Source organism: Terriglobales bacterium (assembly GCA_035651655.1).
GTDB lineage: Bacteria > Acidobacteriota > Terriglobia > Terriglobales > Acidobacteriaceae > DASRFG01.
In genome coordinates, this window is sequence record DASRFG010000029.1 from 1 (window position 1) to 115,343 (window position 115,343).

At 56.1% G+C, this 115,343-nt stretch carries 81 protein-coding genes (1 of these 81 running past the window's edge); 46 read left to right on the top strand and 35 right to left on the bottom strand.

From position 1 onward, the window contains the following. Positions 1-239 precede the first annotated feature (239 nt). Positions 240-1,544, top strand: coding sequence for a zinc dependent phospholipase C family protein (locus VFA76_14390; protein ID HZR33030.1), 1,305 nt, complete (start codon positions 240-242; stop codon positions 1,542-1,544). Positions 1,545-1,588: 44 nt separating this feature from the next. Here VFA76_14390 and VFA76_14395 read toward each other — a convergent pair whose 3' ends face one another. Next, positions 1,589-3,037, bottom strand: a complete 1,449-nt coding sequence (locus VFA76_14395; GenBank protein HZR33031.1) for an ATP-binding protein — start codon at positions 3,035-3,037, stop codon at positions 1,589-1,591. Positions 3,038-3,087: 50 nt separating this feature from the next. On the opposite strand from VFA76_14395, the gene VFA76_14400 reads away from it, so the two are divergent. From VFA76_14400 to VFA76_14440, 9 genes are all read left to right on the top strand, one after another. Beyond that, on the top strand, positions 3,088-4,206 hold the full coding sequence (locus VFA76_14400) for a universal stress protein (protein ID HZR33032.1): 1,119 nt from the start codon (positions 3,088-3,090) through the stop codon (positions 4,204-4,206). 9 nt (positions 4,207-4,215) lie between these two features. Then, positions 4,216-4,917, top strand: a complete 702-nt coding sequence (locus tag VFA76_14405; protein HZR33033.1) for a response regulator transcription factor — start codon at positions 4,216-4,218, stop codon at positions 4,915-4,917. Positions 4,918-5,024: 107 nt separating this feature from the next. Continuing rightward, positions 5,025-6,224, top strand: coding sequence for an outer membrane beta-barrel protein (locus VFA76_14410; GenBank protein HZR33034.1), 1,200 nt, complete (start codon positions 5,025-5,027; stop codon positions 6,222-6,224). A 206-nt stretch (positions 6,225-6,430) separates the two neighbouring features. After that, on the top strand, positions 6,431-8,230 hold the full coding sequence (gene kdpA, locus VFA76_14415; GenBank protein ID HZR33035.1) for a potassium-transporting ATPase subunit KdpA: 1,800 nt from the start codon (positions 6,431-6,433) through the stop codon (positions 8,228-8,230). A 9-nt stretch (positions 8,231-8,239) separates the two neighbouring features. Beyond that, positions 8,240-10,267, top strand: a complete 2,028-nt coding sequence (gene kdpB / locus VFA76_14420; protein HZR33036.1) for a potassium-transporting ATPase subunit KdpB — start codon at positions 8,240-8,242, stop codon at positions 10,265-10,267. A gap of 10 nt (positions 10,268-10,277) precedes the next feature. Then, a complete protein-coding gene (gene kdpC / locus VFA76_14425; GenBank protein ID HZR33037.1) occupies positions 10,278-10,865 on the top strand; it encodes a potassium-transporting ATPase subunit KdpC in 588 nt (195 codons plus the stop codon). A 278-nt stretch (positions 10,866-11,143) separates the two neighbouring features. Then, complete coding sequence (locus VFA76_14430) at positions 11,144-11,446, top strand: hypothetical protein (GenBank protein ID HZR33038.1); 303 nt, start codon at positions 11,144-11,146, stop codon at positions 11,444-11,446. A 420-nt stretch (positions 11,447-11,866) separates the two neighbouring features. Beyond that, a complete protein-coding gene (locus VFA76_14435; protein HZR33039.1) occupies positions 11,867-14,188 on the top strand; it encodes an SBBP repeat-containing protein in 2,322 nt (773 codons plus the stop codon). 30 nt (positions 14,189-14,218) lie between these two features. Then, positions 14,219-14,587 (top strand): hypothetical protein, encoded by a 369-nt coding sequence (locus tag VFA76_14440; GenBank protein ID HZR33040.1) that lies wholly within the window; start codon positions 14,219-14,221, stop codon positions 14,585-14,587. 22 nt (positions 14,588-14,609) lie between these two features. Here VFA76_14440 and VFA76_14445 read toward each other — a convergent pair whose 3' ends face one another. The 3 genes from VFA76_14445 to VFA76_14455 all read right to left on the bottom strand — a co-directional run bounded on the left by VFA76_14445 (position 14,610) and on the right by VFA76_14455 (position 18,013). Further along, a complete protein-coding gene (locus tag VFA76_14445) occupies positions 14,610-16,424 on the bottom strand; it encodes an APC family permease (GenBank protein HZR33041.1) in 1,815 nt (604 codons plus the stop codon). 193 nt (positions 16,425-16,617) lie between these two features. Next, the gene (locus VFA76_14450; protein ID HZR33042.1) at positions 16,618-17,475 is read right to left on the bottom strand and encodes a hypothetical protein; all 858 of its coding nucleotides are present in this window, start codon (positions 17,473-17,475) and stop codon (positions 16,618-16,620) included. A 187-nt stretch (positions 17,476-17,662) separates the two neighbouring features. Then, on the bottom strand, positions 17,663-18,013 hold the full coding sequence (locus VFA76_14455) for a helix-hairpin-helix domain-containing protein (protein ID HZR33043.1): 351 nt from the start codon (positions 18,011-18,013) through the stop codon (positions 17,663-17,665). Between the two features lie 87 nt (positions 18,014-18,100). Between VFA76_14455 and VFA76_14460 the strand changes: the two genes are divergently transcribed. Both VFA76_14460 and VFA76_14465 read left to right on the top strand, forming a co-directional pair. Beyond that, the gene (locus VFA76_14460; protein ID HZR33044.1) at positions 18,101-18,538 is read left to right on the top strand and encodes a hypothetical protein; all 438 of its coding nucleotides are present in this window, start codon (positions 18,101-18,103) and stop codon (positions 18,536-18,538) included. 162 nt (positions 18,539-18,700) lie between these two features. Beyond that, positions 18,701-21,784: a hypothetical protein gene (locus VFA76_14465; protein ID HZR33045.1), complete on the top strand. Its 3,084-nt coding sequence runs from the start codon at positions 18,701-18,703 to the stop codon at positions 21,782-21,784. 62 nt (positions 21,785-21,846) lie between these two features. Here the strand turns inward: VFA76_14465 and VFA76_14470 are convergent, their stop codons facing one another. Then, positions 21,847-22,236, bottom strand: a complete 390-nt coding sequence (locus tag VFA76_14470) for a response regulator (protein HZR33046.1) — start codon at positions 22,234-22,236, stop codon at positions 21,847-21,849. A gap of 422 nt (positions 22,237-22,658) precedes the next feature. Between VFA76_14470 and VFA76_14475 the strand changes: the two genes are divergently transcribed. The 3 genes from VFA76_14475 (at position 22,659) to dnaK (ending at position 26,454) form a co-directional block, all read left to right on the top strand. Then, positions 22,659-23,324 carry a BON domain-containing protein gene (locus VFA76_14475; GenBank protein HZR33047.1) on the top strand — a complete coding sequence of 222 codons (666 nt, stop codon included), beginning with the start codon at positions 22,659-22,661 and terminating at the stop codon, positions 23,322-23,324. A 119-nt stretch (positions 23,325-23,443) separates the two neighbouring features. Then, on the top strand, positions 23,444-24,316 hold the full coding sequence (locus tag VFA76_14480; GenBank protein ID HZR33048.1) for an aldo/keto reductase: 873 nt from the start codon (positions 23,444-23,446) through the stop codon (positions 24,314-24,316). 203 nt (positions 24,317-24,519) lie between these two features. Continuing rightward, complete coding sequence (gene dnaK, locus VFA76_14485; GenBank protein ID HZR33049.1) at positions 24,520-26,454, top strand: molecular chaperone DnaK; 1,935 nt, start codon at positions 24,520-24,522, stop codon at positions 26,452-26,454. A 26-nt stretch (positions 26,455-26,480) separates the two neighbouring features. On the opposite strand, the gene VFA76_14490 is transcribed toward dnaK, so the two are convergent. The 5 genes from VFA76_14490 to VFA76_14510 form a co-directional block, all read right to left on the bottom strand. Further along, on the bottom strand, positions 26,481-27,737 hold the full coding sequence (locus tag VFA76_14490) for an FAD-dependent oxidoreductase (protein ID HZR33050.1): 1,257 nt from the start codon (positions 27,735-27,737) through the stop codon (positions 26,481-26,483). A 222-nt stretch (positions 27,738-27,959) separates the two neighbouring features. Beyond that, positions 27,960-29,048 (bottom strand): serine hydrolase domain-containing protein, encoded by a 1,089-nt coding sequence (locus VFA76_14495; protein HZR33051.1) that lies wholly within the window; start codon positions 29,046-29,048, stop codon positions 27,960-27,962. Between the two features lie 58 nt (positions 29,049-29,106). Then, complete coding sequence (locus VFA76_14500; protein HZR33052.1) at positions 29,107-31,461, bottom strand: glycoside hydrolase family 3 N-terminal domain-containing protein; 2,355 nt, start codon at positions 31,459-31,461, stop codon at positions 29,107-29,109. 87 nt (positions 31,462-31,548) lie between these two features. Then, positions 31,549-33,525 carry a family 20 glycosylhydrolase gene (locus VFA76_14505; protein HZR33053.1) on the bottom strand — a complete coding sequence of 659 codons (1,977 nt, stop codon included), beginning with the start codon at positions 33,523-33,525 and terminating at the stop codon, positions 31,549-31,551. 100 nt (positions 33,526-33,625) lie between these two features. After that, entirely contained in the window at positions 33,626-34,483 is an 858-nt protein-coding gene (locus VFA76_14510) for a glycoside hydrolase family 16 protein (protein HZR33054.1), read from the bottom strand. Positions 34,484-34,599: 116 nt separating this feature from the next. On the opposite strand from VFA76_14510, the gene VFA76_14515 reads away from it, so the two are divergent. The 7 genes from VFA76_14515 (at position 34,600) to VFA76_14545 (ending at position 46,659) form a co-directional block, all read left to right on the top strand. Continuing rightward, positions 34,600-36,036, top strand: a complete 1,437-nt coding sequence (locus VFA76_14515; protein ID HZR33055.1) for a glycoside hydrolase family 30 beta sandwich domain-containing protein — start codon at positions 34,600-34,602, stop codon at positions 36,034-36,036. A 289-nt stretch (positions 36,037-36,325) separates the two neighbouring features. Next, positions 36,326-39,928, top strand: a complete 3,603-nt coding sequence (locus VFA76_14520; protein ID HZR33056.1) for a TonB-dependent receptor — start codon at positions 36,326-36,328, stop codon at positions 39,926-39,928. 191 nt (positions 39,929-40,119) lie between these two features. Next, positions 40,120-41,355, top strand: a complete 1,236-nt coding sequence (locus VFA76_14525) for a tetratricopeptide repeat protein (protein HZR33057.1) — start codon at positions 40,120-40,122, stop codon at positions 41,353-41,355. Further along, the gene (locus VFA76_14530) at positions 41,356-42,429 is read left to right on the top strand and encodes a tetratricopeptide repeat protein (protein HZR33058.1); all 1,074 of its coding nucleotides are present in this window, start codon (positions 41,356-41,358) and stop codon (positions 42,427-42,429) included. Between the two features lie 96 nt (positions 42,430-42,525). Further along, entirely contained in the window at positions 42,526-44,169 is a 1,644-nt protein-coding gene (locus VFA76_14535) for a CRTAC1 family protein (protein ID HZR33059.1), read from the top strand. 10 nt (positions 44,170-44,179) lie between these two features. Beyond that, positions 44,180-46,048, top strand: coding sequence for a CRTAC1 family protein (locus VFA76_14540; GenBank protein ID HZR33060.1), 1,869 nt, complete (start codon positions 44,180-44,182; stop codon positions 46,046-46,048). Between the two features lie 89 nt (positions 46,049-46,137). Beyond that, positions 46,138-46,659 carry a GNAT family N-acetyltransferase gene (locus tag VFA76_14545; protein ID HZR33061.1) on the top strand — a complete coding sequence of 174 codons (522 nt, stop codon included), beginning with the start codon at positions 46,138-46,140 and terminating at the stop codon, positions 46,657-46,659. A gap of 35 nt (positions 46,660-46,694) precedes the next feature. On the opposite strand, the gene VFA76_14550 is transcribed toward VFA76_14545, so the two are convergent. From VFA76_14550 to VFA76_14580, 7 genes are all read right to left on the bottom strand, one after another. Further along, positions 46,695-48,032, bottom strand: coding sequence for a Xaa-Pro peptidase family protein (locus VFA76_14550; GenBank protein ID HZR33062.1), 1,338 nt, complete (start codon positions 48,030-48,032; stop codon positions 46,695-46,697). Positions 48,033-48,063: 31 nt separating this feature from the next. Next, a complete protein-coding gene (locus tag VFA76_14555) occupies positions 48,064-50,583 on the bottom strand; it encodes a CehA/McbA family metallohydrolase (GenBank protein HZR33063.1) in 2,520 nt (839 codons plus the stop codon). A gap of 68 nt (positions 50,584-50,651) precedes the next feature. Continuing rightward, positions 50,652-52,550 (bottom strand): CRTAC1 family protein, encoded by a 1,899-nt coding sequence (locus VFA76_14560; protein HZR33064.1) that lies wholly within the window; start codon positions 52,548-52,550, stop codon positions 50,652-50,654. Positions 52,551-52,564: 14 nt separating this feature from the next. After that, positions 52,565-54,127, bottom strand: coding sequence for a tetratricopeptide repeat protein (locus VFA76_14565; GenBank protein HZR33065.1), 1,563 nt, complete (start codon positions 54,125-54,127; stop codon positions 52,565-52,567). Positions 54,128-54,333: 206 nt separating this feature from the next. Then, positions 54,334-57,756 (bottom strand): TonB-dependent receptor, encoded by a 3,423-nt coding sequence (locus VFA76_14570; GenBank protein HZR33066.1) that lies wholly within the window; start codon positions 57,754-57,756, stop codon positions 54,334-54,336. A 219-nt stretch (positions 57,757-57,975) separates the two neighbouring features. Further along, a complete protein-coding gene (locus VFA76_14575) occupies positions 57,976-58,632 on the bottom strand; it encodes a response regulator transcription factor (GenBank protein HZR33067.1) in 657 nt (218 codons plus the stop codon). After that, positions 58,629-60,599, bottom strand: coding sequence for a PAS domain S-box protein (locus tag VFA76_14580; protein HZR33068.1), 1,971 nt, complete (start codon positions 60,597-60,599; stop codon positions 58,629-58,631). The genes VFA76_14575 and VFA76_14580 overlap by 4 nt, the downstream gene beginning before the upstream one ends. Positions 60,600-60,942: 343 nt before the next feature. Between VFA76_14580 and VFA76_14585 the strand changes: the two genes are divergently transcribed. The 9 genes from VFA76_14585 to VFA76_14625 all read left to right on the top strand — a co-directional run bounded on the left by VFA76_14585 (position 60,943) and on the right by VFA76_14625 (position 77,562). Further along, positions 60,943-62,352 carry a Xaa-Pro peptidase family protein gene (locus VFA76_14585; GenBank protein ID HZR33069.1) on the top strand — a complete coding sequence of 470 codons (1,410 nt, stop codon included), beginning with the start codon at positions 60,943-60,945 and terminating at the stop codon, positions 62,350-62,352. Positions 62,353-62,370: 18 nt separating this feature from the next. Further along, positions 62,371-64,416: a S9 family peptidase gene (locus VFA76_14590; protein ID HZR33070.1), complete on the top strand. Its 2,046-nt coding sequence runs from the start codon at positions 62,371-62,373 to the stop codon at positions 64,414-64,416. A gap of 19 nt (positions 64,417-64,435) precedes the next feature. Further along, complete coding sequence (locus VFA76_14595; GenBank protein ID HZR33071.1) at positions 64,436-66,013, top strand: M28 family peptidase; 1,578 nt, start codon at positions 64,436-64,438, stop codon at positions 66,011-66,013. A 32-nt stretch (positions 66,014-66,045) separates the two neighbouring features. Beyond that, a complete protein-coding gene (locus VFA76_14600) occupies positions 66,046-68,076 on the top strand; it encodes an Ig-like domain-containing protein (protein ID HZR33072.1) in 2,031 nt (676 codons plus the stop codon). Between the two features lie 8 nt (positions 68,077-68,084). Further along, positions 68,085-69,194, top strand: a complete 1,110-nt coding sequence (locus VFA76_14605) for a hypothetical protein (GenBank protein ID HZR33073.1) — start codon at positions 68,085-68,087, stop codon at positions 69,192-69,194. A gap of 10 nt (positions 69,195-69,204) precedes the next feature. After that, positions 69,205-72,354, top strand: coding sequence for a glycoside hydrolase (locus VFA76_14610; GenBank protein ID HZR33074.1), 3,150 nt, complete (start codon positions 69,205-69,207; stop codon positions 72,352-72,354). Positions 72,355-72,637: 283 nt separating this feature from the next. Further along, a complete protein-coding gene (locus tag VFA76_14615) occupies positions 72,638-73,654 on the top strand; it encodes a hypothetical protein (protein ID HZR33075.1) in 1,017 nt (338 codons plus the stop codon). Between the two features lie 386 nt (positions 73,655-74,040). Next, positions 74,041-75,780, top strand: a complete 1,740-nt coding sequence (locus tag VFA76_14620; protein ID HZR33076.1) for a S8 family peptidase — start codon at positions 74,041-74,043, stop codon at positions 75,778-75,780. A gap of 36 nt (positions 75,781-75,816) precedes the next feature. Then, positions 75,817-77,562 (top strand): S8 family peptidase, encoded by a 1,746-nt coding sequence (locus VFA76_14625; protein ID HZR33077.1) that lies wholly within the window; start codon positions 75,817-75,819, stop codon positions 77,560-77,562. Positions 77,563-77,622: 60 nt separating this feature from the next. Here VFA76_14625 and VFA76_14630 read toward each other — a convergent pair whose 3' ends face one another. The 4 genes from VFA76_14630 to VFA76_14645 all read right to left on the bottom strand — a co-directional run bounded on the left by VFA76_14630 (position 77,623) and on the right by VFA76_14645 (position 84,576). Beyond that, positions 77,623-78,924 carry a Gfo/Idh/MocA family oxidoreductase gene (locus tag VFA76_14630; protein ID HZR33078.1) on the bottom strand — a complete coding sequence of 434 codons (1,302 nt, stop codon included), beginning with the start codon at positions 78,922-78,924 and terminating at the stop codon, positions 77,623-77,625. A gap of 71 nt (positions 78,925-78,995) precedes the next feature. After that, on the bottom strand, positions 78,996-81,848 hold the full coding sequence (locus VFA76_14635) for a response regulator (GenBank protein HZR33079.1): 2,853 nt from the start codon (positions 81,846-81,848) through the stop codon (positions 78,996-78,998). Between the two features lie 3 nt (positions 81,849-81,851). Continuing rightward, complete coding sequence (locus VFA76_14640) at positions 81,852-82,664, bottom strand: response regulator (protein ID HZR33080.1); 813 nt, start codon at positions 82,662-82,664, stop codon at positions 81,852-81,854. Then, positions 82,639-84,576 (bottom strand): PAS domain S-box protein, encoded by a 1,938-nt coding sequence (locus VFA76_14645; protein ID HZR33081.1) that lies wholly within the window; start codon positions 84,574-84,576, stop codon positions 82,639-82,641. Before VFA76_14645 ends, VFA76_14640 begins: the two co-directional genes overlap by 26 nt. A 216-nt stretch (positions 84,577-84,792) precedes the next feature. Here VFA76_14645 and cofG point away from each other — a divergent pair, with 216 nt between their 5' ends. Genes cofG through npdG form a run of 6 tightly spaced genes read left to right on the top strand, consistent with a single transcriptional unit; the run spans position 84,793 to position 90,318 of the window. After that, on the top strand, positions 84,793-85,992 hold the full coding sequence (cofG, locus tag VFA76_14650) for a 7,8-didemethyl-8-hydroxy-5-deazariboflavin synthase CofG (GenBank protein HZR33082.1): 1,200 nt from the start codon (positions 84,793-84,795) through the stop codon (positions 85,990-85,992). Then, positions 85,989-86,939: a 2-phospho-L-lactate transferase gene (cofD, locus tag VFA76_14655; protein HZR33083.1), complete on the top strand. Its 951-nt coding sequence runs from the start codon at positions 85,989-85,991 to the stop codon at positions 86,937-86,939. Before cofG ends, cofD begins: the two co-directional genes overlap by 4 nt. Continuing rightward, on the top strand, positions 86,936-87,589 hold the full coding sequence (gene cofC / locus VFA76_14660) for a 2-phospho-L-lactate guanylyltransferase (GenBank protein ID HZR33084.1): 654 nt from the start codon (positions 86,936-86,938) through the stop codon (positions 87,587-87,589). Before cofD ends, cofC begins: the two co-directional genes overlap by 4 nt. Next, complete coding sequence (gene cofE / locus VFA76_14665) at positions 87,586-88,353, top strand: coenzyme F420-0:L-glutamate ligase (protein ID HZR33085.1); 768 nt, start codon at positions 87,586-87,588, stop codon at positions 88,351-88,353. Before cofC ends, cofE begins: the two co-directional genes overlap by 4 nt. A 52-nt stretch (positions 88,354-88,405) precedes the next feature. Continuing rightward, the gene (cofH, locus tag VFA76_14670) at positions 88,406-89,647 is read left to right on the top strand and encodes a 5-amino-6-(D-ribitylamino)uracil--L-tyrosine 4-hydroxyphenyl transferase CofH (GenBank protein ID HZR33086.1); all 1,242 of its coding nucleotides are present in this window, start codon (positions 88,406-88,408) and stop codon (positions 89,645-89,647) included. Continuing rightward, positions 89,644-90,318 (top strand): NADPH-dependent F420 reductase, encoded by a 675-nt coding sequence (gene npdG, locus VFA76_14675; GenBank protein HZR33087.1) that lies wholly within the window; start codon positions 89,644-89,646, stop codon positions 90,316-90,318. Before cofH ends, npdG begins: the two co-directional genes overlap by 4 nt. Before the next feature lie 25 nt (positions 90,319-90,343). Here the strand turns inward: npdG and VFA76_14680 are convergent, their stop codons facing one another. Then, positions 90,344-91,483 (bottom strand): hypothetical protein, encoded by a 1,140-nt coding sequence (locus VFA76_14680; protein ID HZR33088.1) that lies wholly within the window; start codon positions 91,481-91,483, stop codon positions 90,344-90,346. A gap of 159 nt (positions 91,484-91,642) precedes the next feature. Between VFA76_14680 and VFA76_14685 the strand changes: the two genes are divergently transcribed. The 3 genes from VFA76_14685 to VFA76_14695 are packed head-to-tail and all read left to right on the top strand — an operon-like array spanning position 91,643 to position 93,976. Next, positions 91,643-92,431 (top strand): ATP-binding cassette domain-containing protein, encoded by a 789-nt coding sequence (locus tag VFA76_14685; protein ID HZR33089.1) that lies wholly within the window; start codon positions 91,643-91,645, stop codon positions 92,429-92,431. Between the two features lie 7 nt (positions 92,432-92,438). After that, the gene (locus tag VFA76_14690) at positions 92,439-93,074 is read left to right on the top strand and encodes an ABC transporter permease (protein HZR33090.1); all 636 of its coding nucleotides are present in this window, start codon (positions 92,439-92,441) and stop codon (positions 93,072-93,074) included. After that, a complete protein-coding gene (locus VFA76_14695; GenBank protein ID HZR33091.1) occupies positions 93,071-93,976 on the top strand; it encodes a glycine betaine ABC transporter substrate-binding protein in 906 nt (301 codons plus the stop codon). The genes VFA76_14690 and VFA76_14695 overlap by 4 nt, the downstream gene beginning before the upstream one ends. A 9-nt stretch (positions 93,977-93,985) precedes the next feature. On the opposite strand, the gene VFA76_14700 is transcribed toward VFA76_14695, so the two are convergent. From VFA76_14700 to VFA76_14720, 5 genes are all read right to left on the bottom strand, one after another. Further along, positions 93,986-94,429, bottom strand: a complete 444-nt coding sequence (locus tag VFA76_14700; GenBank protein HZR33092.1) for a superoxide dismutase family protein — start codon at positions 94,427-94,429, stop codon at positions 93,986-93,988. Positions 94,430-94,543: 114 nt separating this feature from the next. Next, on the bottom strand, positions 94,544-95,830 hold the full coding sequence (locus VFA76_14705; protein HZR33093.1) for an MFS transporter: 1,287 nt from the start codon (positions 95,828-95,830) through the stop codon (positions 94,544-94,546). Between the two features lie 436 nt (positions 95,831-96,266). Further along, a complete protein-coding gene (locus tag VFA76_14710) occupies positions 96,267-96,806 on the bottom strand; it encodes a hypothetical protein (GenBank protein ID HZR33094.1) in 540 nt (179 codons plus the stop codon). Continuing rightward, the gene (locus tag VFA76_14715; GenBank protein HZR33095.1) at positions 96,803-97,564 is read right to left on the bottom strand and encodes a hypothetical protein; all 762 of its coding nucleotides are present in this window, start codon (positions 97,562-97,564) and stop codon (positions 96,803-96,805) included. The genes VFA76_14710 and VFA76_14715 overlap by 4 nt, the downstream gene beginning before the upstream one ends. Positions 97,565-98,228: 664 nt before the next feature. Continuing rightward, positions 98,229-99,035, bottom strand: a complete 807-nt coding sequence (locus VFA76_14720; protein ID HZR33096.1) for a helix-turn-helix transcriptional regulator — start codon at positions 99,033-99,035, stop codon at positions 98,229-98,231. 233 nt (positions 99,036-99,268) lie between these two features. Between VFA76_14720 and VFA76_14725 the strand changes: the two genes are divergently transcribed. Then, positions 99,269-100,540, top strand: a complete 1,272-nt coding sequence (locus VFA76_14725) for a hypothetical protein (GenBank protein HZR33097.1) — start codon at positions 99,269-99,271, stop codon at positions 100,538-100,540. On the opposite strand, the gene VFA76_14730 is transcribed toward VFA76_14725, so the two are convergent. Continuing rightward, a complete protein-coding gene (locus tag VFA76_14730; protein ID HZR33098.1) occupies positions 100,491-102,266 on the bottom strand; it encodes a glycosyltransferase family 39 protein in 1,776 nt (591 codons plus the stop codon). The two genes, VFA76_14725 and VFA76_14730, sit on opposite strands and share 50 nt — an antisense overlap. Positions 102,267-102,571: 305 nt before the next feature. Between VFA76_14730 and VFA76_14735 the strand changes: the two genes are divergently transcribed. After that, positions 102,572-102,850: a hypothetical protein gene (locus VFA76_14735; protein HZR33099.1), complete on the top strand. Its 279-nt coding sequence runs from the start codon at positions 102,572-102,574 to the stop codon at positions 102,848-102,850. Between the two features lie 36 nt (positions 102,851-102,886). Here the strand turns inward: VFA76_14735 and VFA76_14740 are convergent, their stop codons facing one another. Next, positions 102,887-103,672, bottom strand: a complete 786-nt coding sequence (locus tag VFA76_14740) for a DUF72 domain-containing protein (GenBank protein HZR33100.1) — start codon at positions 103,670-103,672, stop codon at positions 102,887-102,889. Between the two features lie 198 nt (positions 103,673-103,870). Between VFA76_14740 and VFA76_14745 the strand changes: the two genes are divergently transcribed. Continuing rightward, complete coding sequence (locus VFA76_14745; GenBank protein HZR33101.1) at positions 103,871-104,557, top strand: SRPBCC family protein; 687 nt, start codon at positions 103,871-103,873, stop codon at positions 104,555-104,557. Between the two features lie 51 nt (positions 104,558-104,608). Here VFA76_14745 and VFA76_14750 read toward each other — a convergent pair whose 3' ends face one another. Further along, complete coding sequence (locus VFA76_14750) at positions 104,609-106,054, bottom strand: pyridoxal-dependent decarboxylase (GenBank protein HZR33102.1); 1,446 nt, start codon at positions 106,052-106,054, stop codon at positions 104,609-104,611. A 159-nt stretch (positions 106,055-106,213) separates the two neighbouring features. On the opposite strand from VFA76_14750, the gene pgl reads away from it, so the two are divergent. Then, positions 106,214-106,969 (top strand): 6-phosphogluconolactonase, encoded by a 756-nt coding sequence (pgl, locus tag VFA76_14755; protein HZR33103.1) that lies wholly within the window; start codon positions 106,214-106,216, stop codon positions 106,967-106,969. Positions 106,970-107,215: 246 nt separating this feature from the next. Here the strand turns inward: pgl and leuD are convergent, their stop codons facing one another. From leuD to VFA76_14775, 4 genes are read right to left on the bottom strand one after another with little or no spacing between them, the layout of a single operon-like run. Then, the gene (leuD, locus tag VFA76_14760; GenBank protein ID HZR33104.1) at positions 107,216-107,821 is read right to left on the bottom strand and encodes a 3-isopropylmalate dehydratase small subunit; all 606 of its coding nucleotides are present in this window, start codon (positions 107,819-107,821) and stop codon (positions 107,216-107,218) included. Continuing rightward, positions 107,803-109,221 (bottom strand): 3-isopropylmalate dehydratase large subunit, encoded by a 1,419-nt coding sequence (gene leuC / locus VFA76_14765; GenBank protein ID HZR33105.1) that lies wholly within the window; start codon positions 109,219-109,221, stop codon positions 107,803-107,805. The genes leuD and leuC overlap by 19 nt, the downstream gene beginning before the upstream one ends. A gap of 11 nt (positions 109,222-109,232) precedes the next feature. Continuing rightward, positions 109,233-110,336 carry a 3-isopropylmalate dehydrogenase gene (gene leuB / locus VFA76_14770; GenBank protein ID HZR33106.1) on the bottom strand — a complete coding sequence of 368 codons (1,104 nt, stop codon included), beginning with the start codon at positions 110,334-110,336 and terminating at the stop codon, positions 109,233-109,235. Positions 110,337-110,378: 42 nt separating this feature from the next. Next, positions 110,379-111,584, bottom strand: coding sequence for a 2-isopropylmalate synthase (locus VFA76_14775; GenBank protein HZR33107.1), 1,206 nt, complete (start codon positions 111,582-111,584; stop codon positions 110,379-110,381). Between the two features lie 141 nt (positions 111,585-111,725). On the opposite strand from VFA76_14775, the gene VFA76_14780 reads away from it, so the two are divergent. After that, positions 111,726-112,643, top strand: a complete 918-nt coding sequence (locus tag VFA76_14780) for a LysR family transcriptional regulator (GenBank protein ID HZR33108.1) — start codon at positions 111,726-111,728, stop codon at positions 112,641-112,643. Here VFA76_14780 and VFA76_14785 read toward each other — a convergent pair whose 3' ends face one another. Further along, positions 112,644-114,038 (bottom strand): sigma 54-interacting transcriptional regulator, encoded by a 1,395-nt coding sequence (locus VFA76_14785; protein HZR33109.1) that lies wholly within the window; start codon positions 114,036-114,038, stop codon positions 112,644-112,646. It abuts the gene before it with no gap. Between the two features lie 285 nt (positions 114,039-114,323). Between VFA76_14785 and VFA76_14790 the strand changes: the two genes are divergently transcribed. After that, positions 114,324-115,343: the 5' end (the start) of an HD domain-containing phosphohydrolase gene (locus tag VFA76_14790; protein HZR33110.1), read on the top strand. It continues 1,425 nt past the right edge of the window; only the first 1,020 of its 2,445 coding nucleotides appear in the window; it begins with the start codon at positions 114,324-114,326; its stop codon lies off the right edge, out of view.

Genomic DNA, 115,343 nt, shown 5'->3' on the forward strand with positions numbered 1-115,343 from the left:
GCCCATCGCGGCAGGTAAGGAAATGGGTAAAGGATTCGGCCGGGGAGGCAAGAAAACCGGTCACGCAATCAAAGAAGCCGTCACTACAGAAAGTGATCGGGGTGACCGGGAGAAAAAGCAAGAGCGTGCGGACCAGAAAGACCCACAGTAATTCATCACTTCGGACCGACTCAACAACGCCGGACAGCACGAGAAATCCGGCGCTGGTTGGGTCTTCGGTACGCGCGGATAAAGCGATTATGTGCGATGAAGATCTCAGCCAACGGCACTGGCTTCGCACCGTGAGTATCCTTCTTTTCTTCGTATGTGCCTTGAGTGCTCCCCTGTGCGTCAGCTACTCCGTCCTTACCCACGAAGAAGTCGTGGATCTACTCTGGGAGCACCCCATACGCGATCTTCTGTTGCAGCGCTTTCCAGATGCGACGCCGGAGAATCTGCGCCGCGCACACGCCTATGCCTATGGTGGCTGCCTGATCCAGGACATGGGCTACTACCCATTCGGCAATCGCCAGTTCAGCGACCTTGTGCATTACGTGCGCAGCGGCGATTTTGTGGAGGCCCTGATCACAGAGTCTGCCGATCTTAACGAGTATGCTTTCGCCTTGGGCGCGCTCGCCCACTACGCCTCTGACGTAAGCGGCCATCCCGCCATCAATCATGCAGTGTCGCTGCGTTTCCCCAAGCTGCGGAAGAAGTACGGCGAGTCAGTCACTTTCGCCCAAGATCCCAAAGCCCATATCCGCACTGAGTTTGGCTTCGACGTAACGCAGGTGGCAAAAAACCGCTTCGCCTCTGACGCGTACCACGACTTCATTGGATTCGAAGTTTCAAAACCCTTGCTGGAACGCGCGTTCAAGAAAAATTACGGCCTGGAGCTGTCGGACATGTTTAACGATGTCGACTTGGCGATAGGCACTTATCGCCGCGCCATCAGCAGCGTCATTCCAGAAATGACGCGAGTCGCGCTGTTGATCAAGCCAGCTGACGCGGTTGTAGAAACACCCGGCCGCAACAAGAAGAGATTCCTGTACCACATCTCACGCGCACAGTATGCAAAGGAGTGGGGCAGAAAATTTCGGACCCCCGGTCCGGGCGCAAGAATTCTCGCATTCATATTTCGATTGATCCCCAAAATCGGTCCGTTTAAAGCCATGGAATTCGAGCTCCCCAATACCCAAACCGAGGACCTTTTCCTGAAAAGCATCAATGACACCCTGGATAATTACCGTCTGCTGATGGCTGGGATGAAAGCGGGCAAGACCAAGCTGGTGAATCGCGACTTCGATACGGGTAATGAGACCAAGGCCGGGGAGTACAAGCTCACCGATGACACCTACTCTACGCTCCTGGATAGAATCGCCGCAAAGAAGTTCACTTCAGTCAGCCCAGAATTGCGCGACAACATTTTGTCATTTTATCAAGACCTTCACGCGCCAGTCTCCACCAAACGGCGCGCCGACCGCTGGAATAATACCCTCCGCGAGCTTCATCAGCTTCAGGAAGTCAAGGAGGCTGTTACCACAGTTCCATCGCCGTCTAACTAGGAGGGCCGGTTGCCAACTTCTCTGCCGGGCCCAGTGAGCGCGCCTTAACACGCTACTGGCAACGAAAAATAAAACACCGATCCCCGGCCTAGCTGGCTAGTCACACCGATTGTGCCTCCGTGTAGTTCGACAATCGCTTTTGCGATCGCCAATCCCATACCGGTGCCCTGAATGGATACTCTCTGGTTTCGCCCACGATAGAACTTCTCAAAAATCATTGACTGTTCAATATCGTCAATGCCAGGGCCGTGGTCGGCCACGCTGGTCACCAGTTGGCTGTCGCGCAATTCGGCGGTGATGTGCACAGGCGTGCCCGGCGGCGAGTATTTGCCTGCATTTTCCAGCAACTGGGCAAGCACTTCGGCAATACGCCGCACGTCCATACGCACCGGGGGAAGATTATCGGGGATGGAGACGTCCACCTTATGGTTCTCCAGAACGTGCTTGGAGTCCTGGAGCGCGGAATCCACGGCTTCGCGAATCTGATATGGCTGGAAATTAAGCTCGACCTGATGAGCGTCCAATTGTGCTACTTCCGTTGCCTCGCCGATCAGGCGATTGAGCCGATCGCTTTCCTCGTTGATTACCGTGGCCAGGTCTTTCAACTGCGGCTTGTCGAGTTCGACTTCAGACAGAAGCGTCTCCGCGGACGCTTTGATTGCGGTGAGCGGCGTCCGGAATTCGTGGGTTACGGAGTCGAGCAGCAATGAACGGAGCCGGTCGCTTTCCCGCGAGGCCTCGGCTTTTGTGAGCTTTTCCATGGTTGACACGCGCTCTATGGCAATGGCCACCAGGCTGCCGATTGCCTCCAGCGTCTCGCGAGACAAACTGCAGCCGAGCAGCCCCAGGCTTCCAATCGAGCGCACCCCCATCCGCAACGGCATGAAACACGTACTATGTTGCCGATCCAGCACAGGTTCCCCGCGCTTGCTGATGGCGTTCAACTGTTCCGTTGAAATGAGCGACTGGACCGCAATGTCGGAGTAGTAAGTCTTCTGCTTGTTCTCCAGAAAGATAGCGGCGCCGCTTACTCCGAGAGACGCCACCACGAATCCGGGAACGTTGTTCAGCAATCCAAAGACGTTATCGCTAAGCAGGAGTTGTTGGCTAAACATGTAAAGCCGTTCCAGCTCGCGACGGCGCTGATGCGATTGCAATGCTTCGCGACGCGCTCGCTCGGATAATTGGCTGGCAATTGTTGCGGTCGCCAGGAACGTGAGGAGCGCTACCCAGTTTTGTGGGTCGGCGATAGTGAAATGAAACAATGGTGGCAGGAAAAAATAGTTGTAGGCCAGTGTCGCAAGCAGAGCCGTGAAAATCGCGTACCTCATTCCCCAGGTAGCGGAAATTAAGAGTACGGCGAGCAAGAAAGTGAATCCCACGGTCGTGGGATTGACATGAATTATCCTCCAATAGACATAGGCGATTGCGGCAACTATCGATACCGCGGCAACGAAACGCAATAATGGTCGCCGGATGTCTTTCACGCGCATGATTGTATTCCATTCGACATTTGTGCCGACTGTCGACGAGAATAGCCACAATGCCAAAGACGCCTGAGCAATGGCTGGAAGAAACAGCCGCGCCAAAGGAGCGAGGGATCTTCAAGCTCTTCCTGGGCTACGCCCCGGGCGTGGGTAAAACCTACAACATGCTCAGCGAGGGGATCCGCCGCCATAGCCGTGGCGAGGATGTCGTGATCGGCGTGGTAGAGACCCACGGACGTAAGGCAGTCGCGGAGCTTGCAACCCGGATGGATAGCGTCCCCCGCCGACAGATGCAATATAAAGGTGCGTCTTTCGAAGAGATGGACGTGGATGCCATCCTCGCCCGCAAACCGCAAGTTGTGCTGGTGGATGAACTGGCCCATACCAACATCGAGGGCAGCAAACACCGTAAGCGTTACGAAGATGTTATGGAACTCCTGGACGCAAAGATCGACGTCATCTCAACTATGAACGTGCAGCATATCGAAAGCCTGACGCCCCTCGTCCAAAGCATTACTGGCGTTCCAGTCCGCGAAACGGTCCCAGATTGGGTGCTGCAGCGGGTGAATGAGGTTGTTTTGGCAGATCTGACCCCAGAAGCACTGCAGACGCGCATGCGGCGTGGTGACATCTACCCGGTGGACCGAGCGGAAAGAGCGCTGGGACATTTCTTCCGCCCCGGCAATCTCATCGCTCTTCGAGAGCTGGCTCTTCAGCAGGTCGCCAAAGCGGTGGATCGCAGCCTGGAATCTTATCTCGACAGGGAAGGCACGGGCAGCGCTGCCGTTCGTGAGCGCATTGGCGTCTGCATTAGCTCCAACCCCGTCGCGCAATATCTGATCGCGCGCGCAGGTCGAATGGCCAATCGGATAGATGCAGAACTGTTCGTCATTTATGTGGACGTGGGAAGAGATAAAGGTCCGGAAGAACAACGCACGCTGGCCCAGAACATTCAGTTTGCCCAGAACCTTGGGGCCAAGATCCTCCGAGGCAAAGGCACGACTGTTGCGGAAGAAGTCGCAAAAATCGTCCGCGAAAATCACATCACACAAGTGATCTTTGGACGTTCAGCTCAGAGCGGTTGGAGGAGATACCTCTATCTTTCGGCAATACACAAGTTCCTGCGCGATGCTCCGCCTGTGGATGTTCACATCGTAACCCAAGAGGTGAAGTGAGCATCGCAAATGCCTGAAGATGAGAAGCGAAAAATCCTCGTAGTTGATGACGAGCCGCAAATCACTCGCGTCCTGAAGACCACCCTGTCCACTCGCGGATACGCCATCCGAACCGCTGCCGATGGCGATGAGGCAGTCCAAACCATCAAACAGTGGTCGCCCGACCTGGTAATAACCGATCTGCGAATGCCCAACATGGACGGCCTGGAGTTGTGCCGCTATATCCGGTCGAAGTCGCAGACGCCGATCATAGTTTTGTCGGTAAAAGGCGAAGACAAGATCAAAGTCGAAGCGCTGGATGCCGGCGCTGACGATTACGTGACCAAGCCGTTCAGCGTGCCTGAGTTGCTGGCGCGAGTGCGCGCGGCCCTGCGGCGCTCAGTGCCGACCCAAGCACTCGACCAGGGGCCGATCGCAGTCGGGCATTTTCGTATCGACCTGCAAGCGCACACTGTCCACGTGAGGAGCAAAGAAGTGCGCCTGACTCCGAAAGAGTTCGACCTGCTGGTTTATTTGGCACGTCGCCCCGGCAAGGTGGTGACTCATCGCGCGTTGCTATCGGGTGTGTGGGGCGAAAACAGCGTGGAGCAGCCCGAATACACTCGAGTCTTCGTCAACCACTTGCGCAAGAAAATTGAGCCCTCGGAAGGTAATCCTCGCTACATCCTGACTGAGCCGTGGATCGGCTATCGCTTCGAGCCGGGCGAGTAGCTCGTTCCTCCAGCCATTCTTCTGCGAACAGAACGAGTCTCCCGGATTTTTACAAAACTTTTATGCACTTTTTATCCCCCTTTTATGCCTGGCGTTGTTGAATTGAATTGACCGCGGCAATGTTCATTCGGCCATCATCTCGTCTCAGAGATCGGCACCTTCAGCTTGGAATTTGCACCATCGCCCTGCTGGTCACTTCGTTGCGAGCGCAATCAGATACTCAGGCAAATGCGCCGGCCCTACCTCCCTGGCAATATGGCGGATTCGTGGACTCCGCCTACTTGTTGGATTTCAATTACCCTTCAAATCATTTGTTTCGCAGCCGAGGCACGACTTACAAGGTTGACGAGCCAATTCTTAACATGGCCGCCGCATACGTGCAGAAGAACACTTCCGAGTTATCGCGCTGGGGATTGCAATTGACTGTGCAGGGTGGACAAGACTCCAGGGTGTTTGGATTCTCCGCAACCGCACCCAACCTTGCCGGGTCCGAGTGGCTGCGCCATTTTGGGCCAACCAACGTTTCCTACTTGGCACCAGTCGGTAAGGGACTGACGCTGCAAGGTGGAATTTTCAGCAGCTTTATCGGCTACGACTCGCTCTATGCCAAGGACAACTTCAATTACACACGCCCCTGGGGCGCAGACTTCACGCCCTATTTGATGTTGGGCGTCAACGCTCAATATCCGCTTACTAAAAAGCTAACAGCCGCCCTTTTTGTGATAAACGGCTATTGGCATTTGGCTGACGCCAACAGTGTTCCGAGTTCCGGCGGCCAAGTTGCGTTCAAACCCACTGAGCACACGACCTTTAAACAGACGGTGCTCTACGGGCCACACCAGTCGGATACATCACTTCAGTTCTGGCGGTTCTTGTCTGACAGTATCGCAGAGTGGAAGCACGACCCGGCTACGATTGCATTCGAATATCAGGTGTCAGAAGAAAGAGTTGCTACGGCTGGAAATCCGCGCGCCTTGTGGATGTCGGCGCAGTTGCCGGCGCACTGGAGTTTCAACAAGCACTGGAGCGCGACCGTGAGGCCTGAGGTTGCATGGGATCGCAACGGGCGCTGGACCGGATTCGCGCAGACGGTTAAAGCCTTCACCAGCACGCTGGAATACCGCATTCCATTCCGGCAAGCGAATGCCATCATACGATTGGAGCATCGGGTCGACGATTCCCGCGGGCCCGGCGGTGGCTTCTTCAACGATGGGGAAGTTCGTCCGGGCGTGGCTCGACTCACAGCAACGCAAAACCTTTTGATTTTGGGAGTGATTTTGACGTTCGATTCACAATTTCGTCCGTAGCTTTTTCGGAGGTTGTATGCAGGATTTTATTTTCGTCGCGGTGACGGTACTGTTTTTCGTCATGTCTATTGGCTACGTTCGCTTCTGCGAAAAAGAGAAGTGAGATCAAAACGCTATGCACCTGGAATCGGCAATCATGCTCACAGTAAGCGCTTTGATGATGGTGTACTTGCTATACGCGCTGCTTCGCCCGGAGAAATTCTGACATGACGGTGAATGGATGGCTGCAGATCGCTGTCTTTTTCGGGCTGGTTCTCGCGGTCACCAAACCCATAGGCATCTTCATGGCGCGCGTCTTCAGCCGCGAGAGGACGTTCATGGATCCGGTGCTGCGCCCCGTCGAGCGCCTGCTCTACCTCGTGACCGGAGCGGACGAAAACCATGAGATGCGCTGGACGGAGTACGCCGTTTCGATGCTGCTATTCAGCCTGGTGCCGATGCTGCTCCTGTACTTGATGGAACGTATACAGGGATTCCTGCCGTTCAATCCGCAAAAACTGGCGGCGGTCCCGCCCGCGCTGGCGTTCAATACGGCAGCGTCTTTTACCACCAATACCAACTGGCAGAATTATAGCGGCGAAACCACCATGAGCTATTTGACCCAAATGGCTGGCCTTGCCTACCACAACTTCATTTCTGCCGCCGTAGGTATCGTGCTGGCCATCGCTTTCATTCGAGGCATCGCGCGCCGCGAGAAGGAAACGATCGGCAACTTCTGGGTTGATCTGGTGCGCTGCACTTTGTGGGTTTTACTGCCGTTCTGCCTGGTTGGCTCGCTGCTCCTGGTCTCGCAGGGCGTGGTTCAAAATCTTAAGCCCTATGACACGGTGAAACTCGTCGAGCCCCAGCAGGTGCAGAAGACCGGCCCTGACGGCAAGCCGATGGTCGGTCCCGACGGCAAGCCAGTGATGGACACGGTCACGGAACAGGTGATCGCGCAGGGTCCCGTAGCTTCACAGGAAATTATCAAAGAGTGGGGCACGAACGGCGGCGGTTTTTTTAACGCCAACAGCGCTCACCCGTTCGAGAATCCGACACCATTGTCTAACCTCATTGAACTGTTCTCGATCTTCGCAGTTTCTTCCGGTTTGACGTACACACTCGGCCGCATGACGGGCTCACAAGCGCATGGCTGGGCAGTGTGGGCGGCCATGGCAGTTCTGTTTGTAGCCGGTGTGAGCACCACGTACTGGGCGGAAGCTCGCGGAAATCCGCTGCTGCCAAGCGGCGTTGACCAGCGTGTGAACGCTCTGCAACCGGGCGGAAATATGGAGGGCAAGGAAGTACGCTTCGGAATCGCCAATACAGCTTTGTGGGCCACTGTCACCACGGACGCAAGTTGCGGCGCCATCAACGGCTGGCACGATTCCTTCACGCCGCTCGGCGGGTTGGTGCCGCTGGTGAACATCATGCTCAGCGAGGTGATCTTCGGCGGAGTGGGCGCCGGGATGTACGGCATTCTTATTTATGTGGTGCTGGCGGTATTCATCGCCGGACTTATGGTGGGCCGCACGCCTGAGTATCTCGGAAAGAAGATTGAAGCCTACGACGTGAAGATGGCCATGCTTGTAGTTCTGGTGTTTCCGCTGGTGATCCTGGTTTTCACGGCGATTTCGGCAATTAAGCCGTTCGGCACTTCGAGCATTCTGAATCCCGGGCCGCACGGCTTGAGCGAGATCCTCTACTCCTTTACATCGCAAGCGGGAAACAACGGCTCTGCCTTCGCAGGACTGACCACGAACACGCTTTGGTACAACACCGCCGGTGGTTTAACAATGTTGATTGGGCGCTTCTTCATGATCATCCCCATGCTGGCAATTGCCGGCAATCTCGCTCGCAAGCGCTATGTGCCGCCATCGCTCGGCACTTTTCCCGTGACCACGCCGCTGTTCACCGTGCTCCTGGTCGGCGTGATCATCATTGTGGGCGCGCTGACTTTTTTCCCAGCCTTGAGCCTGGGACCGATTTTGGAACACCTGTTGATGATGGCTGGCAAGACGTTCTGAGAATTATTTATGGCGACCAAGAAAAAGGCTGTCTGGGAATGGAAGATCGTTCGTCGTGCCATATGGGACGCATTCCTGAAACTTAACCCGCGCAAGATGATGGGGAACCCTGTCATGTTCGTGGTGGAGATTGGCAGCGTAATCACAACTGTGTTGCTGGTCCGCGGCGGCACAGCCTTCAAGTTCAATCTGCAGATCACACTGTGGCTGTGGTTCACGGTGCTGTTCGCTAACTTCGCTGAGGCCATGGCGGAAGGCCGCGGCAAAGCCCAGGCGGACACCCTGCGCCGAGCACGCGCGGAGACGGTGGCGAATCGCATTCTGGTGAATGGCAAGAGCGAAAAAGTTCCCAGTTCACACCTGCGCGCTGGAGATACGGTCCTTGTCTCGGCAGGTGAATTCATCCCCTCGGATGGCGAGATCATCGAGGGCGTAGCTTCAGTTGACGAGTCTGCCATAACCGGCGAATCCGCGCCCGTCATTCGCGAGGCTGGCGGCGATCGCTCAGCAGTAACGGGTGGCACTCGGGTTCTTTCGGATCACATCAAAGTTAAGGTGACCTCCAATCCCGGCGAAACCTTTCTTGATCGAATGATCGCCCTGGTGGAAGGTGCGGAACGCCAAAAAACGCCCAATGAAATTGCTTTGAATATTCTGCTCGCCGGTTTGACCATCATCTTTTTGCTGGCGGTCGTGAGCCTGCAGCCTTTCGCCATCTACTCCGGTTCGCCGCAGAGCGTCTTCGTGCTGGTGTCGCTGCTGGTGTGTCTGATCCCGACCACCATAGGCGGCCTGCTCTCGGCCATCGGTATTGCCGGCATGGACCGGCTGATTCAGCACAACGTGCTCGCCATGTCGGGCCGCGCCGTGGAGGCGGCCGGCGACGTGAACACGCTCCTGCTGGACAAAACTGGCACCATCACCCTCGGCAATCGCCAGGCATCGCGCTTCATTCCGGCGCCAGGGGTCACGGAGCGAGAGTTGGCAGACGCCGCACAGCTTTCTTCATTGGCGGACGAGACCCCCGAAGGCCGTTCGATCGTGGTCCTCGCCAAAGAGATGTACGGCCTGCGTGGTCGCGAGCTGTCGTCTCGGGAGGCTCAGTTCGTGCCCTTCTCGGCGCAGACGCGCATGTCCGGTGTGAACCTCGATAGTTTCGAAATTCGCAAGGGTGCGACCGACGCAATAAGAAACTATGTCTGTCAAAACGGCGGCGATTTCCCGAGCCAGGTCCAGGAGCAAGTGGACCAAATCGCCCGTTTCGGCGGCACGCCGCTGGTAGTTGCCGAGAAAGGTCGCGGTGCACTTGGTGTCATTGAACTAAAGGACATTGTGAAGGGCGGAATGCGCGACCGCTTTGACCAGCTTCGTGCCATCGGTATTCGAACCGTGATGATTACCGGTGACAATCCGCTCACCGCTGCCGCCATTGCGCGTGAGGCTGGCGTGGACGACTTCCTGGCGCAAGCCACTCCCAAGGATAAAATGGATTTGATCAAGCGGGAACAAGCCGGTGGCAAGCTGGTCGCAATGACCGGCGACGGCACCAACGACGCTCCCGCCCTGGCCCAGGCAGACGTTGGCGTGGCCATGAACACCGGCACGCAGGCCGCCAAAGAAGCCGGCAACATGGTGGACCTCGACTCCAATCCCACTAAACTCATCGAGGTAGTCGAAATCGGCAAGCAGCTTCTGATGACGCGCGGCGCGCTGACGACGTTTTCTATCGCGAACGACGTTGCCAAGTATTTCGCGATTATCCCGGCGATGTTCGCCGGCACCTTCCCGGTGCTGAATGCGCTGAACATTATGCATTTGCAGACCGCCCAGTCGGCAGTATTATCGGCGGTCATCTTTAACGCTCTCATTATTATTGCGTTGATCCCTCTCGCGCTGCGGGGCGTGAAATACCGGCCGATGGGGGCAGCCGCGCTGTTGCGGCGCAATCTGTGGCTCTATGGATTTGGGGGAATTATCATCCCGTTCATTGGGATCAAACTGCTTGATGTTTTAATCATGCACGTGGGTCTGGCGTAGAGAAGCTTACATGAAAAATAATTTGCTCACTGCCCTCTGGATGACCATCGCGACCACCATACTGCTAGGTATCATCTACCCGCTGGTAGTCACCGGCATCGCGCAACTTGTGTTTCCTGCTAAGGCCAATGGCCAATTGATCCAGCGCGACGGAACCATCATCGGGTCGCGGATCATCGGCCAGCCCTTCACTGGTCCGGCATATTTCCATTCTCGACCCTCGGCAGCGGGAAATGGTTACGATGCTGCGAACTCAGGTGGCACGAACCTGGGGCCGACCAACCATAAGCTGATTGACCGCGTACAACAGGACGCCGCTGCGTTGTCGGCCGGGAATTCGGGAAAGCCTATCCCAATCGATCTGGTCACCACCTCTGCCTCTGGCCTGGATCCCAACATTTCTCTTGCGGCTGCGGATTTCCAGATCGCCCGCGTGGCACGCGAACGCGGAATCAGCGAAGATCAGCTCCGCGGACTGATCGCTACCCACACTGCAGGCCGGCAGCTTGGATTTTTGGGGGAGGTCCGCGTGAACGTCCTTGAGCTGAACCTTGACTTGGATTCAAAACACCCACTGCAGGAGCATACTTCGAGGTAACGGCGATTTAGTTTACACAGGGACGCAGTGAATGCGTAGAAATCGAACCTCGAACCTACTGATTGTGGAACAGTAGCTAATCTGTCGGCTTTGCGGCGGTGGTGGCGTTTTGCGCTCAGGCCCGCCGTGATCTCCGTTGGCAAAAAATGCCGAACTGAATATGTACTTCGGTCGCAACTAACGGCCATCGCCAGGGTTAATTCGTTCTATTATAGTGTTGTCAAATGCCAAGGATTTTGTCAGTGTCATACGATGAAGGGCTGCTCAAGAGTCGCCAATTGTTGCTTGAGCGTCAGGGGTGCGAAGTAGTATCTGCCCACGGATACACAGCAGCCTTGGATGAATGCAACAGCGGCAATCCATATCATCTTTTCATTCTTGGGCATTCAATTCCCCACAAAGACAAGGAATCCCTGGTCGCTGCTTTTCGCGCTCACTACTCGGCCCCCATAATCGCGCTGAAAAAAACCGGTGAGGGGCCTGTTCAAGGTGCAGATTTTCTCATTGACCCCGAACCGACCGAACTGCTTGCCTTGGTTGCCAAAGTCGTTGCTCAGAAAGCTCAGCACAAAGGACCTTGATTTCAAACTCGCGCCATCCACATGTCAGTTCCAGTTATGAACATTGACGCGCGGTGCTATCTCCCGCACTAATGACGCTGTTTGCTGGCTGCGCAGACGTACGACTCCAAGGGTCTGGGGTCGCCGCTCACCGCCAAATAGACTCTTAACCCGGCCAACCCGAGTTCCTGGCCAAGAACTCTAAAACTCAGAACGGATGTGACCAGTTGCTGCTCTTTTACCCATCCTTAAGGTTCCCCTGCCGAGGCTTGCATGACATCCCCAAAGTGGCTTTTGCCCGCAGTTCTATGTTGTTTCGTGTTGTCGCTGTGTGGTGCAACAAACACCGGCGGGTCCTCTAGGGCCCAGTTCTCACCGCGGACCAGTCTTCCGTTAACATTCGAACGCAATGAGGGACAGGCCGATTCCGCCGTCAAGTTTTTGGGACGAGCGCCTGGTTACACGGTATTTTTCACCTCTTCCTCTGCGCTGTTGGTAGTTCCTCTTCCGGACAAACAAGGTCTCGCGACGATCGGCTTTGTGCCGGTCGGTCCCGGCCGTATGTCGCGGCGGCGCGTTGTGGGTGAACATCAGCTACCTACGCGAAGCAATTATTTGCGCCGTAGGCACTCCGCCGCAGATATAAGAGGTATCCCAAGTTACGCTCGGGTTCACTACGAAAACGTTGCTCCTGGAGTTGTGTTTGAGTATTACTCACGCAATGGGCGACTAGAATATGACATTGCTGCTGCTCCGCGCTCACACCTGAGAGATATCGCTGTTAAGATCCTTGGCGCCAGCAACATCTCCGTTGATCACAATGGAGATCTCGTAGTGCAGACGCCGGCAGGCCAGTTCCTCCAACATAAGCCCTTGGCTTATCAACAAGTCGGCAGTACGCGCGTGCTAATTCCGGCTCGCTACAGACTCCTGAGCGGCAACAAAGTCGGGTTTAGTTTGGCGCCATACAATCATGATAAGCAACTGGTCATTGATCCCGTTCTAACCTATTCAACTTACATAGGCGGGAGCACGCAAACCTCGGATGGCGTCTCGTCTGCAGCCACGTCTCTCGGTAGCGGCATCGGAATTGATGCCTCTAACAACGTCTATGTATCCGGATTCACGACTGCTGTGGATTTCCCCATCACCCCAGGTGCGTACGATTCCACCATTAGTCAACCCTGCACGCGCAGTAATGGTTGTTATTCCGCAGATGAATTCATTGCCAAGTTCTCTCCTTCCGGGAAATTGCTGTATTCCACTTTTCTTGGTCCCGGGGTCGGTGACGGGAATTTCCAGCCTCATTCGGATCCTCCACTGGCAGTGGATGCTGTTGGCAACGCTTATATCGCTTCCACAGGTTTGCCTTGCGACGATTGTTTCCAGTCCGAAGTTTCCATCGAGAAGCTGGATCCAACGGGCTCCCGGCTGCTCTACAGTTATCAGTACAACCTCGAGGGAGACGCGAGTGCCAACGCAGTAGCGGTCGATAGCGCGGCTCACCTGTACGTGGCTGGCAATTGGAACCAGGATGCCGGGCCAGCCTCTCCCCCGGGAAGCCAGATAGGAAGCGCGACCAATTGCTACATATTAAAACTCGACACCACTAAATCTGGCAGCTCATCGGTAGATTACACAACGTTAATCGGAGTCGCAGGCAGCACAGGTACCGGCATCAGTGGCATTGCCATTGATAACAGCGGTCACGCCTACGTCGCCGGTCCCACCGATTCTCCAAATTTTCCCCATACCACTCAATACGGCACTGGAAGCAACTCCTTCGTAATGAAGCTCAACACGAGCGGGAGTTCGTATCTGTACTCCGTAATAGTGGGTGGAGCAATTACCAATGCCATTGCAGTGGATCAATCTGGCAATGCATATTTGACGGGACAGGGCCTGCGCTCAGGATTTCCGACGACCTCGAACGCGTCTCAGTCTTCTTTTGGTGGCGGAACATCAGACGCCTTTCTGTTAAAGCTGAGTTCAACCGGTGGCTTGGCCTATGCGACCTACATCGGTGGCGGTGGCGAGGAGTCTGGAACAGCTGTGGCTGTTAGGTATGGTTATCCCGCAATCTCCGGTTCGACGAATTCAACCAACTTCCCGGTAACCGCGAACGCATTCCAACGCACTAATGCCGGTACGTGGAATGCATTCATTGACTTTCGTCACAATGACAGCAACTTAACCAGGTTCTACTCCACTCTCTTGGGAGGTAACAAACAGGACTGGTCGACTGGCGTAGCCCTCGATACCGGACTTAACGCGTATGTTACCGGAAGCGCCACGTCAGACCGCTTCCCCGTCACCTCCAATGCATATCAGGCAACGTTACGGGGAGCCCAAGACGCATTTCTATCAAAGATCGTTATCGCGGGGGACTTGGCAATGAAACTTACGCAATCCTCCAGTTCGGTGGCGCAGGGCTCGAATCTCACCTACACTGCCCGAGTGTCCAATAATGGCCCGGATACCTCCTCTGGGCTCGTCCTCAAGGATGTTCTTCCGAGTAGGTCGACCTTCGTCTCTTACACGATCACCGCTGGAAGCTGTTCCCACCCAGCCGTCGGTAGCACCGGGACTGTGGCCTGCAGCCTGAATTCTTTGCCAAAGGGAGCGCTGTGGACGCTCACCCTAACCAGTACCGTTCATTCCGCGAAAGGAAGTTCTATAACCGATACCGCCCAGGTGAGCGCAAAAACTCAGGATTTGTCACCTGGAAACAACAAGGCGAGTGCTACCACGGCTGTGTTTTAGAAGTGTATTCGCGGAAAGACGGTGACTTCTATGCTGAGTGCCGCCGAGCAGGCGGCTTCTGGGGCAAGGGATTTCACTTCGTCGCTCGGCCTGGTCGTCAAAAGCGATGGCACCATACAAGACGCGATTCCAAATATGGCGGCCTACGAGAGCGGGCTCGGTCCGTATATGCGGATTGTAGGTGTTAACGGTCAGCAGTTCTCGGTTGATGAATTGCATAGAGCGGTCCGTACCTCCAGTTTGAATTCTGGATCGATCGTTATTCTGGTATCGAACACCGGATATCTGGAAAACCATCCGATCGACTATCACTCAGGCATTCGCTACCCTCATCTGGAACGGGTAAGAAGCGGAGCCTCCCGGGCCTTGGGGTGCACTCACGAACTTTATCCCGCTTAGAGTTGAGTGCGTGACCGAGATCTCACGAAGAGAGATACCAGGGGATGTCAATCACGATAATCCGGTGATTCCCCTTTAAATAGAGCACCAGTTTGAGTGCGGTCGCGCGTTGACCATGCAGTAGATAATAAAACCAGCGGCGTTCCACCAATTCCGGCACCAACACAGCAATCTGGCGATCGGGATTCTGTCGTTCTATGTCCAGTATGTGCTGAAAGATGGGAGTAATGACCTGGCGATACGGAGAGTAGAGAATCACAAGTTCTGGCGCTTCCAGACCGGCCGCCTTTGCAGGGGCCTCGATGTACTCATGCCAGAGTCTGGAAAATTCTGTGCCTTTTTCTCTACTCTCTTCAGAGGCAATGTGCAGTACGCAGATTTCGCGGGATATGGCATAACCAAAGCGAAGAGCTTTTTCGGCGACCCGGCTCCAGTGGTCCATCGGCAGAACGACAATAGGCGGAGATATTCCGCTGAGGTTTGCAGGTCCGTGGTGTGCCGTTTCCCGCATGATTTTGTCGTAATGTCGCCGGATGCCCGACATCAGCAGAATCAATGTAGGAATGAGGAGGACGGTGATCCATGCGCCACTGGTGAACTTGGCAACGAGAATGATACAGACGGTAATCCCCGTGGCTGTAGCCCCAATTCCGTTGATAAGCATGCTGGTTCGCGCACCTCGTCCTCCGGTCCTCTTCCAATGCATGACCATTCCAGCTTGTGAGAGGGTGAATGCGAGAAAGGCCCCGACTGCAAATAGCGGAATTAAACGGTCGGTAATGCCTCGGAAAATAATCAGCAGAAACCCGGCCAGCAACACCAGTGCGTAAATGCCGTAGGAGTAGACCAACCGCCGGCCGCGGAATGCAAACGGGTAGGGTAAGTATCCTTTTTCTGCGACGGCGCGGCAAAGACGTGGAAAATCCGCGAAAGCGGTGTTGGCCGACAACGAAAGAACCACAAGAATGGCGCCGATGGTTACAAAGTAGAACAGATTTCTTCCCGCTATCGCGGCCGTGAGCTGCGATAGTACGCTCTGATATCCCCGCGCCCCGGGCTCGGTTGCGCCAATGTGATACGCCCGAACCAGGTAGCCGATACCGGCGAGAAGCAGTACCAGGATGCCGACGATTGCGCCTAGCGTAATGCGTGCGCATTTCACACGTGGTTCGCGAAACGCGGTGACGCCGTTACTGACCGCTTCCACTCCCGTCAATGCCGTACAACCACTGGCAAAGGCTTTGAGCAGCAACCATGCACTCACTGCGGCAGAGGGGGGCGGCAGCGTGGGAGGCGGGACCACCGGAACGGGGTGGCCTCCAGTCGCCCAGACTTTAAAAACTCCGATTGCGATCACGGTACCCAAGCAGCCCACAAACAAGTAGGTGGGAGCCATAAAGGCCAGACCGGCTTCGCGTACTCCGCGCAAATTGATCAGAGTGAGAATCAGCAAGATTCCGAGGCACAAGCCCAAGGTGTGCGGTTGCAGAGCTGGAACGGCGGAGATTAAAGCCCCAACACCGGCCGAGATGCCGACGGCAACATCCAGAATGTAATCAATCATCAGTGCCGCAGCAGCGAGCAGCCCGGGAAATTCACCCAAGTTTTCACTTGCGACCGTATAGGATCCGCCTCCCGTGGGATACGCGCTAATGGTTTGCAGGTAAGAGAAAAACACAATGCAGAGCAGCACGATGATTAACGCGCTGATGGGAACGATGTAGCCCAGGCCCACGATCCCGAGAGGGATCAGAACGGTAAGCGCAGCTTCCGGTCCATATGCAGCGGAACTCAGAGCGTCAAGGCCGAAGATGGGGATTCCAGCAGCGGGTCCCACTCTTTCTCTGCTGTCTTCCTCGGAGGAGAGTGGGCGCCCGAAAAGAACATCCAGAACTGATTTTCTGTTGGCGGGACGGGGGGCCTCTTTAACGACGGTTTTGCCGGGCTGCAGGCTCACGGTTCCTGACGGGCTGAAGCAATTCGAGGCTTGGAGCGAGCCCCATTTCCGATCCTGAAAATGTTGGTGGCGGTTATTGGTGGTTGGGCTGCCCTTGTCTTTCAGCAAAGCGTGGCTGCGGCAGGTATTCCACGGTTGGGTAGTGCCGCACAGGTTGCGGATAAAGCGCCATCAGGTCGAAAATTTGTGACGGCATGTCGGAGCTTACGCTGAGTCCCAGCTCTCGCGCATGATCGTGCGTAATCGGATAGTCATGCGTCCACCTGCCTTCTGATAGCAGTACTGAAAGCTTACTGGCGATGGGATCCGGGTACTTGCCCCCGAGCAATTCTCGAACCGTGTCCTGTAACTGGCTGATTGCTTTCTTGGCCTGGTCGGCAAGGATCAGGGTCTCGTCATCAACCTTCTCCACGGGTTTCTCCTCAACCGTTTTCAGAATCGAGGCCCCAGGATACTGTCCAAGTTGTGGGTCAACCGGCCCAAGCACCGCGTGCTCGCTCATGACGATTTGATCGGATGCGAGGGCAATTAGCGTTCCGCCGGACATGGCGTAAAACGGCACGAATACAGTAACTTTTCCTTTCCGCCGGTTTATCGCCCGGGCAATTTGAGTGGCCGCCAAGACCAGTCCGCCAGGAGTGTGCAGGATAAGGTCCACCGGAACATTCGGCGCAGTCATGTGGATGGCCCGAATGACGGCCTCCGAGTCGTTTACATCTATGTAGCGCAGAACTGGAAATCCGAGAAAGCTCATTGTCTCTTGCCGATGCACCAGCAGAATGACCCTCGAGCCGCGCTCACGCTCGAGGCGCGCAATCAGATTCTGCCGGGACGCCTCCAGCATCCATTGCTTGAACAGGGGCTGCAATGAGCTGAGCATCAGGAACAGCCAGAACACATCCAATACGCCGACCGCTGCGCTCACCGCCATCGTGGCTCCTTGGCACCTGCGCTTCGACTTCTATTGTCCGAAACCTACTCGCGAAACTTGTAAGAACCGCAGAGGTGAGATGCGCTGGTTTGTTTTCTGGGACATACATCGAAAGTAGTAAGGATGGTGACTTTGGGATTTCATTCCGAGCGAAGCGAGGAATCCCTCCAGTCTCTCCGAGGCTGTATTAGTGTCTCGGACCGGCTCGCTGCCGCAACTTATCAGGGCTGCGCGTATTGCGGAGCTTGCGGGTGTATCCCGCGGGTTTCTTTTCGACCTTTTCCAAATGGCTGGTGTCAGCATGTCTCGGCGGCGCACAGGGGCCTTCACCTTTTGGACAGATCAGAGTGGCACGACTCTTAATTTCCGGCAGACGTTCAGTCGGAAATCCCTTGATTTCTTTCATCTCATCCCAACTTGTGAACAAACCGTGCCTTTGACGATGATTCACAATCTTGTAAGCCATGTTCTTGGCAATTCCAGGAAGCTGGGTGAGTAAGCCGACCGTCGCAGAATTTATGTCAATGGTGGTTGGCATAGAGGCTCCGATGCTGTTTTGTTTGGATGCGAGCGTCCCGGCAGGGGTGTGTGGCATCGATATTTCCACGAGAGAAGAGGCTTCGCCATGGCAGCAGAAATGAAATCCGGCAGTGTGCTGATCAAAGACCGGATCCCCGTCCCGGAATCTGTACAGGCGGAACCTTACATACCCGGCTGGAATCTGGTGAGGGATGCAGACGTGGCACAGACCCAGGACAATCTGGAGCGTGCTGGCTGGCATTTCTTTTACGCGGAACCGGAGATCGTTGGTGAAGCATTCACCCGAGATTTCAAAGCGGCCCTGCGCAGGGCTGCTCAGCACTTGGCCGGCAAAGTAGATGAGCAAAAGCTGAACGCAATCGAAGTCACGTCAATCATCGCCACCAAGGTGTTCGGATTCTACGACGTGGCCGTACAGGGCCGGCCCCGGCATATCCAACAGAATGCGGTTCCGATCCAGCCTGGATTGAAAGAGAGTTCCAGCGCGCAGGAGACCCGCGCCAGCGGAGATAGGGTCGCCTAAGGCCATCGGCGCAGGTACATGCGGCGCCAAGCAGAGGCGCAATCCGTCAAATGACGACATCGAGCGTCTCCCTGCGACCACATAGATGCAGCTGTCAACCTCTACTTAGAAGCTCCCATCGCTTGTATGACGTGCGACCCTGCGCGTCCAACGAGGACAGATATGCGCAAGTTTTGGCTCCGCTCTCTGCCAGCGGCCGCTGGCTTGGTGTTCTTAACCGCACTCACACTGCAGGCTCAGTACTTCGGCCAAAACAAAGTTCGCTACAAGACTTTAGATTTTAAAGTTCTGCATACCGAACACTTCGACATCTACTACTACCCTGAAGAGCAAGGTGCGGCCGTCCAGGTGGGGCGCATGGCGGAGCGCTGGCGCAAACGCCTGGGGACGATCATGCAGTGGGAATTGTCGTCCAGGCAGCCGGTGGTCTTGTACGCGAGTTCTCCGGATTTCCGCAGCACAACCGTCATTCCCGGTGACCTTGGCCCCGGAATCGGAGGGGTCACGGAGCCTTTGCGGCGTCGGGTGGTCCTGCCTCTTTCCGGACCAATTGCTGAAACTGACCACGTACTCGGTCACGAACTCGTCCATGCTTTTCAGTACGACATCAGTTCTAGAGGCAGCCGACGGGGCGGAGCCGGACTCGGGATGACGAACATGGAACGCCTTCCACTGTGGTTCATCGAAGGTATGGCCGAGTACCTGTCTCTCGGACCTGACGATCCCAATACTTCCATGTGGATGCGCGATGCGGTGCGCAAGGAAAAACTTCCCACTATTAAGGACCTCGACAAGCCCAAGTACTTCCCATACCGCTGGGGACAAGCTCTCTGGGCATATATCGGCGGGCGCTGGGGAGATGAAACTATCGGCAGAATCATGAAGGCCGGTGCGGCTACGGGGAATTACGAGACCGCGATTCAGGGTGTTGTGCGCGTTTCAACCAAGGACCTTTCCCCCCAGTGGCAAAACGCACTCCGCAGCCGCTACGAGTCGGTGTTGTCGGTGACCGTGCCTGCCACGCAGCAGGCTCGCATGCTGGTTTCACAACCACACGAGGAAAACGGGCTGAATGTGAGTCCCGCCCTTAGTCCCGACGGCAAATACCTCATGTTTCTCTCGCAACGGGAGTTGATCTCCATTGACGTATTCATGGCTGACGCCGTGACCGGAAAAGTAATTCGCAAAATTACGAAGACTGCTCTCGACGCCCACATGGACGTCCTCGACTTCGTCAATTCTGTCGGCGCATGGAGCCGCGACAGTCAGCAGTTTGCCTTTAGCGCCATCAGCAATGGCAGGCCTGAATTAGACATTTACGACGTCTCAAAGAACCACGTAACTCGCCGCTTGTCCCTTCCCAAACTGGATGAGGTGCTTGCTTTAACCTGGTCGCCCCGCGGGCAGAACATCGCCATCTCCGCGATGGCTGGGGGCGTGACTGATCTATACATTCTCAGTCTCGGAACCGGGCGCCTGCGGCAGATAACAAATGACGTGTTTTGCGACCTGCAGCCCGATTGGTCGCCTGATGGGAGCCGGATTGCATTCGTCACCGATCGGTATAAAAGTGATGAGTCAAACCTCGCTTTCGGCCAATACCGTCTGGCCCTGCTTGATCCCGGAAGTGGCAGTATCGAACCGGTTGCCGGATTTGATCAGGGCAAGCACATCAATCCGCAGTGGTCAGGTGACAGCAAGAGTCTCTATTTTGTCTCCGACCGCGAAGGCATAGACACCCTGTACAGAGTTTCTTTGCAGAGCGGAAATATCAGCCAGATTACTAATCTTCAAACCGGCGTCACCGGGATCACCGCCCTCAGCCCGGCAATCTCCTATGCAGAAAGCGCCGGGCGCTTGGTGTTCAGTGCTTACGAGAATGGGAATTATGACATCTTCCGCATTGATTCAAAAACGGAACTGGTAGGCAAGCCACCCTCGGAAGATGTCGCCGATCTGCGTCCCGGCTTACTCCCGCCGCGGACCGCTCCTGAAGGATTAGTCGTTTCGCTATTGCGGGATCCGGCCAACGGATTGGTACCCGCAACCGGGTTCAAGTCCACAAAATATCAAGCCAAGCTGGGTCTTGAAGACATTGCGCCGCCGACGGTAGTCGCGGGTATGAGCAACTACGGCAGCTTCATCGGTGGCGGTGCCGGGCTTTACTTCGCCGACATGCTGGAGTTTCACCAGCTCATGATTGCCGCCCAGACCGACACCACTACACAACTGTCGGGAAGTTTTTTGAACAACCTGGCCGCTATTGTGGGGTATGAGAACCAGAGAACACGCTGGAATTGGGGATTTTCTGGCGGCCAAGTCCCGTATCTCAGTGGAGGCTTTGGGCAGGCTCTTACGAACGTTAGGGGTCAGCCCGCGCTGGTGAATCAGGAAATAGACTTTTGGCAAATCCAGCGCCAGTTTATCGGAAATGTGCAATATCCTTTCAATCGGGCCCAGCGGATCGAGTTCTCGGGTGGTTATGAGCGCATAGATTTTGACGCGCAGTCCCGGATTCAAGCCTTCTCCCTGCTGGATGGTTCTTTACTACTCGATCGAGGACAGCATATTCCAACGCCAAAATCACTAAACATGGGAACAGGAAACGCCGCCCTCGTCTATGACACCTCTGTTTTTGGCGGGACCAGCCCCATCATGGGCCAGAGGTATCGGCTTGAAGTCGGCGGCTTGGGAGGCAGCCTCAATTTCGCCACCCTTCTGGCTGACTATCGCAAGTATTATCGGGTCGCGAAACCTCTAATACTTGCGGGACGCTTTATGCATTATGGCCGCTATGGCGGCGATGCTAATGATCCCAATCTGCAGGACCTGTTTCTTGGCTACCCGGAGTTGATTCGCGGTTACGAGCCCGGCTCTTTCAGCGCCAATGAATGCGGGCCGGGTGCAACGGTAAATGACCCCTGTCCGGTTTTTGACAAACTAATCGGGAGCCGCATTGCGGTGGTCAATGCGGAATTGCGAACGCCGCTGTTGGGTCTGTTTGGAATAATTCCCAGCCGAAGTTTTCCCCCGATTGAAAACGCAATCTTCTACGACGCGGGTGTCGCCTGGAACAGTGGCCAGAAAGCGTACTTCCTGGGTGGACCGCGGGAACCCGCCCGAAGCTATGGAGACTCAATAAGGCTGAATGTTTTCGGCTATGCGATCGCGCAAGTAAGTTATGTGCACGCGCTGGATCGGCCGAGACATTGGATGTGGGAGTTCAGCCTGATTCCGGGATTTTAGGCCAAGTCACCAATCGCGGGACGGTCAGAAGTAAGCGGTGCGCTTAGCTGTGTCGGAGGAACTTAACCGACTTTTCGCTGGTCCTTCTCGCCACTGATCTGTTCCACTTTTGATAACAACACGGCTGGCGACTCACCCTTGGCGACAAACGCATCCACCAGTTGAAGCAACCTCTCGGGTAACTGTCCGGGAAAACCTGACAGCAGGATTATGGGCAGATGTGGGTGTCGGCTTTTTAAAACAAGGGCCACTTCTTCGCCGTCCATACCCGGCATTTGATAATCGAGGACAACAAGGTCGAAAGCGTGCTTTTCCGCTAAGGCAATTCCGGTTGGGCCGTCACTCGCTGTGAAAGTCTTGTAGCCTTTAGCCTCCAGCAGCGCTTTCCGAACAGCCAAACCGTCTGCATTGTCGTCTACACAGAGGACTATTATGGCCATAAAAACCTTCATTCTTGTATGAAAGCAACAGCATTACGCGTGCGTAGTCCATAAACAGGGCAAAGTCTTTCACGCTCAATGACCTGTGGTCAATGCCCGAAATTGGGGCATTCCGTTTTTTGGAAATTCGCCAGAGATCCAAGCGCGATATTCACGCGACACCTAGTCGTGACAATAGAACACAACCCGCCGGCCATATGAATCGGCAACTGCATGCGGCAAAGGTCGTACGGAGATTTATCACCCACGACCGACGTCTGACTAACCCCTCTCTATGAAAGAGCGCTCCGGCTGCCGAGGAATTGTTCGAGTGATGCCTCGTAGTTAGCATAAACACTAGCGACGCATTCTGTGTCCGCTACGGCCACTGTGATATGAGTGGCCGGCTAGGAAACAAGCCCAATTCAGTGCACCCAAGGAAGTGAGGAATCGCCATGGCAGTAGCAGTAGAGACTCGAACGGATGAGCAAATCCAACAGGATGTGCTCGCGGAATTGAAGTGGGACGCGCGCGTCCAGCCCAACGAAATTGGAGTTGCCGTCAAAGATGGCGTGGTCACGCTTACCGGCTGGGTTGACTCCTATCTTAAAAAGTGGGCAGCGGAAGAGGCCGCTCATCGCGTTGCTGGAGTAAAAGCTGTGGCTAACGACATTGAAGTCAGGCTGACCAGCGAGCGCACCGACGCGGACATCGCTGCCGCCGTTGCACGGGCGTTGGAGTGGGATGCATTCATACAGACCGATAAGGTCAAAGTCACGGTCTCGAAAGGTTGGGTGACGCTCGAAGGTGAAGTCGAGTGGCAATACCAGAAACAGGACGCCGAGCGGGTGGTCCGCCGCATCTCTGGCGTAAGAGGAGTCACGAACCTGGTCACGGTGAAGCCCCATGTGACGCCTTCTGAACTGAAGAAAAAAATCGAAGACGCACTGGTGCGCAACGCGCAAATAGATGCAGAGAGGATCTCGGTTGAAGTGCAGGGCAGCAAGGTCATCCTGAGGGGGACCGTCCGCTCCTGGACGGAGAGAGAAGAGGCGGAGCGCGCGGCGTGGTCGGCGCCAGGTGTCACCCAAGTAGATAACCGAATCACGATTGAAGTTTGAGGGCGGAGGAAAGACGGGTCCACCAGGCTGCTGCTATTTCAGATATCCGCATCTCGCAAATCTTTGGGTTGCAGCGCGAGCATCGCGGACATACATTCTGGCGTCAAACCGGTATAGACATGACACATCATAGCTCCGCAACCATTGAAAGAACTTCCGTACGCACCACCGAACTTCCGTCCGGCGAGGCCGTTCCGGTTCTTGGTCAGGGAACCTGGCATTTAGGCGAGAGTCCGAGACACCGCAATGATGAGATTGCGGCGCTGCGCCTGGGACTGGAGTTAGGAATTTCATTGATTGATACGGCAGAGATGTACGCCGACGGTGCAGCCGAGGAGTTGGTGGGTGAAGCCATCCGCGGTCGCCGGGACAGCGTATTCCTGGTGAGCAAGGTGCTCCCGCAAAACGCCACCAGACGTGGAACCGTCTCCGCCTGCGAAGGCAGCTTGCGACGACTGGGAACGGACCGGCTTGATATGTATCTGCTGCACTGGCGTGAAGAGACACCATTACAAGAGACGATTGAGGGGTTCGAGGAGTTGAAAGACGCCGGCAAGATCAGACACTGGGGTGTGAGCAACTTCGACGCACCCGATATGCAGGAACTAACGGCTCTCCCTGGTGGAAACGCGGTCCAGACGGATCAGGTTCTCTACAACCTTACGCGCCGTGGAATCGAATACGATCTGCTTCCCTGGTGTAAGGAACACCGCATTCCCATCATGGCGTACTCGCCAATCGAGCAAGGGCGGCTAGTTGGAAATGCCGTACTCCGGAAAATTGCAGCCACGCATAACGCGACACCCGCTCAAGTAGCGCTGGCCTGGGTGCTGCGGCAGGAGAGAGTCATCGCCATACCGAAGGCGGGTACGCGAGCACATGTGCGGGAAAATCGGGCTGCTCTCGATTTACAGCTTTCACAACAAGATCTCGCTGCTCTGGACAAGGCATTCCCGCCACCCACTCGCAAGCAGCCACTTGAGATGATCTAGTCTCCTCCAAAAAACGAACTCCCTTAGATCAAAGTCGTATGAGGAACTACTGCAGTGGTCTAGATGGCGACCTGTTCCCACGAGGAATTGTTGCGGTATGAAGCCGTCGCTAGGATCTTGTAGTGCCGCCATCTCCCAAAGGGCGGCTCGGTTTCAGCAAGAGCGCCGCGTTTTGCGTCCGCACATTCTCGGGAGGTTTCGTAATGGCAAAGATTATCGGCATTGATCTGGGAACCACCAATTCAGTAGTTGCAGTCATGGAAGGCGGGGAGCCCAAGGTAATCCCCAACGAAGAAGGCGGCTGGCTTACCCCGTCAGTGGTGGCGTTCACCAAGACGGGAGAGCGGCTGGTAGGCCAGGTAGCCAAGCGCCAGGCCATTACGAATCCAGAGAATACGATCTACTCGATCAAGCGCTTTATGGGGCGTCGCTTTGAGGAGATTTCTGAAGAGTTGAAGATGGTGCCCTACAAGGTGGAGCCTGAAAACGATCACGTGGTCATCATTGTTCAGGGCAAAAAGCACACTCCCCCAGAGATCTCGGCCATGATCCTGCAGAAACTGAAGAAGGCTGCGGAAGACTACCTGGGCCAAAAGGTGAACGACGCAGTCATCACCGTACCCGCATATTTCAATGACGCACAACGACAAGCAACGAAAGATGCGGGCACGATCGCAGGTCTGGACGTAAAACGCATCATCAACGAACCCACCGCCGCCGCGCTGGCCTACGGCTTAGATAAGAAAAAGAACGAAATTATCGCAGTGTACGACTTCGGCGGGGGCACCTTCGACGTTTCGATTCTCGAGGTCAGCGAGGGCGTCATCGAGGTGAAGGCGACCAACGGCAACACTCACCTTGGCGGCGACAACCTTGACCAGCGCATCGTGGATTGGCTGATTGATGAATTCAGGAAAGACGAAGGCCTCGATCTGCGGGCCAAAGGCAATGAAATGGCATTGCAGCGGCTGCGTGACGCCGCTGAGCGCGCCAAGATTGAACTCTCCAGCGTCATGGAGACGGAGATCAATTTGCCGTTTATCACCGCGGACGCCAGCGGACCGAAGCACCTGGTAAAGAAACTTACACGGGCGAAGCTTGAGTCCATGGTTGAGGACCTCATTCAACAATCAGTTCCGCCGTGCAAACAGTGCATGAAGGACGCGGAGGTCACCGCCGACAAAATCAACGAAGTAGTCCTGGTAGGCGGCCAGACACGCATGCCGCGCATTCAGGGTCTAGTAAAGGAGCTGTTCGGAAAGGAAGGTCACAAGGGCGTCAACCCGGACGAAGTGGTCGCGGTTGGAGCTGCCATTCAGGGCGGAGTACTTGCGGGCGAGGTCAAAGACATGCTGCTGCTCGACGTGACCCCGCTGACGCTCGCCATCGAAACCCAGGGTGGCGTAGCGACGCCGATGATCACGCGCAACACGACGATACCGACACGCAAGACTGAGACCTTCTCCACGGCGGCTGACAACCAGACCTCGGTGGAAGTCCACGTGTTGCAAGGTGAGCGTCCTATGGCCAACCAGAATCGCTCGCTCGGCAAATTCCACCTCACCGGCATTCCACCGGCTCCGCGCGGCACACCGCAGATTGAGGTGACATTCGACATTGACGCCAGCGGAATCCTCAATGTCAACGCGAAAGATATGGCAACACAGAGGGACCAGAAGATCACGATCACCTCCTCTTCCGGCCTGAGCAAAGAAGACATCGAACGGATGGCTAGAGAAGCCGAATCGCACGCTGCAGAGGACCGAGCCAAGCGTGAGGAAATCGAAGCCAAGAACCAGTTGGATACTCTCATTTACAGCGTGGAAAAGATGCTGCGTGAGCAAGGAGATAAAGTCTCCGGCTCGGAGCGCGGCGACATCGAGAACGCCGTGGCCGATGCGCGGCGAGCACTGGAGTCGAACGACAAGCGCACCATGGACCAGGCGCGCGAGCGCTTGACCCAGGCGTCGCACAAACTGGCAGAACAAATGTACCGGGCTGCGCAGCCGCAGGGGGCCACGGGAGCCGGCCCAGGCGCTAGTGCAGGGCCGCCTCCCGGCGGCGATGGGCAGCCGAAGAGAGATGAAGGCGTGGTTGATGCGGAGTATGTCGACGTAGACGAAAGAAAGGCTAGCTAGACGGGACGTGGGCCGCCGAAGGTTAATCATCCGTTGGTAATGTAGCGGTGGACGAACGTCACCGCCATGGCGCCCTCACCCACCGCCGAGGCGCAACGTTTGACTGAACCATGCCGGACGTCGCCGGCCGCAAATACGCCCGGAGCGTTCGTTTCCAAATAGTAGGGCTCCCGATCCAACGGCCAGTTTGGAGGCCGCTCCCCATTCTTGGTTAGATCGGGGCCGGTCACAAGGTAGCCGGCTTCATCACGAACAATGCCAACCTCGGCCGCCCACTCCGTATGCGGAACGCCGCCAAGGCAGAGAAACAGCCAGCTGGTTTCTAACTCGCGTTCTTCGCCTGTCACCTTGTTCCGGAGGGTCACCGCGCGCAACACTCGATCACCGTGAAGTGCAACCACTTCCGTCCTGGTTAGTACTTCAATCAGCGGAGTAGAGTGGATGCGGTCAATCAAGTACTCGGAAACCGTTTTCTTTAAAGAATCGTCCCGAATCACCAGAGTGACTTTGGAGGCGTAACGGGCAAAATGCACTGCGGCCTGCGCGCCCGAATTGCCGCCGCCCACGATCACTACGGGCTCGTTATGGCAAAGAGACGCCTCGCTCGAGCCGGCGCCGTAATAAACGCCGGCGCCTCGCAGCTTCTCCTCATTGGGCAAGTTCAGGCGCCGGTATTCCATTCCGGTGGCGCAGATCGAGGCACGAGAGATGATTTGTGTTCCGTCTGCCAGGTGCACCACGCCTTTGCCGGGCTGGAACTCGCCACGAACGCCCTCCCTAAGCAACAAGATCTCAGCCCCGAAGCGGGAGGCCTGTTCCCGGGCACGTTCAGCTAATTCCGCTCCGCTGACGCCCTCCGGGAAGCCTAAATAATTCTCAATCTTGGGACTTGTTCCGGCCCGTCCTCCTATAGCGAACCGTTCCACCAGAACAGTCTTCAGACCTTCGCTGGCGCCATAGACCGCCGCACTAAGCCCCGCCGGCCCAGCCCCGTAGATGCTGAGGTCGTATTCAGAGCGCGAAGGATTGCGAAACCAGCCCAGCTTCTCTGTGATCTGCCGAACTGTGGGATGCTCCATCCGGGTGCCATCCGCGAAGACACACACTGGCAGTCCTTCATCGTTCTGCCCGCTGACACCGGCCAATCTGCGCGCGTCCTCGTCAGTGGTGAGCTCGATCCATTGGTAGGGCACGCCACTGCGGTGCAGAAAATCACGAATGGCGTAGGCCTCGGCTGACCCGCGTGTTCCAAAAATCTTGACCTTAGAATTGTTGTCGTTCATTGAGCTGTCCGCAGCAGGAACTCTGGCCATAGTTAATGGCCCTGGTGAATCGTGTCTTTAACGTAACAGAGGGCACAAAGAATGGCTCTACTGCCTCTGGCGTATGCCAACCTGCGACTAGAGCTTAGAAGAGCCTGAGCATGATTTCTGAACTTGTCGTTATCAGACCGAGTAATTGCGGCTGACGTTCGAGACCTCATCAGATGCGGCAATCAGTGTTTCTTACTTCTTCTCGGGCTTCGGATATGGCATCTTGAACTCCTCCAGAATTCCGCGGACGACGTCGAAGGGTTGCGTCTGGTCCATGTTCGCCAGCGCGGCGACTGCGAAATGCTTTCCTGGGATGATTACCATGCTGGTGGTAGTCCCCTGCTGGCCGCCATCGTGAGCCACGTACTTCTGGCCGTCAATGGTTTGCACCTCGAAACCTAGTCCGTAATTTGACTCCTTGCCCGGGATCTTCGTCGGGCTCCACATCTCGACCAGAGTGGCAGGCTTCAAGATCTTGCCGTCCATCAGCGCTTGGCCGAAACGCACCAGATCCTCTGCGCTGGTGACGTAACCACCGCCAGGGACCTTGTAACTGCTATCCATAAGGCCAGCATTCTTCACCTTTCCGTCGATCTTCTGGTACCCACGTGCGCGATGAGGCACGATCTCAAATACGTCGTCAACAAAAGTGTGCGTCATCCCCGCGGGTTTCAATACGTGTTCCGCGACGTACGCGGCAAATTTCTCGCGCGAGGCGCCTTCCACCACGCAGCCCAAAACCGTGTAGCCGTAGGTTGTATAGGAAAACGCAGTGCCGGGCTCGAATAACAGTGGATCGTTGGCAAAAACGGCAAAGCCATCGGACATCCACTTGTAATGCCGCGTGTTCTCGAATTCGCCTTCCTTGTAGTGACGGATACCCGAGGTGTGACTAAGCAGTTGGCGCGTCGTGATGGGCCATTGCTTGAGTGGGAACGGGGGGCAGTATTTCTGCACCGGAGCATCAAGGTCGAGTTTGCCGGAATCAACCAGGGTCATGGCGGCGACGGCGGAGATTGGCTTGGCGATGGAGCCGGTGCGGATCAGGGTTTCAACCGTGGCCGGAACGGCATTTTCGAGGTCGGCGACGCCAAACGCTCTGGAATAAACCATGCGGTCATTGAGCACGGCAGCGACGGTCATGGCGGGAATTTGTTGCTCGCGCATGACGGCCGTGACGATCTGGTTCAACCTGGCGCTAACGTCGGCGGGTGCGGACGTCTGAGCGGCTGCTGAAATAGCCAGCACGAACAGGACGAGAATCGAGCGACAGAATTTCATACGCTTTCAGCATAGCGCCAGCTACCGATACCCGCCAGAGCTGGCTTCAGAATCATTCTTATGGAGCAATCTCGAGTGTAGCCTCAGAGCCGTGAGCGGAGTCAGGACCGAGCCACAACGTGAGCCGGGCCGGCTCTACCGTGTATTCATTCTTGTCGTTCCACAAGGCGAAGGTTTCGGGTCCCAGGCTGAAGCTGACTGTTTGAGTCTGGCCGGGCACGAGCGCGATCCGCTGAAAGCGTTGTAAGGCGCGTATTGGCTGCGAAACACTCGTGCCTTGTAGTCGAACGTAGAGCTGAGCTACTTCTTCGCCGGCTCGAGTGCCCACGTTCGTTATATCAGCCTTCACCTCCAATGCTGTGGAAGATCGCGCACGCTCGTGGAGCGATGTTTGAAGCTTCTGCGCGCTCAGCTTCGAAAGGCTGAGCTGCGGCCGACCGTACCGGAAGCTGGTAAAAGACATGCCAAAGCCGAAGGGGAATTGGGCATCATTGGGTTCATCAACATAGCGGGACACATATTTCTCCGCCCCATTGGTTGGGGGATGGCTGAGATCAGTATTGGCGGCAGGGCGTCCGGTGCTGAGCGCATCATAGTGCAAAGGCTCCTGGCCGACGCTACGAGGCCAACTCACAACTAATTTTCCACTGGGATTAGCTTCGCCAAACAACGTGCGCACCAGCGCCGGCCCGGCCTGCACACCGGGAAACCATGCGGCAACGATGGCCGGGACCTTCTCAAATGCCCAAGGTAGGGTGAGCGGGCGGCCACTGAACAGCACCATTACCACGGGCTTACCTGCGGCGACGACCGCTTCCAGCAATTGTTGCTGACGGCCCGGCAAATCCAGATGAGCCCGCGAAGCCGCTTCTCCGGTCATCCCACCGGCATCCTCTCCCAGGGCAATGATCACCACATCTGACTGGCGGGCTGCCGAGACAGCTTCGGAGAATCCTGCCTCGGAATTACCTTCGATGTCCGTGCCTTTCGCATAGCGCACGTGCTCGCCGCCAAGTCGTTGGATGAGTGCGGAACGAAGGGTAACTGCGTCGCCCTCCTTGGCTTCTGCCGCCCATGAACCCAGCATGTTGGCCGCATCGTCTGCCAGGGGGCCGATGACGGCGACGGTGCGCACGCTTTCTGCGATAGGAAGCACGGGCCTCGCGCCCGGTCCGCTTGAGTTCTTGAGCAGCACGAAAGATTGTTCAGCCGCCGTTCGAGCCAGAGCAACGGCATCCGGCTGGAGCATCGCGGCGGCTTCGTGTTGCTCGTCGGCGTATGGATGCTCGAAGAGTCCCAGAGCGTACTTGACGCGAAGCACGCGACGTACGGATTCGTCGAGAGCAGCCTGCGGAACTTGGCCGGAGCGCACGAGCGTGGCCAAATTTTCGTGGTAGAGGTTGCTTTCCATATCCATATCCACCCCGGCCAGAAAGGCCTTACGGGCGGCAGTGGCGCCATCGTTTGCGAGTCCATGCGGAATGAGTTCGCCCACCGCATTCCAATCACTAACCACGAACCCTTCGAAGCCCCACTCGTGACGCAAGATTTGCGTCAGCGTGAAAGGATTTGCGGAAGCTGAAATTCCATTGAGCGCGTTGAAGGCACTCATCACTGTGAGCGCACCAGCCTCGAGCGCAGCCTGAAAGGGTGGCAAATAGAACTGCCGCAGCGTGTGTTCCGAGAGTTCGACACTGTTATAGTCACGCCCGCCTTCCGCAGCACCGTATGCGACAAAATGCTTGGCGCAAGCCGCGATGCTATCCGGTGCATCGGGCTGAGCACCTTGGTAGCCGCGCACGTACGCACGTGCCATGGCGCTGCCTAAATATGGGTCTTCACCGGCGCCCTCGACCATTCGCCCCCAGCGTGCATCACGGGCAATGTCCACCATGGGAGAGAAGGTCCAGCGCACTCCGCTCGCAGCCGCTTCGCGCGCCGCCACGCGCGCCGCACGTTCCACCAGATCCGGATTCCATGTAGAAGCGAGCCCCAGGGGAACAGGAAAGGCAGTGCGGAACCCATGAATAACGTCATGCCCGAGCAGCAGTGGAATGTGCAAGCGCGACCGCTCGACCGCGATCCGCTGTAACGTGTTTGCCTGATGCGCAGTGGTGACGTTCAGCAGCGAGCCAACCTTGCCATCGCGAATCATGGCGGCGTAATCGCCGCGGCCAGTTCCGGGCCCAGTCGGCTGTCCGAACGAGTACTGCACAAGCTGACCCACCTTCTCGTCCAGAGTCATCTGTCTAAGCAGAGCTTCAACACCTTTCTCTATATTTATGTTGTTGAGCGCGGCAGGAGGTGTGATGGAACTACCGGGTGGCGCAGGTGCGACCGTCTGCGCCGCCAGAATTGCGCCAGATATGGCAACGCAGGCGAACACCAGAGAGGCAACAAACTTAGCCGGCATGTTCGTCTTCTCCTGGTATTAAAATCGGGCGATCATTTTATATTGCGTATGCGCCTCTTTGCATCGTTCCAGCAGGGACAAACAGAGTCACGGTTGAGAACCTGATCGCGTCTGAAGATTACCGGCCTCGATTAGCTGTTTCACGGCTGGAGCGACCACTAGAAGAAGATCCCCTTTGGGCGCCTCTGAGGCCTGGATGAGCGCCAGTTGCTGCGTTCTCAATAATTCCGGCAACGGCCCGGATTTGTGGAGGTAGTCAAGTGCGAGCAAGCCGGCTGCACCAACCGCGGAGAGATTTGCAGACAGTGGAGTTAGTTCGCGCGAAAGAAACGATTGTTCCAGCAAAGGGTGCAGCTTCGCATCATTATCGCGCCAGGTTGTAAGTTGCGTCCGAATTTGCGCCTCGATCGCCTGGTCCTTGTAGCCGCTTTGAATATATGCCTGCACGAGATTGCTGAAGCGACGCGCGGTGTCACTCTCGGGACTCGCGCCGTCCACAAGACGGTCCAAAGGCGCCCTGAAGTCCCAGGGCGTTTTCAGACCTTCCATACGTGCATAGTCCTTCACCGGTTCGACAACCTCGGCGAGTGTGCGTAACGCTGAAATGTCATCTCTTCCAGCAATTCGGTGCAACATTAGAAACTGCTGGGACCTGTGAGTGAGGCCCAGCCATTGAAGTCGCCAACTTAACTGATCCAGTCGGGCGTACATTTGCGTTGCGTCCCGGACCTCAGCCGGCGACCACAGTCGCTCGGCAATAGCCGCGTTGCGCGGCCAAATCCGTGAATCAATGTTCTCCGGTGTGAGCCATTCCCCCCACATGCAGGCCTCACCTCCGAGTATGCGGCTCTTCTCTTCAGGATTCAGATTTGCGGCATCGCCGGCCATTGGGTCAACGGCATAATGCCGTGAAGCTGGCCACATCAGGTCCAGGTAATATCCGAAGGAAAGCATGCCGCGATAACCTTGACGTGCGGCTGATGCCAAGGACTGCTGCCCGCGCCAGGACTGCACGACAACACTCTTGGGCAAATCGGGATGCAATACCTCATCCCAGCCGATCATGATCCTGTGATGTTTCTCCACGATCTTCTGCAATCGCTTATTGAAGTACGCCTGCAGGTCCTGATTCCCTTTCATGCCGTGCTGGTGGATGAACTGCTGGATTTGCGGATTGGCATCCCACTGTTGACCGTTGACCTCGTCGCCGCCGATGTGAAAGTACGCATCGGGAAAGAGCTTGGTCATTTCATCAATAAATTTGTCCAGGACTTTGTAGGTCTTGTCCTGAATGGGATTCATGACGGGATCCACGCCGCTGTTGGGTTCAAGCTTGTAGGGGCCAGGAGCGCTGGCCAGTTCGGGATATCCAATAAACCACGAGCGGCTGTGACCCGGCATTTCAATTTCAGGCAGCAGGCGGATTCCGCGATCGCGCGCATAATTTACCAGTTCGCGAATCTGATCCTGGGTGTAGTACAAGCCATCAGACCCCATCTCCTGCAATTTGGGAAAACGCTTGCTCTCGACGCGGAAACCTTCGTTGTCGGTGAGGTGAAAATGCAGCACGTTCATCTTTACGGCAGCCATGCCATCCAGGTTGCGCTTGATCACTTCGACTGGCTGGAAGTGCCGTGCCACGTCAATGAGCAATCCGCGCCAGGGGAACCGGGGCTGGTCTTTTATGGAAACCACCGGCACGGCAAAACCTGTGGCCGTTGTATTCACCAGTTGGAGGAAACTTTGCAGGCCGTGCAGAATGCCAAGTGGATTGGGGGCTGTCAGCTTACCGCCCGACTCGCTGATCGCCAACTCATAAGACTCATCTTCCCCGAGCTTCTGAACGTCCTCGCTGCCATGCTCCGCGTGAATTAGCAAAGTTGGGTTCGTAGAGCCGGCTGGCTTTTGCGTGAGAAGCATCCCCGTCTGCCGGGAAAGGTCGGCGACAAACCGCTGGACGCCGCGATCCATCCTGGCATCATGAACTCCGGTCACCGCGACTGAAAACGATTGATTGATGGGCAGCTCTCCCGTCCCAAGTTGCACATTAGCTGGAACGGGCATGAGATTTAGCGGAGGTTGAAGCTGCGCGGGGGCGCCAGCCGTAAATAGAAGAACTGCGCTGGTAACAGCCAGTAATGTTCTCAAAAGTCCTAAAGCCCTCCTAAGGGGTGGATCGGCGATATACGCGTACATAGTCCACCAACATGGTCTGAGGAAAGACGGTAGAGGCGTCCGGATTTCCTGGCCAGTCCCCGCCCACGGCAACGTTCAGTAAAAGGAAGAAGGGGTGGTCGAAAACCCATTTCCATCCGGGCCGCAGCTCCCCACGAGTGCGTGTCGCGTAGAGGTGATCATCCACGTAGAGGCGGATGACGCTCGGTTCCCACTCGACAGCAAAAACGTGGAAGTGATCGGCGAATGACTTTGTCCCGGGCAAGCGGTAGGGCGCCTCGATTCCAACTTCACCGGTATATCCAGGCCCATGAATTGACCCGTGCACGGTGGAGGGTTCCTTCCCGATATTTTCCATGATGTCAATCTCGCCGCAAGCAGGCCAACCGGCACTACCGATATCGTTTCCCAACATCCAAAAAGCTGGCCACAGGCCTTGACCCCGCGGAATTTTGATGCGGCTCTCAAACCGGCCGTAAGTTTGACTGAATTTCCCGGAAGTGGTCATTCTTGCGGAGGTGTAATTCCGCGTGATGCCATCAGCTCCCGTGTACTTCTCGCGCAGTGCCTTAATGACTAATTTTCCATCTTGAATGTAGGCATTCTGCAGGCGCTTGGTGTAATACTCCAATTCCTGGTTCCCCCATCCTTCTCCGCCGACTTCTAAAACCCACTTACCTGGATCCGGGCCAGAACCGTTGGGACCATTGAATTCATCACTCCAAACCATATTCCACTTCCCAGTCTTCGGATCCGAGGCGCCGCTCTGGGCTTGCCCAATGGTTGATAGCAACAACAATGCAAGTCCAAGGACCAGCAAAACCGTCTGATTTAGTCCTCGGTTCATCTTCGAATCAATTATGATCACACGTCAAAGTACTGCTTGTGAGAGGCTGAACACAAAAAGATCTCGCCAGTATACGCATTTTATTGATCTTTATGCCCACCCGAGGAGGGTAGAAAATGGAACGCACACGTCGCGATTTCTTGAAGATTTCTGGATTGGGTATTGCAGCAGCTACCACGACCTCGGCTGCACAAGCATCATTTCTAACTGATCGTGCCCCTAACAACCCGCCGGCAGGCGATCTGGCAGTTTGGGTTACGAATGAAAAGTTGCGGTTTGCTCGCGCTGCTTCTGTCGCATGGCGCCCTGGTTCCGGGTCAGCCACTGAAAATGTGGTTACCCTCGATCCCACCAAGAAATTTCAGCAAGTTCTCGGGTTCGGAGCCGCTTTCACGGATGCAGCCTGTTACATGCTGAATGAGCTATCTCCGCCCGCGCGGCAAAAATTGTTTCATCAACTATTCCACCCCTCCGAAATGGGGCTGAGTGTGTGCCGCACCTGCGTCGGGTCGAGCGACTACGCAACCAAGGTTTACAGTTACGACGAAGGTGAGCCTGATCCCGAACTGGAGCGCTTTTCCATTGACCACGATCGGGAGTACATCTTGCCCATGCTGCGCGAGGCGAGGAAGGTAAATCCCGACCTCTTCCTCTTTTCGTCTCCCTGGAGCCCGCCGGGTTGGATGAAAGCCAATGGTTCCATGTTGGGGGGTTCAATGCGCCGCAAGTACATGCCTTCCTACGCCCATTATTTCCTAAAGTTTTTGCAGGGCTATCAGGCCGCCGGCGTACCGGTACAGGCGATCACGGTCCAGAACGAGGTGGACACCGATCAGGATGGGCGGATGCCCGCTTGCATCTGGCCCCAGGAATACGAGGCCGATTTTGTCGGCAAAGAACTCGGTCCACTGCTGGAGGCCAATGGTGTAAAGACCAAGATCTGGATCATTGACCACAACTACAACTTGTGGGGTCGCGCCATCGCAGAATTCCAAGTGCCTGAGGTCCGCAAATACGCCTCCGCCATCGCCTGGCACGGATACCTCGGTGAGCCAGAATTGATGACCTGTGTCCACGATGCTTATCCCGACCTGGAGATGTACTGGACCGAAGGCGGCCCAGATTATACCGACCCGAACTACGCTAAAAACTGGAGTGAATGGAGTCGGATCTTTACCGGGATACTCCGCAACTGGAGTCGCGCTATCACAGCGTGGAATCTTGCCCTCGACGAGAAGGGGCGTCCCAATATCGGGCCGTTTTCGTGCGGAGGGCTGGTTACGATCAATTCGGAAACCAAAGCTATTACGTATAGCGGTCAGTTCCGGGCGTTGGCGCATTATTCCAGCGCCATCCGTCGTGGGGCCCGGCGCTTTGACTCGCAGAGCACGGCACAGGACCTGAACCACGTCAGCTTCGAGAATCCCGACGGAGAACGTGTGCTGGTGCTGACCAATTCCGGGCCGATCAGAACCTGCACGATCCAAATGAATGGAATGACGACCAACGTTTCCATGGAGCGAGACTCGTTAGCAACGCTTAGTTGGCGTTAGCCCTTCCACCAAAAAAGGCTAACAGCGCTACCAGCAGACTGAGGAGGGCCAAATGCAACCGACGTTTCCGATATTCGGAAGACAATGTATATCTGAGGAAATTTGGCAGAGCCCTTGACAAGGCCAGCGGAAATGATGCCAAATCCTGTGTTTCAGATAAAGGCAGAGAGAGCATTCCCGCCAATGGTAGCTAAGAGTTTTCCGCAGCCTCCGCTCTGTTAAGATGTCGGCGACGGGCCCGACTGCAGTGCCGGTACTCAAACGGCTTCGCGCTAGCGAGGAGATTGATATGCCTTCCGGTAGAACACTCTTTGGACGCCTTGCGTTTTTCATGGTTGTTGTTTTCTCAGGGCTGACCGTCCTGGCCCAATCGGACCGAGGAGCACTCGCGGGAAATGTTCTGGATAGTTCCGGAGCGGTGGTTCCGCAGGCAACCGTTGAGGCGAAAGGCGCACAGACCGGCGCCGTCTACAGAACAGTAACCGGGGCGGCCGGGGCATACAAGATTCCTGGAATGCAATTAGGAAGTTACAACATTACAGTCACCGCCCCCAGCTTCAAGACCATGGAGCAGACCGGAGTCGTGATTCAACTCAACAGCACAACCGCATTGGATATTCGCCTGCAACCGGGGGGGACAACGGAGAGCATAACCGTCTCAGCCGATGCGCCGACAATACAAAAGGAAAGCTCTGATGTGGCCACGGTGGTCAGCACCAAGCAAATTATTCAATTGCCTCTCGCGTTGGGCGGCCAGGGCGTGTTGCGATCACCCGAGGCTTTCGTGTTTCTTACCCCGGGAACCACAGGAGGCGTCTTTCAGGCGAAGCTGGCAGGCGGCCAGAATTTCGGCAATGAGATTATTTTGGACGGAGTTAGCACTGCGCGTGCTGACAGCGGATCCTCTTTTGACCAGACCGCGCCGTCGGTAGAGGCGCTGCAAGAGTTCAAAGTTACCACTTCCAATGCGTCCTCAGAATTCGGCCGGACCTCGGGTGGCGTCGAGAGCTTTTCAACCAAGTCTGGTACTAACTCTTTCCATGGCACTGCATTCGACATCTTCCGAAATGAAGTTTTAGACGCGAATAGCTGGTTTAATAACCTGGATCTGGCCCTGCATCCGGAGCCAGATCAGCGAGGACTCTTCCAGCGTCCCACGGACAAAAAGAACGACTTCGGCGGTAGCTTAGGGGGCCCGGTCTGGATCCCGAAGATTTACGATGGCCGCAACAAGACATTCTTTTTCTTCTCCTGGGAGCAGTACCGGCAAACGGCGGGAGCGGTAACGACGAACAACCTGCCCACCGCGGCGCAGCGAAACGGCGACTTCTCAGCTCAGCTGGGCGCCTCCACTGGACAGATCAACCCGTGCACATCGCAACCCATCATTGAGGGCCAAATCTTCGATCCTGCTACCAGTCAGATAGTTGGTGGCGTGCCCTGCCGCAGCCCGTTCCCGGGAAATAAGATTCCCACCAGCCGCTTCAGCACGGTAGCCAACAATTTGTTGGCCATTTTGCCTCCAACAACCTTCGATTCGCCCGTCAACAATTTTGTTTTCAAAACCAGCAATCCGATCCTGGCGACAACCACGACTTTCCGGATTGACCAGAATGTGTCAGACAACAGCAAATTGTTCTTTTCCTACAGCAGCCGGGACAATGTAAACCGGAACGGCAGCCCTAACATGCCGGACCCCTTCGCTAATGGCGCGCAATTCCAGGACTTCTTCACCCACTACATTCGTTTTGGGTGGGACTACGTAATCAATCCAAAGCTGCTTAATCACATCACCGTTGGTTATAACCGGGTTAATAGCAATGACAAGTCGGGCGCAGCGCAGCTAGGTGTTGACTGGGACAAGAAACTTGGGATTGCCAACGCCTCAGGGGAAACATTTCCGCAATTTTCCTTTGATTCGAAGGACAACCTCACAAGTTATGGACAGGCGAATTTTGCTGACGATGTGATTAACGGAGTGGTGTTGGCTGACAGTGTCTCCTATCAGGTGGGTCGGCACAGCCTCGCATTTGGAGTTGACTGGCGCACCCAGCAGTTTTCCGTGATTGATCATTCGCATCAATCTCCATCATTGAGTTTTACGCGTGATCAGACTGCAGCCGTCGCCAATAACAACGGCACCACTGGAAATTCTTTTGCCAGTCTGTTGCTGGGCCAGGTCCAGCAATATAGTCTCGCCGTCCGCTCGAGCCAGCCTCGCTTCGGATCGTACTATTACGCCGGCTTTATTCAGGATGACTTCAAGCTGAATAGTCGCTTCGTGCTCAATTTAGGGATGCGTTATAGCGTAGAGACACCACGGCACGAAGCCCATGGCAATACTTCAGTATTTGATCCGAATGCGCCCAATCCGGGAGCCACGGGCGTGCTCGGCGCGTTAGTCTTTGCCGGAAATGGTCCGGGACGGGTCGGGGGAAGCGGCAACTGGGCCAAAACATGGCACAAGGGATTTGCTCCTCGTATCGGTTTTGCTTACTCTCCGGCGATGCTCCACGATAAGACCGTGTTGCGCGGTGGATATGGTATTACTTATGCCCCTCTGACCTACGCTGATTTTGGCCAGAGTCTTACCGATGGCTTCACAGCTTCGCCGAATGGCAGTTCCAGCGACGGCTTTTCCCCAGTGATCCAGCTGGACAGTGGCATTCCAGCATATCCTCCTCCTCCAAACCTTGATCCTGCACAAGAAAATGGAACCAGCGGTGGGGGATTCGGGGGCATCTCTTATGTTGCACCCCACTACGGACGTCCAGGCATGGTGCAGAATTGGAGTATTGGGATCCAGCACCAACTTATCCGGGACCTCATTGTGGATGTGAGCTATGTTGGGCAACACTCTACCCGTCTGCGTTCGTCGCTGGCTCAGATCAACAACCTCAATCCTAGATTCTTTGTTCTAGGTAACCAACTGAACCAGCCCATCAGCAGCCTGGGGATTGCGCCCCCATTTCCGGAGTTCAATACCCTCTACTCGTCAGGGGACGCGAATCTGGCCCAAGCTTTGCGGCCATTTCCACAATACAAATCCATCAACACGGATTGCTGCCTGGAAAATGTGGGCCAATCAAGCTACAACGGCTTGCTGGTGAAAGCGGAGCGCCGCTTCAGCGCTGGACTCACACTTTTGGCTTCTTACACCTGGTCCAAAACGCTGACCGACGCTGACAGCGCGCTGCCCGCGTTCTCTACTTTCTCTGGCGGTGGAAGCGTGCAGAATTCTTACAACCTCCATGGTGAGAAGGCGCTCAGCTTCCAGGACATTCCCCATACTTTTGTGCTCAGTTATCTTTACGAATTACCGGTCGGTCCGCACAAGAGATTCCTATCTCACGGTGGAGCTGCGGGTAGGATATTGGGTGGCTGGGAGGTGGGTGCGGTCCACCGTTATCAGAGCGGATCACCGGTGTCCTTCGGTTGTGCAACTGGCGTACCCGGTTTCGACGGTTGTATCCGTTTCAACCGAGTGCCTGGTCAACCACTCACGAATCCGGTACCACAGACCGGCGATCCCAGAACATGGAACGTTTTTAATGGTGACCCGAACGTTATCAACGCTACGGGAACGAGCGGTGCGTTTTCCAATCCTAACTTCCTGGTATCAACGACGAATGCGCCCTACAGTTTCGGAAATATACCGCGCACCACGGGTGAATATCGAACGTCGGCTTTCTTGAACGAAGATATCTCCATCTTGAAGAACATCTCTATCGTGGAGGGGCAAGACCTGGTGTTCAAGGCAGAGCTGCTGAATGCCTTTAATAGACATATTTTCAGTACTCCTGACACTGGTCCGACCGATGGTTCTTTTGGGGCGATATTCGGTACTTCCAACCCCAGGCAGGTGCAGTTCACGCTGCGATACCAATTCTGAGACCAGCGACTATGCACCCCTAAAGGGTGCATAGTCTGCAAGGTCCTTCGTATTTGAGTCCGCGACCCGCGCGGACCGATAATCCCTTCCGCGGCGATCGTAGTCCCTTTGGCCCTCTTATCGCGGCCGCGCGAGTGCTCATGATCGCCGGAATCATTTATCCTGTCTGGCAAGGAGGGCGGAGTTCGCGCTTGAATAACCGAAAATCAGCAGCTAACCGCAGACCTCTTCCGCGCCTGGTGGGGCTCGTGACGCTCATCTCGCTTACCCTGAGCATCAGTACCTTGGGCCAGGAGTCCGCGGTGGACAGCAAGTTTCGCGACGGTACTGAGGCGATGCGTAGCGGCTCCCTCGACCAAGCTGCGGAAGCTTTCTCGGCGGTCATTCATGCCTCGCCACGATTCGCCGAGGCGTATCTAAATTTAGGCCTGGTACGTGAACAACAAGGCAAATATGAGGACGCAATCAGGGCGCTGCAGCAGGCGTTAAGGCTCAAACCTGCGTTGCGGGGTGCGAACCTTTTTCTGGGACTCGCCAATTACCGCCTCAACCATTATCCGGCCGCGATTGCTGCTCTGCGACGCGAGACCAAACAAAGCCCATCCGATGCAAAAGCCTGGATGTGGCTGGGAGTGGTTGGACTGGACGCTGGCCACGGGGACGAAGCGGCAGCTGCCCTTGACAAAGCGAGCAAGCTCGCTCCCCAAGATGTGGACATCCTTTACCATCGCGGACGAGCGCACATGCTGATTTCGAAGGAAGCGTATCAGCAAATGTTCAAGGCCGACCCCAACTCCTGGCGTGTGCATCTGGTGCTGGCACAAGCCAATGCCGAGGCAGATCGGGATGCGGACGCCATCGCCGAGTACCTGGCGGCGATCAAGCTTGCCCCGCAAGAACCAGGACTGCACGAGAGCCTGGGCAGCGAATATTGGAAGGTGAGCAAGTTCGACGATGCGCAGAATGCCTACCAGGAAGAGTTGCGGATAGATCCCAACAGCACTCTGGCTCTTTACAAGTTGGGGGTCCTGAAAGTATTGGGGTCGCAAGCCAGCGAAGGCAAGCGTCTTCTCGAGGAAACCTTACGGCGAGACCCCGCGGCCAGCAACGCTTATTATTATCTGGGTCGAGCAGAGTTGCAGCTCAACAATCGTGAAGCCGCCCTTGCTGATTTCGAAAAAGTCGTGAAGATGCCGGTAGGAGACGAAGTCATTCGCCAAGCTTATTATCAAATGGCCCTACTGTATCGGCAAATGCGTCGTAACGATGAGGCGGGAAAAGCGCTCGCAACATTTCAGAAGCTCAAACAAGAAGCGGACCTGCATCAACAACAGATTTTGGAACGCAAGCGACAGAGGCTGAATCCCAGCCTCGAGGACTTGCCGAGTCCAGCTAAGAACGAGCAGGCCGCCGATCCGAGGAACTAGATGAGCTTTCTGCCTCGCTGGCGGGAAATGAATCAGCGCCAGAGCTTGAGATCGTGGATCCCGTGGGCCATTTTCACTGTGGCCTTTTTGGTGGTCAACTGTGTCGCCCAGGAGAGCGTGACTTTCAGCCAGGCGGAGGAGATGTTCCAGCAGCGGCGTTATAGTGAGGCTGCGGCGGCATTCGAGCGGATCGAGAGAACCTCTCCGGGAAACTCAGATGCCCTGTTGTTCCTCGCTAAGTCGTTCATCAATTTGGGACGCTTCGCTGAGGCAGGGACAGCGCTTGATTCCTATTGCGCAAAACACCCCCAATCGGACGATGCCCTCTACCTGCTTGCTTACGTGAGATTTCGCGAAAATAAACCTGCGGAATCCCTGCGATTCTTCACCCAAGCTGCCAGACTTAAGCCCCCCGTGGCGGATGATTTCAAAATCATCGGTCTGGATTACGCTTTGCTGGACGACAACCAGAGTGCGGCTCGGTATCTGAAGCGCGCCGTAGCCATGCAGCCAAACAATGTGGAGGCACGATATTACCTGGGCCGCGCTTTATATCTGGAAAATCAGTTCGACGAGTGCATTTCAGTCTTCGAAGAGGTCCTTAGGCAGGATCCTACGTCGGTAAAGGCACAGGACAATTTGGGCCTGGCCTGGGAAGGTAAGAATCAGCCTGATAAGGGAATGGCCAGCTATCGCAAAGCCATAGACATGGACAAAAAATCTCTCAAACGCTCAGAGCAGCCATATCTGAATCTTGGCGCGCTGCTCACCAAATCAGGCAAGCCCGACGAGGCAATCCCTTTTCTCCAGGAGGCAAAACAGATCCGCCCGGAATCGGCCAAGGTGCGTTACGAACTTGGCAACGCTTACATGGCTGTTGCAAAAGTGCAGGATGCTAAGCGGGAGTTGGAAGAATCTGAGCGCCTCGATCCCAAGGACACCGCCACGCACTATCTACTAGGACGTTTGTACCGTCGCATGGGTCAAACGGACAGCGCTGCACGCGAGCTAAGGCTTACAGAAGAACTGCTTGATGCCAAGCGCAAGTCAACCCAGACGACTGAGGCACGGTGATGGATGCATGATGGGAGCAAAAGCAGACTCCTTTTCTGCCTATTGCTGTTTTTGGAGAGTTCTTCCGCCTTGCCGACCAGCCCGGAATTGCAGGCCATGTCCGCGAAGCACGCGGGCAATTTTGTTGATGTTACCGCGAACGTTGGCATTCATTTCAAACACATAGCCTCACATACCTCAAAAAAATACCTGCCGGAAACCATGGGGGCAGGTGTTGCACTGTTCGACTATGACAACGATGGCCGGCTGGATATATTTCTTGTGAATGGCGCCCCGATCAGCGATCCCACCCCGAAGGGAACCATTCCTCAGAAAACGGGCCCGCAGTATTGGAATTGCCTGTATCACCAGAAAGAAGATGGCACTTTTGAGGACGTCACAGAAAAAGCCGGGCTGCAGGGTTCGGGCTACGGGATGGGCGTGGCAGTGGGAGATTACGACAACGATGGCTATGAAGATCTATACGTAACTGCCTATGGCGGCAACAGGCTTTATCACAACAATGGTAATGGCAGTTTCACTGACGTGACCCAGCAGGCGGCGGTTGGCGGCGATGGCTGGTCCACCAGTGCAGCGTGGGTGGACCTGAACGGTGACGGCCTGCTGGACCTGGTTGTGTTGCGATATCTGCGGTGGGACTTTGGCGACGTCTGGTGTGGGGAGCACAAGCCGGGTCATCGGGAGTATTGCCATCCCGACGTGTTCCCTCCTATTGCGTCTCTGGTTTATCACAATGATGGCAATGGGCATTTTACTGAGGTGTCGCAGAAGATTGGGTTTTCCAAGCCGGGCAAGGGTTTAGGCATCGCCGTCGCGGACTACGATCGGGACGGACATGTTGACGTTTTCGTGGCTAACGATTCGACTTTCGAATTTCTTTATCACAATAAAGGAGACGGGACGTTTGAGGAGCAGGCATTGATGTCGGGGGTTGCTGCGGACGGTGAGGGTCGTGCCTATGCGGGCATGGGAGTGGACTTCGCGGATTACAACAATGACGGGCTGCCTGATTTGGTAGTGGATGACCTTGCCAATCAGATGTACGCGTTGTACCAGAACAGCGGAGACGGCACCTTCGCTTACATGACTTATAGTTCGGGTGTGAGCGGGATGACAATGCTGCATTCGGGTTGGGGTCTCCGCTTCATGGACTATGACAATGATGGCTGGAAGGACCTGCTGGTGGCGCAGGGCCATGACCTGGATACCATCGAGTTGAACTTTCCTCATCTGCGGTATCGTGAGCCGATGCTTCTTGCCAGAAACACAGGTCATGGCTTCGTGGATGTCTCAGCAGATTCCGGCAGCGTGTTTCATCAAGCCTGGGCGGGGCGCGGCCTAGCTGTTGGAGACATTGATAATGACGGCCGGCTGGATGCGGTGGTAACAACCAACGATGGGCCAGCTTATGTCTTGCACAACGAGACCAAGACACAGAACAACTGGTTGATGCTGAAATTGGTTGGGCATAAGAGTAATCGCGACGCGATTGGCGCCGAGGTGAAGGTGTTGACCGCAACCGGAGCACAATACTCGACGGTCACAACCGCGAGCAGCTATCTATCTTCTGGCGATAAGCGCGCACATTTCGGCCTCGGGGCCGCGCCCATGGTCCAAACACTGGAGATTCACTGGCCGAGCGGCATTGTGCAAACCTTGAAGGATGTCCATGTAAATCAAATCCTACAGGTGGATGAGCCTGCCGCAACTGTCGGAAAGACAGCCGGAGGTTCTCGATGACGCACCCAATATGACGCCAGCAAAAGCTATTTCGGGCCCATCGGTCATTTGGTTGGTCCTTGGATTTGAAGTTCACACTGTGGGCATCCTGTTGCTGGCGAGCCTTATTTCAGCAAGGCCGGCCAGGGCACAGGAGCCGCCCATAGGGAAACCTGTGCAGGCCGCGCCTTCCACTGGGGTAACGACGCGTGGCGTGTACGCGCCGGTTAAAGACGCGCAGTCCCGGCCCATCACAGCGGGTGGATTCGTTAGCGGCGCTCCCGTCGTTTTTGCCGACATCACTAAACAATCCGGTCTCGACAAATTCCACCACCATTCTGGAACCCGGGAAAAATCCACCATCATTGAGACACCAGGTTCAGGAGTGGCACTACTCGACTACGATAACGACGGCTGGCTCGACATCTACCTGTTAAACGGTTCCACACTCAACGCACTGAAGGGAAAAGAGCCCGCGCCTCGTGCGATGCTCCTGCACAACAATCACGACGGCACCTTCAGCGATGTCACAGAAAAAGCGGGTGTAGCAAACGAGCGCTGGGGTTTCGGGGTGGCGGTGGGAGATTACGACAATGATGGCTGGCCTGACATGTACGTCGCCAACTACGGCAAGAATCGCCTTTACCATAATAACCACGACGGCACTTTCACCGATGTGGCGGAAAAAGCCGGCGTCACTGTTGGTGGTTGGTCTGCCGGTCCAACCTGGGGCGACTATGACCACGACGGCCGGTTAGATCTGTTCGTTGCGGGATATGTGAAGTTTGATCCGGAGCGCTTACCGGGACCCGCCACCGGCCTGCCCGCTAGTTTCTGTCAGTTTCGCGGCGTCAGGGTAATGTGCGGCCCGCGAGGCCTGACCGGGGAAGGTGACCATCTATTCCACAACAATGGCGATGGGACTTTTACCGATGTCAGTGTGAAAGCCGGGGTCTCCGATCCCAAGGGCTACTACGGTTTTGCTTCGGTGTTTGTAGATGTGGACGATGATGGATGGGTGGACTTGGCGGTCGCCAATGATTCTGTGCCCAACTACCTCTACCACAATCGCCATGACGGTACCTTTGAAGATGTGAGTTACATGTCCGGATTCGCGCTTAGCGGAGATGGGCGCGAGCAGGCTTCCATGGGCATCGCTGTCGGAGACTACGACCGCGACGGAAAAGTGGACCTTTACGTCACATCATTTTCGGACGATTACAACACACTTTATAAAAATGAAGGCGATGGCAATTTCTCAGATACCAGCTTCCAAGCAGGTTTAGGAACGCCCACCATACCCTTTCTTGCATGGGGAACAGGCTTCCTTGATTTCGATAACGACGGGCTGCTCGATATTTTTGTAGCCAATGGTCACGTGTATCCGGGAGTGGACCAGCAGGATTGGGGTACTACGTGGGCGCAACGCCCTCAACTTTTCCGTAATCTGAACGGAACGAGGTTCCAGGAAGTTCCTCCGGCCACAGGAAGTGGCTTGGCCGACGTGATCGCAGCCCGAGGCGCAGCCTTCGGAGATCTTTTCAATGATGGCCATATTGATGTGGTGCTCAACAATATAGATTCGGCGCCCACATTACTTCGCAATGTGGTCAACAATCATAACCATTGGCTAGCGGTGAAGTTGATCGGGGGGAGCAAGAGTCCGCGAGATGCCATCGGGGCGAAAGTCTCTGTTACTGCCGGCGGAGTCACCCAGCGCGGCGACGTCTTCAGCGGAGGAAGCTACGGATCGAGTTCCGACCAACGTCTTCACTTCGGCCTTGGCGCTCTAACTAAGCTCGACAAGCTTGAAATCCACTGGCCGAGCGGGAGGAAGCAGGTAATTTCAGTTCCCGAGGTCGATCGTATTGTCACCGTAACAGAGCCGAACACGGAGTAGGACTTGGTTTAACCCTTTTGCAGCAAGCTGGACGGACTCGGTAAACTGCTCCAATGTCCAGCTCTCCTCGTTCTACCGTTGAAGTACCTTTGATTGAAACGCAGCGGCTCAGACTCCGCGGCCATCGCCTCGATGATTTTCCTCATTGCACCGCGATGTGGGGAGACGCAAATGTAACTCGGTATATAGGCGGCAAACCGCTCAGCGAAGAGGAATCCTGGACGAGGTTGCTGCGCTATGTCGGCCACTGGTCGTTGCTTGGCTTCGGTTATTGGGTGGCCGAGGAAAAGGTGACCGGGAATTTCGTTGGGGAGCTTGGATTCGCGGAGTACAAGCGCGACCTGGTGCCTTCACTTAAGGGCATACCGGAGATCGGATGGGCCTTTGTACCGCAAGCACACGGCAAAGGATATGCCACTGAAGCGGTTCGGGGCGTGGTCGCTTGGGGAGACCAGCACTTCGGGTCAGCACGGACTGCCTGCATCATCGATCCCGGGAATGTTGCTTCGATTCGTGTGGCTGAGAAATGCGGATATCGAGAACTTCAGCCAACCACGTACAAAGGACAACCGACGATCATGTTTGTTCGCGAACCGGGTGCAGCGGGTTGACAGGCTAGCTGCATTCCGTGGCTAGCGGCAGAGACTCAACGCATTGCGCGCTCGATTTCATCAGCACTGTAGGGTAAGTTGTCGGTTAGCACTTCATGGCCATTCGTCGTAATCAAGATCATGTCCTCCAGGTAGTAGCCCACGCCGTCAACTGTCACCATGGGCTCGAAAGCGACGGTCATTCCCGCTCGCAGCACCTGGGGTGTGTCAGTTGTATCAAGACCTACTGCATGGATTTGCCAGAATGGAGTTCCGTCTTTGATGAGCATGGCCTCGACGGCGCGCTTGCCCACATCTGTTTTCACATTCTCACGCTGCCGCTCTACTTCTTGCCGCCACGCTGCGTATACGTCAGTTTTCCGCACACCATCGTGAAACGCGCGGAGGCCAGCCTGATAGGCAGCCACAAAAACGTTCCAGACTTCGCGCTGGCCCGGGCCGAAATGGCCTGAAACCGGAACTGTGCGCCCGACATCGCCTTGATAGTGCTCCAAATCGCAACCAACATCTACGCGGACCAACTCACCTGGCTTCATTACGCGGTCGAGGTGGTGATAGTCCGCAAATGAACCCATAGGCGCTGGAAAAGCCGAGTTCGGACCTGACATTACCCACGGCCAGAATGCGGGCCCTTCGCCACCAGCCCGGATGCACTCGTGAACGACTTCTGCCTCTACTTCTCGCTGGGAATGACCGGGTCGTACACCACGCATACCTGCCAGCAGCGCCTGTGCGCTGGCTTTCGCAGTCCGCCGCATGACTGGGATCTCGTACGCGGTTTTCTTGACTCGCTCTGCGTCGAGCAGCTCCGCAGCCGAACGCATCGTGGCATTAGGCCAACGATGGCCGATGGCATATCGCCAAAAGAATTGCGCGTCGTTATCCACGGTAACATTGGAGGGCAGGTTCGGCGCGGACATCCAAGGCTCCTCACACCAATAAAGGATAGGAGCGACACTCTCCGCTAAGCGGCGGTCAATGAAAGGTGCAAAGTCGTTCCAACTAACCACGTGATCAATCTTCAACTGGGCCGCCGTCGCCGGACCTGGCGCGAGTAATGCACGTGGTGGAGGCCACAAGGGACCTTGTTCCCCTGGAACAAATAGCCACGTCTCATGCTTCACACCGTCAATTGCCAGGATCGCGCCAACGGCATCCGGCAATCCGGTGAGGTAAAAGAAAGCTGGATTCTGTTGAAACCCGTGTGCGTCCAGAGATACTGCAGAATTCGCATGCAGCAAGAGAATGCCATCGGGAAACAGCTTCATGGCGCGCTCCCGACGGTCTTGGAATTCGGCGCTGGCGGTTTCTGCCGAGTGCGCCATAGCAGCGCAAAGCAACCCAACCCCCACCCAAACAACAGCTCGGCGCACAATACTCCTTCACCTGCGAATGGATCTGTCCCTATTTACCCGGCGCCCCAGCACCGCTCATTTCAAGAAACTTCTCGCGAGCTTTCTGATAAACCGCCACGGTTTCCGCTTTTTGTTGCGGCGTGTAGAACGTGCGCTGCGGGACGAGTTGCAACGCGCTATCCATCCATTGCACGAAGTATTGGGCGTCCTTAGGCGAAGAGGGCTTCTGGCCGTCACGAGTAAGCCAAACCGGATTCGAATGCGCGTAAACGTAGCTGTCCGTAATCAAATGGACCTTTGCTGGGCCGGACACGCGGGCGGCGATCCAGCCACTGGAGGCTACAGGGACTGCCTTGCTGATCTTGATGTGGTAAGGATCCGCGGCTTTCTCCGAAGCGACAACCTGCCCATTTTGGATGATGTCCAAGCGCTCCACGGGAACAATCGAGTTCACTTCCACTTCCACAGGAACCGATGACTTCTCGCCTGAAATCTGTACTTCGTCACCGGGTTCGTGGCCATCCACTTTAAAGGTCATAAGGGGGCCGTTGGTGACAAACGATTTTCCTTTAACCAGCCCATCGATCCAACCCTGGTAGTTCAACGGCGACTCTGAGTGGACATACACGCGCACTCCACCTATGGTCGGTGCGCGCCAGTAATTTGGCATGGCGTCGCTGCCGGCTGAGACTGGAATCCTATAACCCAGATTCCATAAACGGTACAGTACTTCACCGGCCACGTTCGCATCCGTCCATATGCACATCAGATCGTAGAAATCCGTCTTCCCAAGGGCCACGTCAGCGGGAAATTCTCGCGCTCCTACAAAGTTGTGCGTTTTCAGCGGGTCGCCGCCAGGGGATAAGAGGTATGGGTGTACATACCCTCCAATGGCACCCTGTTCATGCATTGCATCGAGTACTTGGGCGTTGGTTGGGTACTCGGCCGCATACGGTGTTCCATCGTAACCATCGTAGACGGGGAAATAGAAGCGCTTCATGTTCAGCAGCCCCATATGGCCAGCAAAATTGGGGCGGTATTCCTCATTGAAGTACAGAATGCGGTTGGGGCTGGAATGTGTATCAGGCTTGCCGGTGAAGTACTCGACGTCAATCAGACGCGTGTTGTGGTTGGTGGGAAAATCATTCACCACGTTAAGGTCCTCTGCGTCGGCCTCCGACAGCAAAGATTCGGGCGTTTCGGCATACACGCCACCGTAGTTCATGTGCAGGTGGTTATCGCCGGAATACCAGCCATTCGCTTGCAAATCGGCAATGCGCTCTAGCTTGAGCGTGACCGTCTGGGTCTGGCCGGCTGTAATCTCTACTTCCCTCTTCTGCGGACGGTACTGAAATCCCTTGGCTGCTTCAACAATCGCCTTTCCTGCCGGCAGTTCAACTGTGAAATCGCCCGCGCTCTGAAAGTAGTGGTCGCCAGTAATAATTGACACGCGTTCGAAAGCACCGTCTGGAGCCCAGGACTTTCCGTCGTTCCCGGTCAGGTATATCCGCGCTGCGGTTTTATTTCCAGAGGGGTCCTCAACCGACACACGGAGCGTGCCTGCAGGCTCCTTCCATCGCAGAGCGGCGATTTTTACAGGTGTGGCTTCGCCGCCGGCGGCAGGCATGGTTAACAGGGTGAATTTGTGGTCGCCGTTGGAAATGAATGCGATGCGGTCGCCCTTGGGAGACCACGCGGGCGTGAATACCTCATCCTTTGAATATGTGAGCTGGGCTGGTATGCCAGTTTTGGCGTCGGCGAGAAAGAGCTGGTTTCGGCCGGTTTGCTGCGAGACAAGAACGATGGTCTTGCCGTCGGGCGACCAGCGCGGTCGCGCCGCCCACAACGTTTCCTGGCGCAATAATAAATGCGGCACCTTGGTGGCAAGATCAACCTTCCAGAGGTCTCCCGAACCGTACGAGGCTGGCAGGCCGGGAGCTATGGGGCGCGCGCTTATAAACACATAAGACTTGCCATCGGGCGAAGAAGCGGGCTGCAGGCTCTGCTTGCCGTCGGCCAACAGTGGCGACGGAGTGCCGCCCCTCGCGGGCACTTGCCACAGTCCAAGCGGCTTACCACCGGGGCTTGAGGTGTAGTAAATCAGGTTGGCGGACTGCCACTCCGGATCCACGTTGATGCCTGCTCCATGGGTCAGTTGCTGGGGTGAACTGCCGTCCTGGCGCACTACCCAGATGTGCATGGAATGGCCATCGTCGCGCGAGAAAGCGATGCTGCGGCCATCGGGCGACCATGCCGGTTGCGAGTCATAGTGCGGCCCGGATGTGACTTGGATTGCATCTCCACCTTGTGCTGAAACTTTCCAGATGCTTCCATGCATGCCGAAAGCAATTTCCTCACCGCTCGGCGACCACGTGGGGTTCCAAGGACCCCGGGTGACTGAGGGGAGATACAAGCCCTCCATATACATCTGTCCGGCGGCCTGGAGCTGCTTATCAGGGTTTGGCGTCGCGATTGGGTAAGCTGTAGGAATTTGTGCCGAGGACCGGGCGCCAACCAGCCCGAGGACCAGGAGCAGCAGCCACGACAGGCTGCGGAAGCCTTTCGTCATAAGCATTATCTCCCCGCCAATTGGGCGGTCGTTCTAGAAGCTCCCTCTTAAGGTGCCGCGTGCTCGGTTCATCTCCCGGATGTCACAAGCATGGCTCCCTTGTAGAGATTGAGGCCCCAAGAGAGAGCTTCTACAACAACCGCAACTTGCTTTCGAAGAAGGCGAGGCAAAGCTCGAGCGGAAAGAAAAGGCGCTATAGCAAAAGGATGGCCAGAGTTGTGTTGTCCTTCTTCTGCTCTAGTTCCTGAGTCTAGATTCCCCAAATGAGCAGGGGTCCCTCCAGCGGCCTCGGCTTCCTCGACCTTGTTATAGCGATCCAGTCCTAAGTTAGAGACGGTTTGCGGGATGCCGCTTGGCCATCGCACCTCTAAGCTAAGATCGTGAGGTAGCGTGGCTCCCAACCCAAAAACCACTCTGTTGTCATGTGACGCGAGATAGCTCGAACCCCCTGTGATCCAGCGAACTAGTGCTTTCTGGCCGGCGTGCAGTGTCAACTTGGCGCCGATCGCGTCGCGATTGCTTCTCTTCCCCTGAAGTTGAACGCCAAGCCAATGATTGCTGCGAAGATTGTTGCGTAGTAGCACTGGCTCATCGTTAAGAGTGACAAATGCAACGTCTGGATAACCATCGTTGTTGAAGTCCCCGACTGCCAGCCCGCGCGCGACATAGGCTTTACGGAACGCCTGCCCCGCCAGCTCCTCCATGTTTTTAAATGTTCCTGCGCCAGTGTTGGACAGAAGAAGCGGAGGTTCGTCGTATCGAATGTCCTTGCGGATGCGCTGCATGAACTCGTTCACGTGGCCGTTGACAATCACCAGGTCGAGATCGCCGTCGTTGTCGAAGTCCAGGAACTTCGTGCCGAAACCGACATAATGCCTGGTGGAAGCTGCCAATCCTGACTCGCGGCTTCGGTCCTCGAAAAGCAGCTGGCCGGTATGGACGAACAGGGCATGAAGTTCGTCGTTGAAGTTGGTGACCACAAAATCAGGCCAGCCGTCACCATTTATGTCGCCGGCATCCACTCCCATACCGGCTCGAGCTTTGCCCTCACTGCTGTAGGCAACCTCGGCATCGAGGGCACGGTCCTCGAAGGTGCCGTTACCCTTGTTCACTAGCAGCAGGTTTGGCGACCCATCGCAGGCTACAAAAAGATCGGGCCATCCATCATCATTCACATCAATGCTGACGGCGCCTAGCGCCCGACGCGAGAGAGTCTGAAAGCCAGCTCGCACACTGACGTTGGTAAAAGTGCCATCGCCATTGTTGTGGTAGAGCGTAGGAGAGTCACCCTCATAGGCAACCTGCTCACAATAGCCGCGCTTGCGGTCAAACTCGCAGCGCTTCTGATCGGCGTATGAGAACTTGACGTAGTTACAGACGAAAAGGTCGAGCTTGCCATCTCGGTCATAATCAAACCACACGGCGCATGTCGCCCATTTCCCTGCGTTCCTTACGCCAGCGCGTTCTGTGACATCGGTGAAGGTTCCGTTGCGATTGTTGTGGTAGAGAGCACTGGATGGATAACCGGTGATGAAAATGTCGGGAAATCCATCATTGTCGTAATCCGCAGCCGCCACTCCCATGCCATAAAACGCAAGCCGATCCAGGCCGGCGGCAGCAGCGACATCCTGGAACTTGCCGTTACCAAGATTGCGGTACAACGCATTCCGAACTGGAGTCGCGCTCTTCCCTTTCGGAGTTTCCCCACCATTTACGAACAGAAGATCTAAAAGGCCGTCATTGTCGAAATCAATGAAGGCGACTCCGCCTCCCATGGTCTCAAGAAGGAAACGATCGTCAGATTGTCCGCTGAAGTGCCGCCAGGTGATCCCGGCTTCCTGAGTAACATCGGTGAAGATTTCTGCTGTTTTAGAAGCCGGCAAGGGTTCGGCCAGACCAAACGAAACAATGCGGCAAGCCACTAGCACGATGGCAACTGAAGCGGTCGAAGCGACTGCCGCTGCCATTTGCTTTTTTGAGTTCACCTCTGTTCGGTCCTCTTTGCAGGCTCGGGCGGACGGTGGAGCGAGGCTTCTTCCTCCGCGGTTGCACTCTCGAACAGCGCACGTTCCTTCGCTGCTTCCTGCTCCCGACCTTGTCGGCGGTAGGCTCTCCACAACGAGTAGTGGACTTTGCTGCTTCCAGGCCGCAACCGTTCTGCTACTTCAAGTTCTTTAAGTCCCTTCGAGGTCTGCTTCTTTTCAATCCAGAGCTCACCAAGCTGATGGTGGGATTCCCAGAGCTGTGGATCCAGGCGGATAGCAGTCTGCAGCAGGCCCGCAGCGCTGACCTTCGTCGCTGAGTCTTCCGGCTGAGCGTCCTTCAGGAGCATCAGTGCGAACTCCTGGAAGTGAGAACCGTCGCGAGGAAACAGACGCATTCCTCGTCTTAAAGTTCTCTCAGCCCCCTGCTTCATTCCCGCTCGTTCTTGAGCCTGCGCCAGTAGTAGATTTGCGCGGGCATTGTGAGGTTCAAGCTCAACCGCGCGTGTGTAGCACATCGCAGCCGCTCCGAAGTCACTGGCCCGGGTCTCAGCCGCGCCTCTCAGGTCGTATGCACGGAAGGAGGATGGAAATAATTCGGTCAGCTTCCTCGCGACCTCCTGAGCGCGGGTGAATTGATGCTGATTCAAGAGGATCTGGATCAGGTCCAGGTAGTTCGCCTCTTTTTTACTGTCTAGCTGAACCGCCTTGTCCAAAGCGCGAGTGGCCTCATTCGTCCGACCCTGCGATTCGTAGGCCCATCCGAGCAGGTTGTAAACCTCGCTGGTTTCATCCCCAGCCTTGATAAGGTCAACCAAGGTCTGCTGGCAATCGGCAAAACGTTGCGAGCGGTACTGCAGCGATGCCAATTCGAACTGGAGTGCGCGCTGGTCGGGATAGACGGACTTAATGGAGGTGAGCACTCTCTCACCGATTTCGAAATCCCTTTCCTGGGTTGCGACCTGTGCCATGAGGAAGAGTGCCTGAGGATCTTTGTCTTCGTTCAGTGAGGCTTCAATCGCCTGTCGCGCTTGGGCTCGTTGACCAGATTCGTAATACGCATGGACAAGCGCAGCTCTCGCCTCAGGATGCTGGGTCAGTTCGCTTGGAATTGAGCCTAGCATTCGAGCCGCGGTTACGTAGTCCTTTGAGTTTTCCGCTACCATCCCCAGGAGCAAAATCGCCTGGCGATCTCGGGGATCGCTCCTGAGGACCAGCCGCAGGTTAGCTTTGGCAGCGCGCAATTGACCGAGTTGCCACTGGGTCGCGGCGAGGTCGCGCCGGATCCTAACGTTGGTGGAATCGACGCTGAGCGCCTTTTCAAAATAGAGCGCGGCGCTAGGCAGATTGCCCTCCATGGCAAAGGTACTGGCAAGAGCTGACAGATACGCAGACTGCCCGGGAGCAAGCTGGATTGCGCGGCGTAATTCGCGTTCTGCCCCCCGGAAATCTCGGATTTTCACCAGCTCTGAAGCATTTTCGGCAAGAGCTTGTGGATTTTCCTGGGCAATCGCATCGACAGCAATCGGCAGCATTGCGATAAGACAAATTGCAAAGGTCATGATTGAGATGACAGAGTTCTGAACCATCACTATGTCAACCTAAACCACTCACGATGGGTATCCCAAAGATGAAGGGCCCAAGCGAGAGGCCACGACCCATTTTGGGAACTGCCGACGTAAGCGGTTCCTTTGCATAGTGCAACATCGCGCCGAAGCACTTACCCCGGAGCTTGCGGGTAGTAAGTGCTCGACGCGCCCGAGTCCGGCTAGAAGTTATACTTCAACGCGAACTGAATGATTCTCGGCGACATTCGCGTCTTTGTAATCTGGCCGAATCCCGGGAAGGGCAACAGCAGGTTTGGATCCGCGAATTGCGGGTGATTGAATGCGTTGAAGAACTCGGCGCGGAATTGGACAGTAGCTCCCTCTGTCCACCAACCGACCTTCGTTGATTTATTAAGAGCGAGATCGAAATTGGTCTGACCGGGGCCCCGTACCGATCCTCGCTGTACGTTGCCGAACCCGGTACCATCTCCAATCTGCACAGGAGGGCAAAATGCGGATGCGTTTAAGAAGTTGTCCACGCGGTCTCCCACGCTGCCATGCGTCGGAATGCTTGCATTGCTGGCACCCGGACAGAACGTGGCCAAGGCAGAGAAGAAGAAGCTGCCGAAGATAGTTCCCGCTCGAATATCCTGCACCGTCAGCGGGTCTCCTGATTGGAACGTAGTCACTCCGGAGAACGCCCACCCGCTTAAAACCTTTCCGGCAATTCCAGAGTCTGCATGAAACTTAGGAAATTCATAAAGGTAATTGAACACCAGGCGATGGGTTCGATCGAAATCCGCTGGCGCCCAAGCCTTCCGGCGGTCTCCATGAGCATCCGCGGTGAAGAAGCCGCCCCAGACTGAGTTCTGTGCAAGGCTGTTGCCGACGTCGTCCATGGTTTTGCCCCAGGTGTACGCCGCCTGGAACTGGAATCCCTTACTGAAGCGCTTGGTAACCGTGCTCTGAAAAGAATCGTGCCGGTAGTTTCCGTTAGTTTCGAAGAAGAAAACACTGGGCCCGAAGCCGAGGATAGGAACCCGCAAAGGTACGTTGGCCAATGTATTAGTAGTTTGGCCGTTGATAGGGTTCTGCGGGCTGGCCAGGAACGGCTGGTTAATGTTGCGCGACTCCAGCAGTCGAGTACCGTGGGCCCCCACATAGCCGACCTCGAGCAGCCAGTTCTTAAGAAATTCAGTCTGGACGTTCAGACTAAATTGCTGAGTTCGCGGTGAGTTCCAGTCCTGAGCAAGAAACTCAGGCGCAAGTCCGGTGCTCAAAGAACGTGGCACAAAGATAGGAAATGCTGAGGGGGGCGGCAGTGCCGGGTTGAAGGGAACCTGAAAAGTTGCCTTCGCGGCAGTGGTTCCGATCAGATCCTCGCGGATGCTGTAAGGCGGCAGAGTATCCAACTGCAGGATATCGTTCCCTGAAGTCCGCGAGTAGAACATTCCGTATCCGCCGCGCACCACAACGCGCGAAGTTCGTGCCAGAGGCTGCCAGGAGAACCCTATCCGCGGGCCGATGTTGTCGAGCCGATAATAGGCGTCATAAGGACCGTTGTTACCGGTCTTGGTCACGCCGGGGGGAATGGGATTGGGAAAATTATCCGCAACTACGTAGCCGCTGAGTGTACCCGCTCCATTGACGTCATTGTTATTGGCTCGTGAGGGCCAAAAATTGGACATTCTTCCGCGCTTTTCCATTGTCGGCCCGTACAGATCCCAACGCACTCCAACGTTGAGCGTAAATCGCGGGTGCACCTTGAAATCGTCCTGAGCAAAAATTGCATAATCCTTGACGCGCAGCTGCCGATCACTGAGCCCGGAAAGCGCAGACACGGAATGGATATTGCTCAGCTGCGAGCCGTTCTGTGCCGCACTCATGCCGAGCAGAAAGTCTGGGAAGCTCAGGAAGTCAAGACTGCCACGTTTGGGCCCCGTCAGATCGAAGTTGTCCATGGTCTGTTCAAGGTCGAAGCCGAGGCGGACCGTGTGATGCCCTTTGGTGAGCGACAGATGGTCTCCGTAAGTGAACGCGGTGACCGCAGTGAGGAAGTTGTCGTTCCAATCGCCGCCTGTATTGAACAACCCTTCGACCGAGATCAGCGGAATCACAGGATTGCCGTCATTCGGCGTCATACCAATATCGGTGGCGCGAATTGGAGTGAGTGTGGCCAGTAGACCGTAATTTCGCTTGAAGCTGAACATCAACTCGTTAATCAGCGACGCTTTCGGTATTGAGGTCAGCTTAAGAACAAAGTTGTAGTTTTTAAAATCAGAACTCGCGCCTGTGCCGGGCAGTGTCGAGGCCCCGGTGAAGCTAAGAATCTGGGGATCGCTGGATTGAAAGTATCGGCCGCTCAGGGTGTTGTTCTTGGTGACTACGTAGTCCACATTGCCCAAGTACTGGTTCTCCGAAAACGTCGAGGGCACGGAAAAAACCGAGAACCCGAGGCCGTTGGATTGAATCGTCTGCGGCGTGGGGATAAAAAACGTTCCATTGGGCAGCTTTGCGGTTAGCAGGGACAGGGCGACGGGATTAATATTTGACCCATCGCAGGCCACTGCGACTCCACCGCCAGCCCCACTCTGCCCACAAAACTGCCTTCCTAACGCCTGCTGTGAGCGATCATCGGTGATCGGGGGGAGGAAACTGCTGCGCAGCGATCCCGAACCTACTCCATTTGTCTGCCGCGTTCCCTGGTATGAACCGAAGAAAAACAATTTCTCTTTCTTGATCGGACCGCCGAAGGTGCCACCAAATTGATTTTGGCGGAGTATAGGTTTTTTCTGTCCGGTTCGATTGCTGAAGAAATCGTTAGCATCAAGCGCATCGTTGCGCAAAAACTCAAACAAGGAACCGTGAAACTGATTTGTTCCTGACTTGGTGACCACATTGACGTTGGCTCCCACGCCACGACCGTACTGCGCATCGTACTGGCTGGTTTGTATTTTGAATTCCTGAATCGCATCCGGATTGGGAATGGAGATTCCGGTGTAGCCGAGCCAATCGCCAGCTCGGCCGGTGCCAAAGTTGTTGACTTGAGCGCCGTCCATCTGGAAATTGTTGTCAATCGTACGAGCGCCGTTCACATATACGTCCTGAGTATTGCGTCCAATTTCGCCGGCATTGGCGAGGTCCGCTTCCACACCCGGCGCGAGGTGCAGGATTTGCGTGTAATTCCGCGTGGTTAATGGAAGACCTCTAACCGTTTGCTCCCCCACCACGCTGCCCAAGGTCGCGCTCTCAGTCTGGACCTGAGCGGCAGCGCCTTCTACGGTCACACTCTCACCCGAGACACCGACCTGCATGTTCACGTTCAGGGTCCGAGTTTCGGCCACGTTGATGGTGACATCGGGAAAGTTTTCGGCCTTAAAACCTGGGGCGGCCACTACGGTGGAATATTTGCCAGGAGGGAGTGACAAGATTTTGTAGAATCCGCCCGCATCCGTGTCCGCTGCGCGGGTCATTCCCGTCCCGGCATTCGTGACCTTCACACTTGCGTGTGGGATTACAGCGCCAGACTGGTCGGTTATTGTGCCCGCGAGCGCACCGGTCGCGGCGCTTTGGGCCATTGCCACGGTGACCCAACTTGCCGCCGCAATAATTACCAGAACGAGTTTTGCCAATCGGATCGCCATGGTTACCCTCCGTCCTCGTCCAAGCATGTAACGGGAACACCGATCCAGTAATGACGGACAAGTGTCACCTGGGGCAAGGAAACCCTCATTCAACCGGCAAATGTCGAGATTGGGAATCCAGAAATCCCCGGATATTTGCTGTCTCTTCTACGTAGGAACAACTATGAAATTCTACGTAGACCAAGAAGCAGCGGAGCCATGTTAGTGCTAGCCCCTCGCCTACACCTGAACGATGTTATTTCGGATGGCGTAACGGATAAGGCCACTCATGGAATGGAGCGACAGCTTACGCATGATGTTAGTGCGATGGCACTCTGCGGTACGGACACTGATGCCCAATTCTCCTGAGACTTCTTTATTGCTTTTGCCTTCGGCTAGAAGCTGAATGATCTCCCTTTCACGGTCGGTCAGCCGAGTGAAACCGTCGGGGCCGCTTGCTCCATGGACATTGGCATTCAAGAAGCCTTGTAGGACGACTTGTGCAGCTCCAGAAGTAAAAAATGGCTTTCCCGCCGCCAGCGCTTCAACAGCGCTCACGAAGTGGCGTGCGGCTTCGGTTTTGAGAATAAAGCCACGAGCCCCAGACTCCAGGGCTTGTCGGATGAGTAGTTCGCTTTCATGCATGGTAACAATGAGGACCTCGGTACGGGGCAGCGCCTTAAGAATTTGCCGGGCAACATCTAAACCATTCAATTCCGGCATGCCAATATCGAGGACCACGATGTCAGGCCGCAGACGTTTAGCTTCTCGAACCGCCTGCCGTCCTGTGGCAGCCTCGCCGACAACGTGCCAACCGGGCTGTCCCTCAATTAAAGATCTCAAGCCGCGACGTACCACATCGTGATCATCCGCTACTAAAATTCGAAGTGTGCTCATGCCGTTGGCCTCAGCGGTAATATCGCCCGCACCGTTGTGCCCTTTCGCGAACTAAGTTCAAGATGACCGCCGAGCTGCTGCGCTCGTTCCCGCATACCAGCGAGACCAACTCCTAAGCCGCCTCGGCCGGGACTGAGTTTACTCCTGGATAATCCTCGACCGTTGTCAATAACCTCCAATGTAAGAAGATTGTTGCTCGTCCGGATCCTGATCTTGGCCCGCGTGCTACCCGAGTGGCGATGCACGTTGGTCAGGCTCTCCTGGACAATTCGAAACAAGGCCAATTCCAGCTCTCGCGCAAGACGTCCCAACCCGGAGGGAATCTCCACGGAGACTTCGATCCCGCTGCGCTGGGAAAATCCTTGCGCGTACCACTGCACTGCATCGGACAAACCAGATTCGTCCAGCAATGGCGGATGGAGGAGATAGGATAGCGTGCGAACCTCGCGCGCACATTGTTCAGCCAGGCCCAGGCTCTCAGAAATGATTCGATTGGCCGAGTTGTCCAGCTTACGGGCCGCTTCCTGGCTGAGCGCGCCCAAGTTCATGGTAAGAGCGGCGAGGATCTGCGCCGTGCTGTCGTGAAGCTCTCGTGCAATGCGCCGGCGTTCCTCGTCCTGCAGTTGCAGCAATTTTGCCGAAAGATTGCGCAGCGACTCTTCCGCATGCTTGCGCTCCGTGATGTCTTGGTAGATGGCGAAAACGCCGATTTGCTCGCCGTCCACAATCAGTGGAACACCATGAAGCTCGACATCAATGAGAGTTCCATCTTTTCGCTTACGCCGTGTCGAGCGATGAACCGCCTCTCCTGACATCGCTCTTTGCGTGACGTTCGTGGCCTCAGCGACCATGCCCGCGGGCGAAATCTTGTTATCCAGTTTCGTGCCTACAATTTCCGCCTGGCGATGCTGGAACAGCGACTCAAAAGCAGGATTGCACATCTTGACGCGGTGTTCAGGATCGAGCACCACTATGCCCAGAGGACTGTGTTCAACAAGAGCTTTCAGGTACGCAGTCCTCTCAAGTAAGCTTCTCTCCGAGTCGACCCGCGCAGTCACGTCGCGCGCGAATCCCTGTATACCTACGATAACGCCATCTTTCACAATCGGGGTTTCGAGGGTTTCGAGCAGGACACGGCGCCCGTCCTTGTGGCGAAGAACGGTAATGTAAGGCCGTTGGCGAACACCGTCTTGTAGGGCGGCGTGGGTAAGCGCCAGCGCCGTCTCATTAGTCGGATCTTCTTCGAAAAATTCTGCACCGTGGTGCCCTACAACCTCCTCCGGCCTGTAGCCAAGGACATTGAACATAGAGGGTGAGGCGTATTGCACGATGAATTTATTGTCGTGGGCGTAAAAGAAAACCTGCTCGCTGCCCTCCACCATCAATCGAAAACGCTGCTCGCCCTCTCGCAGCGCCTCCTCCGTTCGGTCACGGTCCCAAGCTACGGCCAGTAAGCCTGCCAACGACTGTAAGAAACAAGTCTCATCGGTTGTGAACTGGCGTGATTCAGGGGCAAAAATGGTCACAATACCAAATAGACAGCAAGGTGCGGCAATGGGCACTAGTAAGGCTTTCGGTGTGCCATCGTCGGGAAAAACGGAGAGCCCAGGCAATCCCGGCTCACCGCCGCAGTCCAAAACGATCGGGCTTTCAGTTCGAAGCACAGCACTCTTGCGTAGGTCTGTATTGAAGAAGCGCAATACATTCTCGACGACACAATCGTTCAATCCATATGACGAACCGCGACACAGTAATCCCTGATTAGACAATTGAAAGATGGCGCAGCGTGGGGCGTCCACGGATAAGGAGACAAGGCGGATAGCCTCGTCCAGCAGCTGCGACATCGAATAGCCCTCTACTAAGGCCTGGCTCAGTTCGCGCAGCGCTTCGTCGGTCCGTTTCCGACCGAACGGTGTGAGTACGAGCGGCCCCGAAAAGTCAGTTTTGTGATAAATACCAGTGCCCAAGTGAGTCCCCTCTTTGGACTTTATAGTCCGCGATCGCGCTAGCCGGGAAGGCGCAAACCGGGCCGCTAATTCTGACCAGTGTTACTACTGATGTCAACCTAAAGCAGCAAGCCGTTAGCCTTCATTGTGATACACGGCTAACCCTGCAGATTTCCAGACGCTTAGTGAGTGCTAAAAGCAGCACAGAGACAGGCTAGGAGGTCGGTTCATCTACCAAGGACTGCGTACGTAGGCTTAGATAAAGTCCACACATAGAAATCCGAATTTTGCAGGATTCTCGCTTTTCAGGCGCTCAGCGACATTAGGTGCTCCACAAATACCATTGAGGAGTTGTTCAATTCTGATGGACAAAGCTGAGGGTGCACGGATACCGATCACGATGAGGGTAATTGTTCGCGCCGCGATTTATGTGGCCTTGGTGTCCCTTGCGGTCCCCATCAGCGTGGCGCAATATACCGACCGCGCCGCGTTTGATGAGTTGGGCGGCGCTCAAGAATTCGCGCAGCGTCGAAGTGCCCTCGCCAAGCAGCTCAAAACCGGCTATGCAGTTCTATTCGCGCGCGACGTCATCCCAGAAGCAACCCATTATCGTGAGGACAACGATTTCTATTACTTCACGGGAATTGCCGATCCCGGCGCCATCATGCTGCTGGATGTAGCCAAAGAGAACGCAATTATTTTTGAGCCGATACAGGACAAGCAGACCGCAATGGTTTACGGCTCGAACCTGCTGGCTTTACCAGCGGCTGCACGAGAAGCCCTCGGATATAAGACCGTACTGCCGCTTCAGGATTTCGATCTGAAGTTGTCCGAATTGACGGGGTTCGACCCTAGCACCGACCTGTGGACACGACTTGGGTTTCCAGACAAAGCCGACGGCGCGCGCATGGAAGTCGCGCGCGACCATGCCTGGCTCTTTGCTCATCCTTACTACAGCGCCGCGCTGCCCCTCGATCTTGCCCCCGGGCAACTGCTCGCAAAGCGTTATCCGATGGCCCATGTCCGCGACCTCACTGGGGTGGTTGACAGCATGCGCAACATCAAGCGTCCATCCGAGATAGCGGTGCTTAAACGTAACGGCACGCTCAGCGCCGAAGGCATGCGGGATACGATCGCGCATGCTCGTCCCGGCATGTACCAGTATCAGATCGAGGCGCTCGCAACGTATCACTTCATGAATAGTGGCGCACAAGGGGTTGCGTATCCGGCAATTGTGGGCTCCGGCAAAGACATCAACACTTGGCATTACTTCTCTAATCGAAACCGGATTGAACCTAATCAGCTCGTAGTATTCGACTACGCAGCATCTCTCCACCATCAGACCATGGACATAACTCGTACCTTCAACATCAGTGGCAAGTTCACTCCTGAGGAGGCTAAATGGTACGCAGTTGACCTGGAGGCGCAGAAGGCGTGCATCAATCTGCTCCGGCCAGGTCACACCTATGAGGAGGCAGTGGAGGCGGGCAAAGCGGTCTACGAACGGAACGGTATTGGAAAGCAATGGGACAGCACCTACCCGTTTCCGGGACATTTTGTAGGTCTGGCGACCCATGACGTATTACTGCCCAAAGGCCCGGTAAAGGTGGGACAGGTTGTTACCGTGGAGCCCATCATTGAATTTCCGGATAAGCAGATGCATTTTCGGGTCGAGGACACGATTCTGGTGACCGAGAACGGCCCAGAAATCCTCTCATCGGGAGTGCCGAAGGAGATGAAGGAGGTCGAAGCACTGGTGGGCAGCGCTCACTAATCCATGGCAAATCAGTTGATGAAGCGTAGCTGGCAGCCAGCGGGTGTGCTGGTCGCCGTTCTACTCGGAATAAATGCGGAAGGTGCAGACATCAATCCTCTCCGCAGCACTGATTTATATAAATTTCACTCGGTGGTTGATGTCCGGTTGTCGCCCGATGGTGACCGCCTGGCGTATTCCGTGGAGAGTTATGACCGGCCAGGTCGACCGTATACGCAGGTCTGGATCATGCAACTGGCTAATCGGAAGTCAGTTCGAGTGGGTGCTGCGGACGGCATCTCCAGTGATCCTCACTGGTCGCCCGACGGGTCTTCGCTGGCGTACCTGGCCAACGAGGGCGATAAGAGAGGCGTCTTTGTTTCGAATCGTGACGGAGGGCAACAACAGTTCCTTTCACAAGTCCTGGACACTAATTCGCCACTGCCATTTATCGGAGACATGATTAGCTGGTCTCCGGACAGCAAAAGGATCGCTTTTATCTCCGCAACGCCAGGCCCAGAAACGGCCGATGCTGGCGGCGATCCGATTGTGATTACACGTTACCTCTACAAACCGAATTGGCTGGAAGGCCTGACCCGCTTCAACGACAACCGCCGCCTTCATGTTTTCGTTGTTGATATTAACTCCAAACAAATGCGCCAGCTCACAACTGGTAAAACCTACGAGCATTCGATCAGTTGGTCTCCGATTTCCGATGAGATTCTTTTTGTCAGCAACCATGCGAAAGATCCCGATCGCGTGTTCAACTACGACATTTTTGCCCTGAACGCAACCACCGGGACCGTGCGACAAATCACCAACACAAGCACAGTCGAATACATACCGCACTGGTCTCCAGACGGAAGGCTCATTGCATATCTGGGAACAAAGCGTTCCTTAACCTCGTCCGAAACAACTATGGAAGACACCCATGTATGGGTGATGAACGCTGACGGAACTAACCGCCGCGAACTCGGTGCGGCAGTTAATAATCGCCAGGATTCAGTTGCCTGGTCACCAGACAACAAAAGCGTGTACACGACAGTGGAAGAGGGTGGCAGCGTCCACCTGTACCAGATTCCGCTGGCGGGAGGACAAGCAGCAATGACGATTGGCGGTCGCGGTAACGTGGCCGCTTGGTCGGCTTCGACCCGCGGGCCTATCGCATATGCGTTCTACGGTGAACACGACCTGGGTGAAGCCTTTTTGAAATCCGGAAACAAGTCCGAGCAGCTCACCAACCTCAACTCCACGCTGATCGCCGGCAAGGACTTTGCGCCGGTGGAGGCATTTACATTTCAGAGTTTTGACGGCCGCCCCGTGGAGGCATTTCTGACCAAGCCGCTTGGCCTCGACTCCAGCTCGAAACACCCGCTGGTAGTTGAGATCCACGGAGGGCCCCACGGGCAGCAGGGACCGGAGTTCAGCTTTCAGGCTCAGATTTATGCGGCCCAGGGTTGGGCGACATTGATGGTGAATTATCGTGGTTCAACGGGTTATGGGCAACAGTTTGCGGACGCAATTTTTGGCGATCAGGACGGTGGCGAGGCCAGAGACGTGATCTATGGCGTTCAAGCGGCACTAGGCGACTACGGTTGGATTGACCCCGACCGCCTCGGGATAGGCGGCGTAAGCTACGGCGGCCAGTTGACCGACTGGGTCATCACCCAAACCTCAATTTTCAAGGCTGCAATTCCCACCGCGGGGATTTCGAACCTGGTCAGCTTCAACTACATGGCTTACTATCACGATTATCTCGCAGTAGAGTTCGGCGTCTATCCCCACCAGGAAAATCTGATGGATAAGTTGTGGGAACGCTCGGCCTTGAGGTATGTCGCGCGCGTGCGCACGCCGACTATGTTGGTACACGGGGAAAACGACAATGATGTTCCCATCGCCGAGGCAGAGCAGTACTACATCGGGCTCAAAGATGTAGGGGTGGAGACGATCATGGTGCGTTATCCCCGCGAAGGCCACGGCTTACAGGAGCCAAAGCACATCGTGGACTTCTTGGATCGTAGTGTCGCCTGGTTCTCACAGCACTTCAATCTTGGGGTTCAGGGTAGCGCACCGGCGCAGCAGTGAAAAAGCAAGCGGGGGACAAATGAGGACGACTTTAGCAGCAATTCTGCTTCTGGTAACGTCGGCAGTCGCGCAGGAAGCGGTTGACTTCGTTCGCGCCGATGCCATGAAGGCGCAAATGTATTTCCTGGCGTCGAATGAGATGCAAGGAAGAAATGCCGGCAGCCGCGAAGGACGGATAGCTGCGGATTACATCGCCTCGGAATTTATGCGATTGGGCCTGGCGCCCGTGGGCGATGATGGGACCTACTTCCAGAACTTCGAAACGGTGCGCGCCACCGTAGATCCGGCGAATACCGTCCTGCAAATCAAACGGCCCGGATCAGAAAAGACATTCATGTATGGACACGATTTCAACATGCAATGGATGGCTGAGACCAACAATCCCGAGGACATAACAGCACCAGTTGTGTTTGCGGGCTACGGTGTGGATGCTCCCGAGTACGGCTACAGCGACCTGAAGAACGCGAACCTACAAGGGAAAATTGCGCTCGTCATGGCGCGTGAACCGCAGGCGTCCGATCCAAATTCGCGCTTCAAGGGCAAGTGGGACACATTTCACTCCTACGTCTGGTACAAGGTTGAGCAACTCCGCAAAGCCGGAGCTGCCGGGATCCTGATAGTGGACATGGATAAAGAACGGCGGCCAGAGAGAATCCCCAGCGCACCTGCGGATTACATGCAGCCCGGTCCCAGGTACGGCCAAAGCCTGCTCACGGGATTGTGGGACCTTCCCGCATTCACAGTCACACCTGAGGTCGCCAACCAGATGCTTGCGGGCACGGGAAAGAAGATTGAGGACCTGCAAAAAGAGATCGACCGTACTTTCCAGCCGCGCTCCATGCCCATTCCCAACTTGACGGTCAGAATGGCCAAGAGCTTCAGCAACCGCGAGATCGTGCACGTGAAGAACGTTCTGGGCCTGCTGCGGGGCACAGATCCGAAATTGAAAGAGGAGGTCGTGACCATAACCGGACATTACGATCACGGTGGGATGTTGGGAACCCGAATCTATCCTGGCGCGGACGATAATGCCTCCGGCACGATCGGCGTTTTAGCAAGCGCTGAGGCGTATGTGCGCGGGAAAGTAAATCCAAAGCGCAGTATTTTGTTCATCGTCTTCGACGCCGAAGAACGCGGGCTGCTGGGGTCGTTTTACTATGTTGACCATCCGATAGTACCGCTGGACAAAACGGTTGCCAATTTAAACATGGACATGATCGGCCGCGATGAAGAGAGCGCGACCTGGCATACCACCGCCAATCAAAATCGCAACGCAGTGAATATTGTGGGAACTCTCTATAATCCCGACCTGCGCCGAATGATTGAGGCCAGCAACCAGCAAGTGGGATTGAAACTGGATTACAAGACTGACACCGACGACCCGGAAGCGTGGTTTGCCCGCAGCGATCACTTCGGGTTCGCCGAGAAATCGATTCCCATGGTCTTGTTCAACACCGGCGAGCATCCCGATTATCACACCGAGAACGACACATGGGAGCGGATCAATTATCCGAAAATGGAAAAGATCGTGCGGCTGCTTTTTTTGACCAGCGTACAAGTTGCCAATGCTGGCCAGCGACCAAAATTCACACCCTAAACAATGGGTCGTGAGATTGTGTGGAGAAACTAATGAAGAATGCCTGTCGAGAAGCAACGTTGAGTGCAGCCACAATTATCGTGCTGATAGGAATCGTGGCTGCGCAGCAGCAGGGGGCGCCCTCAGCGCCACCGGAAGGCTCCGTCGCGCCTAAGGTGGTCGAGGTCAGTCCTCCTGAAGCGAAGGCCGAGGTTGGACAGCAGGTAAAGTTCACTGCCGTTGGCAAGGATGCCTCGGGCCAGGTTGTACCCGGGACTCCGTCGCTGTGGTTTGCCGCTCCGTTTGATTTGGCGGGAGTGGAGAACGGCACAGTGACCCTCTACCAACCAGGCGAGGTGCGCGTCGGCGCCGTTATTGGGGGCAAGACTGGATATGCGAAGATCACCGTATTACCGGCACCCGTAGCGCGTATTGATATTGCGAAGCCGCGGGCCTTAGTCGTGGGTGCTTCGCAAGTTTTGTCCGCTACGGCGCGGAACGCGCAAGGGGACCCGCAGGCAAACGCCAAGATTACCTGGGCTTCGGACACTCCGTCAGTGGCGAGCGTAGATGCTGCCGGGGTAGTCACCGGGTTGCGGCCGGGTCAGGCAAAGTTGCGCGCGACTTCCGGAAAAGCCAGCGGGAATGTCGCTGTTCAGGTCCTGAGTAACCCTGTGGCCACGCTGGCGGTAGAACCCAAGACTGCCCAAGCCCGCACGGGAGATGTCGTTCACTTCACGGCTGCCGCAAAGGACCAGCACGGCGGAAATGTCAAAGATGCATCCGTGCGCTGGGAAGTGTTGGGCAATGGCGCTGCCATCTATCCCGATGGCGCATTTGTGGCGGAAGAACCGGGTACTTACATTGTCAAAGCCAGCAGCGGCGCGCGCGAGGCCACAACTTCTGTTGCGGTCGCCCCTCGCAATGTCGAGCGCGCCATTGAGGTAGTCGCGCACGTGCAACCAAAGGATACGCAAACGGCTGAGGAGTGGATCATCGGCAACAACGCCTACCTTTCCTCCGTGGCCGACAAGGTGTGGGTTTATGACATCTCCGACCCGACGACGCCAAAGCTGGTGGACACGGTTACCGTAGACGCTCGACTGATCAACGACGTCAGCACCACGCCCGACGGAAAAATTGGAGTGATTACCCGCGAAGGCGCATCCACTCGCAAGAACGGAATCGTCTTTCTCGACACCTCCGATCCCAGCCATGTAAAGATGATCTCTGACTACACGGCCACGGTAACTGGTGGCGTGCACAGCGCCTTTCTCAACAAGCACTATGCTTACGTCACAGATGATGCAACCGGATCGCTGCGCATCATTGATTTCGCGGACCCGAAGGCGCCCAAGGAAGTCGCGCGCTGGCAGGTCGACACTCCCCTGGCCAAGACTATCGAGGGTCCCTTTGGTCCAACCTCCGCGGGGCGTTACGTGCACGATTTGCAGGTGGTTGACGGTCTGGCCTACCTCGCATACTGGCGAGACGGGCTGGTTATTCTCGACGTCGGCAACGGCATCAAGAAGGGCAGTCCAGAACATCCCCAGTTCGTAAGCCAGCTTCGTTTCAATCACAACGAACTGTACGGAAACGGATGGTTGGCGGGAGCCCACGCTGTGTTCCGTTACAAGAACTATGTTTTTGTAGGCGATGAAGTCTTCCCTGCTGAATTCGACCTGCACGCCAAAACGCGGATTCCGGTCCGCGGTATTGCGCACGTTGTAGACGTCTCTGACATTGAGCATCCTCGCAAGGTTGCTGAATACGCCGTGCCCGAGGCCGGCTCTCACAATATCTGGGTGGATAACGACATTCTTTACATGGGGTTCTACAACGGCGGCGGCAGGGTGCTCGATGTCTCCGGCGAACTTAGAGGCGACCTATATCGTCAGGGCCGCGAGATTACTCGCCTGTGGACGGGCGATCCTGACGGCTATCGCGCGAATCTGCCGTTCGCGTGGGGCGCGCAACCGCACAATGGGCTGATCTTCTTCAACGACATTAACTCGGGCCTATGGATCACCAAGCTGGGAGCACCGAAATTCAAAGGTTCCACGACGGCGCCGCCGCTTCCGTGAGTCGAGTTATGTCCAGGCTGACGTTCTGGGCTTTGCTGGCGCAAGTACTGCTGCTGGCCGATGTGGTGGCGGCAGCTAATGCTCCAGCAAAGCAGTATTTTGTTTATCTGGTTTGTGAGAGCGGGGACAAAATTGTCTCGGTTCGGTTTGGTCCCGACGGGGCAAAGGTTGACCATCAGATCCACACCGGGCTGCTGCCCACCGGCGACATCAATGGTCCGCATGGAATCATTATGTCTCCAGACAAGCAGTTCTATTACGTGACCATCGGCCACGGGCGGCCCTACGGCCTGGCGCTGAAATACCGCACGAAGGACGACGCAGTAGTCGGGCAGGTCACCCTCGGCTTTTTTCCTGCCACTGTTGACGTCACGCCCGACGGCAACTTCATCTACGCCGTCAATTTCAACCTGCACGGCGACATGGTTCCTTCCTCCGTCTCGGTTGTTGCCACCGATGAGATGCTTGAAGCCGCTCGTATCAAGACTTGCGTGATGCCGCATGGCTCGCGCATCAATCCTCAGGGCACAAAACAGTACTCTGGCTGCATGATGGACGACATGCTGGTGGAAATCGACACCGGAAAATTCCGCGTCTCCCGCTACTTCACGCTCACCAAGGGAAAAGAAGCCGGCGTGATGGGCGCACCACCGGCAGCCGAACACGCGCATATGTCCGCCGTCACCTGCAGCCCCACCTGGGCGCAGCCTTCGGCAGATGGAGATTCGGTCTATGTTGCTTGCAACAAGGCGGACGACATCATCGAGGTGGACGTAAAAGATTGGAAGGTCAGCCGCCACATACCGGCCGGTCCCGGAGTTTATAATCTCGCGGTCTCTAAAGACGGTAAGCTGATCGCCACCAACAAGCGCGGCCAATCGGTCTCCGTCTTCGACCTGAAAACCGGGCGCGAACTTGCGCGTATTCCTACCAAGCGCAAAGTTCCCGATGGCGTCGTAGTCAGTCCCGATAACCTGTATGCATTCGTCGCCGTGGAAGGAATCGGTTCGGAACCGGGCACGGTCGAGGTGATTGACCTGCAATCGTTGAAGACGGTCGCCACAGTTGACGTGCCTGAACAAGCAGTCGGCATAGATTTCTGGAAGACCGAACCCTGAACCAAATAAAATGACACACGACCAGCGCACGCCCGTCGCACTTTTCCGCCTGGTGGCACACTTCGCCTTCGTTCTGCTCCTTACTGCTACAGGCGCGGCCCAATCAATCACTTCAGACAGCTACGCTGCCATGCGCTGGCGGCTGGTTGGCCCGTTTCGCGCCGGGCGAGTCACCGCCGTCGCCGGCATCGCGGGCCAACCCACTATCTATTACATGGGGACGCCCGGAGGCGGAGTTTGGAAGACCAACGACGGCGGGCAAGTTTGGAAGCCCATCTTCGATGAGGAGCACGATTCGTCTGTAGGCGCGTTGGCCGTGGCCGCTTCTAATCCGAACATTATTTATGTAGGCACCGGCGAGCAGATACGCGGCAAGGGGATGTACAGGTCCGCCGACGCCGGTGTCACCTGGACAAAGATCGGTCTTGGCGACATGCGCTACATCGACGCAATTGTGGTGGATCCGCATAATCCCGATATTGTCTTGGTCGCGGCAGGCGGCGACTACCCTCCGAATCCAATGGGAGGTATCTTCAAAACCACCGACGCCGGCAAGACCTGGCGTAAAGTGCTGTCCAGGGAAGAAGCCACTGGAGGCATTGACCTCAGTTTCAATCCTGATAATCCCGCCGAGGTTTTTGCCGCGCTATGCCATCGCAATCCTGATTCCTTCGACCAACCTACTTCACCCAAACCGGATGGCTGGCTATATCGCTCAACCGACGAAGGTTCCTCCTGGGAACTTGCCCAAGGTAAGGGCTGGCCCTCGGGGAGCGTTGGGCGTATTGGAGTTGCGGTTGCTCCCGGCACTCAGGGCCGGCGCGTCTACGCCATCGTCAGCGAGGGTCTCCTGCGTTCCGATGACGCGGGAGCGAATTGGCAGCGGATTACGACGGATCCGCGGATCGTCGGCAGCTCTTATTTCAGCCGGGTTTTTGTGGATCCGAAAAACGCCGATATTGTCTACCTGGCCCAGACATCACTCTACCGCTCTGTAGATGGCGGGAAAACTTTCGACGCCTTCGCCGGTGCTCCGAGCGGGGATGACTTCCACGTCCTGTGGATCAATCCTGATGATTCCCGGCAGATGATTGCGGGTGTAGATCAGGGGGCGATCGTCAGCGTGAATGGTGGCGAAAGTTGGAGTTCCTGGTACAACCAGGCCACTGGGCAGTTGTACAACGTCTCCGCCGACAACCAGTTTCCTTATCACCTTTACGCGGCACAGCAGGACAGCGGCACGGTCGCGGTTCCCAGCCGCGGCGACTACGGCGAGATCACCTATCGCGACTGGTTTTCGCCCGGCGGATTCGAAATCGGCTCCATCGTCGCCGACCCCGCTAATAGCAATGTTGTGTATGCCGCTGGCTGGTACAACACCGTAATCAGATTCGACAAAACCACTGGGCAAGTGGTGCACGTTTTCGTGCTGGGCAGCAAGGATCGCGCCTCGATGGTCATGCCCATGGCTTTCTCTCCGCAGGATCCGCGTATGCTCTATCTGGGCACGCAGTCTCTTTTAAAAACCACTGACAACGGGATGACCTGGCAGGCGATCAGCCCGGACCTGAGCCGCGGGGCCGCGAAGGAAACGGAAAAAGTCCAGAGCTTTACCGCATCGAAACATGCGATCTCCACGCTTTCGCCTTCCCCCCTGCAGCCGGGCCAAATCTGGGTCGCCACTGACGATGGACTGGTTCAGCTAACCCAAAATGGTGGTAAGACCTGGAGCAACGTTTCACCGACCGGAGTAACGCCTCAGAGCACGTTCGTGATGATTGAGGCTTCGCATCATGACCGAGGCGCAGCTTATGCAGTGGTGAATGGTTTCCATGACTCCCGCCCATACGCATATCGCACCCACGACTACGGCCGAAGCTGGCAAAAGATTGTGGCCGGTTTGCCGGAGAGTTCAGTGGTACGCGTTGTGCGCGAGGATCCGGTCCGAAAAGGCCTGCTATACGCTGGCACAGAGGACGGAGTATCCGTTTCCTTTGATGACGGCGACCACTGGCAGCCATTGCAACTCAATCTTCCTACGACGTCGGTGCGCGATCTGGTCGTACATAAGGATGACTTGGCCGCGGCGACATTTGGTCGCGGGCTGTGGATCCTGGATGATCTGACTCCGCTGCGGCAGATGGATCCAGGGGCGAAGCCTGACGTGCACTTCTTCCGGCCGGCCAATGCAATTCGCGTGCGCTGGGACGTGAACCAGGACACTCCCCTTCCCGCGGAAACCCCAGCCGGCCAGAATCCGCCCGACGGCGCCATCTTTGACTACTTTTTAAAAGCGCAGCCCTCAAGTCAGATCACGTTAGCCATCTACGATCAGCAGAAAACATTGATGCGCCAGTTCAGCAGCGCTCCTCAGCCTGCTCCGGTTGGCTTTCCTAACGTTCCCGACTATTGGTTCGCGCCGCCGCCGACGCTAACAAAGAACGCCGGGCACAACCGTTTTGTTTGGGACCTGCGCTATGACGCCCCGCAGACGCTTCCCTATGGCTATTTTGGTGGCCGACTCGATTACGTTGAATACACGCTGGCTGAACATGCCATTCCCGGGCAGACCCCTCGAATCCAACCGCCCGGACCGCTGGTTGTTCCCGGTGAATACCAGATCGCGCTGACCGTGGACGGAAAAACGTATAACCAGCCTCTTATTGTGACCTTGGATCCGCGTGCGCACGCGGGTCAGGCTGATCTCGTCCACCAGTTGGAACTGGAGAAGGCAATCAGTTCGTGGATGTCCCTCAGCTATGCCGCTCACAACCAAGTTTCTCAATTGCAGTCTATGCTCACCGATCGGCAGAAGGCCCTCAGCACCGATTCAACTAGCAGCGACGCTCTAACGGCAGTAAAGGCCCTCGATACTGACTTGGAAAAGCTGGAGGGCGGCACCTCTGCTGAGCCTGGCCTTGGGCTCGTGAACCGCGATCTAGCCAGGCTCCTAACCATGGCAGGCAGCGGCGATGCAGCACCCTCCAATGCAATCACAGCTGCCGCACAACAGCAATGCGAAGCTTTAAGGAAGGATCTCACGCGTTGGAAAGAAATCAACGACAGCACCATCCCTGCTTTGAATAAGCTGCTGCGAAACCATAACGTGAACGCGTTGCCGCAAACGAGTGATTTTCCAATCCCACAATGCACGCTATGAGGCAGGATGTTTCGTCGAGGCACCGGCCGGCTGTCCACGACAGGAATGCAGCTATTGTCGATTTACAAGGCGGCACAATCGGAGTGACAAGCCAGCTGGGCCGGGGACCAATGTTTCACTTTTCATTGCCGCTCGTTCCATAGCAACGTTCAGGCGCAGGGCCGGCAAGCCCAGTGGCGTCCTTTCGCCCTAAACTCACTTGACATATGTCGGCGGAGTGAGACAATGTCGCGCCAGTAACTCGGCCCTTGGATCCATTCCTCAATTTTCCGGGAGGCCTCCCATGTTCAAGAGTTTCCGAGCCAGCCTGATCGCTTGTGTGCTGCTGAGTGTGGCGCTAGTTGTGGCGCAGCAGAGCAAGCCCCTGAGCAACGACGATGTTGTGAGCATGACCAAGAACCACCTGCCTGAGAGCGTCATTATTAACGCAATCCAGGCCAACGAGACGCAATTCGATACCTCTGCGAACGGGCTCATCGCCCTGCAGAAAGCGGGCGTGAGTCAAAGTGTGATGGACGCGATGCTGGCGGCGCAAAAGAACAAGCGTAACACTGCGGCATCGGCCGCAACGGCATCCGCGCCGGCCTCCAGCGGGCCGGCCGCGTCAGGACAGCCGGCGGTTAACTTACTGCAGGAAAATTCGAAACTGCCACTCGCGCTGGAGAAAACCCAAGTCGCCCAAACCAAAGCAAAAGCTAATTCACTCGGGGCACTGGCCACTGACGCCGCTCTCACCCAAGCGCTGCAGGTTGGTGTGCAGCAGGCGGCATGGTCCGCAGCCGCGCATAGTGGCTCTTACGCCGGAGCTTCCGCAGTTAACGCAGCAGGCGGAGTGATGGGCGGAATAATGGGCCATCGCAAGCCGAGCTTCACTTATGTCTGGGCGATACCCACTCCCAAGTCGGCAACTACCGTCGCCTCAAATACGCCGGCATTCGAGGTCAACTACGCCGGCATCCCTGGTATCAATCCTGACGAATTCGAGCCCAGCATTGTGAAGCTGGTCCCCACCTCTAACAACTGGCGCCTGGTGGGAGCCACGGAAGCCAAGCAGGACATCGCCCAAGGTACAGACTGGCAGCTTTATTCGTCTTTCGTCGAACAGCGCATGCCCACACAGAATAAGAAGACCGCACCTGGGCAGGCCCAGATTTCTCCTTCTTCCGCCCTGGCCCCTGGCGAATACGGAATCGTTTTGCGCCCGGTGAATAAGTCGAAAAAGTTCGCAGGGTCGGATATTGCGCAGAATCAGGGCGAGGGCGTTCTGTTCAATTCCGTGTGGTCCTTCGCCGTAAAGTAGCCGACACGAATCATCGCAGGGTTGAAGGTGCTTCCAGAAATGTTAGGGGTGGTGACAATCAAGATGTAGCACCGCTAAGCGAGCTCTGCAGGCGTACGTGACTGCGGTTCTCCGCAATTAATCCTGCCAGGGACCAAGCCCCTAGGGGTGTTGGCGAAGAGTCCTTCCGCCCGAAGCACTAAGCCTTACGTCTACGCTACTGCTGTTTTCCCCTTCCTCCGAACTTGCGCCAAAGTGGCCGTAGGCAAAGCGGATGGGACACTTTGTCCCATTCAACCCTGAAGCCCCTAGCTCATGTGTGCAGAATCAACCGTTTGCAGAACCCCAGTCGGTAGTTGGCGTGCTGTAGTCAAGGGGACTGTATCCACTGCGAGGGTGAGCAAGTTATGTCAGGCAACTACCCAATCCGACGCCGGAATGAGAAAGAGCGATGCGGCGCCGCTCGGGCTCTTAATCAGCTGGTTCTGATCACGCTGATTCTAATCACAAGTCTGGCATTCGCACGGTCGCCGAAGCTATCGAAGGACCTCCATAAAGTTTCCGGCAATTCCTTTGTTGATGTAATTGTGCAGTTCAAGAAGAGGCCCACCAGCACTCACTTTAATAAAGTGAAAGCAAAGGGCGGCGCGCTGAAGCACGATTTTCGCAGAACCGTCAAAGGTGGCCTATTCAGAATACCTGCCAGTGCTCTCGACGACTTGGCCAACGACCCGGACGTGGCTTACGTTTCTCTTGACCGCCACTTGAAGGGCAAGGTAACCGAAACCGATTTCTACGAGGAAGCGGTAAACGCAGCGTACGCCGCCAACCTGGGATTGGATGGCAGTGGAATCGGTGTGGCAGTGATTGACAGCGGCATCAGCCCAAGTTCCGATTTCAATGGTGCCGGGATTCAATCGCGCGTTGTTTACAGTGAAAATTTCGTCAATCTGGACCCTACCGATCAGTACGGCCATGGCACGCACGTGGCCGGAATTATCGCGGGCAACGGCAACAATTCAAGGGGTGCCGGCTTCACCATGACGTTCACAGGTATCGCACCCAATGCGACTTTGATTAGCCTTAAGGTCCTCGATCAGCACGGTGGCGGTACAGACAGCGGTCTCATCGCAGCCATCCAGAAAGCGATCGAGCTCAAATCAACCTACAACATCCGCGTTATCAATCTGTCGGTTGGACGAGCGGTTTATGAGAACTACACGGTTGATCCTCTGTGCCAGGCGGTGGAAGCAGCCTGGAACGCGGGCATCGTCGTGGTAGTAGCGGCCGGCAACGATGGCCGCAACAATGCAGCGGGCACAAATGGCTACGGAACCATCAACGCGCCTGGTAACGATCCTTATGTGATCACCGTAGGTGCGATGAAATCAATGAACAGTGCGACCAGAGCCGATGACCTGATCGCCAGCTTCAGCTCGAAGGGCCCGACCCTCGTTGACCATATTGCCAAACCGGACATCGTGGCTCCTGGTAACAAAATCATTTCCGTCTTGGCGAGCACTGGGGTGACGCTGTTCACGTCATTCCCCTTGAACGCCCTTCCGACCAACTACTACAGCGCGAGCGGGACAGTGCTTCCCTCCACCCACTACTTCATGCTCAGTGGAACCAGCATGGCGACACCGGTTGTAAGCGGTGCTGCTGCGCTGCTCTTGCAGCAAGAGCCAAGTCTTACGCCAGACCAGGTAAAAGCACGCCTGATGAAGACTTCGTATAAGGTCTTCCCCAGCTCCAGTTCAAGCACCGATGCGGTCACCGGCATCACGTATACCAGCTATTACGACATGTTCACGGTGGGCGCCGGATATTTGGACATACAGGCGGCACTGGAAAGCACAGACGACGCTCCCGCAACTACGGGATCTGCGAAGTCGCCCTCCATTGGCTACGACGCGACTACCGGAATTGCGTATGTAATTTCCGATCCAACTACGATCTGGAGTAATTCAGCGACATTCGATGCGTCAACCGTTTGGGGAAACTCCGTACTGTCGGGAACCGCGATTAACGGACAGTCGGTACTTTCGGGTAATAGCGTTCTGTGGGGAGATAGCGTGCTCTGGGGTGACAGTGTCCTTTGGGGTGATAGCGTCCTCTGGGGTGACAGTGTTCTTCTCGGCGACTAGTTAGCTTCAGAGAATCGAACAGGAGAAGTTGCTGCTGTGAAGAAAGTATTGATCATTTTCGCGCTGCTGCTGAGTTCGATTGTGGCCCTGGCGGGAACGCCAAAGCTTGCGCCCGAACTCCAAGGACGTACCGGGCTTCCCGCAAGCGTCATCGTGCAATTCCGTACTGCACCCACCCAACTCCATTTAAATTTGCTTCGTGGCAAGCATGCGGTGGGGATCCAGTCCTTTTCAATCATTCACGCTGTCCGGGCGGTAATTCCGGCGGTGGCACTCCCCGGTTTGGCCAGAAACCCGGAAGTAACATATATCTCCGAAGATCGAAAGCTGACCCGGGCCTCAACAACTACTGATTTTTACGATAACGCGCTCAATGCTCCCTATGCCTGGCAGTTGGGCTATGACGGAAGCGGCGTGGGCGTAGCTGTGATCGACAGCGGCATCAATGAAGGGACTTCGACCAGCACGAATAACGATTTAACCGTCGCTGGATCCGCAAAGAACTATCGAATTGTTTACAGCCAGAGTTTTCTTCCCCCCATATCTCCCAGCAAGTCGTCCTCTCCCATTGACCAGTACGGCCACGGGACCCACGTCGCGGGCATGATCGCGGGTAACGGAGCGTCTTCGCTCTGCCCGACATGTTTCATCACGTTCACAGGAATTGCTCCCAACGCCAACATCATCAACCTTCGCGTACTCGATGCGTATGGCAATGGCAATGACAGCTACGTCATATCGGCATTGCAGACGGCCATCAGTTTGAAATCGAAGTACAACATCCGGGTAATTAATCTTTCACTGGGCCGACCTGTTTACGAGAGTTATCAGCAGGACCCGCTATGCCAGGCAGTGGAACAAGCCTGGAAAGCGGGTATCGTTGTAGTGGTTGCTGCCGGGAATAACGGTCGCGATAACTCCGCTGCCACTAACGGATACGCGACCATCGCTGCACCGGCGAATGATCCTTACGTAATTACCGTGGGCGCGATGAAGCCCATGGGTACAGGCACCCGCAGTGACGACCTGATTGCGAGCTACAGCTCAAAAGGACCGACACTCTTCGATCACATCGTGAAGCCAGATGTGGTGGCCCCAGGCAATAGGATAATCAGCGCCGTTGCCGGGAACGGATACATCTACACAACGTATCCGATGAATCAGATCGCAACCAAGTACTACAATTCAAAAGGTACGAACTCCGTCTCAAGCGCCTATTACCAAATGAGCGGCACGAGCATGGCAGCAGCCGCTGTGAGCGGCGCAGTGGCCGTCCTCCTCAAAGCGCAACCCAACTTAACGCCGGACCAAGTAAAGGCCCGGCTGATGAAAACGGCCTATAAGACCTTCTCACAGTTCAGCTCAGCTACGGATCCGAACACAGGCGCTACCTACAACAGCCAATACGACGCGTTCACCATCGGTGCCGGTTACGTTGACTTGCAGGCAGCACTTTCCAGTACCGAGGTTGCGAATCTTCCGGCTAAGTCACCGATCGCCCATTACGACGCGACTTCGCAAAGTGTTTATTTCTTGCCCGATAGCTCAGCCGTATGGGGCACCTCAGCGATTTGGGGCACCTCGGCAGTATGGGGAACCGGTGTCTTCGTTGGCTCGCAGTCGTCGGGATGGGGGAGCCCTTCGGTTTGGGGCACCTCGGCGGTTTGGGGTACGGGAACCGACAGCGGATTCAGCGCCGTGTGGGGCACCAGCGCCGTATGGGGCACGAGCAACAAAGACACCAGCGAAGGAGCGGCGCTGCTGGTAACCGGCGAGAACTAAAGAAATCTTTTCAGAGACGCAGCGATATTCCGGCACACGAAACAGCCGCTGCTCCCGCTGTTAGCTCAGCCGGGTCAGATCAATCCCGGGGTCATACACCTCGGTGGATTTGATTATTTCTTCCCACGTGACCTCCCGGCCGGAGTAGGCGGCCTTGCGCGCCATCATGCAGGAAATGGCCGATTCCGCGCCTTTGGCTGTCTGATTATGAAAGTTGCCGCTGGTAATACTTGCAACGAACGCCTTCTTCTTCTCCGGATCGGCGAACTGCAAGTTGTCGTTGAACGCGCCGGTGGCTGAAAAATTCTTTGGGTCGCTGTCCCTTACTCCCGACCCTGGAGCCTGCCAGGGTTCGTCTCCCCAGATTCCGAGTTGGCCGGCGTATGGAGACTGCGAGGTGCCTTTGGTGCCGAAGAAGCGTTCGGTGACGTCCCACCAGCCTTTGCAAAACTGTGTGGAACTGAAAGTCACGTCAACGTTCTCGGGATAGTGGAAGAGAACATGGTAGTTGCCATAGACGTCGCCATCAGTCGGGCGCCCCCCGCGTCCGCCGGTGGCAGTAGCCTTGAGGGGGTGCGACTTGAGCACCCAATTACAGATATCAATGACGTGGATGTTTTGCTCCACAATGATGTCGCCAGAAAGAGCACGGTCATACATCCAATTGCGGATGCGAAGCTCGGTTGGGGAGGCCTTCGGCCAGGCAGGGCGATCGGCGTAGCCCGCAAAGTAATAGGCTTCGGCGCAGACAATCTTTCCCAGTGCCCCGCCGTGAATACGGCGAACCATTTCAACAAAAGGCGGGCAATCGCGAATTTGGAAACCCACATCCATGCTCAGTTTGCCTTGGGCACGCTTAGCAATGTCGACTACCTTCAGAGCGCCGGGCACGTCCACGCCAACTGGTTTCTCCAGATAGACGTGTTTGCCGCCCGCTACTGCAGCTTCGAAGTGCACGGGATGGTAGTAGGGTGGGGTGGCGATCACCACCGCGTCCACTTCCTTGGAGTGGTTGATGCGCCGGTACGCGTCAGGACCCACAAAGAGCTGCGATGGATCAATCGCGGAGTAGCCCTTCGCCTTTTGGAGCTGGTCGAAGTGCGCGCGGGCGACATCGAGCTGGTCCTGAAACAAATCGGCCAAGGCGACCACGCGGGCGCCCCCGGTCTCGACAACGTGGGTTGCGTCCTCGGTGCCGCGGCCGCCGCAACCAAGCAGGCCAACGCGAACCGCGGAGTTTGCGCTTGTGCCGAATACTGTTTCCGGCTTCACCAGCATGAGGCCTACTGTGGCAGCGGTACCTCCGATAAATCTCCGGCGATCGAGCTGTGGCGAAACAGGCTTTTTTGAATGGCCTGGCATTGTGTTCTCCTGGGAGTTGAATCGTAGGTTTGCTGGACGGGAACGTCAATACCGGAATTTCTGGCCGCGATTTACGCGTGAGCGGCAGATTGTTTCGCGGTTTGTTTCGCCAAGAGGCGCCTGAGGCTTTCATCCAGCACACTTAGCGCGAAGGGCTTTTGCAGCACTACGATGTCTTCGCGCTCGGGGAGTTCCTGGTTGCTGTAGCCGGACATATATACCACCATCAGAGCCGGACGGAGTTGCAAGAGCCGTTTTGCCAGTTCAATTCCGCCCATTTCCGGCATGATCACATCCGTCACCAACACGGCAATGGGATCTTGGTGATTCTCCGCGATGCGAAGCGCCTCCGGGCCGCCTGAAGCGGGCAAGACGGTATAGCCCTTCAACCCCAAGTACTCGGTGGCTGCAGCCCGCAAGCCGGCTTCGTCCTCCACCAGCAGAATCGTCTCGCCGCGTGCCTGCACTTTGCTGACGACGGCCCCCGCTGAATCCTTGCTCAGGGCGGCAGCAATACGTGGCAGATACACCTCAAACGTCGTACCCGCGCCCAGCGTGCTTTCCACCAGGATGCAACCCCCGCTCTGCTGCACGATTCCGTACACCGTCGCCAAGCCCAGACCGGTGCCTTTACCCGGTTCTTTGGTAGTGAAGAACGGCTCAAAGATGTGCGATTTAGTCTCCTGATCCATGCCGGTGCCGTTATCAGTAACACTAATCATCGCGTACTTGCCTGGCGTTAAAGGCGGGTGTGCCGCCGCGTAAGGTGAGTCCGCATCTATGTTTGCAGTCTTGATCCGCAATCGCCCTCCCTTAGGCATGGCGTCGCGCGCATTGACTGCCAGATTCATGATGATCTGATCAAGGTAGGTAAGGTCCGCCTTGACCGTGCTCCGCTCACTTGCCGGCTCAATGCTCATCTGAATGTCTTCGCCCAGGAGGCGCGGCAACATCTTGGCCAAGTCCTGAACTACAACGTTCAAGTCGAGAACCGTAGTGGCCGGCTGACGGCGCCGGCTAAATGCCAGAAGTTGCTTGGTGACAGCCGCCGCCCGTTCAGCAGCACCCAGAATCTGCTTGATATGTTTTTGTGCGGAGTCGGTCAAGGAGTTTTGGTCCAGCATGAGCTGCCCGTAACTGGAGATGATCATCAACAGATTATTGAAATCATGCGCCACCCCCCCAGCGAGGCGGCCCACTGCCTCCATTTTCTGGGCTTGCCGGAATTGCTCCTCCAGCAAGCGGCGCTCGCTGATGTCGCGAATCGCGGCCGCTTGCAGAACTCCTTCATCGGTTTCCACGGCGCTGGTGCTGATATCAACCGGGAACTCAGTACCGTCTTTGCGGCGGGCGTAAAGATCTAATCCGTTGATCACTGATCCTGAATTAGAAGCTTTGGGACTGCGACATATGGGATTGTTGGCTCGGAAGCGCTCCGGCACCAAGATCTCCGACTCTTGTCCCACCAGTTCCTCGGGAGTGTAACCAAATACTTTTGCAACCTGGTTATTTACCACCGCTATTTTGCCGTTGCCACCAACAATCACCATGGCGTCAGGGGTGGAGTCCAGCAAAATCCGGACCTTGGCTTCCATCCGCTTGCGCGCGGTAACATCCTGGACGCTGCCTTCATAATGCAGAACTGATCCACTGGCGTCCGGGACTGCGCGCACTGATTTTGAGACCCATATTTTGCTTCCATCCTTTCTATAAGCCTCGTATTCAAACCCCGCCACTTCGCCAATGGCGGTGAGTCGCATGATCATGGCTTCGCGTACATCGCGGCGGACGTACTGCTGCTGTGCCGTGGTTGTGGCCATAAGCTCCTGGGGCGATGCAAATCCAAATATTTTTGCAAGCGCAGGATTGGCGGCCGTGTACACGCCACCGGGCAAGGCTTGAAACATGCCTTCTACCGCATTTTCGAAAATGGTGCGGTATTTTTCTTCGGCCACCATCAAGTCATGCTGGCGACCGAGATTTTCGTAAGCAACGGCAAACTGGCCGGAAACGGTGTTTGCCAGGTCTTCTTCTTCGGCATCGAATTGCTCAATTCCCAGCTTGTTGGCGGCGGCAAAGACGCCGTATAACTTCGACCCTGTCCCGCTGAGACGCGTGACTAACAACGATCGAATTGGTCCCGCGTCCGCTAAAGCCTGGAGCTTTCGAACAGCGCTTGAAGTGTGATCACAACAAACAGAGTTCTTATTTTCACCAACAAGTTCGAACAGCATGGATGCCACTTCCTGAGTGGTAATGCGAGGTTTGAACTCGGGAAGGAAACCGCTGGTGGCAAAGCAAGGGGTTCGGTCTTCCGCAGAAAGCGTCACCACCACCGCACACTTTGCGCCCAGAACATAGCGTGCTCCCTTGCAAAAGGTCTCTGCCAAGCGCGAGGGGTCAGTTTGGGAGCTCAGGTCTTTGCCTAGTTCGATCAGTGCAGACAAGCGGCCTCTGACAGCTTTCAATTCAGTAAACCTGGCTGCCAAACGGCCTGAAATACGTTGAAGGCTAGCCCCGCTGGAAACTTCCTCATTCGATGAAACTGCGGTGACCGATTGTTTGAGCACCTCTTCCACGACCCCGTTCAGTTCCTGGGGATCGGCAGGTTTCGCGATTACGCGAAGAGCTCCGCAACTGCGTGCCAATGCCGCTGCCTCTGAGTGATGGTAAGTGGCACTGTAGAAAATTACCCGCGTATGCGCGAGTGCTGGGGATTGCCTCAACCGGCGCACAAACTCATAGCCATCCATGGTGGGCATCAGGATGTCGCTAATCACCAAATCAGGGTTCAAGTGGGCGATTTTCGAGAGGGCCTCGGCGCCATCGGCGGCTTCGGTTACGGTGTGGCCGAAATGGCCCAGAACGGTGCGCAGGTAATCGCGGCTGGCAGGATCGTCTTCGACGACAAAAATGTTAGCCATGGCTTAGCTATTGGTCTTGGCAATGCGGTTGATTTCTCCCAGCAGCTGTTCCGGCTCAATGGGACGAAGAATGAAGAGGCTGGCGCCCGCAGCTATGGCATTGTTCCTGGCTCTAGCATCAGTATCGGTAGAGGAAATAAGGATGCAAGGTACCGATGCCAGCTTGGAGTCGGCGCGTAGCAGTTTGGGCAAATCGTAGCCGCTGTAGTGGGCCAGGTGAACGTCGGAAATAATGAGGTCCGGTTTTCGCGCTCTGGCAGTGGTTAGGGCTTCATTGGGGCGGGTGGCCGTGAGTACCCGGTAGCCAAAAGGCTCGAGCAGGGTACGCATAAAATTCAGATTAACCTCCGAGTCGTCCACAACTAATACTGTCGCCAAAAATTGAGAGTTTTCCTGTGGCTCATCCTTGAGGATTTCGTGAGGCAACTGTAATTTCGTCGCGTGACGCTCGGCGGGGAGGAACTCCTGCGTCTGTTGCAGGAAAATGCTTGGGTCAATAGGTTTGGATATGTATCCGTCGAAGCCCGCAGCCAGCAGCCGGTCGCGATCACCCACCATGGCATACGCAGTTACGGCAATGATCGGGATTTTTTGCAATGAAGCGTCGAGTTTGAATTGCTTTGCAACCTCGCGGCCGTCCATCTTGGGCAATTGCACATCGCAAATCACCAGGTCGGGCTTTTCACGGCGGCTGAGATCCAGGCCGCTTTCACCGTCGGTGGCGCTAAGCAGCGTGTGGCCGCAGGCGCGGAGAAGGTAGGTCATTAAGTCCAAATTCGTCGGATTGTCTTCAATTACCAGAATTCGCGCGGGCATAAGATTTTTTCGCAGTCTGACCTTGTTTTATCGACAACCGAAATGTGCTGCCCCTTCCAGGTTCACTTTCCACGGAGATACTTCCTCCCAGCAACTCCGCCAATTTTCGGCTGAGGTGCAGTCCCAAACCTGTACCCTCTCGACGCAAGCCGCTATCCGAGACCTGGCTGAAAGCTCGAAAAAGCTTTTCTTTGTCCCCTGGGCGAATTCCGATCCCGGTATCACTCACCGCGAATTCGATAGTATTTTCGGGATCCAGTGCGTGCTCCTGAAGCATCAGGGACACGGTCCCTTTTTCTGTGAACTTGATGGCATTATTTGCAAGATTGAGCAATATTTGCTTCAGAGCCCGCCCGTCACTGCGAAAGATCAGTTCTTTTTGCGGCACGACGGTGGTCAGGAGCAGGCCTTTTTGTTCAGCAAGGGGGCGTAAGGTTGTCACGACTTCATCGATCACCTCCCGGCCATTCACTGGCTCAAGTGTGATCTCCACTTTGCCGGAGTCAATCTTGGCCAGGTCGAGCAGGTCATTGATGAGTGACAAGAGATGCCGACTACTGGTTTGAACTGTCTTGAGCTGCCGTTCTTGCTCTTGAGTGAGCGGCCCTGCCAGCTTCATGAGCAATGTTCCGGTGAACCCAATGATGGCGTTCAACGGGGTTCGCAGCTCGTGTGACATGCTGGCCAGGAAAATGTCCTTGGCGCGATTGGCCTTTTCCAATTCAAGATTTTGGTCCTTCAGAGTTTGCGAAATAAGCTTGCGGTCGCTGATGTCACGGATGGCAGCGGTAACGTAGCCGCCTTCTTCGGTCTCCAAAGGGCTTAGGCTGATCTCGACCGGGAATTCGGTTCCGTCCTTTCGCAATGCGTAAAGTTCCAGGTCACGTCCCATGGGGCGAGCTTTGGGGGCAGAGAAAAAACTATCCCGATGGCCACCGTGCCTCGCGTGATAACGACTGGGGATCAAGAACTCCACCCGCTTGCCCAAAACTTCACTACGGGAGTAGCCAAATAAGGCTTCGGCCTGGGAATTGATGAGGACAATCTCTCCTGTCTTGTCCACGATTACCATCGCGTCCGGCGCGGATTCGAGCAGGCCATGAAATTTCTTCTCCGCTCGTTTTCGATTCGTGATGTCCCGGATGGCGGCGGTAAACAGGAGCCCTTCTGGTGTTTTTAATGGGCTGAGGCTTATCTCCACCGGGAACTCGTGACCATCGCTATGCACGGCAAATAATTCCAGAGCGGCGCCCATGGGACGCGCGCGCGGATCGGAGGAAAAGCTTTGCCTATGTACCAAATGCTGCCCGTGAAAACGGGCAGGAATCAGGCGCTCCACCGGGCCTCCCAGGAGCTGTTCCCGGCTATACCCAAAGAGGTTCTCAGTTTGGGTGTTAACCAGCACGATCTCTCCGCGCTTATTTACGATCACCATCCCGTCGGGTGCTGATTCGAGAAGATCGCGGAAGAGCTGCTGCATCCCTTTCAGTTCGTCATTTAAGATCTCGGCAGAAATGTCTTTGGAGATCAGCAGGAAGCCAATTGCATTTCCCGATAGATCACGCCGAGGCGTGAGCACAGCCCGAGCTTTAAATCGCTGGCCGTTCTTGCGCACGCGGTCCAGCGTCCCTTGCCATTTGCCCTCGCGAAGCGCCTCCTGAAGAATGGCTGTTGGTTTACCTGCTTGAATGTCTTCGGGTGCATGCAGTATGGCGGAATTGGCACGGCCGACGACCTCTTCGGGGTGGTAGCCATAGAGCCGCTGAGCGCCTGCATTCCAGAGCAGGATATTACCGTCCAGGTCGCTGCAAATAATGGAGAACTCGGTAGAAAACTGCAGCATGTTTTCGATGAGGTCGAAGGCCTGTTCGGCGGTGGATACCATCTTTCGGTCAAAGAAGTGTGGTTTCATGGCAAATTCAAGACGCTTTCCGGAACTGGGGACAACAATCAGATTCTCTGTGGAAACATCGGCGAAAGACATATCGCGAATGGGCATCTGCACAGGAAAACACTAGGGGAAGCGGTATCAAAATGGGATTGATGAGCTCTAAGCGCCGAAATCAGGAAGATATTAGAATTCGGGTGCGGCGTTTAGGGCAGCCGTGGCCCAGGTCATTGCAAGATCGTGATTGAAAACCTCGAACACGCGTTGTCGGCAGGCTATCCGCTGGATTCCTACCTGGCGGAGGTGCGGGACGGTCTGCCAGTCTCCCGCGCGATGGCGTGCACATTGATTGGCTGCGGGGATGATTTGCTTCCGCAGCTACTCGCATCGGCTCGTGCCGTAAGGGACCGCTTCAAACCGCGCACCATCACCTATTCTCGGAAAGTCTTCATTCCGCTCACAAACCTGTGCCGTGATTATTGCGGCTACTGCGTCTTCCGGCGCGACCCGGACGACGCTGGAGCCCACACCATGACGCCCGAGGAGGTGCTCGCAGTTGCCCAGGCGGGCGAGAAGCTAGGCTGCACCGAAGCCTTGTTCAGCCTGGGCGACAAACCGGAGTTGCTTTTTCCCGAGATGCGCGCCAGCTTGCAAAAGCTGGGCTACCGATCAACCCTTCATTATCTGGAAGCCATGTGCGAACTGGTGTTGCGGCGCTCAAACCTACTCCCGCACGCGAATCCGGGGCTGATGAGTTCGGCGTGGTTGCAGAGACTAGCCGCGTACTCGCCCAGCCTTGGACTTATGGTTGAGAGCACCAGCACAGCCCTGCTGGCTCCCGGGGCTGCACACGACAATGCGCCGGACAAGCTGCCTGCGAAGCGGCTGCAAACCATCGCCGACGCCGGCAAACTGAACATTCCGTTCACCACCGGGTTGCTGATCGGCATTGGAGAGACACTGGAAGACCGGATTGACACCCTGCTTGCCATCCGCGAGCTCCATGCGCGTTACGGGCACATTCAGGAAGTGATCGTGCAGAACTTCCGCGCCAAGCCGGGCATTCCGATGCAGGATTGGTCGGAGCCAAACACCGGTGATATGTTGCGAACCGTGGCCGTGGCACGGCTGCTGCTCGGCAACATGAACATCCAGGCACCGCCCAACCTTTCCGCTCCGGGATACGAGGACTTGCTCGATGCTGGGATCAACGATTGGGGCGGCATCTCGCCATTGACGCCAGACTTCATCAATCCCGAAGCGCCCTGGCCGCATTTAAAAGACTTAGAAAACCGAACGCAGGCGAAGGGACATCAGTTGCGGCAGCGCTTGCCGGTGTACCCGGAGTTTTTGCCAGCAGCGGCTGCGAGATCAGGTTTAGCTGCCGAAAAAATCCGAGCAGTGGCAGACGTTGAAGGCTATGCGCGGAGGGCTGCGTGATTAGCGTCCTCACTGGGGGGACCGGCGGCGCAAAATTTGTCCAGGGTCTGCAAGCGGTGCTACCGCCGAAGGAACTGAACGTCATCGTCAATACTGGGGACGATCTTCTCTGGTGGGGGCTGCGCGTTTCGCCGGATCTGGACTCAATCACGTATGCATTGGCCGGACTGCTCAGCAAAGAACGCGGCTGGGGAGTGGAAGGTGACACATTCAAGTGTCTGGACGCGATGCGCAGCTTCGGAGCGCCAGCCTGGTTTCAGCTAGGCGACCGTGATTTGGCCACGCACCTGACCCGAACGCAACTACTCGCGGGCGGAAAAACGCTGACAGAAGCAACCGCAGCCATTGCAGAGAAACTGGGAATCCATTCACTGATTCTGCCCATGACGAACGAGCACGTCGAAACCCGTGTGCAAACACCAGACGGCGAGCTCGCCTTCCAGGAATACTTCGTCCGCGAACACTATCGGCCGGCATTGCGCGGCGTCCGCTTCGTGAATGCGGAAGCGGCCAAACCCGCCCCGGGGGTGCTGGAGGCTATATGCGAGTCGGATGCCGTCCTGATTGCACCCAGTAATCCAATCACCAGCATCGGACCAATTCTTGCAGTTCCGGGAATCCGGAAGGCGCTGCGGGAAACCGATGCCACGGTCGCTGCCGTGAGTCCGATCATTGGCGGATCTGCTGTCTCAGGGCCGGCGGGAGCGCTCATGGAAGCACAAGGGCTGGCTGTATCCATTGACGGTGTTGCCCAGGCCTATACCGACTTTCTAAATCTCTTGATCGTTGATGAAGCTGATGCGGCACCGGCGGAGCGGCTTCGCGCTTTGGGCCTGGAAGTACTTTGCACCAAGACTCTGATGCGCACACCCGAAGATAAAGCCGCGCTGGCCAAGGAAGTGTTGCGCGTCACCCTCAATCGCAGTCGTGAGGCAAAACGGGCATGATTTTGCTTCCGGTGAAGAACCTCGAAAATGCAAAGGAAAGGCTCTCACCGGTGCTCGAGCGCGCCGAGCGGCGCGCGCTCGCTGAGGCCATGCTGCAGGATGTGATGCATGCCCTGGGAGACTGGCGAGGGCGCCCGGATGTCACGGTGGTGACCAGCGATCCGTTCGCGACCGAGTTGGCCCGTCAGTTTTCGTTCGAGATCATCGAAGACCGGGTAAATCGAAGCGAAACCGACGCCATTCAAATGGCAACCGAATCCTGTGTAGCACGAGGGGCGGAGTGGACGCTTGTAATTCCCGGGGATATTCCACTGGTGCAAAGCTCGGAGTTGGAGCAAATTCTCGCTGCTGCCCCGAGCGAAGGCTCGGTGTTGGTGCCGGGATGGGACGGCCGAGGGAGCAACGCTGTCTGGCGGCGTCCGGCAGAGCTCTTTCCGTTGCGTTTTGGGAATGACAGTTTTGGGCCACATCTGCACGCTGCCCAGGCCACCGGCAAGGAATGTGTGGTGCTGCGCCTGCCGGGTATTGGGCTGGACGTCGATAACCCCGCCGATCTTTCCCAACTTATGGCGGCGGGAGGCGACACGCGAGCACAGCGCCTGCTGCGTGGATGGAAGATCGCAGACCGGCTCCTGGCTGTGGGAGATTGAAGCCCACGAAACAAGCCGAAATTCGCGCCATTCCTATCCAGGGTTTGCCTGAGATCCGGCCGGGCGATTCCGTTGCCGACAAACTCTTTGTCGCGCTTAAAAAGCAAAAACTGCGCCTTGCGGCCGGAGACATTTTGGTCATCAAGCACAAAATCATCTCCAAGGCCGAAGGCCGTGTAGTTCCGCTCGCAACCATCAAGCCCAGCGCTGCCGCTGACCAATGGGCAGCGGAATACGGTCTGGACCCGCGGGTGATCGAACTCGCGCTTCGCGAGAGCACTCGCGTCGTGCGCCAGCAGAACGGGGTGCTGATTACTGAAACGCGACACGGCCTAGTGTGCGCCAACAGCGGGGTGGACGTTTCCAACGTGGACGGTGGCCAAAGCGCGGTGCTCCTGCCCGAGGATCCCGACCGCTCGGCGGAAACTCTGCACCGTGATCTCCAGAGCAGGCTTCGGCTCTCAATTCCCGTTATCATCAGCGATAGCTTTGGTCGGCCGTGGCGGGAAGGTCTCTCCGAGGTCGCAATTGGCCTCGCAGGTCTGGTTCCGCTGGTTGATTATCGAGGACAGCGCGATCCGGACGGCTACGAGCTGCACGCCAGCGTGGAGGCGGTTGCCGATGAGCTGGCTTGTCTCGCGGGACTGGTGTGCGGAAAACTTGCACGGGTGCCGGCGTGTATCATTCGTGGGTTCAATCATCGTCCGGGACGAGGAAGGGCATCGCAATTATTGAGGCCGGCAGCACGCGACCTGTTTCGCTGAATCATTTTGTGCTTTGTTGAATCTGTGCTGAGAAAGAATTTGTGGGAAAGAAATGGCAGCGCCAACCTTCACCATTGACGACCTGGATTTGACCGCGCAGGAGTGGTCGGCCATTGCGCCGAAGCTCACGCTCCCGGTTCGCGATGCTTTGGAACAGGTGCTCGCGTCCCAGGATGGTAGCGCGCTCTCCCGGGAGCAGTCATGTCTGCTCGCCAACACGGAAAATGATGACCTGCTTGGCCTGGTCGCTGCGGCTGACGAACTACGGCGGGAGTTAGTTGGGGACGTCATAACCTACGTCGTCAATCGCAATATCAACTTCACAAATGTTTGCTTTATCGGCTGCAAATTTTGCGCGTTCAGCCGCGGTCCACGCGAAGGCGACGCCTATTTCATCACGCTCGAACAAATGGGACAAAAGGCGGTTGAGGCATGGGAGCGCGGCGCTACTGAAGTGTGCATCCAGGGCGGGTTGCCCCATGGTCTGCCGCCATTCTATTACCGTGACATTTTGCGGTCGGTGAAGAAAGCGGTACCCCGGATGCACATCCACGCGTTTTCGCCCATGGAAATCGTGTATGGAGTTGAGCTTACCGGCATGCCATTACCAGACTACCTATCCATGCTGCGTAATGAGGGGCTGGACACCCTGCCAGGTACCGCGGCGGAAATACTCGACGACGATGTGCGGATGGTGCTTTCGCGGAATAAACTCTCCACCGCGCAGTGGCAGGAGGTAATCCGCACCGCTCACCGCTGCGGCATTCGCAGCACCTCAACCCTGATGTATGGACATATGGAGACGCCAGTTCACTGGGTAAATCAGTTGCTGCTATTGCGCGAAATCCAGCGGGAGACGGGTGGTTTTACCGAATTCGTACCGCTCGGCTTTGTGCATCCCAACACGCTACTTTTTCAACAAGGTATCGCCCGTCCGGGGCCGACTTTGACCGAACACCTTAAAATTCACGCCCTCGCCCGCGTCTTGCTGGCCGGCCCGACAAGCACAGGAGGCATAAACAATGTGCAGGTTTCCTGGGTCAAGCTGAACCGAAAGCTATCGCAACTTTGCCTGCAAGCGGGAGCCAACGATTACGGCGGCACGCTGATGGAAGAGAACATCTCGCGCGAGGCCGGCGCAACCGCCGGCCAGTACACCAGCCCGGAAGAGTTTCAACAGCTCATCCTTGAACTGGGGCGAATTCCCGCCGAGCGCAACACCACTTACACGAAAATTGCCACCAAGAAGCCAGCCGAAGCTGCTCAACTCGAACAGCCGGTGGTTCGCGCGTGAGCAGCACAGTCGCGATCCTGGGTGGAACCGGTCCGTTGGGAACCGGGCTTGCGCTCCGCTGGGCGCGCGCCGGCGTCCCTTTAATCATCGGCTCCCGTGACGCGAAGCGCGCTCAGGAGGCCGCGGCTAAGATCGCGTCGAAAGTTGCGTCCGCTGCGAAGGTGCAAGGGATGGAAAATGCCGCCGCCTGTGCTGCCACTGATTTACTGGTGCTCACTGTCCCTTTTGAAGGCCATGCCGCATTGCTCAAAGAACTGAAACCACATATTCGTGCCGGGGCTTTGGTGATTGATACCACGGTTCCGCTTGCGGCCAGCGTGGGTGGCCGTCCCACTCGCACTATCGGACTGTGGCAGGGCTCAGCGGCGCAGCAGGCGGCGGAACTTGTGCCCGATGGAGTGGCCGTGGCTGCCGCTTTCCAAAACCTCTCGGCGGACCTGCTGAACAGCGACCACAGCCTGGATTCGGATGTGATTGTTTGCTCTGATGATGACCGAGCCCGCCAGGCAGCGACCGAACTAGCGAAGAAACTTCCCGGCGTTCGCGCGATTAATGGCGGCAAGCTGGAGAATGCGCGCGTGCTGGAGCAAATCACGGCGCTGCTGATCGGAATCAACATCCGCTACAAATCACACGGTGCGGGAATCCGCGTGACCGGACTCCCGGAATAAGGCGCAGTCGCTCTCATCGACCTCTCTACGGCCTTCTTGAGAGCGGTGGATTCACAGGCATTCGCTCGGCCACGTTGGCAGCCTTTTCTGGCTGCGGAATAGGATAAATGCGAAGGGCGCGCGCGGCGGCGATGTCAATCATGAGTACCTGATCGGTCGGGGTTTTTTTTAGCCACGCATCGGCGCGTGCAACGGCTTGCTCGAAGGTGCCTCTGGGCAGCACCGTCAAGTCCAGGTACAGCTTATCTTGGGAATCCGGTCCCAGGCGAACGCCGGCAAATGCGTGCCCGGGCACAATGACAATCACCGGATTCATGCCGAGATTTTCGATCGCCGACGCAAAGGCCACAGAAACATCAATGCAGTTTGCAGTGCTGAGCGTGAGCGTCTCTTCGGGAAGGCGGATGCGTTGCGCCTCTCCCGTGAAGCTTCCAAATGCAAATATGCTGCTGACGTAGCTGATCCCGGTGTGCTTGAGCGCTTCAAACACATCGCGCGTCTGTCTACGGACTTGGCGAGAAAGCCCATTGCCGCGCCCTTGTGGCTGGTTGTAGCCAGGCAGGCGACCATTAAGCGCGTACCGTCTGGCCTCGGACACCAACCGAAGGACTGCGGCATCATGCGGTGTGACCCAGCGGGCGATGAACTGCGCGTTGCTGAAACGCTTGCCCCAAAAGAGATCGGAAGCCGAGTGGAGATACACCGGCCGGCGCTGCGAATAACCAGAGCCGCCGGCAGGATCGCGCACTCCCACCTCGAGATTGGCGCGACGAATCTCCTGATTGTCATAGGCGCGCGGCAGGAGCTCGGGGCTGATGGTGAGACGCTCGGTTGTGCGTGCCGCAACTACAAGAGTTTGTTCCGCGCGCGTGCTCCAACCGGGGATCTCGGCATAGATGGTTTGAACCAGGGGATGGTCGCCGCCATTCGTTATTGCCAGGACCGCGACTGGCCAATAGTCAGCGGCAGCGCCGCCTGCAAGCGCGGGGAAAATTTCGCCGCGACCGGGGACCTCGAGCTGGTAATGGATCTGCAAAGGCGAGGCTGGCGCGGCGGGCACAACCAGCGCCTCCAGCGGTGGCGGCGCAGGCGTGCTGGCCTTCAAGAGCCGCATCGTGTACCACCACCCCGCGCCCAACGATCCCGCCAGAAGGACCGTCGTCAAGGCAAACAGCGACGTTAGAATACGTAAGGCTCTGTGGGAAGTCGTGCGAAAGAACATTCAAGGTTTAGATGAGCCGGCCAGTGTAGTGGGTTCCTGCCTTGCGCAAGTAGTTGGCCGCTGAGACAATCCCATAGCGGTCTCTCTGACGCTTCGTCATAAATGGCGGCCGACCCACACCATAACGGTGAACCGCAAGAACCTGTCATAGAGTTTCAGAACATATCTTATCGAATTGGCCGGACTCCATTGCTGCACAACTTGAACCTGTCCGTCAGGCGGGGTGAGACTTTGATCTTGCTAGGCCGGAGCGGTTCTGGCAAGACCACTACACTCAAACTTATAAACCGGCTTCTAGAACCTGGTGAGGGCACGTTGTTGGTTGAAGGACGACCCGCGGCGCATTGGGACCCCATTAAACTCCGCCGCAACATCGGCTACGTAATCCAGGAGGTAGGGCTGTTTCCACATTTTACGGTTGAGCGAAATATAAGCCTGGTGCCCAGTATCGAGGGTTGGCCGGAAGAAAAGGTTCGTTCCCGAATTCATCAACTCCTGCAGTTGGTGGGTCTGGATTCCTCTCTCGGTTCCCGTTATCCTCGCGAACTTTCCGGCGGCCAGCGGCAACGCGTGGGAGTAGCGCGAGCGCTAGCAGCCGATCCTCGAATTCTTCTGATGGATGAGCCCTTCGGCGCTCTCGACGCCATCACCCGTGCGGAGTTACAGCGCGAATTCCTCGAGCTCCAGCGGCGGCTTAAAAAAACGATTATTTTTGTCACCCACGACTTGCGCGAGGCCCTTCTACTGGGTACTCGCATCGCCTTGCTGGAAGCTGGACGCCTGGTCGCTACCTACTCTCCGCACGAATTTCTTCGCTCGAAAGATCCGCTGGCAGCGGCTTATGTTGCTGCATTCCAAACCCAGACCTTTGCTCAGGATGACGCGTTGTGAGGTACATATGAATCTGTGGCAATTTCTGTTGCAGAACCGGATGGAAGTACTTGATCTGACCTTGGAACACCTGTGGCTGGTTGGCATCTCCACATTGATCGCGGTGGCGGTGGGCGTGCCGCTTGGAATCCTGCTCACGCGACGCCCCGTATTCAATAAGCCGGTGTTAGGCTTCGCCAACGTGATACAGACTGTTCCCAGCCTGGCGCTGTTCGGGTTCTTGCTGCCGGCGCCATGGATTGGCGAGCGCGCTGATCGCCTCGTAATTCTGGCTCTCACGCTCTATGCGCTGCTGCCGCTCATTCGCAATACTTATGTCGGCATCACGGGCGTGGACCGTGCCGTGGTGGAGGCCGGGCGTGGCATGGGGATGACCGACCGCCAATTACTATTTCAGGTGGAGTTGCCGCTCGCCCTAGGGGTAATCATCGCTGGCATTCGGGTCGCGACCGTGATGTCGGTTGGACTCGCTACGATCGCGGCTGCAATCGGCGCGGGAGGACTAGGAGAATACATTTTCCGAGGCTTGGCGATGGTAAACAACACGGTGATCCTGGCTGGCGCGATTCCCGCGGCAATGCTGGCGCTGCTGGCCGATTTTGGCCTGGGCTTGCTTGAAAAACGGCTGCAGCGCTACGCATGATCTTTGCTTCAAATCCGCGACCAAAGATCATTGCCGTCCTGTTGGTCGCATCATTAGGCGTGTTCTTGCCGGGCTGCGGACCTTCGCGCGCAAACCGGGTGGTGGTAGGCTCGAAAAATTTTACCGAGCAGCTCGTTCTGGGCGAATTGATGGCGCAGCAGATCGAAGCCAAGACTCAGCTTCCGGTGGAACGCCGTTTCTATTTGGCCGGCACATATATTTGCCAGCAAGCAATTCTCAGCGGCCGCATTGACCTTTATCCGGAATACACCGGCACCGCGCTCACCGCCATTCTGAAGCAGCAACCATTGAAAGAACCCCGCGCAGTGTTCGATCAGGTGAAACGGGAATACCAGCGCCGCTTCGGGCTCGTGCTTTTGCCATCATTAGGTTTCAACGATACTTTCGCGATTGAGATTCGCGGTGAGGATGCGCGCCGTTTGCATTTAAAAAATATTTCTGAGGCGGCCCAATATACGCCGGGCTGGCGCGCTGGCTTCGGTTATGAGTTTATGGAACGTCCGGACGGCTACCGCGGGTTAGTGGCCACCTATGGATTACGGTTTGCAGACTCGCCGCGCATCATGGACCTCGGCCTGCTCGCACGCGCGGTGAAAGAGAAACAAATTGACCTGGCCGCCGGTAACACAACCGATGGCCTCATTCCCACTCTAGATTTGTTTGTTCTTGACGATGACAAACACTACTTTCCGCCATATGAAGCTGTGCCTGTGGTTCGAGGGGAAGTGTTGCAACGGCACCCTGAACTTCGCGGAGCCTTGGAAGGACTAGCCGGAAGAATCTCCGAAGCGGAGATGCAGCAGCTCAACTACTCAGTTGATGGCAAGCACCGCGATGTAAAAGAAGTCGTGCGCGAGTTTCGTCGAAATAAGGGTCTGTAGGAGTGGCAATTACTTCTTGTTCTTAATGACGCCACAAGCGATGCGGTCCCCGGCATTGCCCGCAGGATCAGTTTTCATGTCGTCGGCTTTCGCATGGATGACCAGCGCGGTTCCGCCATTGCTGAACAGTGAGTGACTGTCACTGCCCAGGTTCGCATCTTTGTTCTCAGTCTTGAATTTCGCCTTGCCATCTGCTCCCACCGTGAAATTCTGCATGTCCCCGGCATGATGGCCTTCAGGGTTCTCCAATCCGTGCTTTTTGCCGTCGGGATTAAAGTGCGGCCCGGCGGATTTAAAGTCCGGCCCATCGCATTTGGCATTTTGATGAAAGTGCAGCGCGTGCTCGCCGGGAGGCAGGTTCGCCAAATCGAGCTGCATGCCCACGCCCGGTTTGCTCTCCCAAATAAGAGCTGTCCCCACACTCTTTCCCTTGGCGTCCTTTAAATGGACCATGGTTTTTGCTGAGCTGGAGAGCGAGAAGCTTGTAACAGCAAGCAAGGTTGAAATACCAAACAACATGCAGCGTTTCATGGCCAATATTATACGGCCAAATTCGAAACAAAAGCGCTACGAGACCCCGCTGGCGGTCATCTCCTGCGGCGGATCGCCTCCAGCAACGGTCTGGGCGACTATCAGCTCTCGTGCCTGCACCCGCAGGGACGGCAGCCTTACAGCGAAGATGGTTGCACCCACGAGGCAAGCTACCGCCCCGATGGTCAGGGTCACGGGGGCGCCTACGCGATCTGCAAGGGCTCCGGCGAAGAGTGCACCAAACGGCGCCATGCCCATAAACATCATGGAATAAACGGCCATCACGCGGCCGCGAAGTCGGTCGGGCACCATGCTTTGAATGAGCGTGTTCGAAGAAGCCATTTCAACCATCATGCACATCCCGACCGGAACCAACAGGACGACGGAAAGCCAAAACACACGCGACCATGCAAACAAGATGAGACTGATTCCGAACCCGGCAGTTGAGACCACTATCCAGCGGCCCAGCCCGGAAACCCCCGTGCGGGACGCCAAGGCCAAAGCCCCGGTGAGCGCGCCTATGCCGCTCGCGCCCATCAGAATGCCCAATCCGCGAGCACCGCCATGGAGAATTCGGTCGGCAAATATGGGCATGAGCACGGCATAAGGCATACCCACCAGGCTCACCAGCCCCAGGAGCAGGAGCAGATCGCGAATGGGCGCAGTGTTGCGCACATACCGGAAACCCTCTTTTATCTGTTCCAGCGGCGAAGCGATATGGACTGGACGGCTGAATTTCACGTTCATCATCAGCAATCCAGTGATCACCGCTATGTAGCTGACGCCGTTGATGAAAAAACACCATCCCTCGCCCACGCTCGCCACCAGCACTCCGGCAATCGCCGGGCCTACGATGCGAGCGCCGTTGAACATGGACGAGTTCAGAGCAATAGCATTGATGAGGTCTTCCCTGCCGACCATTTCAACTAAGAACGCCTGGCGGGCAGGAATGTCGAAGGCATTCACGACACCCAAAAAGGCGGCCAACACAAAGATGTGCCAAACTTGCACTCTGCCGGTGAGGGTCAGGCCGGCAAGAATCAACGCCAGCGCCATGGAGGCGGCTTGGGTCGCAATCACGACGCGTTTGCGGTTGTAGCGGTCCGCCACGGCTCCGCCAATAGGCGCCAGCAAAAATACGGGGATTTGGGAGGCAAATCCCACGGATCCTAGGAGTAGCGAAGAACCGGTCAGGCGATACACCAGCCAAGACTGGGCCACATTCTGCATCCAGGTTCCGGTCAACGAGATCAGTTGGCCGGCAACAAAAAGCTGAAAATTGCGATAGCGAAGGGCGCGCAGTGTTACCGCGATGCGGGACACGGATCGGCTCCCTGCAGGCGGAGCGGAATCTCGGGAACCAGAGGTGCCGGACCGGAGTGTGGACTTTGACATGATTGCTTTTTGATGCGGCCGTGTCTGCGTTGATTATCTCAAACTGTGTCTAATTCTCCTGGCTTCGGCGCGAAGAGGGTTAGGCTGGCAGAAGGCTCTGCGATAGAGGTCAAGATGGTTTTGGCCTCCGAAGGGACTTGCATGAAGGGGGTCAACGCAAAGCAGCGCGTGTTTCCCGCCCGCCATCGGCGGAAAGTTCGCGAAGTGGCGGCGCTTATTCAGAGATATGAATATGTACCTGAGGCGAGCGAGCGTCAGGAACCAGGCAGAGCAACTCACGAGTCTCACTCTTCTTCTCGCGCCGTCGACTACCCATTCAGAGGTGGGCGGACGTGTCCGCGCTGCGCACGGCAATCCCAAGGAATTAGAGGGTAGAGGAGATACGCGTGGCCAATCCCGGATGCTGCAACCGAGTAAAGTAGGCCAGGGCCTCGGTCAAACGTTGGTAGCGGTCGAGGACGACCGAGGGCGAAACGTGCAATCCGGGCAGGAGCAGGCCGAAGTAAAGTTGCAGGAGCACCATGAATGCATACAGGCGCAGGCGGATAGCGTCCTCCGCCATTTGCTGCGCTGTTTCTACTAATTGCGGATCGGGATGATGCCGCGCCGCCTCTCCCAGGCGCAGCAAGATGGCCGCATTCTGGGCGGCACAACGAACGTAGCCGATGGCCGCCCTCGTCCGTTGGCGCTGAATGGAAGAGAATTCCTGGGGCGGTAAATTGTCTCGCAAAAACTTCTCCTCGTGTGGATCAACCAGGTTGCGAAAGGCAGCCATATCAATGGCTGTAGTTCGGCCCTGCAAGTCCTCTAACCGGGTAATGGCAACCGATTGTCCACGCGCCGCCCGCACCAACACGAGAATGGTCGCGAGAGCCGCAAAGACGAGAATTAGTGTGAGAATCATCGCTGGAGTAAGTGCAGTAAAGCGCTGTTCCACTTCGCAAGATCATTTTGGGGCAATCTCGGGACCACCGCATAGTTACGCTCGGTGCGTATTAAGTAACCGATCCACGTTGCGAGAGCGATGATATAAGTACCGCGTCGGGCAAAGTCCAAAATCAGGGTAGCTTCCGAACCTATTTGCAACCGTATGGCCACCGCTGCCAACTCTGCGCTGGCAATCATCCCGAAACCTAATAAGATTCCGAAGGCCTGATGGCGCCAAGTCAACCCCAGGTAGGAAGAAAACAGGAAGAGAAAAAACAGCAACCCACACTGGACCACGCTTACGCTGCGGTCCAGAAGCAACATAGCCGAAACAATGCGGCTATAGCTTGGGCCGGTGGAAGAGGCCGCAACCACCACCGAGATCAACAACAGGGTCACTGCGACCCAGCGAAAAAGTATGGCTCCAAGCTCGCGAAGTCCTTCATACGAACGGAAGACGGAAGAAAAAATTTCATAAATCACCGCGAAAGAAAGTATTGCCTGAACACCTTGCCCCGCCCAATAAGTCCAGAAATAACGCGCGTAATGCGCATCCTTTACCGTTGCATACAACAGCAAGGCAAGAACACTCTGAAGGAGTTCACAAACCAAGTAGGAAGAAAACAATGGAAATTCCCGGTATATTCGGCGCCAAATCACGATCAAAAGGGCGGCCAGCACGCCGAGGTCACCCGTAATCCAGATGACCTTCGAAATGAAATCAGAGAGAGCCATGGGCCACTGTCGGGAAAGAATACGCCTTCGCGAAGTGGCCCACAACCGATTTCCCATATTGAACCTTGACATAGCACAGACCGAATCAGTGGCAAAGGCGAGTATGCGGATCACACGTTGGTGTGGGTGCTGTGTCCGCCAGTGAAGCGGTAGAAAGGCAGGAACCAAGCAACAATACGGCGAATAACAGATGAATAGCTTTTTTCACGGTGCAGCTCCTTTTCTGTGCGGTCGCACCGTGATAATGTGCTACGTATTAGGGTCTGCTGACAGTACCTTCGGGTAAACGTTCGAGTTTCGGAACTTGGAACAAAAATGACTTTGACGTCACCTTTGGACGATTTTGTGCAAAACACCCTGGCGGCTATTCCAGGGGCCTTAGGTAAGCTGGATTACGTGGCGGGGCTGCGGGAGGGCTGCGGGGGTTACCTGCACTGGGGATTGGCACGCGTGTATGGTGAAGAGCCAGCACAACAGGCTGCAGTCGAAGCCCATCGCCAGGTGTTTTCGGAAATACTGCGGACGCCAATCAACGCTCTTCTGGAAGACGCTTTTAAGTGCGCATCCGGACGAGAGTCAGAAGCGGCAACTTCCTTGGAGATGCTGTTTCGGAGGGGCCCCGCGCTTGTGCCTCCAGGTGTGCCCCCAGCTCCAGCGCTACACTTCAGTTCAGTGCTGCACGCACTTTCGGCTCTGGCACAGACTCGGAAACTTGCCAGTCAACCAAACGCATGGCAACCCCCACAACTTGCCCAATCACTTCGGCATCTTGGGGGTGGCGTAGCATCCGCACCGCCTGGGGTGAGAGAGGATGCGGCTGCAACACCAACTGATCGCCCTTGAGGGTGCACCAGCAGCAGACGTGTCCGGTTCGGGTTTCAACAAAATAAATCGGGCGTTCGTATTCCGAGCGCCACATTCCGCTGGCCACCTTGTTGCGGGATTCGTCTACCTGCACAAACGATCCGGGCAATAACAGGGGATACATAGTGAAGTCGTCAGTGCCAATGTATCCGTATGTGTAGTGGCGGTTGGCAAATTGCGCCAGATAGACCATGGGCACCACTCCCCATTGTTCGACCATCCGGCCCAGGTTGGCTGTCCGCCTGGCGTCGAAAGAAGGGTCCATGCGCAGAGGCACTCGCACTGCGGTGGCGCCTTGAAGAACATCAGCCCGATGTGACTTGCGGGGCTCGATTACGTTCAGGTCAGAGGCGGCATCGTTCACGTCAATGCCGTACCAAGACAGAATATCCCTAAGATCGCACCGGTAAGTGACTGCTAGCGAATAAAGCCTGTAGATACTTGGAACAATTCCTTTGGTTTCGATATCGGACAGCCGACTCAAAGGGATAGAAAAATCATCGTTCCCATGGTTGGCAGCAATGCGTGCGCTGGCAATCTCCACCTCTCGCATGGTCAAACCGAGCTGCTCCCGTATGGTCCGCAGTTGTTGTCCAGGTGTGAGCACGCCACCCTCCTTTTGAACTCCCTGCCCCAAGCTGGGCAAGCTATCACAACCGATTAACCGCGAGTATACGATTTTTCGGAAGCTGGCGTGTTAGGGAGCGCCATTTTTGAGATTGGCGGCGACGCCAGTCAGGGGCCGAATCGCTTGGTCTGCTCCCGCGCCCGAAGTTACTTTGGTGATTTGGTAGGTGGTTAGAGCGGCCCGTAGCATGACTTACAACTCTAGGAAGGCCCATGACGGCGTGGAAAGTCACCATATTTTCCCAGGGACGGGAGCGTCTCGCGGCCTTGCAGAGGCGCGTCGAAAGCTCCGTCTCCGCCCAATTGGTGCTTCTGCACTCATCGCTTCCGGCTAGCTCTGGAGACCCTATCCTGCTGCAACTTAGGGAAGTTAGCGCGCAAATTGCCATCGTGGAAATCCCGCCAGAGGCGCCCCAGGCCGGTATCCGCGCGGTCGAGGTATTGCATGGAGCCGAGCCGACGCTGGCCATCATTGCTTGCGGAGTGCTGACTCAGCCGCGAACAATCATTAGCGTCATGCGAGCTGGCGCATGTGAGTTCCTGGATCGAGACCTCAGCCCAGCAGACCTAGTGGAAGCGCTAACCAGGCTAAGTTCTTCGACTCGCGCAATGGCGCAGGCCATGGGAGGCGGCCGGGTCTACACTTTTTTGGGGGCCAAAGGGGGAGTCGGAACCACTACCCTCGCGGTTAACACCGCCATCACGTTACAAAAGCGTTTCGGCAGCGTTGCCTTGGTTGACCTTGCAGGAATGGGGCACTGCGCTCTTCATATGAATCTGAAGCCGCGATTTGCCCTTCCTGATGCGACCCGTAACCTTCGAAGGCTCGACGCCACTCTGCTCGAGGGCTGCATGACGGACTCTGCCACAGGACTGCGGGTGCTGGCGGCAGGCAATGGCCCTGCGGAGTATAGCGCTGCCCACCTGGAAAGAATTTTTGAGTTGCTAATCCCGCGTTACCGATACGTGGTCGTGGATTGTTCGAGCCGTGTGGACCAGACTTCTCCCGTAATCTGCGACACTTCCAAGCTCGTCTTGTTAATAGCCCAAATGGATGTTGTCTCCCTATGGAGTGCCAGCAGGATTCAGGAATTTCTGAGCAAACATGTTTCGAATTCCTCCTTTCGCCTGCTGATCAATCGATATCGCAAGGGTTCCGGCTGGAACGACGAAGACCTCAGGGCAACCACGAAGTGTGAGGTGTTCTGGAAAATTCCGAACCAGTTTCGCGTGATTGGCTCCGCAGTTGACCGCGGAATTCCAGCCACCCAGCATGGCAACACCGAAATTTCCCAGTGCTTCGAAGATTTTGCCGCTGCCCTCGTGCGCACTACTGAACTCGAAGACGAGCTCAGTCGCAGTCAAGAACCAGTTCCTTCCGCGAAAAAAGGACTATTGCAACGTCTGGACATCGCCTCAGAGCGCGACGCTTCTCCTAGCGAAGCCGAGCCTTCGCCGTTCGAGATCCCACAGAAGCAGAAGTGACACAACAGTGGCCGGTGCCTGCGGCGAAGTTCGCGGTTTTGGGTGGGATTGGCGCGGGTGGAATTTCAAAAACATGCAAACTATTATCTAGAAGCGCCTTCTGCCGATATTGCAGCACCCAACGATAGCTGCTGAAGTTCTCCAGCATTTGCCCCGTCAAACTGGTAGCGCTCACAATGACCGTCGCGCCGGCAACCCGTTGATTTTCCAGCAGCGGACGGGAGCGTAGTCCATAAGCGGCAGGATCTACGCTGCCAAAGTAAGCCAGGTAGATCTGCTCGTGGGGATGCTGGTTTTCGTATTTTCGCAATGCGAGCAAGCCCTGGCCCCAGTCTAAATTGCTGTCGCTGAGAAATTTATAGCTTTCCTTTGCTGAAACCAAAGGCGTGAAGTAGGCGAGATAGTCGGGAGCATATCGCAGGGCATCTACGGCATTCAGCGTTATGGCGGCGAGAAGTACGACCATCACCACACGGGACCGGCGCATCAGTTGCCACCAGCCGGCCAAAAACAGCAAAACAAACGGATACAGCGGCAGCACGTGGCGATCGCCAATATCAATTTTGGAAAAGACTGCGAAGACCAGAAACACAGCCGGGAAACTGGCCATTATTAACTGTTCCCGCGGGAGGTTGACGCGGCCTCGCAATGTCAGCAGCAGCAACGTGGCAAATAAGACCAACACCATTGTGGGCCATTTAAGAACAATGACCGCGGGATAATAAGACTTCCAACCACCCACCTTGGAGGCAGTCCCAAGAAAGAAGGACTGGTGCCCACGATGGTTGTGAAAAGCTACTGAGCGCAGTCCTTCGAAGTATTCTCCGGCCGGCACCGGAATGCTGAAACTCACAGGAGTGCGCATTTTCTTGATGATCGGCTCCCGATTAGGGAAGGTCGCAATCATTTGGCCTTGCCGCATGGTCAAATGTGAGACGTGGAAGAAGTACCCGGCCCAAAGCAACAGGAAAGCGATGCCGCACACTGCAACAGCCGATCGCCAATTCCATTCCCGGGGATCAGCTACAGCTCCCGTGGGCTGCAAAATCAAGATCCAGGCCAACGCAAGCAGGAACATGGGTGGCGTATAAAACTTTGCCAGCAGCAGAAAGCCCATTACCAGGCCGAGTAACGCGGTCTGCCCTCGGGTCGGATTTTGTGCCCAGCGTACTAACTGAATGGCAGTGGCAAAGATGAAGAGAACACCGGCACCATCGGTTGTTATTAACGAGAAGTGGGTAATCAGGGCTGGGGAAAAGGCCAATAGCGCTAATGCGAGATTGGCCGCAGGCTCGGAGAACAATCGCCGGGCGGTGGTCCATAGCAGAAGTGCCAGAATCAGCCCGAGCACAACGTTCACAGCTCTTCCCCGATGCGCCATCGTCTCCGGATCGGGGTAAAAGCGCTTGGCCTCGAAAAAAGGAAAACGGCCGGCAACATCCATTTGCCACTTCTGGCTCAAGATCGGCAATGTACAGAGCAGGCGGCTCAAGGGAGGGTGATCATTCCAGTACTGGAAGCGCCCATTCCGCCACATTTCCCAGCCGGTAAAGATGTGGATGGGCTCGTCAAAAGTAAGAGATTGGGTGTAGATGAACACGGTGCACTGCGCCATGTAGATAAAAAGCAGACACATCGGCAACAGCAATGCCCGCCTCGACCTTACGGCCTCTGCCGGCGCAATCGCTGTGTCAACTCTCTCTTTGAGTGTGGTGCTCGAGTTCATCGCGGACGACTGGGATCCAACGGCTACAACCTTACTTCAGCTTACCTGAAACTTCCAGCCGCTGAGAGCGAAACGGAGCGGGAGGGGAAGTGAGTGCCAGCCCTAGCGGGCCCATTCAGATTCCCATTCTGTGCAATTTCCCGAAAGAAGAATTCGCAAAGGAAAACAACTTCGTTCCACTCACTCGATTGCCGTCCACAGGGCGGCCAAAGTTAAGATGGCATCTCCCGCACAATAAATAGTAGGCGTTTAGCCTGCTGTGATTACGCCAAGGCGATCGAGCCACCTCTTATCAGGGAGGTCGAATGCTAAGTAAATGTTCGAATCCCAGTTGCACCAGAATATTCCGGTATCTACATGAAGGAACGGTGTTCAAACTCGATTTGAAAACCGTGGGACACACTCCGACCGAAGTACATCGTCTGGGTCGCGGAATTGAATACTTTTGGCTGTGCAGCGACTGCGCTTCCGCGTTTACTCTGGTATTGCAAGGGCGGACGGTTGTCACCCGCCGTTTGTGCCCTCAAAAACATCTGGAGGCGATTGCCATTTCCAGCCTGGCCAAAGGTGCCCATGCCCGATAAAGACTCAGGGGAAGCTTGAGGGAACAGTGTGGCTGGTTACGCAACTTTGTTCTTCTCCACCGACGCTGCGCCGGAAATGACTTTCCCGGTGTCCAGTCTGGATCCTGTGACCATCCGCTTCAGTTCCAGCGCGTTCTGGACGGCGTAGCCAGCCTGATCATTGTCGAAATAGACATACACGTCCCGAAGAGATTGCCATCCAGCAATGCGGTCGGCCCAATTTCGTAAGATCTGATGTGGGTAGCTGCCCTGGTATTTGTTCCCCGGCCCGTGAAGCCGCACGTAAGTAAAGTCGGCGGTCACCTCGATTGGGGAGTGGTATCCACCCAGCTCAAAAATGCACAGCGCGGCATTATGGCGCCGCAGTGTGTCGTACACCTGAGGATCGTTCCAGCTGGGCTCGCGGAACTCGAATGCGTATCGGTGCTGCCCAGGCAGCACGTCGAGAAATTCTCTTAGCCGTTCTAGGTTCAGGCGCCAGCTCGGCGGTAGTTGGAAAAGGATGGGCCCAAGCTTCCTGCCTAAGACCTGGGCGCGCGGCAAGAAATTGTGCAGGGCATTTTCCGGGTCTTTGAGTTTTTTGTTGTGGGTTAGAAATCGGCTGGCTTTCACCGCGAACAGAAAATGTTTTGGGGTAGAGTCGCGCCAGTTTGCGAACGTACTCTGGTTGGGTAGCTTGTAAAAACTATTGTTGATCTCCACGGTGTCAAAATAGCGAACATACCAGGAGAGCATCTCTGATGGCGGCAGCTTCTCGGGATAGAAAGGCCCGCGCCAGTGTTTGTAATGCCATCCAGAGGTGCCGATGTGGACGTTGGCCATATTCTCGTCCTGCGTCGAAGCCTGATTAACAGGATGGCACTCACAGGCGAGACTGTTGCATGTTCTGTCACAGTAGGGCACACGTCCTGATGGCAACCATCCTCTCAGGTTCGCGCTCCAACTCTTCACAACGCCTTTTAATCGCGACGGCGTGTTTCCGAGCAAATTTGTCGCGCCGGCTGACAGGAGGAAAGCATTATGTCGAGGAGAAGAAGGTTCTGGGCTGGCTTTGCTACAGGAGCGGCGGCGGGCGCGGGTGGAACGCTGGGCATCCTCCTGGCGCTTAACTTTGTCGGGCGGGCGGGACACCGCAGGGTGGTCCATCTGGAGAAGAGTATTGAGATCGCGAGCCCGCTAGAGGACGTGTTCCGGGCCTGGCACGACCTGGAAAGGCTCCCCCAGCTTTCGGACGTGATCGAGCAAGTGCGGCGCGACGGTGATCACTCACGGTGGCGGGTGAATCTGGAGGGCCGTACCTACGAATGGGACGCCAAGATCGAGCAGTTCATCATCAACCAGGCAATCGGCTGGAAGTCTATCAGCGGACCCAAACACAGCGGCCGGATAACTTTTTCTCCCATTGGCACCAACACGATGGTGCACATCACCATGAACTATGCTCCGAAAGTCAGCCTTCTGACCCCTTTCGTGGCCTCGATTTCTCAACGACTGGAAGACTGCATCGAAAAGGTGCTGCGCGATTTCAAATCCTCGCTTGAGCATCAGGCGGATAGCCGGCCGCCTGTGGTACGCATGCCGGAGTCAGACCAGGCAACAGGGACGTTTGGTCGAGATGCCGACGTCGCTGGCGGTACGCAACATACTCGCTTTGGCGGCACACCCAATCCGGTGGAATTCACGCGTCCCCCGGAAGCAAAGTCCTGAACCTCGAGCTTTCTTCAGTGCTCAGGCTTTCGAACACGAACTAGCTCACGGTCAAGCCTGCTCTGCCACCGCCGCTGAGGAACTCAGTGCACCGGCGTGGGACTGGATGGCTCTCCACGCGCTCTCAACGTGCTCTTTTTCCGTATAGGTCTGGCCAATACAAAAGCGTAACGTGTATTTTTGATTGAGCTTAGTGTGTGAAAGGTAAACCTTTCCGCTGGTATTCAGGTTCTTCAGCAATCGCTCGTTCACCTCGTCCTCGCCCTTTAATCGAAAGCAGATGAGATTCAGCGCCACCGGCGCCATCAGTTCAAAACGGCTGTCTGCCTTCAACCAATCGGCAAAAATGCGGGTTAGGTCAACATGCTTACGAATCATCTGCTGCAAGCCTTCCACGCCATAATGGCGAATCACGCACCAGAGCTTCAGCGCGCGAAAGCGGCGTCCCAGAGGAATATGCCAGTCACGAAAATCCACGACTGCGCCGCTGGCGGAGGCTGGATTGCGCAGGTACTCCGGTGTAATGGAGAGTGTCTCAGTGAGGGCCTTGCGATCGGCAACGTAGAAGCAGGTGCAATCGAAATTCGTCACCATCCATTTATGGGCGTCGAAGCAGTAGCTGTCCACCAGTTCGAGGCCCCGGTGAATCCAGCGAAATTCCGGGCAGAGCGCGGCCGTTCCTGCCATTGCCGCGTCCACATGGAGCCAGATATTGTGCTCGCGACAAATGGCAGCGATCTCGGGCAAGGGGTCGAAGGCCAGGGTGGAAGTTGTTCCCACGGTCGCACCCACGAAACACGGCACCTTGCCATCGCGCTTGTCCTCTTCTATGGCCTGTGCCAAAGCCGCCGGACGCATGGCAAACTTCTCGTCCACTTCGATGGTCCGCAAGTTCTTGCGCCCGATGCCGGCGATCTTTACCGCTTTTTCCATAGAAGAATGTGCCTGCGAGGATGTGTAGGCGGTGAGCCGCTGGTTGCACCCGGCTTCATTCGAGGAAAACTGAGTGGCGCGTTCCCTGCCAGCGAGCATCGCGCACAGGTTTGCGCTTGAGGCGGAGTCTTGGATTACGCCGCCTCCGTTGTGCGTGGAAGCAAACTGTTCCGGCAATCCCAGCATTTCTACCAACCAATCGAGCACGCGGATTTCAAGTTCGGTGCATGCCGGGCTGGTAGCCCATAACATTCCTTGCACTCCCAGTCCCGCGCAAAGGAGCTCTCCAACCACGGAGGCCGGCGAGCTGTTGGCGGGAAAGTAAGCAAAGAAATTCGGCGATTGCCAATTTGTAACTCCCGGCAGAATCTTATTTCCCAGATCCTCTAGAACACTCTCGAACGGCTCACCCGTGGCCGGCGGATGCTGTGGCAAAGATGCCAGGATTTCACCCGGCTTCACTTGCGACAGGACGGGAAGCTCTGCCGCGTGCTCCAGATATTCGGCAATCCAATCAACCGCACGGCTGCCGTCACGCCGGAATTGTTCGAAGTCCTTGTTCAAAAGTTCTTCACCCGCGGTGGAAAATATGAGAACTTCAGCTCTCGATGATACCTTTTTTTAAATTAGATTTTTCCGATCCGTCTTGTTCATGAGCCGAATGTTTTGCGACACTAACGAGCGGTTAGCATCTATTTCTGCTGACATCTTCTTTAACTGGCCATGTCGAGTCCCGAAATCAGAGTTGTGAATGATGCCGAAGCGTTGAGCCGAGTGGCGGCTGAAGAATTCAAGCGTGCGGCTCAGGCCGCGATCGAAGCCAAAGGAAGATTCACCGTTGCCCTGGCTGGAGGATCCACCCCGAAAGGACTTTACTCACAGCTCGCCAAGTCCAAAGATCTGCCCTGGGACAAAATATACTTCTTTTTTGGCGACGAACGTCACGTCCCGCCTGAACACCCGGAAAGTAACTATCGTATGGTCAATGAGGCGCTGTTTTCGCGCGCTCCGGTCCCGCCCGACCATATTTTTCGCATGCCGACGGAGGATTCTGACGCCAAAGCAGTAGCCGAACAATATGAAAGAGCGTTGCAACAGTTCTTCCAACTCAAGCCTGGGAACTTTCCAATATTTGATCTCGTTCTTCTGGGCTTGGGGCCCGATGGTCACACTGCTTCACTTTTTCCCGGCACTGCCGCACTGCACGAGAATTCACGGCTGGTGGTCGCAAACTGGGTGCCGAAATTCAATGCTTACCGCCTAAGCCTGACGGTTCCGGTACTGAATCGAACGAAGCAAGTGATGTTTCTCGTCAGTGGGAAAGAAAAGACAAATGCGCTGGGATCAGTCCTAGCTTCTGATTCTCCTCCCGAACAATTTCCTGCAAAACTGATACGACCTCGCAGTGGAAAAGTGCAGTGGCTGGTTGATCGCGCGGCATTACCGGCTGCACTCGAGCAACGCGCTAAGCTGGCCTAAGTACCTGTACCTTTCAACCGCAAGCGAATCTCTTCTAAAGCCGATTACATTCCCGGAGTAGCCGGGTCAGGTACTGGTACGACATCCGGCTGGGGGGAGGGCGAGGGAGCAGGATCGGGCCTCGGCCTGGGGAATGGCTTCGGATCCGGGTCTGGAGGCAGCCCTGGAATTCCAGGTATTGGGTCAGGAGCGCGTAAGGTCAGCATTTACTAGAACAGATGGAGTTGTCCCTCGGCAGGATGGCCGTTAAACGCGAGAGCGATCTTCGTGCGCAGTAATCAGGCTTTCATGCTGCAGGGTCAGCGCGATGTCGTCCAACCCTTCCAACAGGCATTTACGCTTGAAATCGTCTATGGAAAAGCTTGCCGCGAAACCAGCTTTGTCCCAGACCCGCTTTTTCTCCAGATCCACAGTCAGCTGGTAGCCCGGATGTTGAGCGCGTTCGATCAGTTCTATTACCTCCTGCTCGCGCAACACCACGGGCAGAATTCCATTCTTAGTGCAGTTGTTGAAAAAGATATCGGCGAATGATGGCGCGATGATGCTTCGGAAGCCATAGTCCAGCAGCGCCCAGGGAGCATGCTCGCGCGACGAGCCGCAACCAAAATTCTTCCCGGCTACTAGAATACTGGCCCCTGCATACTTCGGTTCATTGAGGACGAAGGCCGGATTCGGCTTCCCATCGGCTGTAAAGCGCCAGTCATAAAACAGGAACTGCCCATATCCGGTACGCTCAATGCGCTTCAGGAACTGCTTGGGAATGATCTGGTCGGTATCTACGTTCGGCCGATCGACGGGGGCCACTTTGCCGGCGTGCGTGCGAAATGGCTGCATCAGTCGCGATACTCCCATTTCCGGACATCGACGAAGTGCCCTGCGATGGCCGCAGCAGCAGCCATCTCCGGGCTGACCAGGTGGGTACGACCACGCGCCCCCTGTCGCCCTTCAAAGTTGCGATTGCTGGTGGAGGCACACCGTTGGAGGGGCTGCAGAATGTCCGGATTCATGCCCAAACACATAGAGCAGCCAGACTCGCGCCACTCAAAACCGGCCGAACGGAACAATTGATCCAGGTTTTCGCTCTCCGCTGCACGCTTCACCGCCTGCGAACCCGGCACCACCAGCGCCTGCACTTTTGGACTTACTTTGTAGCCTTTCACCACTTTCGCGGCAGCTCTGAGGTCCTCTAATCTCGCGTTAGTACACGATCCGATGAAAACACGGTCAACATTGATCTCCTGCATTGCAGTGCCCGCCTGCAATCCCATGTATTCGAGCGCCCGCTGGGCAGAACGCCGATCGCTCTCGGAACTCAGCCGCGCCGGATCCGGTACGCGCTCGGTAACTGGCACTACCATTCCTGGGTTTGTACCCCACGTCACCGCGGGCGCGAGCTGCGCAGCATCGAGCTCGACCACACGGTCGAACTTGGCGCCCGGATCGCTGTGCAGATTCTTCCACCCCGCAACCGCCTGGTCCCAGTCACTGCCTTTGGGGGCAAATCGGCGGTCGCGTAAGTACTGAACCGTGGTTTCATCGGCGGCGATCATGCCGGCGCGCGCCCCCGCCTCGATGCTCATATTGCAGAGCGTCATGCGACCCTCCATCGAAAGACTGCGGACAGCGTCGCCGGCGTATTCGACCACGTATCCGGTTGCGCCATCCGTACCGATCGTTCCGATGATGCCGAGAGCCACGTCCTTCGCCGTGACGCCCGACGGCAGGGTGCCATTAACTTTCACCTGCATGGTCCGCGGCTTCTGCTGCCACAAACACTGCGTGGCCAGCACGTGCTCGACTTCCGATGTGCCAATGCCAAAAGCCAAGGCTCCGAACGCTCCGTGGGTGCTGGTATGGCTGTCACCGCAGACTATGGTACGGCCGGGTTGCGTCAGGCCCAGTTCGGGGCCGATCACATGCACAATGCCTTGGTCGGGGGAATCAACATCGAACAAGCTGATTCCAAACTCCTGGCAATTCTGCCGAAGGGTTGAAACCTGTTGTGCGGAGATCGGGTCGCGGATCACCTGCCGATCGGCGGCGATGGTGGGAAGGTTGTGATCTACCGTCGCGAAGGTAAGCTCAGGCCGCCGCACGCGACGACCCGCAAGGCGCAGCCCTTCGAATGCCTGGGGCGACGTGACTTCGTGCACCAGATGAAGGTCTATGTAGAGCAGCGCCGGCTCGCCAGCGGCAGCGCGCACCACATGGCGGTCCCAGATTTTTTCAAAAAGAGTTTGAGGACTGCTCATTGGATTGCAGCTCAGACTGCGTGGTACGCGTGTCGATTGTCAAGCCTGTCGGCGACGACCTTCTCCACTTGCTGCCCCATCTCTGCGGTGGTGACTGCAAGCCGCGGACGCCCGCGGGTGAGATCGGCGGTGCGATAACCGGCCTCGAGGACGGAACGGACCGCGGATTCGATGTCAGAGGCCTCTTGCGGCAGATGCGCGGAGTAGCGCAGGAGCATCGCTGCGGAAAGAATAGCCCCTAAGGGATTGGCAACACCCCGGCCGGCAATGTCCGGCGCGGAACCGTGTACCGGCTCATAAAGATTCACCGACCCGCCGATGGTGGCGGAAGCCAACATGCCCAGCGATCCCGTAATCACTGCCGACTCATCCGACAAGATATCGCCAAACAGGTTTTCCGTAAGGATTACATCGAAGCGGCGGGGATCGGTTACCAAGTGCATGGCGCAGGAGTCCACGTACATGTGTTCGAGCTTAACGTCGGTATATTCCCGGGCCACCCGGCTTACGACTTCACGCCAGAGTTGCGAAGTTTCCAGTACATTGGCCTTGTCTACGGACGTGAGCTTGCGACGTCGACGGCGGGCTTCCTGGAAGGCAATGTGGGCAATGCGCTCAATTTCTTCTTTCGAATAGCGCATGGTATTGAAAGCCGTCTGCCGGTCCTGATCGAAGGCACGCGGCTCTCCGAAATAGAGCCCCCCCAACAATTCGCGAACCACCAAAAGGTTTGCACCCTCCACGACCGAGGCTTGCAGCGGAGAACAGTCGGCAATTGCCTTGTAAGCGACTGCCGGACGCAGATTGGCGTATCCCCCGAGCGCCATGCGCAATTGGAGCAGCCCACTTTCCGGGCGCTCGTGGCGGGGGAAAGTATCGAATTCAGGTGCGCCCACCGCGCCCAATAGCACCGCGTCGCTCTCCAGGCAGCTATCCAAGGTCGCAGGGGGTAGAGGTTTTCCGGAGAGACGGCAAGCTGCGCCCCCAAACGGTTTCTCGTTGAATTCGAAATCGTATCCGGAAAAGTCGCCTACCAGCCGAAGCACGCGGACCGCTTCGGAAGTCACTTCAGGACCGATCCCATCGCCGGGGAGAACTGTAATTCTAAGTTTCATGGACCTGTTGTTGATCGAACCTTCAGATTTAATCGGCCAGATTTAATCGGCAAAGGCCGCGGCTGCAGTCGTGGCGGCTGCGGCTTTAGGAGCTCTTCCGGCGCGCGGTAGCAAGGCAATCAAATCCTGGTCGTAAATATGCTTTTTCCGATCGGCCACGCCGGTAAATGCCTCGTATAGCGTATCCAGTTCAGGACCGGTCAGCGGATATCCCAGTTCCGAATATCGCCGGGCCAGGGCATGACGGCCTGAATGCTTGCCCAGAACGATGCGATTGCCCGGGGCTCCCACCGATTCCGGTGTCATGATCTCATAGCACAACGGGTTGCTCAGCACACCGTGCTGATGAATGCCAGCCTCGTGAGCGAAAGCATTGGCCCCCACCACAGCTTTGTTGGGCTGCGGCTGAAACGAGATGATGGTTGAGAGCAACTGGCTGGTGAAATGGATCTCCTCGCTGCGCACGCCAGTCTGGTATGGCATGCGATCGGAGCGTACACGCATTGCCATCACAATCTCTTCTAATGCAGCATTTCCAGCCCGCTCGCCGATTCCATTGATGGTGCACTCTACCTGGCGGGCGCCCGCTTCCAATGCCGTCAGTGTATTGGCGACAGCGAGGCCCAAGTCGTTGTGGCAGTGGACGGAAATCGTCGCATTCTCAATGCCTCGTACCTTCGCGCGAATGGTCTCGATAATGTTTCGGAATTCTTCGGGAACAGTGTAGCCGACCGTGTCCGGGATATTGATGGTCGTAGCGCCAGCATCAATCGCGGCCTGGACCGCGCGGCAGAGATACTCCAGCTCGGAGCGGGTCGCATCCTCGGGTGAGAACTCGACGTCGTCACACAGCGTGCGCGCAAAGGCGATGGAGCTGCCGATTTGCCGCAGGGCGTCGTCACGCGTGATCTTCAGCTTGCACTGCAGATGGATATCGGAAGTGGCAAGGAATATGTGGATGCGCGGATGTTCCGCCTCCCGCAATGCATCCCAGGCACGATTAATGTCACCGTGTGACACCCGTGCCAGTGCCGCGATCTTGGGACGCCGAACCTCATGAGCGATGGTCCGTACCGCCTGGAAATCGCCCTCGGAGGCGATGGGGAACCCCGCCTCAATGACGTCCACACCCAGTTTGTCCAGTTGGCGGGCCAGGCTGAGCTTTTCATCCACATTCATGCTGCAGCCAGGAGCTTGCTCGCCGTCGCGTAGAGTGGTGTCGAACACGGTCACGCGGGAACTGGTCATGCGGTCTCCTCCCCTCCGAAACTACTATTTCAACGTATGCGGTACGATAACACAAGCTTATAATTATTTGACATATCATAAGCGCAAGTTATTATATTGCGGCAGGCGCAGGTTGCGCTAAGTTGTAGTAATGAGGGGTAAATGGAACTTTTTCAGCTGGAAACCTTTTTGGCGGTTGCGGAGGAGAAGAGCTTCTCCCGCGCTGCCAAAAGGCTACACCGTACCCAGCCCGCTGTGAGCCAGGTGATACGCAATCTGGAGCAGGAATTGGGTGAACTGCTGCTCGATCGCTCATCGCGCGACGGCACCCTGACGGATGCCGGGCGGGTACTCCATGAGTACGCGCAGGAGCTATTGAACCTGCGCAATGAGGCCCGGCTTTCGTTGGTGGAGTTGCGCCAGTTACAGAAAGGCAAGCTGACCATTTCGGCCAATGAATACACTTCTCTGTACCTGTTGGGCATGTTGCATGAGTTTCGTCGCGTGCACCCCATGATCCGGGTGGCGGTTCAGCGGTCGCTCGCCAGCCGTGTTCCGCAACAAGTTAGTGAGCACGCCGCTGAAATGGGGGTGTTGTCGTTCCGCCCAGAAGATCCGGAGCTGCGCTCAACGGTCGTGTATCGCGATGAACTGACGTTTGTGGTTCCTCCTTCGCATCCTCTGGCTTCGGCGGGTGAAATCAGCATTCGCGAGCTGGGGGCGGAAGTCTTCATCGCCCACAATGTGCCCTCACCCTATCGTGCCAAGGTGCTGCAGGCTTTTGCCCGGCACAAGACTCCCCTGCACATGGACGTGGAGCTGCCCACCATTGAGAGCATTAAGAAATTCGTCGCCATGGGCAATGGTGTTGCTTTGGTTCCGGGGCTTTGCGTTGAAGACGAGCTGGCGCGCGGGGAGTTGAAGCGCGTCAGCGTTCGGGACCTGGTGCTTGAGCGCAGGTTGCGCCTTGTATATCGAAAGCAGGCGGTGTTGTCACACGCCGCACGCGCCTTCTTACAGGTAGTGGAATCTTTGAGCTCGGCCAAAAAAGGAAGGTATCTCTACCAGGCGGAGCGTTGATTAGAGGTGCTGTGCGAGTGCCGGCTCTCCTGTCCAGCCTTCGCTTGAGATCTGCTGTTGCAACCAGCTTTCTAGTTCGCGCTGGCTCTCCTCTGGCATGTCCTGGAAGCGGAATCCGGCTTTGCCGTCACTGTCAATCCATGCCATTTCACCCTTGCTCTCGATGGGACGCGACATCCCAGGAAGAGTGAAGGTGACGATTACGTTTGACCGAAACTGCGCCAGATCGGACGACCGGACCGCGATGCCGCTGCTGCTGAGGTTCACGCTCATGGCATGTACCTCCTTGCCGGCAGAACGAATCGCCACCGGGAATTCCGAGACCACCCGGAAATAGCGTTGCTGTTCATAACTCAGTTGACCGAGCGAATTCTGCGGATCGGATTCTGCCTGCTCCTTATACTGCTTCAGCTTGCGACTCAATGTCCGGCGGGAAATGCCGAGACGCTCTGCTGCCTTGCCGCGGTGTCCTCCAGTGCGGGTCAGAGTTTCCAGGATGACCCGCTTTTCCACGTCGTCCAAGTCGCTGGCCCGAGAACCCGCGCCCACTCCGCGCCGGGAACTCGAATTTGGGTTCTCAAGCGCGAGATCGGCAGCAGAGATTTCAGGCGCGCCATGCTTTGCATTCATCACCGCCTTGAAAATCACATTTTTCAATTCGCGCACGTTTCCGGGCCAGGAATAGCTTTGCAAGGCATCGAGGGCGTCGGCCGTAAAGCGCGCTTCCGGCGAATGCTGCCGTAACGCATATTCCGCGATTGCGGCCACATCATCCGGACGTTCTCGCAGCGGCGGTACACGCAATTGAAATTGGCTGAGACGGTAATAAAGATCGCGGCGGAACCTTCCTGCTTTGACGGCCATCTCCATGTCCTGGTTCGTCGCCGCGACAACGCGAACGTCGATGTCAATTTTCTTTTGGCCACCCAGGCGGTAATAGGGAATGCCATCCAGCACTCTCAGGAGTTTCACTTGGACCTTGGGATCAAGTTCACCGATTTCGTCTAGAAATAATGTGCCCTGATCGGCTAGCTCAAATAGGCCCGGCTTGGCGCCCTCAGCGCCGCTGAAAGCGCCCTTCTCATAACCAAACAGTTCACTTTCCACCAGGTGTTCTGGCAATGCCGCGCAGTTCACGTCTACAAAAGTGCGCAAGCTGCGTCGTGAATAGTGATGAATTGCCCGCGCAATCAGCTCTTTACCGCTCCCGGTTTCTCCCACGATCAACACGCTTGCGTTGTGCTGGGCCACCCTCTGGATGAGCAACATCACATTGCGGAGCGCCTGGCTGCGCACTATTGCCGTGCTGCCATCCGGGAACTGAACTCCTTCGATCTTCAGGTTGGTTGAAGGGTTCTCTGCCAAAGGTCTGTCGGGCTGATTGGGTGTCGTCATACGGGACTGATCATTTGTCGCATGAGCAGCCCTGAAATTCGACATTACCGCAGTAATTCTCAAGTTCCTAAACAGGGAGTTTGAGAGCGGGCCAATTGGGCCTTAAGGGATGACTTCAGTAACTTCGGATGGTTTTAGAAATGCTGTAAAACTGAGTTACGCGCCCACTAAAAGATGAGCCGAACCCCCTCGTGCGCGCCGGCTTTCCCCCCACTTTGACGCGGGCGTAGCTCGTTTGCTGCGTGAGAACGTTTGCCGCGCACTTTCACGCAGAGTGGAGCCAGAATGTCCAATAGGGCCAAAGTGTTTATCGGCATGGTGGTCCTCGCCGGGACCGCGATACTGGCCGTTGGATCGCTTGGCTTTCATTCCGCTGACCCCGCCCGATTCCTCGGCTATCTGGCAGTCGCCCTTTTCGCTTCCATCCTGAAAGTCTCGCTGCCTGGAATCACCGGCACCATGTCAGTGAACTTTCTTTTTATCCTTATTGGAATTGTTGAACTAACGCTGCCGGAAACTTTGCTCCTGGGATGTCTCGCCACCGTTGTTCAGTATTTTTGGAATGCGAAAGGTCAAACCAAGTGGGTGCAGGTCACGTTCAACCTGTGCAACATGGCAGTGGCCATCGCCGTTTCCTACTGGGTTTACCACACCATCGTCCGGCACTGGTTCAGCCACTACCTGTTAATGGTGCTGATGTTGTCGGCTGCTGTGTACTTCGTCGCCAATACAGTTCCCGTCGCCGCCGTCATTGCGCTCACCGAAGAGAAATCGCTGCGCAAGATTTGGTCGGAGTGCTACTTCTGGTCTTTTCCGTATTACCTGGTGGGCGCCACCATCGCCGCCATGGTCAGCTGGGTTAATAGCGCGATTGGCTGGCAAACTTCTTTGCTGGTCTTGCCGCCGGTCTATCTCATTTACCGTTCATACCATCTCTATCTGGGAAAATTAGAGAACGAAAAGCAGCACGTGGAGCAGATCGCTTCATTACACCTGCGCACCATTGAGGCGCTTGCGCTCGCCATCGAAGCCAAGGACCACACCACCCACGATCACTTGCAGCGGGTGCGAATTTACGCCACTGAGTTGGCGAAAAAACTAGATCTTACGGAAGACGAAAATCAAGCAGTGCATGCGGCGGCATTACTGCACGATATTGGCAAGCTCGCTGTGCCTGAGCACATCATCTCTAAGCCGGGAAAGCTGACACCCGAAGAATTCGAGAAGATGAAGATCCATCCCCTGGTAGGCGCCGAGATACTGGAGCGCGTGCAGTTCCCCTACCCGGTCGGGCCGATTGTGGTT

What these genes read in the sequence shown, in the direction of transcription:
- VFA76_14390 (HZR33030.1), top strand. Translation starts at nt 240, where the DNA reads ATGTGCGATGAAGATCTCAGCCAACGGCACTGGCTTCGCACCGTGAGT.
- VFA76_14395 (HZR33031.1), bottom strand. Translation starts at nt 3,037, where the DNA reads ATGCGCGTGAAAGACATCCGGCGACCATTATTGCGTTTCGTTGCCGCG.
- VFA76_14400 (HZR33032.1), top strand. Translation starts at nt 3,088, where the DNA reads ATGCCAAAGACGCCTGAGCAATGGCTGGAAGAAACAGCCGCGCCAAAG.
- VFA76_14405 (HZR33033.1), top strand. Translation starts at nt 4,216, where the DNA reads ATGCCTGAAGATGAGAAGCGAAAAATCCTCGTAGTTGATGACGAGCCG.
- kdpA (HZR33035.1), top strand. Translation starts at nt 6,431, where the DNA reads ATGACGGTGAATGGATGGCTGCAGATCGCTGTCTTTTTCGGGCTGGTT.
- kdpB (HZR33036.1), top strand. Translation starts at nt 8,240, where the DNA reads ATGGCGACCAAGAAAAAGGCTGTCTGGGAATGGAAGATCGTTCGTCGT.
- kdpC (HZR33037.1), top strand. Translation starts at nt 10,278, where the DNA reads ATGAAAAATAATTTGCTCACTGCCCTCTGGATGACCATCGCGACCACC.
- VFA76_14440 (HZR33040.1), top strand. Translation starts at nt 14,219, where the DNA reads ATGCTGAGTGCCGCCGAGCAGGCGGCTTCTGGGGCAAGGGATTTCACT.
- VFA76_14450 (HZR33042.1), bottom strand. Translation starts at nt 17,475, where the DNA reads ATGGCGGTGAGCGCAGCGGTCGGCGTATTGGATGTGTTCTGGCTGTTC.
- VFA76_14455 (HZR33043.1), bottom strand. Translation starts at nt 18,013, where the DNA reads ATGCCAACCACCATTGACATAAATTCTGCGACGGTCGGCTTACTCACC.
- VFA76_14460 (HZR33044.1), top strand. Translation starts at nt 18,101, where the DNA reads ATGGCAGCAGAAATGAAATCCGGCAGTGTGCTGATCAAAGACCGGATC.
- VFA76_14465 (HZR33045.1), top strand. Translation starts at nt 18,701, where the DNA reads ATGCGCAAGTTTTGGCTCCGCTCTCTGCCAGCGGCCGCTGGCTTGGTG.
- VFA76_14470 (HZR33046.1), bottom strand. Translation starts at nt 22,236, where the DNA reads ATGAAGGTTTTTATGGCCATAATAGTCCTCTGTGTAGACGACAATGCA.
- VFA76_14475 (HZR33047.1), top strand. Translation starts at nt 22,659, where the DNA reads ATGGCAGTAGCAGTAGAGACTCGAACGGATGAGCAAATCCAACAGGAT.
- VFA76_14480 (HZR33048.1), top strand. Translation starts at nt 23,444, where the DNA reads ATGACACATCATAGCTCCGCAACCATTGAAAGAACTTCCGTACGCACC.
- dnaK (HZR33049.1), top strand. Translation starts at nt 24,520, where the DNA reads ATGGCAAAGATTATCGGCATTGATCTGGGAACCACCAATTCAGTAGTT.
- VFA76_14490 (HZR33050.1), bottom strand. Translation starts at nt 27,737, where the DNA reads ATGAACGACAACAATTCTAAGGTCAAGATTTTTGGAACACGCGGGTCA.
- VFA76_14495 (HZR33051.1), bottom strand. Translation starts at nt 29,048, where the DNA reads ATGAAATTCTGTCGCTCGATTCTCGTCCTGTTCGTGCTGGCTATTTCA.
- VFA76_14500 (HZR33052.1), bottom strand. Translation starts at nt 31,461, where the DNA reads ATGCCGGCTAAGTTTGTTGCCTCTCTGGTGTTCGCCTGCGTTGCCATA.
- VFA76_14505 (HZR33053.1), bottom strand. Translation starts at nt 33,525, where the DNA reads ATGCCCGTTCCAGCTAATGTGCAACTTGGGACGGGAGAGCTGCCCATC.
- VFA76_14510 (HZR33054.1), bottom strand. Translation starts at nt 34,483, where the DNA reads ATGAACCGAGGACTAAATCAGACGGTTTTGCTGGTCCTTGGACTTGCA.
- VFA76_14515 (HZR33055.1), top strand. Translation starts at nt 34,600, where the DNA reads ATGGAACGCACACGTCGCGATTTCTTGAAGATTTCTGGATTGGGTATT.
- VFA76_14520 (HZR33056.1), top strand. Translation starts at nt 36,326, where the DNA reads ATGCCTTCCGGTAGAACACTCTTTGGACGCCTTGCGTTTTTCATGGTT.
- VFA76_14530 (HZR33058.1), top strand. Translation starts at nt 41,356, where the DNA reads ATGAGCTTTCTGCCTCGCTGGCGGGAAATGAATCAGCGCCAGAGCTTG.
- VFA76_14535 (HZR33059.1), top strand. Translation starts at nt 42,526, where the DNA reads ATGTCCGCGAAGCACGCGGGCAATTTTGTTGATGTTACCGCGAACGTT.
- VFA76_14540 (HZR33060.1), top strand. Translation starts at nt 44,180, where the DNA reads ATGACGCCAGCAAAAGCTATTTCGGGCCCATCGGTCATTTGGTTGGTC.
- VFA76_14555 (HZR33063.1), bottom strand. Translation starts at nt 50,583, where the DNA reads ATGACGAAAGGCTTCCGCAGCCTGTCGTGGCTGCTGCTCCTGGTCCTC.
- VFA76_14560 (HZR33064.1), bottom strand. Translation starts at nt 52,550, where the DNA reads ATGGCAGCGGCAGTCGCTTCGACCGCTTCAGTTGCCATCGTGCTAGTG.
- VFA76_14565 (HZR33065.1), bottom strand. Translation starts at nt 54,127, where the DNA reads ATGACCTTTGCAATTTGTCTTATCGCAATGCTGCCGATTGCTGTCGAT.
- VFA76_14570 (HZR33066.1), bottom strand. Translation starts at nt 57,756, where the DNA reads ATGGCGATCCGATTGGCAAAACTCGTTCTGGTAATTATTGCGGCGGCA.
- VFA76_14575 (HZR33067.1), bottom strand. Translation starts at nt 58,632, where the DNA reads ATGAGCACACTTCGAATTTTAGTAGCGGATGATCACGATGTGGTACGT.
- VFA76_14585 (HZR33069.1), top strand. Translation starts at nt 60,943, where the DNA reads ATGGACAAAGCTGAGGGTGCACGGATACCGATCACGATGAGGGTAATT.
- VFA76_14590 (HZR33070.1), top strand. Translation starts at nt 62,371, where the DNA reads ATGAAGCGTAGCTGGCAGCCAGCGGGTGTGCTGGTCGCCGTTCTACTC.
- VFA76_14595 (HZR33071.1), top strand. Translation starts at nt 64,436, where the DNA reads ATGAGGACGACTTTAGCAGCAATTCTGCTTCTGGTAACGTCGGCAGTC.
- VFA76_14600 (HZR33072.1), top strand. Translation starts at nt 66,046, where the DNA reads ATGAAGAATGCCTGTCGAGAAGCAACGTTGAGTGCAGCCACAATTATC.
- VFA76_14605 (HZR33073.1), top strand. Translation starts at nt 68,085, where the DNA reads ATGTCCAGGCTGACGTTCTGGGCTTTGCTGGCGCAAGTACTGCTGCTG.
- VFA76_14610 (HZR33074.1), top strand. Translation starts at nt 69,205, where the DNA reads ATGACACACGACCAGCGCACGCCCGTCGCACTTTTCCGCCTGGTGGCA.
- VFA76_14615 (HZR33075.1), top strand. Translation starts at nt 72,638, where the DNA reads ATGTTCAAGAGTTTCCGAGCCAGCCTGATCGCTTGTGTGCTGCTGAGT.
- VFA76_14620 (HZR33076.1), top strand. Translation starts at nt 74,041, where the DNA reads ATGTCAGGCAACTACCCAATCCGACGCCGGAATGAGAAAGAGCGATGC.
- VFA76_14630 (HZR33078.1), bottom strand. Translation starts at nt 78,924, where the DNA reads ATGCCAGGCCATTCAAAAAAGCCTGTTTCGCCACAGCTCGATCGCCGG.
- VFA76_14635 (HZR33079.1), bottom strand. Translation starts at nt 81,848, where the DNA reads ATGGCTAACATTTTTGTCGTCGAAGACGATCCTGCCAGCCGCGATTAC.
- VFA76_14640 (HZR33080.1), bottom strand. Translation starts at nt 82,664, where the DNA reads ATGCCCGCGCGAATTCTGGTAATTGAAGACAATCCGACGAATTTGGAC.
- VFA76_14645 (HZR33081.1), bottom strand. Translation starts at nt 84,576, where the DNA reads ATGAAACCACACTTCTTTGACCGAAAGATGGTATCCACCGCCGAACAG.
- cofC (HZR33084.1), top strand. Translation starts at nt 86,936, where the DNA reads ATGATTTTGCTTCCGGTGAAGAACCTCGAAAATGCAAAGGAAAGGCTC.
- cofH (HZR33086.1), top strand. Translation starts at nt 88,406, where the DNA reads ATGGCAGCGCCAACCTTCACCATTGACGACCTGGATTTGACCGCGCAG.
- VFA76_14685 (HZR33089.1), top strand. Translation starts at nt 91,643, where the DNA reads ATGGCGGCCGACCCACACCATAACGGTGAACCGCAAGAACCTGTCATA.
- VFA76_14690 (HZR33090.1), top strand. Translation starts at nt 92,439, where the DNA reads ATGAATCTGTGGCAATTTCTGTTGCAGAACCGGATGGAAGTACTTGAT.
- VFA76_14695 (HZR33091.1), top strand. Translation starts at nt 93,071, where the DNA reads ATGATCTTTGCTTCAAATCCGCGACCAAAGATCATTGCCGTCCTGTTG.
- VFA76_14700 (HZR33092.1), bottom strand. Translation starts at nt 94,429, where the DNA reads ATGGTCCATTTAAAGGACGCCAAGGGAAAGAGTGTGGGGACAGCTCTT.
- VFA76_14710 (HZR33094.1), bottom strand. Translation starts at nt 96,806, where the DNA reads ATGATTCTCACACTAATTCTCGTCTTTGCGGCTCTCGCGACCATTCTC.
- VFA76_14715 (HZR33095.1), bottom strand. Translation starts at nt 97,564, where the DNA reads ATGGCTCTCTCTGATTTCATTTCGAAGGTCATCTGGATTACGGGTGAC.
- VFA76_14725 (HZR33097.1), top strand. Translation starts at nt 99,269, where the DNA reads ATGACGGCGTGGAAAGTCACCATATTTTCCCAGGGACGGGAGCGTCTC.
- VFA76_14730 (HZR33098.1), bottom strand. Translation starts at nt 102,266, where the DNA reads ATGAACTCGAGCACCACACTCAAAGAGAGAGTTGACACAGCGATTGCG.
- VFA76_14735 (HZR33099.1), top strand. Translation starts at nt 102,572, where the DNA reads ATGCTAAGTAAATGTTCGAATCCCAGTTGCACCAGAATATTCCGGTAT.
- VFA76_14740 (HZR33100.1), bottom strand. Translation starts at nt 103,672, where the DNA reads ATGGCCAACGTCCACATCGGCACCTCTGGATGGCATTACAAACACTGG.
- VFA76_14745 (HZR33101.1), top strand. Translation starts at nt 103,871, where the DNA reads ATGTCGAGGAGAAGAAGGTTCTGGGCTGGCTTTGCTACAGGAGCGGCG.
- pgl (HZR33103.1), top strand. Translation starts at nt 106,214, where the DNA reads ATGTCGAGTCCCGAAATCAGAGTTGTGAATGATGCCGAAGCGTTGAGC.
- leuD (HZR33104.1), bottom strand. Translation starts at nt 107,821, where the DNA reads ATGGGAGTATCGCGACTGATGCAGCCATTTCGCACGCACGCCGGCAAA.
- leuC (HZR33105.1), bottom strand. Translation starts at nt 109,221, where the DNA reads ATGAGCAGTCCTCAAACTCTTTTTGAAAAAATCTGGGACCGCCATGTG.
- leuB (HZR33106.1), bottom strand. Translation starts at nt 110,336, where the DNA reads ATGAAACTTAGAATTACAGTTCTCCCCGGCGATGGGATCGGTCCTGAA.
- VFA76_14775 (HZR33107.1), bottom strand. Translation starts at nt 111,584, where the DNA reads ATGACCAGTTCCCGCGTGACCGTGTTCGACACCACTCTACGCGACGGC.
- VFA76_14780 (HZR33108.1), top strand. Translation starts at nt 111,726, where the DNA reads ATGGAACTTTTTCAGCTGGAAACCTTTTTGGCGGTTGCGGAGGAGAAG.
- VFA76_14785 (HZR33109.1), bottom strand. Translation starts at nt 114,038, where the DNA reads ATGACGACACCCAATCAGCCCGACAGACCTTTGGCAGAGAACCCTTCA.